General features: G+C 70.5%; 116 protein-coding genes, 1 tRNA gene and 8 pseudogenes (1 of these 125 running past the window's edge). 77 read left to right on the plus strand and 48 right to left on the minus strand.

What is annotated here, in order from left to right; translation table 11 throughout:
* Positions 1–1155 (minus strand): acyltransferase family protein (locus tag FHX68_RS12250; protein ID WP_141920263.1); only part of this gene is annotated, 1155 nt, incomplete at its 3' end.
* A 188-nt stretch (positions 1156–1343) separates the two neighbouring features.
* Here FHX68_RS12250 and FHX68_RS12255 point away from each other — a divergent pair.
* The 3 genes from FHX68_RS12255 (at position 1344) to FHX68_RS12265 (ending at position 3863) form a co-directional block, all read left to right on the plus strand.
* Entirely contained in the window at positions 1344–2249 is a 906-nt protein-coding gene (locus FHX68_RS12255; RefSeq protein WP_141380964.1) for a carbohydrate kinase family protein, read from the plus strand.
* 4 nt (positions 2250–2253) lie between these two features.
* Positions 2254–3102 carry a tRNA pseudouridine(38-40) synthase TruA gene (gene truA, locus FHX68_RS12260; protein ID WP_141380963.1) on the plus strand — a complete coding sequence of 283 codons (849 nt, stop codon included), beginning with the start codon at positions 2254–2256 and terminating at the stop codon, positions 3100–3102.
* 77 nt (positions 3103–3179) lie between these two features.
* Positions 3180–3863 (plus strand): endonuclease/exonuclease/phosphatase family protein, encoded by a 684-nt coding sequence (locus FHX68_RS12265; RefSeq protein ID WP_141380962.1) that lies wholly within the window; start codon positions 3180–3182, stop codon positions 3861–3863.
* Between the two features lie 61 nt (positions 3864–3924).
* Here FHX68_RS12265 and FHX68_RS12270 read toward each other — a convergent pair whose 3' ends face one another.
* Positions 3925–4740: a response regulator transcription factor gene (locus FHX68_RS12270; RefSeq protein WP_141380961.1), complete on the minus strand. Its 816-nt coding sequence runs from the start codon at positions 4738–4740 to the stop codon at positions 3925–3927.
* A 219-nt stretch (positions 4741–4959) separates the two neighbouring features.
* Here FHX68_RS12270 and FHX68_RS12275 point away from each other — a divergent pair, with 219 nt between their 5' ends.
* The gene (locus FHX68_RS12275) at positions 4960–5598 is read left to right on the plus strand and encodes a hypothetical protein (protein WP_229661456.1); all 639 of its coding nucleotides are present in this window, start codon (positions 4960–4962) and stop codon (positions 5596–5598) included.
* A gap of 134 nt (positions 5599–5732) precedes the next feature.
* On the opposite strand, the gene FHX68_RS12280 is transcribed toward FHX68_RS12275, so the two are convergent.
* The 3 genes and pseudogenes from FHX68_RS12280 to FHX68_RS16380 all read right to left on the minus strand — a co-directional run.
* Positions 5733–6269: a hypothetical protein gene (locus FHX68_RS12280; protein WP_141380960.1), complete on the minus strand. Its 537-nt coding sequence runs from the start codon at positions 6267–6269 to the stop codon at positions 5733–5735.
* A 67-nt stretch (positions 6270–6336) separates the two neighbouring features.
* Positions 6337–6846, minus strand: a complete 510-nt coding sequence (locus FHX68_RS12285) for an ATP-binding protein (protein ID WP_141380959.1) — start codon at positions 6844–6846, stop codon at positions 6337–6339.
* 106 nt (positions 6847–6952) lie between these two features.
* Positions 6953–7021 (minus strand): annotated as a pseudogene (locus FHX68_RS16380) (hypothetical protein); the annotation flags it as partial.
* 16 nt (positions 7022–7037) lie between these two features.
* On the opposite strand from FHX68_RS16380, the gene FHX68_RS12295 reads away from it, so the two are divergent.
* From FHX68_RS12295 to FHX68_RS12305, 3 genes are all read left to right on the plus strand, one after another.
* A complete protein-coding gene (locus tag FHX68_RS12295; protein WP_141380957.1) occupies positions 7038–7517 on the plus strand; it encodes a hypothetical protein in 480 nt (159 codons plus the stop codon).
* Positions 7504–7683 carry a hypothetical protein gene (locus FHX68_RS12300; RefSeq protein ID WP_141380956.1) on the plus strand — a complete coding sequence of 60 codons (180 nt, stop codon included), beginning with the start codon at positions 7504–7506 and terminating at the stop codon, positions 7681–7683. The genes FHX68_RS12295 and FHX68_RS12300 overlap by 14 nt, the downstream gene beginning before the upstream one ends.
* Positions 7684–8178: 495 nt before the next feature.
* On the plus strand, positions 8179–9609 hold the full coding sequence (locus FHX68_RS12305) for a glycosyltransferase family 2 protein (protein ID WP_141380955.1): 1431 nt from the start codon (positions 8179–8181) through the stop codon (positions 9607–9609).
* A gap of 93 nt (positions 9610–9702) precedes the next feature.
* On the opposite strand, the gene FHX68_RS12310 is transcribed toward FHX68_RS12305, so the two are convergent.
* The 5 genes from FHX68_RS12310 to FHX68_RS12330 all read right to left on the minus strand — a co-directional run bounded on the left by FHX68_RS12310 (position 9703) and on the right by FHX68_RS12330 (position 13729).
* The gene (locus tag FHX68_RS12310) at positions 9703–10668 is read right to left on the minus strand and encodes a response regulator transcription factor (RefSeq protein WP_174799166.1); all 966 of its coding nucleotides are present in this window, start codon (positions 10666–10668) and stop codon (positions 9703–9705) included.
* 31 nt (positions 10669–10699) lie between these two features.
* Positions 10700–11806, minus strand: a complete 1107-nt coding sequence (locus FHX68_RS12315; protein WP_229661457.1) for a glycoside hydrolase family 6 protein — start codon at positions 11804–11806, stop codon at positions 10700–10702.
* Positions 11807–11909: 103 nt separating this feature from the next.
* Positions 11910–12113, minus strand: coding sequence for a hypothetical protein (locus FHX68_RS12320; RefSeq protein ID WP_141380953.1), 204 nt, complete (start codon positions 12111–12113; stop codon positions 11910–11912).
* A 356-nt stretch (positions 12114–12469) separates the two neighbouring features.
* Positions 12470–13063, minus strand: a complete 594-nt coding sequence (locus tag FHX68_RS12325) for a peptidase M23 (protein ID WP_141380952.1) — start codon at positions 13061–13063, stop codon at positions 12470–12472.
* Positions 13064–13135: 72 nt separating this feature from the next.
* Positions 13136–13729 carry an arsenate reductase/protein-tyrosine-phosphatase family protein gene (locus FHX68_RS12330; RefSeq protein ID WP_141380951.1) on the minus strand — a complete coding sequence of 198 codons (594 nt, stop codon included), beginning with the start codon at positions 13727–13729 and terminating at the stop codon, positions 13136–13138.
* Between the two features lie 500 nt (positions 13730–14229).
* Between FHX68_RS12330 and rplM the strand changes: the two genes are divergently transcribed.
* Genes rplM through glmM form a run of 3 tightly spaced genes read left to right on the plus strand, consistent with a single transcriptional unit; the run spans position 14230 to position 16537 of the window.
* The gene (gene rplM / locus FHX68_RS12335) at positions 14230–14676 is read left to right on the plus strand and encodes a 50S ribosomal protein L13 (RefSeq protein ID WP_141381398.1); all 447 of its coding nucleotides are present in this window, start codon (positions 14230–14232) and stop codon (positions 14674–14676) included.
* Positions 14677–14702: 26 nt separating this feature from the next.
* The gene (gene rpsI, locus FHX68_RS12340) at positions 14703–15188 is read left to right on the plus strand and encodes a 30S ribosomal protein S9 (RefSeq protein ID WP_141381397.1); all 486 of its coding nucleotides are present in this window, start codon (positions 14703–14705) and stop codon (positions 15186–15188) included.
* Positions 15189–15193: 5 nt separating this feature from the next.
* The gene (gene glmM / locus FHX68_RS12345; protein ID WP_141381396.1) at positions 15194–16537 is read left to right on the plus strand and encodes a phosphoglucosamine mutase; all 1344 of its coding nucleotides are present in this window, start codon (positions 15194–15196) and stop codon (positions 16535–16537) included.
* 55 nt (positions 16538–16592) lie between these two features.
* Here the strand turns inward: glmM and FHX68_RS12350 are convergent, their stop codons facing one another.
* Positions 16593–17537 (minus strand): Ppx/GppA phosphatase family protein, encoded by a 945-nt coding sequence (locus FHX68_RS12350; RefSeq protein ID WP_141381395.1) that lies wholly within the window; start codon positions 17535–17537, stop codon positions 16593–16595.
* 187 nt (positions 17538–17724) lie between these two features.
* Between FHX68_RS12350 and coaA the strand changes: the two genes are divergently transcribed.
* From coaA to FHX68_RS12395, 9 genes are all read left to right on the plus strand, one after another.
* A complete protein-coding gene (gene coaA / locus FHX68_RS12355; protein WP_141381394.1) occupies positions 17725–18672 on the plus strand; it encodes a type I pantothenate kinase in 948 nt (315 codons plus the stop codon).
* Positions 18673–18851: 179 nt separating this feature from the next.
* Positions 18852–20702: a glutamine--fructose-6-phosphate transaminase (isomerizing) gene (glmS, locus tag FHX68_RS12360; RefSeq protein ID WP_141381393.1), complete on the plus strand. Its 1851-nt coding sequence runs from the start codon at positions 18852–18854 to the stop codon at positions 20700–20702.
* A gap of 50 nt (positions 20703–20752) precedes the next feature.
* Positions 20753–21190, plus strand: a complete 438-nt coding sequence (locus FHX68_RS12365; RefSeq protein ID WP_141381392.1) for a holo-ACP synthase — start codon at positions 20753–20755, stop codon at positions 21188–21190.
* Positions 21187–22311 (plus strand): alanine racemase, encoded by a 1125-nt coding sequence (alr, locus tag FHX68_RS12370; protein ID WP_174799191.1) that lies wholly within the window; start codon positions 21187–21189, stop codon positions 22309–22311. The genes FHX68_RS12365 and alr overlap by 4 nt, the downstream gene beginning before the upstream one ends.
* 120 nt (positions 22312–22431) lie before the next feature.
* The gene (gene tsaE, locus FHX68_RS12375; protein ID WP_141920282.1) at positions 22432–22935 is read left to right on the plus strand and encodes a tRNA (adenosine(37)-N6)-threonylcarbamoyltransferase complex ATPase subunit type 1 TsaE; all 504 of its coding nucleotides are present in this window, start codon (positions 22432–22434) and stop codon (positions 22933–22935) included.
* A gap of 114 nt (positions 22936–23049) precedes the next feature.
* Positions 23050–23730, plus strand: a complete 681-nt coding sequence (gene tsaB / locus FHX68_RS12380; RefSeq protein WP_141381391.1) for a tRNA (adenosine(37)-N6)-threonylcarbamoyltransferase complex dimerization subunit type 1 TsaB — start codon at positions 23050–23052, stop codon at positions 23728–23730.
* The gene (gene rimI, locus FHX68_RS12385) at positions 23727–24233 is read left to right on the plus strand and encodes a ribosomal protein S18-alanine N-acetyltransferase (RefSeq protein ID WP_141381390.1); all 507 of its coding nucleotides are present in this window, start codon (positions 23727–23729) and stop codon (positions 24231–24233) included. The genes tsaB and rimI overlap by 4 nt, the downstream gene beginning before the upstream one ends.
* Positions 24230–25390, plus strand: coding sequence for a tRNA (adenosine(37)-N6)-threonylcarbamoyltransferase complex transferase subunit TsaD (gene tsaD / locus FHX68_RS12390; RefSeq protein WP_141381389.1), 1161 nt, complete (start codon positions 24230–24232; stop codon positions 25388–25390). The genes rimI and tsaD overlap by 4 nt, the downstream gene beginning before the upstream one ends.
* Positions 25387–25848: a hypothetical protein gene (locus tag FHX68_RS12395; RefSeq protein ID WP_244926864.1), complete on the plus strand. Its 462-nt coding sequence runs from the start codon at positions 25387–25389 to the stop codon at positions 25846–25848. The genes tsaD and FHX68_RS12395 overlap by 4 nt, the downstream gene beginning before the upstream one ends.
* 8 nt (positions 25849–25856) lie before the next feature.
* Here the strand turns inward: FHX68_RS12395 and FHX68_RS12400 are convergent, their stop codons facing one another.
* Positions 25857–27065 carry a class I SAM-dependent methyltransferase gene (locus FHX68_RS12400; RefSeq protein ID WP_141920265.1) on the minus strand — a complete coding sequence of 403 codons (1209 nt, stop codon included), beginning with the start codon at positions 27063–27065 and terminating at the stop codon, positions 25857–25859.
* A gap of 154 nt (positions 27066–27219) precedes the next feature.
* On the opposite strand from FHX68_RS12400, the gene groES reads away from it, so the two are divergent.
* The 3 genes from groES to FHX68_RS12415 all read left to right on the plus strand — a co-directional run bounded on the left by groES (position 27220) and on the right by FHX68_RS12415 (position 30175).
* The gene (gene groES / locus FHX68_RS12405) at positions 27220–27516 is read left to right on the plus strand and encodes a co-chaperone GroES (RefSeq protein ID WP_141381326.1); all 297 of its coding nucleotides are present in this window, start codon (positions 27220–27222) and stop codon (positions 27514–27516) included.
* Positions 27517–27699: 183 nt separating this feature from the next.
* Positions 27700–28629 carry an EamA family transporter RarD gene (gene rarD / locus FHX68_RS12410; protein ID WP_141381327.1) on the plus strand — a complete coding sequence of 310 codons (930 nt, stop codon included), beginning with the start codon at positions 27700–27702 and terminating at the stop codon, positions 28627–28629.
* A 193-nt stretch (positions 28630–28822) separates the two neighbouring features.
* Positions 28823–30175 carry an ABC transporter substrate-binding protein gene (locus FHX68_RS12415; RefSeq protein WP_141381328.1) on the plus strand — a complete coding sequence of 451 codons (1353 nt, stop codon included), beginning with the start codon at positions 28823–28825 and terminating at the stop codon, positions 30173–30175.
* Between the two features lie 220 nt (positions 30176–30395).
* Here the strand turns inward: FHX68_RS12415 and FHX68_RS12420 are convergent, their stop codons facing one another.
* Genes FHX68_RS12420 through FHX68_RS12435 form a run of 4 tightly spaced genes read right to left on the minus strand, consistent with a single transcriptional unit; the run spans position 30396 to position 34446 of the window.
* Positions 30396–31142: an ABC transporter ATP-binding protein gene (locus tag FHX68_RS12420; protein WP_141381335.1), complete on the minus strand. Its 747-nt coding sequence runs from the start codon at positions 31140–31142 to the stop codon at positions 30396–30398.
* Between the two features lie 47 nt (positions 31143–31189).
* Positions 31190–32200 (minus strand): ABC transporter ATP-binding protein, encoded by a 1011-nt coding sequence (locus FHX68_RS12425; RefSeq protein WP_141381329.1) that lies wholly within the window; start codon positions 32198–32200, stop codon positions 31190–31192.
* Positions 32190–33170, minus strand: coding sequence for a branched-chain amino acid ABC transporter permease (locus FHX68_RS12430; protein ID WP_141381330.1), 981 nt, complete (start codon positions 33168–33170; stop codon positions 32190–32192). Before FHX68_RS12430 ends, FHX68_RS12425 begins: the two co-directional genes overlap by 11 nt.
* 7 nt (positions 33171–33177) lie before the next feature.
* Entirely contained in the window at positions 33178–34446 is a 1269-nt protein-coding gene (locus FHX68_RS12435; protein WP_141381336.1) for a branched-chain amino acid ABC transporter permease, read from the minus strand.
* 287 nt (positions 34447–34733) lie between these two features.
* Here FHX68_RS12435 and guaB point away from each other — a divergent pair, with 287 nt between their 5' ends.
* The gene (gene guaB / locus FHX68_RS12440; RefSeq protein ID WP_141381331.1) at positions 34734–36236 is read left to right on the plus strand and encodes an IMP dehydrogenase; all 1503 of its coding nucleotides are present in this window, start codon (positions 34734–34736) and stop codon (positions 36234–36236) included.
* A gap of 66 nt (positions 36237–36302) precedes the next feature.
* Here the strand turns inward: guaB and FHX68_RS12445 are convergent, their stop codons facing one another.
* Positions 36303–36704: an FAD-dependent oxidoreductase gene (locus FHX68_RS12445; RefSeq protein ID WP_373288685.1), complete on the minus strand. Its 402-nt coding sequence runs from the start codon at positions 36702–36704 to the stop codon at positions 36303–36305.
* A gap of 288 nt (positions 36705–36992) precedes the next feature.
* On the opposite strand from FHX68_RS12445, the gene FHX68_RS12455 reads away from it, so the two are divergent.
* Together FHX68_RS12455 and FHX68_RS12460 are read left to right on the plus strand one after the other, a co-directional pair.
* Complete coding sequence (locus tag FHX68_RS12455) at positions 36993–38180, plus strand: globin domain-containing protein (RefSeq protein ID WP_141381333.1); 1188 nt, start codon at positions 36993–36995, stop codon at positions 38178–38180.
* Between the two features lie 185 nt (positions 38181–38365).
* Positions 38366–39211 (plus strand): annotated as a pseudogene (locus FHX68_RS12460) (phosphoenolpyruvate carboxykinase domain-containing protein); the annotation flags it as partial.
* A 209-nt stretch (positions 39212–39420) separates the two neighbouring features.
* Here the strand turns inward: FHX68_RS12460 and FHX68_RS12465 are convergent.
* A pseudogene (locus FHX68_RS12465) lies at positions 39421–40566 on the minus strand (IS110 family RNA-guided transposase); the annotation flags it as partial.
* A gap of 121 nt (positions 40567–40687) precedes the next feature.
* Here FHX68_RS12465 and FHX68_RS12470 point away from each other — a divergent pair.
* The 3 genes and pseudogenes from FHX68_RS12470 to manB all read left to right on the plus strand — a co-directional run.
* The gene (locus tag FHX68_RS12470; protein ID WP_141381636.1) at positions 40688–42205 is read left to right on the plus strand and encodes an IS1634 family transposase; all 1518 of its coding nucleotides are present in this window, start codon (positions 40688–40690) and stop codon (positions 42203–42205) included.
* A gap of 422 nt (positions 42206–42627) precedes the next feature.
* A pseudogene (locus FHX68_RS15980) lies at positions 42628–42714 on the plus strand (Rrf2 family transcriptional regulator); the annotation flags it as partial.
* Positions 42715–42998: 284 nt separating this feature from the next.
* A pseudogene (gene manB / locus FHX68_RS12480) lies at positions 42999–43205 on the plus strand (phosphomannomutase/phosphoglucomutase); the annotation flags it as partial.
* On the opposite strand, the gene FHX68_RS12485 reads toward manB, so the two are convergent.
* Complete coding sequence (locus FHX68_RS12485; protein ID WP_342353573.1) at positions 43177–44055, minus strand: FAD-dependent oxidoreductase; 879 nt, start codon at positions 44053–44055, stop codon at positions 43177–43179. The pseudogene manB and the gene FHX68_RS12485 sit on opposite strands and share 29 nt — an antisense overlap.
* A 75-nt stretch (positions 44056–44130) precedes the next feature.
* On the opposite strand from FHX68_RS12485, the gene FHX68_RS12490 reads away from it, so the two are divergent.
* From FHX68_RS12490 to guaA, 4 genes are all read left to right on the plus strand, one after another.
* Complete coding sequence (locus tag FHX68_RS12490) at positions 44131–45249, plus strand: GuaB3 family IMP dehydrogenase-related protein (RefSeq protein WP_141381216.1); 1119 nt, start codon at positions 44131–44133, stop codon at positions 45247–45249.
* Positions 45250–45317: 68 nt separating this feature from the next.
* On the plus strand, positions 45318–46163 hold the full coding sequence (locus tag FHX68_RS12495) for an SURF1 family protein (protein WP_141381215.1): 846 nt from the start codon (positions 45318–45320) through the stop codon (positions 46161–46163).
* A gap of 92 nt (positions 46164–46255) precedes the next feature.
* Positions 46256–46729, plus strand: coding sequence for a DUF3817 domain-containing protein (locus FHX68_RS12500; RefSeq protein ID WP_141381212.1), 474 nt, complete (start codon positions 46256–46258; stop codon positions 46727–46729).
* Positions 46726–48309: a glutamine-hydrolyzing GMP synthase gene (guaA, locus tag FHX68_RS12505; RefSeq protein WP_141381211.1), complete on the plus strand. Its 1584-nt coding sequence runs from the start codon at positions 46726–46728 to the stop codon at positions 48307–48309. The genes FHX68_RS12500 and guaA overlap by 4 nt, the downstream gene beginning before the upstream one ends.
* A 122-nt stretch (positions 48310–48431) precedes the next feature.
* Here guaA and FHX68_RS12510 read toward each other — a convergent pair whose 3' ends face one another.
* A complete protein-coding gene (locus tag FHX68_RS12510) occupies positions 48432–49349 on the minus strand; it encodes a Bax inhibitor-1/YccA family protein (protein WP_141381210.1) in 918 nt (305 codons plus the stop codon).
* Positions 49350–49513: 164 nt separating this feature from the next.
* Between FHX68_RS12510 and FHX68_RS12515 the strand changes: the two genes are divergently transcribed.
* The 5 genes from FHX68_RS12515 (at position 49514) to FHX68_RS16180 (ending at position 56935) form a co-directional block, all read left to right on the plus strand.
* A complete protein-coding gene (locus tag FHX68_RS12515) occupies positions 49514–50530 on the plus strand; it encodes a glycerophosphodiester phosphodiesterase family protein (protein ID WP_141381209.1) in 1017 nt (338 codons plus the stop codon).
* Positions 50531–50727: 197 nt separating this feature from the next.
* Positions 50728–51552, plus strand: a complete 825-nt coding sequence (locus tag FHX68_RS12520) for a MurR/RpiR family transcriptional regulator (RefSeq protein WP_280525046.1) — start codon at positions 50728–50730, stop codon at positions 51550–51552.
* 53 nt (positions 51553–51605) lie between these two features.
* Positions 51606–52538: an ABC transporter ATP-binding protein gene (locus tag FHX68_RS12525; protein WP_141381207.1), complete on the plus strand. Its 933-nt coding sequence runs from the start codon at positions 51606–51608 to the stop codon at positions 52536–52538.
* Complete coding sequence (locus FHX68_RS12530; RefSeq protein ID WP_141381206.1) at positions 52535–53632, plus strand: ABC transporter permease; 1098 nt, start codon at positions 52535–52537, stop codon at positions 53630–53632. The genes FHX68_RS12525 and FHX68_RS12530 overlap by 4 nt, the downstream gene beginning before the upstream one ends.
* Before the next feature lie 156 nt (positions 53633–53788).
* Positions 53789–56935: a S8 family serine peptidase gene (locus FHX68_RS16180; protein WP_280525044.1), complete on the plus strand. Its 3147-nt coding sequence runs from the start codon at positions 53789–53791 to the stop codon at positions 56933–56935.
* A 143-nt stretch (positions 56936–57078) separates the two neighbouring features.
* On the opposite strand, the gene FHX68_RS12540 is transcribed toward FHX68_RS16180, so the two are convergent.
* The 3 genes from FHX68_RS12540 to FHX68_RS12550 form a co-directional block, all read right to left on the minus strand.
* Positions 57079–57504 (minus strand): hypothetical protein, encoded by a 426-nt coding sequence (locus FHX68_RS12540; protein WP_141381205.1) that lies wholly within the window; start codon positions 57502–57504, stop codon positions 57079–57081.
* 70 nt (positions 57505–57574) lie between these two features.
* Positions 57575–58138, minus strand: coding sequence for an alpha/beta fold hydrolase (locus tag FHX68_RS12545; RefSeq protein ID WP_141381204.1), 564 nt, complete (start codon positions 58136–58138; stop codon positions 57575–57577).
* A gap of 119 nt (positions 58139–58257) precedes the next feature.
* Positions 58258–58749: an HIT family protein gene (locus tag FHX68_RS12550; RefSeq protein WP_141381203.1), complete on the minus strand. Its 492-nt coding sequence runs from the start codon at positions 58747–58749 to the stop codon at positions 58258–58260.
* 211 nt (positions 58750–58960) lie between these two features.
* On the opposite strand from FHX68_RS12550, the gene FHX68_RS12555 reads away from it, so the two are divergent.
* Positions 58961–60364, plus strand: coding sequence for an HNH endonuclease signature motif containing protein (locus tag FHX68_RS12555; RefSeq protein WP_141920270.1), 1404 nt, complete (start codon positions 58961–58963; stop codon positions 60362–60364).
* A gap of 239 nt (positions 60365–60603) precedes the next feature.
* On the opposite strand, the gene FHX68_RS12560 is transcribed toward FHX68_RS12555, so the two are convergent.
* The 3 genes from FHX68_RS12560 to FHX68_RS12570 form a co-directional block, all read right to left on the minus strand.
* The gene (locus FHX68_RS12560; protein ID WP_141381294.1) at positions 60604–60918 is read right to left on the minus strand and encodes an NAD-dependent epimerase/dehydratase family protein; all 315 of its coding nucleotides are present in this window, start codon (positions 60916–60918) and stop codon (positions 60604–60606) included.
* Positions 60919–60972: 54 nt separating this feature from the next.
* Entirely contained in the window at positions 60973–61581 is a 609-nt protein-coding gene (locus FHX68_RS12565; RefSeq protein WP_141381293.1) for a short chain dehydrogenase, read from the minus strand.
* Positions 61582–61648: 67 nt separating this feature from the next.
* A complete protein-coding gene (locus tag FHX68_RS12570) occupies positions 61649–62566 on the minus strand; it encodes an ROK family protein (RefSeq protein ID WP_141381292.1) in 918 nt (305 codons plus the stop codon).
* Between the two features lie 116 nt (positions 62567–62682).
* On the opposite strand from FHX68_RS12570, the gene FHX68_RS12575 reads away from it, so the two are divergent.
* Positions 62683–63810, plus strand: coding sequence for a fatty acid desaturase family protein (locus FHX68_RS12575; protein ID WP_141381291.1), 1128 nt, complete (start codon positions 62683–62685; stop codon positions 63808–63810).
* A gap of 42 nt (positions 63811–63852) precedes the next feature.
* Here FHX68_RS12575 and FHX68_RS15285 read toward each other — a convergent pair whose 3' ends face one another.
* Positions 63853–64008, minus strand: coding sequence for a hypothetical protein (locus tag FHX68_RS15285; protein WP_170214286.1), 156 nt, complete (start codon positions 64006–64008; stop codon positions 63853–63855).
* A 147-nt stretch (positions 64009–64155) separates the two neighbouring features.
* On the opposite strand from FHX68_RS15285, the gene FHX68_RS12580 reads away from it, so the two are divergent.
* A complete protein-coding gene (locus tag FHX68_RS12580) occupies positions 64156–64449 on the plus strand; it encodes a hypothetical protein (RefSeq protein WP_141381290.1) in 294 nt (97 codons plus the stop codon).
* 39 nt (positions 64450–64488) lie between these two features.
* Entirely contained in the window at positions 64489–64815 is a 327-nt protein-coding gene (locus FHX68_RS12585; protein WP_141381289.1) for a DUF7882 family protein, read from the plus strand.
* 7 nt (positions 64816–64822) lie between these two features.
* Here the strand turns inward: FHX68_RS12585 and FHX68_RS12590 are convergent, their stop codons facing one another.
* Positions 64823–65173: a DUF7882 family protein gene (locus tag FHX68_RS12590; protein ID WP_141381288.1), complete on the minus strand. Its 351-nt coding sequence runs from the start codon at positions 65171–65173 to the stop codon at positions 64823–64825.
* Between the two features lie 134 nt (positions 65174–65307).
* Here FHX68_RS12590 and FHX68_RS12595 point away from each other — a divergent pair, with 134 nt between their 5' ends.
* On the plus strand, positions 65308–66165 hold the full coding sequence (locus FHX68_RS12595) for a sulfurtransferase (RefSeq protein ID WP_141381287.1): 858 nt from the start codon (positions 65308–65310) through the stop codon (positions 66163–66165).
* Positions 66166–66294: 129 nt separating this feature from the next.
* Here the strand turns inward: FHX68_RS12595 and FHX68_RS12600 are convergent.
* A pseudogene (locus tag FHX68_RS12600) lies at positions 66295–67308 on the minus strand (LLM class flavin-dependent oxidoreductase).
* 106 nt (positions 67309–67414) lie between these two features.
* Positions 67415–68146, minus strand: coding sequence for a GNAT family N-acetyltransferase (locus FHX68_RS12605; protein ID WP_141381295.1), 732 nt, complete (start codon positions 68144–68146; stop codon positions 67415–67417).
* Positions 68147–68376: 230 nt separating this feature from the next.
* On the opposite strand from FHX68_RS12605, the gene FHX68_RS12610 reads away from it, so the two are divergent.
* Entirely contained in the window at positions 68377–68757 is a 381-nt protein-coding gene (locus FHX68_RS12610) for an LLM class oxidoreductase (RefSeq protein ID WP_141381286.1), read from the plus strand.
* Positions 68758–68840: 83 nt separating this feature from the next.
* Positions 68841–69203, plus strand: a complete 363-nt coding sequence (locus tag FHX68_RS12615) for a rhodanese-like domain-containing protein (protein WP_141381285.1) — start codon at positions 68841–68843, stop codon at positions 69201–69203.
* 114 nt (positions 69204–69317) lie between these two features.
* On the opposite strand, the gene FHX68_RS12620 is transcribed toward FHX68_RS12615, so the two are convergent.
* Positions 69318–69893 carry a flavin reductase family protein gene (locus FHX68_RS12620; protein ID WP_141381284.1) on the minus strand — a complete coding sequence of 192 codons (576 nt, stop codon included), beginning with the start codon at positions 69891–69893 and terminating at the stop codon, positions 69318–69320.
* Between the two features lie 82 nt (positions 69894–69975).
* Positions 69976–71274, minus strand: coding sequence for an O-acetylhomoserine aminocarboxypropyltransferase/cysteine synthase family protein (locus FHX68_RS12625; protein WP_373288720.1), 1299 nt, complete (start codon positions 71272–71274; stop codon positions 69976–69978).
* A 209-nt stretch (positions 71275–71483) separates the two neighbouring features.
* On the opposite strand from FHX68_RS12625, the gene FHX68_RS12630 reads away from it, so the two are divergent.
* The 3 genes from FHX68_RS12630 (at position 71484) to FHX68_RS12640 (ending at position 74836) form a co-directional block, all read left to right on the plus strand.
* Positions 71484–72461, plus strand: coding sequence for a pyridoxal-phosphate dependent enzyme (locus FHX68_RS12630; protein ID WP_141381282.1), 978 nt, complete (start codon positions 71484–71486; stop codon positions 72459–72461).
* Between the two features lie 179 nt (positions 72462–72640).
* Positions 72641–73798: a cystathionine gamma-synthase gene (locus FHX68_RS12635; RefSeq protein ID WP_141381281.1), complete on the plus strand. Its 1158-nt coding sequence runs from the start codon at positions 72641–72643 to the stop codon at positions 73796–73798.
* Between the two features lie 33 nt (positions 73799–73831).
* Positions 73832–74836: a Gfo/Idh/MocA family protein gene (locus tag FHX68_RS12640; RefSeq protein ID WP_141381280.1), complete on the plus strand. Its 1005-nt coding sequence runs from the start codon at positions 73832–73834 to the stop codon at positions 74834–74836.
* Here FHX68_RS12640 and FHX68_RS12645 read toward each other — a convergent pair.
* Both FHX68_RS12645 and FHX68_RS12650 read right to left on the minus strand, forming a co-directional pair.
* The gene (locus FHX68_RS12645) at positions 74826–75377 is read right to left on the minus strand and encodes a hypothetical protein (protein ID WP_141381279.1); all 552 of its coding nucleotides are present in this window, start codon (positions 75375–75377) and stop codon (positions 74826–74828) included. The two genes, FHX68_RS12640 and FHX68_RS12645, sit on opposite strands and share 11 nt — an antisense overlap.
* Positions 75378–75472: 95 nt before the next feature.
* Positions 75473–75664 (minus strand): hypothetical protein, encoded by a 192-nt coding sequence (locus FHX68_RS12650; protein ID WP_229661623.1) that lies wholly within the window; start codon positions 75662–75664, stop codon positions 75473–75475.
* Between the two features lie 121 nt (positions 75665–75785).
* On the opposite strand from FHX68_RS12650, the gene FHX68_RS12655 reads away from it, so the two are divergent.
* From FHX68_RS12655 to FHX68_RS12710, 12 genes and pseudogenes are all read left to right on the plus strand, one after another.
* Positions 75786–76760 (plus strand): IS481 family transposase, encoded by a 975-nt coding sequence (locus FHX68_RS12655; RefSeq protein ID WP_141920012.1) that lies wholly within the window; start codon positions 75786–75788, stop codon positions 76758–76760.
* 507 nt (positions 76761–77267) lie between these two features.
* Positions 77268–78341 (plus strand): FUSC family protein, encoded by a 1074-nt coding sequence (locus FHX68_RS12660; protein ID WP_141381410.1) that lies wholly within the window; start codon positions 77268–77270, stop codon positions 78339–78341.
* Positions 78342–78496: 155 nt separating this feature from the next.
* The gene (locus FHX68_RS12665) at positions 78497–79153 is read left to right on the plus strand and encodes a PadR family transcriptional regulator (protein ID WP_141381411.1); all 657 of its coding nucleotides are present in this window, start codon (positions 78497–78499) and stop codon (positions 79151–79153) included.
* Positions 79150–79863, plus strand: a pseudogene (locus FHX68_RS12670) (ABC transporter ATP-binding protein); the annotation flags it as partial. The gene FHX68_RS12665 and the pseudogene FHX68_RS12670, both read left to right, overlap by 4 nt.
* Before the next feature lie 170 nt (positions 79864–80033).
* Entirely contained in the window at positions 80034–80711 is a 678-nt protein-coding gene (locus FHX68_RS12675) for an ABC transporter permease (protein WP_141381412.1), read from the plus strand.
* A gap of 113 nt (positions 80712–80824) precedes the next feature.
* Positions 80825–81019 carry a hypothetical protein gene (locus FHX68_RS12680; protein ID WP_141381413.1) on the plus strand — a complete coding sequence of 65 codons (195 nt, stop codon included), beginning with the start codon at positions 80825–80827 and terminating at the stop codon, positions 81017–81019.
* Entirely contained in the window at positions 80997–81434 is a 438-nt protein-coding gene (locus tag FHX68_RS12685) for a hypothetical protein (RefSeq protein ID WP_211345088.1), read from the plus strand. Before FHX68_RS12680 ends, FHX68_RS12685 begins: the two co-directional genes overlap by 23 nt.
* Positions 81431–81907, plus strand: coding sequence for a hypothetical protein (locus FHX68_RS12690; RefSeq protein ID WP_141381415.1), 477 nt, complete (start codon positions 81431–81433; stop codon positions 81905–81907). Before FHX68_RS12685 ends, FHX68_RS12690 begins: the two co-directional genes overlap by 4 nt.
* 138 nt (positions 81908–82045) lie before the next feature.
* On the plus strand, positions 82046–82936 hold the full coding sequence (locus FHX68_RS12695; protein WP_141381416.1) for an FtsX-like permease family protein: 891 nt from the start codon (positions 82046–82048) through the stop codon (positions 82934–82936).
* Positions 82937–82994: 58 nt separating this feature from the next.
* Positions 82995–83870 (plus strand): sulfurtransferase, encoded by an 876-nt coding sequence (locus FHX68_RS12700; protein ID WP_141381417.1) that lies wholly within the window; start codon positions 82995–82997, stop codon positions 83868–83870.
* Entirely contained in the window at positions 83870–84898 is a 1029-nt protein-coding gene (locus tag FHX68_RS12705) for a zinc-binding dehydrogenase (RefSeq protein ID WP_141381418.1), read from the plus strand. Before FHX68_RS12700 ends, FHX68_RS12705 begins: the two co-directional genes overlap by 1 nt.
* 19 nt (positions 84899–84917) lie before the next feature.
* Entirely contained in the window at positions 84918–85868 is a 951-nt protein-coding gene (locus tag FHX68_RS12710) for an aldose 1-epimerase family protein (RefSeq protein ID WP_141381419.1), read from the plus strand.
* Positions 85869–86015: 147 nt separating this feature from the next.
* On the opposite strand, the gene FHX68_RS12715 is transcribed toward FHX68_RS12710, so the two are convergent.
* Complete coding sequence (locus FHX68_RS12715) at positions 86016–86219, minus strand: hypothetical protein (protein ID WP_141381420.1); 204 nt, start codon at positions 86217–86219, stop codon at positions 86016–86018.
* Positions 86220–86433: 214 nt separating this feature from the next.
* On the opposite strand from FHX68_RS12715, the gene FHX68_RS12720 reads away from it, so the two are divergent.
* The 3 genes from FHX68_RS12720 to FHX68_RS12730 all read left to right on the plus strand — a co-directional run bounded on the left by FHX68_RS12720 (position 86434) and on the right by FHX68_RS12730 (position 87611).
* Positions 86434–86733, plus strand: coding sequence for a DUF5684 domain-containing protein (locus FHX68_RS12720; RefSeq protein WP_229661639.1), 300 nt, complete (start codon positions 86434–86436; stop codon positions 86731–86733).
* Between the two features lie 57 nt (positions 86734–86790).
* The gene (locus FHX68_RS12725) at positions 86791–87465 is read left to right on the plus strand and encodes an asparagine synthase (protein WP_141381421.1); all 675 of its coding nucleotides are present in this window, start codon (positions 86791–86793) and stop codon (positions 87463–87465) included.
* A gap of 70 nt (positions 87466–87535) precedes the next feature.
* Positions 87536–87611, plus strand: a tRNA-Arg gene (locus FHX68_RS12730).
* 214 nt (positions 87612–87825) lie between these two features.
* On the opposite strand, the gene FHX68_RS12735 is transcribed toward FHX68_RS12730, so the two are convergent.
* Together FHX68_RS12735 and FHX68_RS12740 are read right to left on the minus strand one after the other, a co-directional pair.
* Positions 87826–88092: a hypothetical protein gene (locus tag FHX68_RS12735; RefSeq protein WP_141920272.1), complete on the minus strand. Its 267-nt coding sequence runs from the start codon at positions 88090–88092 to the stop codon at positions 87826–87828.
* 39 nt (positions 88093–88131) lie between these two features.
* Positions 88132–89133: an IS481 family transposase gene (locus tag FHX68_RS12740; RefSeq protein WP_141919996.1), complete on the minus strand. Its 1002-nt coding sequence runs from the start codon at positions 89131–89133 to the stop codon at positions 88132–88134.
* A gap of 206 nt (positions 89134–89339) precedes the next feature.
* On the opposite strand from FHX68_RS12740, the gene FHX68_RS12745 reads away from it, so the two are divergent.
* The gene (locus tag FHX68_RS12745) at positions 89340–90314 is read left to right on the plus strand and encodes an IS481 family transposase (RefSeq protein WP_244926866.1); all 975 of its coding nucleotides are present in this window, start codon (positions 89340–89342) and stop codon (positions 90312–90314) included.
* Here the strand turns inward: FHX68_RS12745 and FHX68_RS12750 are convergent.
* Positions 90311–91780 (minus strand): hypothetical protein, encoded by a 1470-nt coding sequence (locus tag FHX68_RS12750; protein WP_141381560.1) that lies wholly within the window; start codon positions 91778–91780, stop codon positions 90311–90313. The two genes, FHX68_RS12745 and FHX68_RS12750, sit on opposite strands and share 4 nt — an antisense overlap.
* A 167-nt stretch (positions 91781–91947) precedes the next feature.
* Between FHX68_RS12750 and FHX68_RS12755 the strand changes: the two genes are divergently transcribed.
* The 5 genes from FHX68_RS12755 (at position 91948) to FHX68_RS12775 (ending at position 95225) form a co-directional block, all read left to right on the plus strand.
* A complete protein-coding gene (locus FHX68_RS12755; protein WP_141381559.1) occupies positions 91948–92568 on the plus strand; it encodes a hypothetical protein in 621 nt (206 codons plus the stop codon).
* The gene (locus FHX68_RS12760; RefSeq protein ID WP_170214308.1) at positions 92555–93640 is read left to right on the plus strand and encodes a helix-turn-helix domain-containing protein; all 1086 of its coding nucleotides are present in this window, start codon (positions 92555–92557) and stop codon (positions 93638–93640) included. The genes FHX68_RS12755 and FHX68_RS12760 overlap by 14 nt, the downstream gene beginning before the upstream one ends.
* 39 nt (positions 93641–93679) lie before the next feature.
* Positions 93680–94093 carry a hypothetical protein gene (locus FHX68_RS12765; RefSeq protein ID WP_141381557.1) on the plus strand — a complete coding sequence of 138 codons (414 nt, stop codon included), beginning with the start codon at positions 93680–93682 and terminating at the stop codon, positions 94091–94093.
* 152 nt (positions 94094–94245) lie between these two features.
* A complete protein-coding gene (locus tag FHX68_RS12770) occupies positions 94246–94515 on the plus strand; it encodes a hypothetical protein (RefSeq protein ID WP_141381556.1) in 270 nt (89 codons plus the stop codon).
* A 107-nt stretch (positions 94516–94622) separates the two neighbouring features.
* Positions 94623–95225 (plus strand): hypothetical protein, encoded by a 603-nt coding sequence (locus FHX68_RS12775; protein ID WP_141381555.1) that lies wholly within the window; start codon positions 94623–94625, stop codon positions 95223–95225.
* A gap of 40 nt (positions 95226–95265) precedes the next feature.
* On the opposite strand, the gene FHX68_RS12780 is transcribed toward FHX68_RS12775, so the two are convergent.
* The 4 genes from FHX68_RS12780 to FHX68_RS12795 all read right to left on the minus strand — a co-directional run bounded on the left by FHX68_RS12780 (position 95266) and on the right by FHX68_RS12795 (position 99535).
* Positions 95266–95706, minus strand: a complete 441-nt coding sequence (locus tag FHX68_RS12780) for a hypothetical protein (RefSeq protein ID WP_141381554.1) — start codon at positions 95704–95706, stop codon at positions 95266–95268.
* A 191-nt stretch (positions 95707–95897) separates the two neighbouring features.
* Positions 95898–96158 (minus strand): hypothetical protein, encoded by a 261-nt coding sequence (locus tag FHX68_RS12785; protein ID WP_141381553.1) that lies wholly within the window; start codon positions 96156–96158, stop codon positions 95898–95900.
* 99 nt (positions 96159–96257) lie between these two features.
* Complete coding sequence (locus FHX68_RS12790) at positions 96258–97610, minus strand: ISL3 family transposase (RefSeq protein ID WP_425325858.1); 1353 nt, start codon at positions 97608–97610, stop codon at positions 96258–96260.
* 584 nt (positions 97611–98194) lie between these two features.
* A complete protein-coding gene (locus FHX68_RS12795) occupies positions 98195–99535 on the minus strand; it encodes an ISL3 family transposase (protein WP_425325857.1) in 1341 nt (446 codons plus the stop codon).
* Positions 99536–99731: 196 nt separating this feature from the next.
* Between FHX68_RS12795 and FHX68_RS12800 the strand changes: the two genes are divergently transcribed.
* From FHX68_RS12800 to FHX68_RS15990, 3 genes and pseudogenes are all read left to right on the plus strand, one after another.
* Positions 99732–100745 (plus strand): IS481 family transposase, encoded by a 1014-nt coding sequence (locus FHX68_RS12800; RefSeq protein ID WP_141920135.1) that lies wholly within the window; start codon positions 99732–99734, stop codon positions 100743–100745.
* Between the two features lie 95 nt (positions 100746–100840).
* Positions 100841–101815 (plus strand): IS481 family transposase, encoded by a 975-nt coding sequence (locus FHX68_RS12805; RefSeq protein ID WP_141920012.1) that lies wholly within the window; start codon positions 100841–100843, stop codon positions 101813–101815.
* 254 nt (positions 101816–102069) lie between these two features.
* Positions 102070–102537, plus strand: a pseudogene (locus tag FHX68_RS15990) (response regulator transcription factor); the annotation flags it as partial.
* A gap of 74 nt (positions 102538–102611) precedes the next feature.
* Here the strand turns inward: FHX68_RS15990 and FHX68_RS12815 are convergent.
* Genes FHX68_RS12815 through FHX68_RS15295 form a run of 4 tightly spaced genes read right to left on the minus strand, consistent with a single transcriptional unit; the run spans position 102612 to position 104772 of the window.
* A complete protein-coding gene (locus FHX68_RS12815) occupies positions 102612–102995 on the minus strand; it encodes an ArsR/SmtB family transcription factor (protein WP_170214305.1) in 384 nt (127 codons plus the stop codon).
* Positions 102996–103038: 43 nt separating this feature from the next.
* Positions 103039–104259 carry a chromate efflux transporter gene (gene chrA, locus FHX68_RS12820; RefSeq protein ID WP_141381514.1) on the minus strand — a complete coding sequence of 407 codons (1221 nt, stop codon included), beginning with the start codon at positions 104257–104259 and terminating at the stop codon, positions 103039–103041.
* Complete coding sequence (locus FHX68_RS12825; protein WP_229661650.1) at positions 104256–104588, minus strand: PadR family transcriptional regulator; 333 nt, start codon at positions 104586–104588, stop codon at positions 104256–104258. Before FHX68_RS12825 ends, chrA begins: the two co-directional genes overlap by 4 nt.
* The gene (locus FHX68_RS15295; protein WP_141381513.1) at positions 104566–104772 is read right to left on the minus strand and encodes a hypothetical protein; all 207 of its coding nucleotides are present in this window, start codon (positions 104770–104772) and stop codon (positions 104566–104568) included. The genes FHX68_RS12825 and FHX68_RS15295 overlap by 23 nt, the downstream gene beginning before the upstream one ends.
* Positions 104773–105010: 238 nt before the next feature.
* On the opposite strand from FHX68_RS15295, the gene FHX68_RS12830 reads away from it, so the two are divergent.
* Positions 105011–105754, plus strand: a complete 744-nt coding sequence (locus FHX68_RS12830) for a VIT1/CCC1 transporter family protein (protein ID WP_141381512.1) — start codon at positions 105011–105013, stop codon at positions 105752–105754.
* On the opposite strand, the gene FHX68_RS12835 is transcribed toward FHX68_RS12830, so the two are convergent.
* Positions 105712–106554 (minus strand): Type 1 glutamine amidotransferase-like domain-containing protein, encoded by an 843-nt coding sequence (locus tag FHX68_RS12835; protein ID WP_170214304.1) that lies wholly within the window; start codon positions 106552–106554, stop codon positions 105712–105714. The genes FHX68_RS12830 and FHX68_RS12835 overlap by 43 nt on opposite strands.
* A gap of 123 nt (positions 106555–106677) precedes the next feature.
* Here FHX68_RS12835 and FHX68_RS12840 point away from each other — a divergent pair, with 123 nt between their 5' ends.
* From FHX68_RS12840 to FHX68_RS12855, 4 genes are all read left to right on the plus strand, one after another.
* Positions 106678–107505: a sugar phosphate isomerase/epimerase family protein gene (locus FHX68_RS12840; protein ID WP_141381510.1), complete on the plus strand. Its 828-nt coding sequence runs from the start codon at positions 106678–106680 to the stop codon at positions 107503–107505.
* A complete protein-coding gene (locus FHX68_RS12845; protein ID WP_141381509.1) occupies positions 107502–108638 on the plus strand; it encodes a Gfo/Idh/MocA family protein in 1137 nt (378 codons plus the stop codon). Before FHX68_RS12840 ends, FHX68_RS12845 begins: the two co-directional genes overlap by 4 nt.
* A 159-nt stretch (positions 108639–108797) precedes the next feature.
* Positions 108798–109772: an IS481 family transposase gene (locus tag FHX68_RS12850; RefSeq protein WP_141920276.1), complete on the plus strand. Its 975-nt coding sequence runs from the start codon at positions 108798–108800 to the stop codon at positions 109770–109772.
* 66 nt (positions 109773–109838) lie between these two features.
* Positions 109839–110150, plus strand: a complete 312-nt coding sequence (locus tag FHX68_RS12855) for a hypothetical protein (protein WP_141381337.1) — start codon at positions 109839–109841, stop codon at positions 110148–110150.
* 100 nt (positions 110151–110250) lie between these two features.
* Here the strand turns inward: FHX68_RS12855 and FHX68_RS12860 are convergent, their stop codons facing one another.
* Positions 110251–110826, minus strand: coding sequence for an NADPH-dependent F420 reductase (locus FHX68_RS12860; RefSeq protein WP_141381338.1), 576 nt, complete (start codon positions 110824–110826; stop codon positions 110251–110253).
* Between the two features lie 107 nt (positions 110827–110933).
* Here FHX68_RS12860 and FHX68_RS12865 point away from each other — a divergent pair, with 107 nt between their 5' ends.
* Positions 110934–111152, plus strand: the start of a protein-coding gene (locus FHX68_RS12865; RefSeq protein ID WP_141381339.1) for a MarR family winged helix-turn-helix transcriptional regulator. 309 nt of this gene lie beyond the right edge of the window; only the first 219 of its 528 coding nucleotides appear in the window; its start codon is at positions 110934–110936; the stop codon falls past the right edge of the window.

Below are 111152 nucleotides of genomic sequence, written 5' to 3' on the forward strand. Positions count from 1 at the left end.
GGTGGCGCGCAGTCGGAGGCCGAGAGCGCGCACGGCGCCGCGCGCGCCGAGCCGGCGAACGGGCTGCTCGAGCACGCGGTACGACACCGCCGACGCCCCGAGGGTCACCACGAGCGCGGTGACGCCCACGGCGAGTGGAATGGCGGTGTCGACGATCGTTCCCGTGGCGGCGATCGTCAGCAGCACGACCACCGGCCAGTGCCAGAGGTAGATGCCATAGGAGCGCTCGCCGACCCAGCGGAGCGGAGCGACGTCGAGCGCCCGGCCGAGGGGCGAACCGGGCGAGACCGCGGACGCGATGACGACCGCCGTCAGCGCCGACGCGATGAGCGGAACGGCGGGGTAGACGGACGCGCCGTCCGGCCACGACGACACCACGAGGAGCCCGATCAGCGCCGCACCGCCGACGAGAGGCATCCCCACCGCGATGCCAGCGCGGCCCGTCGTGGGAGTGGCACCCCCGGCGGTCGCGCTGCCGGCCATCCTGCTGCTCGAACGGTCGAGGGCGAAGGCCAGCGCGACGCCGAGCAGCAGGCCGAACGCGTGCGTGTCGGTGCCGTAGTAAGCGCGCGTGAGGGTCGCGCCCGACGCGAGCGCACCGACCGCCCAGGTCGCCGACCCGGCGGCGAGGACGAGCACCGCTCCCACCCGCATCCAGCGGCGTCGGGCCAGCATCAGCACGGGAAGCATCAGCGGCCAGACGAGGTAGAACTGCTCCTCGACCGCGAGCGACCACAGGTTTCGGAACAGCTCGGGCTCGCCGGCGCTGAAGTAGGTCGAGCCGCCGGCGATCGCGAGCCAGTTGTACGAGAACGTCGCCGCGCCGAGCACCTGCCGCCCGAGTCCGACGAGCACATCCCCGCCGATCAGCCAGGCGAGACTCGCGCAGACCGTCACGACCGCGGCGAGGGCGGGGAGCAGCCGCCGCGCGCGGCGTTTCCAGAACGCGGCGAGGGCGATCCGCCCGGTCGCCGCGCGCTCGCGCAGCAGCAGCGAGGTGATGAGAAAGCCCGAGATGACGAAGAACACGTCGACGCCGACGAAGCCCGATCGCAGGAACCAGGCCGGGAAGAGGTGGTAGAGCACGACGATCAGCACGGCGACGGCGCGCAGGCCGTCGAGCCCGGCGTAACGGGGCGCGGTGGGTGTGATCATGATCCAGAGGCGGTGCGAAGCGGGCGGCCGGAAGTCGGCGGGGGCGCCGCGGCGGGGCGGGGCGGATGCCGACGGCGGAGCCATCAATTCTACGTCCGCCACCTGTGCGACGCGCGCACGGAGGGCGACGAACACGGGTCCGGATGCCGGCGTTCGCGGTGGGCGCCGGAGTCGGGTAGGACTGAGGCATGGATACGGATGTGCTGGTCGTCGGCGAGGCCCTGATCGACATCGTGGCCGGTGACGACGGCGCCGATCGTGAGCTCGTCGGCGGCAGCCCTGCGAACGTCGCGGTCGGTCTCGCGCGGCAGGGCCACGCGACGCGGCTGCTCACGCGTATCGGCCGCGACGAGCGCGGCCGGCGCATCGCGACCCAGATCGAGGAGTCGGGCGCCCGCGTCGACGAGCGCTCGTTCACCGACGCACCGACCTCGACCGCGCGGGCGCGGCTGCGCCCCGACGGCTCGGCCGAGTACGAGTTCGCGATCGACTGGGCGGTCCCCGCCGCCGACGCCCGCGACCTCGCCGGCGTGCGCGCCGTGCACACCGGATCGATCGCGCTCTTCCTCGAGCCGGGCGGCACGGCCGTGCTCGACACGCTCCGCGCCGCGGCGGCAGCGGGCGCGATCGTGAGCGTCGACCCGAACATCCGGCCCGCGCTCGTCGGCGACCACGCCGGCGCGCTCGCGAGGTTCGGCGAGGCCGTGGCATCCGCCGATCTCGTCAAGCTGAGCGATGAAGACGCGCGCTGGCTGTACCCCGATCTCGACGACGAGGAGGTGCTCACGCGGATCGCGGAGCTGGGGCCCGCTCTCGTCGTGATCACCCGCGGAGGGGAGGGCCTGCTCGCGCGCGGTGCGCACGGCGTCGTCGCTGCGGCACCGTACGTCGTGACGGTGGCCGACACGATCGGCGCGGGCGACGCCGCCATGGCGAGCCTCGTGTCGAGCGTGCTGGACGACCCGCGGGTGCTCCCCGAGGCGTACGCGCTCGAGACGGCCCTCCGCCGCGCGGCGGTCATGGCCGGCATCACCGTCTCGCGCGCGGGCGCCAACCCGCCGACGCGTGCCGAGGTCGACGCCCGGCTAGGCTGACCGGGTGCGCCTGCGCCTCGATCTCGCCTACGACGGCACCGGCTTTCGCGGCTGGGCCCGCCAGCCGGGCCTGCGCACCGTGCAGGGCACGCTCGAGACGGCGATCGCCCGCGTACTCGGCGGCGATCCGCAGCTGGTCGTCGCGGGCCGCACCGATGCCGGCGTGCACGCGTCGGGCCAGGTCGCCCATCTCGATCTGAGCGACGCGCAGCGCGCGCGGCTCGAGAAGGGGCGGAACCCGACACCCGCAGCGCTCGCCGCCCGACTGACGGGGGTGCTCGGTCCCTACCCCGACGTCGCCGTGCACCGCAGTGCCGAGGCGCCCGCGGGGTTCGACGCGCGGTTCTCCGCCGTCTGGCGGCGCTACGAGTACCGCATCGCCGACCTCGAGACCTCCTACGACCCGCTCGAGCGGGGACGCACGACGACGGTGAAGGCGCGCCTCGATGTCGAGGCGATGGATGCCGCGGCCCGCTCGCTCATCGGACTGCACGACTTCGCCGCGTACTGCAAATGGCGCGAGGGCGCGACGACGATCCGCACCCTGCTCGAGTTCGGCTGGCGGCGGGACGAGCACGGGATCCTCGTGGCGAACGTGAAAGCGGATGCCTTCTGCCACAGCATGGTGCGCGCGCTCGTCGGCGCGTGCGCGGCGGTCGGGGAGGGGCGCATCGACGTGTCGGAAGCCGCGGCGATCCGCGACGTCGGCATCCGCACCAGTGAGACGAAGGTGCTCGCCGCGCGCGGACTCACCCTGACCGAGGTCGGCTACCCGGCCGACGACCTGCTCGCGCTGCGTGCCGAGCAGACGCGCGCACGCCGTTCCCCCGCCGGCGACAGCGGTGAGGACTGACCGGAAAGCGACCGCACGGGGAACACTGTGTCGAGTCGGAGCGCGTTCATGGGTTGCGGCTCTAGGCTGGCGGCACGATGAAGGTGATCTCATACAACCTCAACAAGCACAAGGCGATCGGCGAGCTCGACGATCTGGTCGAGGCGACCGGCGCCGACATCCTGTGCCTGCAGGAGGCGGTGTCCGGTGAGCTCGCCCCCGAGATCGCGGCGCTGCAGCTCGTGGAGGCGACGGCGCGCAACCGTCTGGGGCTCGCGGTCTACCTGCGCCGGAACACCTTCGACGCGCTCGAGGTGCGCTCGCTCGCGCTGAAGAAGTCGCTGCACGACCGGGTGCTCAAGCCCGCCGAGGAGCGGATGCTCGCGGTGCGGCTCCGTGACATCGACCACGGGCGCGAGTTCATCGTCGCGAGCTTCCACGCGGCCCCGCTCACCGCGCTGAACTCGCTGCGCCGCAAGCAGATCTCCGCCGCGCTCGGCGAGCTCGCGAGCCTCGGAGACAACCTGCCGATCCTCATGGTCGGCGACTACAACTACCCCGTGTTCAAGGAGAACCTCGGCCAGAAGGTGCGCGAGGCGGGATACGAGCTGAGTCTCAGCGACGCCCGCACCTACACGCGGTACAAGTTCTTCCGCGGGCACTACGACTTCGCGACGAGCGTGGGGTTCGACATCGACACCATCACGACACTGCCGCAGGGGCGCAGCGACCACCTGCCGATCCTCGTGACGGCGACGCCGAAGACGGCATCCATCGTCTGAGCGGTCCGCGTGCGCGCGGCGTCTGGTTGACCCAGTCTTGAGCGAAAACTGAGTCGGCGAATCAGAGAGTACTGGTGCTCGGCGTGCCGCCCGGCACGATCGCACGGTATCCCACGGCGCGGAGCGTCTCGATGAAGCGGGGCTCGGCGACGCTGTCGCCCAGCTTGCGGCGCAGGTTCGTCAAGTGCGTCTCGATCGCGCGCTCGTCGGCGTCGGACACCAGGCTGAAACCGCCGCCGTGCCCCGACCGCAGCGCGCCGGCGAGGTGCGCCTTGCTGCGCACCTCGGGGGCGGCTTCGAGGAGCGTCGCCAGCAGTTCGAACTCGGTGCGGGTGAGCAGCACGGGGTGGCCGTCGATGGTGACGCTGTGGGTGGCGCGATCGACGACGAGACCGGCGTTGCCGGACAGCCGCGAGGGAGTGGCCGAGGGCAGCACGGCGACGGGGGCGGGCTGCGGGTCGGCGTCGCGCGCGCTGTCAGCGCCGCCGGGGGCGGAACCGCGCGGTCGGCGTCGCTGGGCCGCCAGCACCCGCGCGCGCAGCTCACGCGCGCGGAACGGTTTGGTGACGACGTCATCGGCGCCGACGCTGAATCCGAGGACCGCATCGGCCTCTTCGGTGAGGGCGGTGATCAGCAGGATGTAGGTGTTGCTGTGCTCGCGGATGCGGCGGGCGGTCTCATACCCGTCGATGCCCGGCATGTTCACGTCGAGGGTGGTGATGTCGGGGTCGTGGGCACGGACGGCATCCACGCCGTCGAAACCGTTGTCGACCGCGAAGACGTGGAAACCGGCGCTCGTGAGCACCTGGACGAGGAGGTCTCGAACGTCGGCATCATCGTCGATGACGACGGCGGTCTGCCGTGCGGCCTCGCCCATCGGCGACCCCCTTGCTGCGTGTGTTGGTCCGATTGTGCCAGACTCCGCGGGCCGCTTCCGCGTCGCTCGAGGCGCGGATGCCTCCTCGCTCAGCGCCTGCGGCCCTGTGCTCAACGTAGCCTCTGCGCGGCCTCAACGGGCCCCCGGTTCCGCCTCAGCAGCGCCGCGCACAGGCTCCATCCCCGCCTAGACTTGCGCGCAACGGCGGAAGGAAAATCGATGATCACCGGTAGCTCGACATCGCGCGCGGCGAGAACCACGCAACGATCGAAAGCGCTCACGATCGCGACCGTCATGACGGTGCTCACGACCGCGCTGACCCTGTCGGGCTGCGGCGCGGCGCCGTGGGCGCAGGGCACCGACGGGCCGAGTCCCTCGGCCTCTTCGACCGCGGTGCCCGAGCCGGTGCCGAACGACCTCTCCACCGGGTCGACGCAGCGCACCCTCACCGCGGGCGCGGTGACGGCGACGGTCGACTACTGGTCGGAGCTGTCGATGGACAAGTGGACGCCCGGCGCGCTGAAGCCGCTGAAGCTCTCGCTCGTGACGACGATCACGCCCTCCGACGGACAGAAGGTGTACCTGCAGCGCGCCACCATGGTCGCAGTGCCGGGGAACGCCGCCGGCGCGCTCGCCGCCCTCGACCCGCAGATCGATCAGGCGACCATCCCGCCCGGATACCTGGTGCTGAGCCCCTACAGCTACTCGCAGCAGTTCACGGTCGGCGCGGTGCCCGACGAGGCGACGTTCGTGACGCTCGAGCTCACCTATGACTTCCTCGTGCAGACGACGCCGACCTCGACCGAGTATGCGAAGCAGACGGCGACCGACACGCTGACCGTCGCGATCGCGCACTGACGGCCCCGCGGCCACGACGCTCAGACGACCGCGCGCTCCCACCGGTCGCCGCCGGCGTCGGCTGCTCGTGCCGCGGCGTCGCGGGACGCGGCGAGCAGGGCGTCGACGTCGTAGCCGAACTCCGCGACGCCCGCTCAGCCGACGGATGCCGAGGTGCCGACCCGCACGCCCACGCCGGTCGCGGCGAACGCGCGCAGCAGCGTGCGCACCCGTTCGCGCAGCACGGTCGAGGGCTGCGCGACGAGCACTGCGACCCCGGCCGGGGCGAACCAGCCGATGTCGGCCTCGGTCGGGAAGATCTCGGTGACGTCGTCGCGCAGCCGGTCGGCGATCGCGGCGAAGCCCGCGTCGCCGGTGACGGTGCGGAGGTCTTCGGCGTCGTCGATCTGCGCGTAGACGAGGGCCCAGGAGCGCTCGCCCGCGCGCTGCGCCCGCGCGAGCCGATCGGCGGCGACCGCGCGGAAGGTCGAGCCGGCGGCGGTGGCCGAGCCGCCGCGCGCGATGAACAGCAGCGTCACGAGCGCGCAGACCAGGTAGGCGAGCATGCCCAGGGTGTTGATGGTGCGGATGGCTTCGAGGGACTGGTCCGGGTCACCCGGGGCGACGAGCCCCGTGACGATGCTGACCGCACCGACCGCGGCGACCACCAGCGAGAACACGGCGAGCGGCATCGACGTGCCGCCGGCCCCCTCCGGGCGGCGCCAGAGCTCGACGAAGGTCAGCGCCGCGTGACCATGGTCAGTCCCCCTCCGGCACGGGCCCCGGCCCGGGCTCGTCGTCGGCATCCAACGCCAGCGGCAGCCGCACCGTCGCGACGGTTCCGGCGCCCGGCTCGCTCGTGAGGGTGAGGGTGCCGCCGTGCTGCTCCACGATGCGGCGCGAGATGCCGAGGCCGAGACCTGTTCCCGGGAGGCCCGCATCGCGCGCCGTCTCGGCGCGGAAGTAGTCGTCGAAGATGCGCGGCAGGTCGCCCGGCGCGATGCCGATGCCGGAGTCGCGCACGGTGATCGTGACGTCGCGCCGGCCGGCCTCGTCCGGGCCCTCGACATCGAGGGCGACGGCGACGCTGCCGGCGCGCGGCGTGTACTTTGACGGCGTTGTTGACGAGGTTGTCGAACACCTGTCGCAGACGGAACGCGTCGGCGTCGATCGGCGCCTCCGGCCCCGGCCGCAGGGTGAGTGCGACGTCGCCGGCCGTCGCGGCGGGCAGGAACGACTCGACCGACGCGCCGAGCAGCGCCCGCGCATCTATGCGGCGATGCGGCTCCTCGAGCGGCGCGTCGCGCCCGCCCGCGCGCAGCACCTCGGCGATGAGGCGCTCCATCCGTTGGCCGGCGGCCTCGATCAGCTCGAGGCGGTCGCGACTGCGCTCGGGCAGGTCCTCCTCGAGCAGCAGATCGGTGTAGCCGACGATCGCCGTCAAGCGGGTTGGCGAGCTCGTGCGTGACGGTGGACGCCAGCGTGCGCCGAGCGGCCTCGGCTTCCACGGCCTCGGTGACGTCGCGGATGACGAGGAGCGTCGTCTCGGGTTCGGCGGGGCCGTGCACGAGTTCGCGGGTCGAGGCCGACAGCACGTGCCAGCGCCCCTCGGCGTCGAACAGCCACAGCCGCTCGTCGGAGAAGAGCTCCCCGCGGGCGGCGCGGGCGACCGGACGATCGGCTTCGCGGAGGGCGGTGCCGCCGCGCGCGTCGTACTCGACGGAGGTGCTCGGGCGGGTGGCATCCCGCACGTCCATGCCGTACAGCGCGACGTACGCGTCGTTGATGCCGAGCAGGCGCCCCTCGTTGTCGACGCGGGCGATCGCCGAGTCGAGGCCGTTGAGCACCTGGTTCACGCGCCGCTCCTGCGCGCGCACCCGCTCGAGGGTCGACTCGAGCCGGTCGGTCTGGCGACGGAGCAGCCGCGTGAAGGCGCGTGAGCGGCGGGCGCTGTTGTGGATCGTGATCGAGATGAACGTGAGCGAGAGCAGCACCACGAGGAATCGCAGCGTGCTCGCCGCGCTGGGGTTGTGTGTCACGGCATCCGCCACGACGATCGCCGCGACGAGCCCGAGCGCGACGACGAGCCAGCGGAGCGGGAAGTGACTGGCGAGCCAGGCGAGCGGGAACACCCAGAGAAAGCCGAAGCGCAGGTCGTCGCCGTAGGCGATCAGGCCGATTGCGAGGATGTCCGCGAGCGGCAGGACGGCGATGGTGGCGCGGCCGATGCGGTCCCACGGCAGGATGAGTGCCATCACGGTGAACACCAGGATGAGCGCGATGCCCGCGGCCGTCGTCGGCGCGGCGAGCTGCTCGGGGGCGAGCACGATGATCGCGAGGGTGAGGATCACGATCACCGCGGCCAGCGACAGCTGCCACAGCCAGATCGATCGGCTGCGCGGGCTCGTGCGCACCGACGGCGGGACCCGCGCGGTCGTCTCCGTCGCGCTGATGAGCCGAGCCTATCGGCGGGCCGCGGGTGCTCGTCGGCGGCGGCGCCGGGCGGGTGGACGGATGCCGGGGCATTCCTTGCGCAAACCTTGCGGTTCGCTCGCGGGTGCCCGGGGTGTTCGTTGCGGTCGGGCCGACAGAGTGGAGCACATGAACGACAGCCCCCGCGACCTGGTCCTCGCCTCCGAGCACCACTTCCCCGACGACTTCGAGTCGGTGCTCGACGACACGTCGACCCACCGTTCGACGATCGGCTGCGTCATCCCCGCGTACAACGAGGAGGGGTCGATCGCCGACGTGCTGGCGGGGCTGCTGAACCAGACGCGCGTGCCCGATGTCATCCACGTCGTCGTCAACAACACGACGGATGCCACGGTGAAGATCGCCTCGCAGTACGCCGGTCCGCACGAGCTGCACACCGATCTCGGCTCGCAGTTCACCGAGGTGTTCGTGCACGACATCGGCAAGAACCCCGACAAGAAGGTCGGAGCGCTCAACTACGGCTACTCGCTCGTCGAGGGCTACGAGTACCTGCTCGGCGTCGACGGTGACACGGTCGCGGATCCGCGCGCGGTGGAGTTCCTCGAGTCCGAGGCGGTGTCCGACACCCGCATCGGCGGCATCTCGGCCGTCTACACGATCGACGACAAGCCGATCCGCGGCACGATCGCGAAGTTCCTGATCGCCGGTCAGCGTTCGCAGTTCGCGGCGTTCAACATGCAGAACCTGCTGCGCGGCCGCAACATGGCGGTGCTCGGCGGGCAGCTGTCGATCTTCTCGACGAAGGCGCTCCGCGACGTGATGCGCGAGAACCACCAGTCCTCGCCGTGGGTGAAGGACAGCGAGGTGGAGGACTCGCTGCTGTCGCTGCAGATCAAGAGCGCCGGCTACCTCACGAAGATCAACCCACTCGCGCGCGCCGACGTGGGCGGCATGACGACGCTCCGCGGTCTCGACGCGCAGCAGGTGAAGTGGACGTACGGCGCGATCGAGCTGATGTGGCCCGGTCAGCGCGGCGACACGAAGGGGCAGCCCTTCCACCCGAACCTGCGGTTGCGGTGGCTCGAGAACTTCTCGATGCTGGTGAACTTTTTCATCCGCGTCGCGTTCCTGACCCTCCTCGCCGGCTCGCTGTCGATCCACGCGTTCGTGTTCTCACCGCTGTGGCTGATCCCGCCGGTGGTCGCGGTGGCGCTGAACCTCCGCATCGCGATGTCGATGAAGAACCGCGACACGCGCGACGTGCTGTTCGCGGTGCTGATGCTGCCCGCCGAGCTGTACATGTGGGTGCGGATCAGTCACTTCCTGCGGTCGTGGACGCGCTTCCTCTCGCGCAAGAAGGTCGACAACTGGGCGCTGCAGGCGAAGGCCGAGCGCGGCGGCGGCAACGGGCACTGGGTGCCGCTCGCGGTCGTGATCGCGGTCGTCACGGCGGTGGCCGTGGTGTGGACGATGCTGCCGGTCATGGTGCAGTCGACGATCCTGTGGATCGGGTGGCCGATCGTCGGTGTCGTCACGGTCATCCAGACCCTGTCGATGTTCCTCAAACTCATCCGTCGTCAGCACGGATACAAGGTCTGACGTCCGCTGGGGGGACGTCAGCGGGCGGATGCCGCGAGCAGGGGGTGCTCTCGGGGTATCCGCCCAATTCTTCGTGGGCGGCGGGCGGCCGAACTAGAGCACGGAGGTGAGCGGGTAGCCGACGCCGCGGACGGTCTCGATGTAGCGCGGGTTGGTGGGCTCGTCGCCGAGCTTGCGGCGGAGGTTCGTCATATGCGCCTCGATGGCGCGCTTGTCGGCGTCGCCGACGAAGTAGGTGGTGACGTACGACTCGCCGCGCAGCACGAGGGCGAGGTCGGCCTTGCTGCGGACGCGCCGCTTCGACTCGAGGAGCGCGGCGAGCAGGTCGAACTCGGTGCGGGTGAGGTCGATTTCGCGGTCGCCGATGCGGGCGATGCGCATGTCGGGCTCGAGGGCGAGGTCGCGGTGGGTGAGCCACGACTCGGCGAGGGATGCCTCGCGGAGCTGACTGCCCAGCACGATGAGCTCCTCGGCGTCGTCGGCTTCGGCGCCCGTGCCACGGGCGATGGCGTCGGCCGCGGCGGCGGCGATGGCCACCACGGAGACGGTGCCGGTCTGCGCCCCGGCTCCGGCGCGCGTCGGGAACGACGGCCCCACGGCATCCTGTTTCGGCGCGGTCGACCCGGTGCCGCCGTAGCCGCCCGCGGTGTCGGATGCTGCTCCCGCGCCGCCGGCGCCGCTGCGCGGCCGGCGGAGCATCGCCTCGATCCGGGCGCGCAGCTCGCGGGGGCGGAAGGGCTTGGCGATGAAGTCGTCGGCGCCGGCGGCGAGGCCCATGACGACGTCGGTCTCCTCGGTCTGGCCGGTGAGCATGATGATGTAGGTGCTGCTGCGGGCGCGGATGCGGCGGGCCGCCTCGTAGCCGTCGATGCCCGGCAGGTTGACGTCGAGGGTGGTGACGAGCGGCTGGTAGGTCTCGACGGCGCGCACGCCGTCGATGCCGTTGCCGACCGAGATGGTCGAGAAGCCGGCCGCCTCGAGCACGTCGGCGAGCATGTGGCGCACATCGGCGTCGTCTTCGATGACGACCGCGGTCTTCTCGCCGTCCCCCTGAGTCATGCCTTCTCCCGTCATGCCTTCTCCCGTCATGCTACCGACGTGCGGCGCGGGTCAGTTCGACGGCGGCGTCGGGCCACCACTGACCGGCGGCCGGGCCGCCGTTGCACGGGCCGTCGCTCTCGCCGGGAGGCTTGATCCAGAGGTTCGTGTCGACGACGCCGTCGCCGAGGGTGGCGGATGCCTCGCCGACGAGCCGTCCCGGCGGGTTGCACCACTCGCCGTTCGATCCGGCCCCGCTGCGGGAGGTGTCGATGAGGGCGTGTGCGTGGTCGGCGCCCGTGCCGCCGGCGACGAGGGCGTCCGCGACGGCGTGGGCGTAGTCGAACTCGTCGGCGGCGGCGTTGAAGTTCGAGACGTTGGTGCTGAAGCCGCGCACGCCGTCGAGTCCGACGGCGGCGAGCAGCCGTGTCTGCTCGGTGGCGGGGTGCCAGCTCGAGTGGCCGCCGTCGAGGTAGATCCAGGTGCCGGGGCGCTGGAGGGCGTCGATCGCGCTCCGCAGCTGCGGCACGCGGGCGTCGAGGTTGCCGCATTCGGTGGCGAGGGCGAGGCTGTCGGGCTCGATCACGATGACGGCGGGAACGTCGGGTGCCGCGGTGAGTGCGGCGGCGATCTCGTCGACCCAGACGGGGTAGTCGGCGACGTCGAGTCCGCCGGCGGAGTGGTTGCCGCAGTCGCGTTCGGGCAATCCATAGACGACGAGGGCGAGGGTGGCGTGCTGCGCGCGGGCTTCGGCGGCGAGGGCGGTGACGCGATCGCCGGCCGAGCCGATGGGGTCGCGTTCGGGGGTGAGCCAGTACGCGGTGGGCTGGGCGGCGAGGTAGTCGGCGGCCGCGAGCGCGGTGCCGGTGGCCGTGGTGGATGCCTGTGCCGCGCCCGACTCGTCGAGCACGTTGAACGTGGTGCCGACGGCGGGCGCGGCGGGCGCGGCGCTGCCGAAGAGTCCGGCGAGGGCCGCGGCTCCGACGGCGGCTCCGCCGACCACGGCGAGGACGGCGATGGAGGCGACGGTCCAGGTGATGCGGCGCCGACGGCGCGTGCGTGCCGTCGGCGGCGTCTTCATCTTCGTCGTCGAGGTGGCCGTGCGCGCGCTCTCGCCCTCAGCGCCCATGCGGGCGCCGGGGGAGCGCGGATCGGTCACGCGACCGACTCTATCCGCGGGCACGCGTGGGCGGCACCGCCCGTTAGGTGGTAGCGCGACGCGACAGCGCTCGCCGTCCGTGGAGCGTTCGTGCGACATTCGGCTACGCGGTGAGGGTGTATCGGCGCCGCCCGCCGGGGCGCGGAGTGCGGGATCGATCGATCCAGGGCGGTGGGATGAGCCACACCAGGGCGTCGACTCCGACCCCGTCGATCGTGATCTCCCACCCCTCGTCGTGGAGGCGATGGTGGCAGGCGGTGCACAGCAGCGCCCCGTTGGTGAGGTCGTGGTTCCGCCGTGACTCCACCACTCGAGGTGATGGACTTCGGTCCACGCGACCGGTGCACCGCAGCAGGCGCATCCGCCGTCGCGCTCGGCCAGGGCGCGGCGCTGGGCGCGGGTGCCTCGCGAACCTGCACGAGCCTGATCGCTTCGCCGACGCTCGAGCCGGTGGTCGCCTGGATGAGCGCGACGGGGGAGCGGAACCCCTGCTTCTTGGCGATCGAGTCTTTGCCGAGTTCGACGCGCGACTGCCGGGCGATCTCGCTCGCGACCGAGGCGAACGCCGCATCGACGTGTCGCTTCAGCGCACCGAAGGCGGCGTTCACCGCGATGAGCTCACTCGGCGTGAGCGCCGCGGCGGGGCGCTCCGCGACCCGTGCCTCACGGATCGAGCCCGCTCTCTTCGCCGGAGAGCGCCTCGATGAGCGCCACAGCGCGGGGCCAGTACCGGGCGTAGTGGTCGGGATCCTGGTTGATCTGCGTGCGGTGCGCGACGAGAGTCGGTGCGAGGGTGTCACGGTCGGGCGCGCGCATGATCATCGCGCGGTAGAAGAGCGTCGCAGATATATAGGGGTCGAGCCGTTCTGCCCGGCTGCCCCAGCCGTCCTGCTGTTGGAAGAGTCCGATCGAGGTCGTCGGCGTCCCGTCGGGGTTGGTGACTCCGCTCGTCTCCCCGTCGCCATGGTCGATGTTCCGCAGCGACGACTCGCCCATCGCGGTCATGATCCCGATCGCCTGGTCGCGCACCGACAGGCCGAGGTCGCGCGCGGCGCGCATGATCGTCGCGGCGTTGTCGCGCTGCTCCTGGTCGTAGTCGGCGACGACCGGCGGTGAGCTGAGTGGAGCGAGCGAGCGGATGCCCGAGAACGCCCCCAGGGCGGATGCCACGATCAGTCCCGCAGCGAGCAGAGGCATCCCGGCGATCGCGATGACCGTCCAGACGCGATCGCGTCTCCTGGGTGGCGTGCGCACCATAGAGGGCATCGTCGCACGGCGGGCTGAACGGATGCCGGGGCGCGCGCAGCGATCGGCGGTGACGCGCGGCGGTCAGCGTGTGGCGAGTGACACCACTCGGGCGACCTGATCGAGCCCGGGGCTCATCTGAGCTGCGGACAACTGATAGGTCGCCCACGGGCGGCGATAGGGGTCGACGACGTCGTCGTCGGCGGGGTCGTCGGGCGGAGCGCTCAGCCCCCGCCTGGCCGCGACGATCGCCACCGCCGCCCGCACGCGTGCTGCCGCGTCCGGTCCCGCGGATGCGACAGCGCTGACGATGTCGGCGTCCGGAATTCCGGTCGCGAGTCGGGCGAACTCGCGAACGGTGAAGGACGAGCGCAGTCGCGCCGGGGCCAGCTGGGCGACTCGTCCTCGGTGCTCCCGGCTCATCGCGAGGATCAGGTCGGGCGAGTCGAGGTGGGCCGCCGTGAGGTAGCGGGACCGATGCGCGCTCGCCGCCCCGGCGTCGGCGCCCATGGCCACGACAAGGCGCTGCGCCTCCGGCGTCATCGGCGCCGCATCCAGTCCCTGGGTGCCCGCGCTGTGCACGCGCCCGCCCAGCTGTTCGAGGGTGCCGCGCAACACCACTTCCGCCAGCGGCGACCGGCAGATGTTTCCCGTGCACACGACGAGGATCTCGAACATGCCGTCAGCGTATCGAGCGCACCGGGCGTGACCGGCGGCGCGGGCGGAAAACGCGGCGGCGCGGCGATGGCGGCGCGGAGCGCGACCCGATAGGGTTTGAGGTGTTGCGGATCCCGACCGCGACACGCTCGGACCTCGGCCGAAAGGTCGGTGTCGGCACGACGGCTGTGCCGTCGCGCACGCAGGCCCCCGGCTGTGTCCCCACACAACCGGCTCGGTGTTCGCCGACCCCCGCGTGCGAACACCCGCCGGGAGGCCGAGTCTCGAATCTCGGCCTCCCGGTCTTTCTCTCTGCGCCGCACGCCCCATGGGCCCCGACGCGGCCGGTTTGGCCGAGGCGTCCACATGGCGTAGACTCGACGTTTGGTGTCCGTGCTGCCTGCGGCCGGCGCCACGAACGTGAGCCCTCCACTGGCGTGTTCCCTCCGATCACCGGAACGGAACCACCCCGGAGTGGGATTCACGAACCTCTCCGTTCGAATCAAGAAAGCAGCACTACTGTGACGCGCACCTACACCCCCAAGGCCGGTGAAGTGACCCGTGAGTGGGTCGTCATCGACGCGACCGACGTCGTTCTCGGACGCCTCGCCTCGCACGCCGCCGCGATCCTCCGCGGCAAGAACAAGCCCACCTTCGCCAACCACATCGACACCGGTGACTTCGTCGTCGTCATCAACGCCGACAAGGTCGCGCTGACGGGTCAGAAGCTCCAGAAGAAGATGGCCTACCGTCACTCGGGCTACCCGGGCGGCCTCACGGCGACCTCCTACGCGGAGCTGCTCGAGAAGAACCCGGTCCGCGCCGTCGAGAAGGCGATCCGCGGCATGCTCCCCAAGAACAGCCTGGGTCGCCAGCAGCTGTCGAAGCTGAAGGTCTACGTCGGTGCCGAGCACCCGCACGCGGCTCAGCAGCCCACTCCCTACACCTTCGACCAGGTCGCCCAGTAAGCGCCGCCGACCACAAGGAACAGATCATGGCGAACATCGCTGACTCCATCGAAGAGACCCCCGAGTCCTACACCACCGAGACCGCGGCTGCTCCGGCCGCCGCCGCCCCGCGCCCCGTCCTCTCGGTGCCCGGTTCGGCTGTCGGTCGCCGCAAGCAGGCCATCGCCCGCGTGCGCCTCATTCCCGGCTCCGGCACCATCACGGTCAATGGCCGCGAGTTCGAGGACTACTTCCCGAACAAGCTGCACCAGCAGCTGATCACCGACCCCTTCACCCTGCTCGACCTCACGGGTGCGTACGACGTCATCGTCCGCATCTCGGGCGGCGGCCCCTCGGGCCAGGCCGGCGCGCTGCGCCTCGGCATCGCCCGCGCCCTCAACGAGATCGATGCCGAGAACAACCGTCCGGCCCTCAAGAAGGCCGGCTTCCTCTCGCGCGACGCCCGCGTCATCGAGCGCAAGAAGGCTGGTCTCAAGAAGGCCCGCAAGGCTCCGCAGTACTCGAAGCGCTAAATCCTATGGCGCTGTTCGGGACGGACGGTGTGCGGGGGCTCGCGAACGGCACCCTCACCGCCGACCTGGCACTCACCCTGGCCCAGGCGACCGCTGTCGTCCTGGGCCAGGGGCGCATCGCCTCGGCCCGCAAGGCCGCCGGCAAACGCCTCACCGCGGTGGTCGCGCGCGACCCGCGCATCTCGGGGCAGTTCCTCTCCGCCGCCGTCGAGGCGGGCCTCGCCTCGTCGGGCGTCGACGTGCTCGAGGCGGGCACCCTCCCCACTCCGGCGACGGCCTTCCTCATCGACGACATCGACGCCGACTTCGGCGTGATGATCTCGGCCTCGCACAACCCCGCGCCCGACAACGGCATCAAGATCTTCGCCCGCGGGGGAGTGAAGCTGCCCGACATCGTCGAGCAGCGCATCGAAGAGGCCATGACCGGCCCCAAGCTCCAGCCCACCGGCGGTGACGTGGGGCGCGTGACGCGATTCTCGGATGCCGAGGACCGCTACGTCATGCATCTTCTGGCCTCTCTGCCGCACCGCCTCGACGGGCTCCACGTCGTCGTCGACTGCGCGCACGGCGCGGCCTCGGGCGTCTCGCCCGAGACGTTCCGCAACGCCGGCGCGAAGGTGACCGTGATCGGCGCCGACCCCGACGGCATCAACATCAACGACGGCGTGGGCTCGACCCACCTCGACAAGCTCGCCGCCGAGGTCGTGCGCACCGGCGCCGACGTCGGCATCGCGCACGACGGCGACGCCGACCGCTGCCTCGCCGTCGACGCCGACGGCACCATCGTCGACGGCGACCAGATCATGGCGATCCTCGCCCTCTCGATGAAGGAGCGCGGCGTGCTCCGCGGCGACACGCTCGTCACGACGGTCATGAGCAACCTGGGCCTGCACCGCGCGATGGCCGCGAACGGCATCCGCGTCGAGACGACCGCGGTCGGCGATCGGTACGTGCTCGAGCGCATGAACGAGGGCGGCTACTCCCTCGGCGGCGAGCAGAGCGGCCACGTGATCATGAGCCGCTTCGCCACGACCGGCGACGGCGTGCTCACCGGACTGCACCTGTGCGCCGAGATGGCGCGCACCGGCAAGACGCTCGCGCAGCTGGCATCCGTCATGACCGTCTTCCCTCAGGTGCTCGTCAACGTCCGCGGCGTGGAGCGCACCCGCGCGGCCGACGCCGACGTCGTCGCCGCCGTCGAGGTGGCCGAGCGCGCCCTCGGCGACAGCGGACGGGTGCTCCTGCGCCCCTCGGGCACCGAGCAGATGGTGCGCGTGATGGTCGAGGCGGCGTCGGAGGCGGATGCACGGCGCATCGCCGACGAGCTCGCCGACATCGTGCGCGGCTGACGGATTCGGGTTCGCTTGCGGTCCGCATCCGGCGGGCGGTCCGCTCGGTGCGGCTTCAGCCGGCGGGCTCCGACCAGCTGAGCGACTCGATGTAGCGCAGCAACACGCCTTCGCGAAGCGCCCACGGACTCACTTCGAGCTCCTCGACGCCGAGCGCGGTCATGGCGGTGTGCAGCACCACGGCCGCCGCGACGATCTGGAAGGTGCGGTCGGGCGTGATGCCGGGAAGCTCCTGCCGGGCCGAGGCGGGAAGGCGCGCGAGCCGCGGGATCCACGAGCCGAGCGCCGTGCGCGGCAGCAGCATCCGCTCGCTGCCCGACCACCCCGCCGCCGGGTATCCGGCGAGCTTCGCGAGCGAGCGGGTCGCCTTCGACGACCCGACGACGTGGTTCGGCTTCGGCTGCGCGGCCATGAGCGCGGCGATCGGGGCGAGCGTGACGGCGGCGTGGGCGCGCAGGCGTTCGACGGCCTCCTCGCCCGGCGGGTCGTTCGGGAGGAACTCGACGGTCGCGCGGCCGGCGCCCAGCGGCACGGATGCCGCGACCTCGGGCAGCTCGTCGGCGCCGGCGGCGAGTTCGAGCGATCCACCGCCGATGTCGAACAGCAGGATCTGCCCCGCCGACCACCCGAACCACCGGCGGACGGCGAGGAACGTGAAGCGCGCCTCGCTCTCGCCCCCGAGCACCTGCAGGTCCTGGCCGAGCGCCTCCTCGATGCGGGCGATCACCTCGGCGCCGTTCGTCGCGTCGCGGACGGCGCTCGTGGCCGTCGCGAGCAGCTCCGACACGTTCTCACGCTCGGCGACGACGCGCGCTTCGGCGACGGCCGAGACCAGGGCATCCACACCCTCCTCGCTGATCGAGCCGTCGGGTTCGAGGTAGCGCATGAGGCGGAGCACCGTGCGGGTGCTGCTCGTGGCGAGCGGCCGGCCGCCGGGGTGCACATCGGCGACCAGCAGGTGAACCGTGTTCGAGCCGATGTCGAGTACTCCGAGGCGCATGCGGCCAGCGTAGCGGCGGGCGGGGTGGGCGCCGCGCGCCTGCCACGTGGGGTGACGGTGCGGGCGGGGTGCGCGCCGCGTGCGCGCCGGTGCGTGCGTGAAGGTGCGCGCCGGTGCGTGACGGTGCGCGCCGGTGCGTGACGGTGCGCGCCGGTGCGTGACGGTGCGCGCCGGTAGAGTGGGCGCGATGTCCACCGACGAACAGGCGACCGACGTCGCCTCGCTGTATCGCGAGGTCGACCGCGCGGAGTGGGCGGCGCTCGCGCCGGGTGTGCCCAACCCCCTCACCGAGACCGAGGTCGTGCAGCTGCGCGGCATCGGCGACCGCCTCGACCTCGCCGAGGTGCGCGAGGTGTACCTGCCGCTCAGCCGACTGTTGTCGACGTACGCCGAGAACACCAAGCGCCTGGGCGGTCAGGTCTCGTCGTTCCTGCGCGAGCCCGACGCGACGACGCCGTTCGTCGTCGGTGTCGCCGGCTCGGTCGCGGTCGGGAAGTCGACCATCGCGCGCCTGCTCCGCGAGTTGATGAGCCGCTGGCCCGGCACCCCGCGGGTCGAACTCGTGACCACCGACGGATTTCTCTACCCGAACGACGAGCTCGAACGCCGCGGCATCATGCACCGCAAGGGCTTTCCCGAGTCGTACGACCGGCGTGCGCTCGTGCGGTTCCTCACCGACGTGAAGTCCGGCGCCGCGGAGGCGCGGGCACCCTTCTACTCGCACATGCGCTACGACATCATGCCCGACGCGCACGTCACGGTGCGCCGCCCCGACGTCGTCATCGTCGAGGGGCTGAACGTGCTCTCCCCGCCGCCGACGCCCAACGACGTCGCGGTGAGCGACCTGTTCGACTTCTCGATCTACGTCGACGCCGACGCCGACGACATCGCGCAGTGGTACGTGCACCGCTTCCTCGCGCTCCGGCAGGGCGCGTTCAGCAACCCGAGCTCGTTCTTCAAGGTGTTCGCCGACCTCTCCGATGCCGAGGCCGTCGACACCGCGATGGGCTACTGGAACGACATCAACCTGCCGAACCTCCGCGAGAACGTCGAACCCACCAAGCACCGCGCGACCCTCGTGCTGAACAAGGCCGCCGACCACACCGTCGAGAGCGTCCTCCTCCGCAAGCTCTGACCCCGGCATCCTCCCCACCGCCGAGCCGCCATGATCTGTGCGAGCCGCCACGATCCGGCCCGCACATCCCGTAGCGGCTCGCATGGGGGATAGCGGCTCGGCGTGAGGGCCGCGGCATCCCCCGGCGGCGCGGGGTTTGGTAGGGATCCGCGCAAAAGGGCGCGGCTACCCTAGAGCGCATGTGTGGAATCGTCGGATACGTCGGCCCGCGGGACAGCCAGGCCATCCTCCTCTCGGGGCTCGCCCGGCTCGAATACCGCGGCTACGACTCCGCCGGCATCGCGGTCATCGACCAGGGCGGCGCCCTCGACATGCGCAAGCGCGCCGGCAAGCTGAAGGTGCTGCGCGACGACCTGGCATCCCACCCCATGCCCGACGGCACGACGGGCATCGGGCACACGCGCTGGGCGACGCACGGCGGGCCGACGGATGCCAACGCGCACCCGCACCTCGCCGACGATGACCGCCTGGCGGTCATCCACAACGGCATCATCGAGAACTTCGCCGAGCTGAAGGCCGACCTGCTCTCCCTCGGATACACCTTCCGCTCCGAGACCGACACCGAGGTCGCGGCGGTGCTCCTCGGGCACGAGTACCGGGCATCCGGCGATCTCGTCACGGCGTTCCGCTCGGTCGTGCGCCGCCTCGAAGGCGCGTTCACGCTCCTCGCGATGCACCAGGACCAGCCCGGCCTCGTCGTCGGCGCCCGCCGCAACTCGCCGCTCGTGATCGGCCTCGGCGACGGCGAGAACTTCCTCGGCTCCGACGTCGCGGCCTTCGTAGAGCACACCCGCAACGCCCTCGCGATCGGGCAGGACGAGATCGTCGCGATCACCCCCGACGGCGTCGAGATCACCGACTTCGACGGCAGCGCCGTCGAGGCCTCTCCCTTCGAAGTGGTGTGGGATGCCTCGGCCGCCGAGAAGGGCGGATGGTCTTCCTTCATGGCGAAGGAGGTCTCCGAGGAGCCCGACGCCGTCGCGAACACGATCCGCGGCCGCGTGCATGACGGGCAGGTCGTGATCCCGGAACTCGACGGACTCGACGAGATCTTCACGGGTATCCGCCGCATCATCGTCATCGCGTGCGGCACGGCCGCCTACGCGGGTCAGACCGGCGCCTACGCCATCGAGCAGTGGACGCGTGTGCCCGTGTCGGTCGAGCTCGCGCACGAGTTCCGCTACCGCGATCCGGTGCTCGGCGACGACACGCTCGTCGTCTCGATCAGCCAGTCCGGCGAGACCATGGACACCCTCATGGCCGTCAAGTACGCACACGAGCGCGGCGCGAAGACGCTGTCGATCTGCAACACCCAGGGAGCCACGATCCCGCGCGAATCGGATGCCGTGATCTACACGCACGCGGGGCCTGAGGTGGCCGTGGCATCCACCAAGGCGTTCGTCGCGCAGATCACCGCGCTGTACCTCCTCGCCCTGCACGTCGCGCGGGTGCGCGGGTCGCTCCCCGCCGCCGAGGCGGCCGATCACGTGCGTGAGCTCGAGGCCGTGCCCGGCAAGATCTCCCGCGTCCTCGAGACCGAGCAGGCCCACATCGAGCAGTTCTCGCGCTGGATGGCCGACACACAGTCGGTGCTCTTCCTCGGCCGGCACGTCGGCTACCCGATCGCGCTCGAGGGCGCGCTCAAGCTCAAGGAGATCAGCTACATCCACGCCGAGGGCTTCGCCGCCGGCGAACTCAAGCACGGTCCGATCGCGCTCATCGAGCCGGGCCAGCCGGTGTTCGTGATCGTGCCGTCGCCGCGCGAATCGGCCGAGCTGCACAAGAAGGTCGTCTCGAACATCCAGGAGATCCGCGCGCGCGGCGCCCGAGTGATCGTCGTCGCCGAAGAGGGGGATGCCGCCGTGCTGCCCTTCGCCGACGAGGTGCTGCACATCCCGCTCGCCGGCCCCTTCTTCGAGCCGCTGCTCGCCGTCGTGCCGCTGCACATCTTCGCGATGGGCCTCGCGACCGCGAAGGGCCTCGACGTCGACCAGCCCCGCAACCTCGCCAAGTCCGTCACGGTGGAGTGAGGGCGGCCGGCCGGGCGGTCGGCGCCGCGGGCGGTGGGTAGGCTGACGGGGTGATCGTCGGAATCGGCGTCGACCTCGTCGACATCCCGCGCTTCGAGCGTTCGCTCGCGCGGACGCCGCGGCTTCTCGACCGGCTGTTCACGCCGGCCGAGCAGACGCTCAAGCGGCACTCGCTCGCCGCGCGCTATGCCGCCAAGGAGGCCCTGATCAAGGCCCTCGGGGGGTCCGACGGCGTGCACTGGACCGACATCGAGGTCGCCTCCGAGCCGAGCGGCCGCCCCGTGTTCGCCCTCGCCGGCGAGACCGCCGCGACCGTCGAAGCCCGCGGCATCACCGCCGTGCACCTCTCGCTCAGCCACGACGGCGGCCTCGCGACCGCGTACGTGGTGGCCGAGGCACCCGATGCGCCGATGGATGCCTCGGGGGCCGGCGCGTCCGCCGGTGCCGTGGCCGAGGCATCCGTCGACCCGACCGGAGGTGCCCGATGAGCCACCTGCCCGCCGGCGTGATGCGCGAGACGCTCATCGACACCGCCGCGATCACCGAGAACGTGCGGCACCTGCGGCGCCTCACCGACTCGGAGGTGATCGCCGTCGTCAAGGCCGACGGCTACGGTCACGGCGCCGTGCGCTCCGCGATCGCGGCGCTCGCCGGCGGCGCGACGCGTCTCGGGGTCGCCGACGTGTCCGAGGCGATCGCCCTCCGCCGTGCGGGGATCGACGCGCCGATCCTCGCCTGGCTGCACGCGCCGGGCGCCTCGTTCGTCGAGGCCGCCGGACTCGGGATCGAGCTCGGCATCTCGAGCTTCGATCAGCTCGTCGCCGCGGCGTCCGCCGCCACCGCCGACCGCGCCGTCGGCGTGCACCTCAAGGTCGAGACGGGGCTCGGGCGCAACGGCATCGCGCCCCCCGACGCGCCCGTCGTGTTCGCCGAGGCGGCACGACTCGAGCGCATCGGCAAGCTCCGCGTGGTCGGCATCTTCAGCCACCTCTCCAACACGAGCGCGGACGACGACCGCGCCGCCCTCTCCCGGTTCCAGGAGGCGCTCGCGCTCGCGGCGCGGCTCGGGCTCACCCCTCCGCTCACGCACATCGCCGCCTCGCACGCCGCCATCGACCTGCCCGAGGCGAGGCTCGGCTGCGTGCGGATCGGCATCGCGATGTACGGACTGTCGCCCTTCGCCGACCGCAGCTCTGCCGACCTCGGTCTGCGCCCCGCGATGACCCTCCGTGCGGCGGTCGCCGCCGTGCGCCGGGTGCCGGCCGGGCAGGGCGTCTCGTACGGCTACACGCATCGCACCGACGCCGACACGACGCTCGCGCTCGTCCCGCTCGGCTACGCCGACGGGGTGCCCCGCGCGGCATCGGGGTCGGGCGCCGTCCGCATCGGCGGCGAGACCTTCCCGGTCGCGGGCCGCATCGCCATGGACCAGTTCGTCGTCGACGTCGGCGATCACCCGATCGCGGTCGGCGACGAGGCGCTGCTCTTCGGCGACCCGACGCTCGGCGCCCCGCCGGTGGAGGCGTGGGCCGACGCCGCCAACACGATCAACTACGAGATCGTCACCCGCATCGGGCCGCGCGCGGTGCGCCGCGAGGGGGCGCGGTGATCCCGTTCGCCGTTCGCAATTCCGTCTCCGCGCCGCGGGCCCGGCGCGGCGGCCCCGGGTTTCGGCGGAATGCCCGCGGCGACCGACGCGTTCGGACTGAACTGTGAACGGGAGGATGCCATGAGCGGGCTCGACGAGTTCGTCGGCGACCGCGAGATCGCGTCGCCCGACGAGATGGAGAACCTCGGCCGCCGGTTCGGCGCGGCGCTCGGCGCCGGAGACCTCGTCGTGCTCACCGGCCCGCTCGGCGCCGGCAAGACGACCCTCACGCGGGGCATCGCCGCGGCGCTCGGCGTGCGCGGCCGCGTGCAGAGCCCGACCTTCGTGATCGCGCGCACGCATCGCTCGCTCACCGACGGTCCGCCCCTCGTGCACGTGGACGCCTACCGTCTCGGCACCGACGGAGAGCTCGACGACCTCGACATCGACTTCGCCCACTCGGTCGTCATCGCCGAGTGGGCCGCGCCCTACGCGGCGGCCGTCGCCGACCGCTGGTGGGAGGTCGAGATCGACCGCGGATGGTCGGGCACCGGCGTCGACAACGCGTGCGGCACCGCCGGCCCGCACGTCGCCGACATGGAGGATGCCGCGCCGCGGCTCGTCCGCATCTCGCGCCGGCCATGACCTCGCGACGGTCGACCTCGGCGTAGGGTGCCGCAACCCGCCCCGGTACCGCATCCACCCGGACACCCCCACCCGGACACCCCACCCGCACCGGCCCCGACTACCCTGGATGACGTGATCCTCGGCATCGACACCTCCCTCGGCACGGCCGTCGCCGTCGTCGACCGCGACGGTGCGGTGCGAGCCGACCGTGCGAGCGAGAATCCTCTCGGGCACGCCGAGGCGATCGGTACGCTCCTGGTCGACGCGCTGACGGACGCCGCCCGTGGCCCGATCGGGCAGACCGGCGCCGCCGAAGAGGTTGCGCTGACGCATGTCGCCGCCGGCATGGGTCCCGGTCCCTTCACCGGGCTCCGGGTCGGCATCGCCGCGGCGCGCGCCTTCGCGCTCGGCCGGGGTATCCCGGTCGTCGCCGTCCCGAGTCACGACGCGGCGGCGCTCGGCGCGCTGCTGTCTGCGGCGCTCGCCGACCCCTTCGGCGACCCGCCCCGCTTCGCCGTCGTCACCGACGCGCGCCGCCGCGAGTTCGCCTACTCCGTCTACGACGGGCTCGACGACGACGGCATCCCCGTGCGCGCGGCCGGCCCTGCCCTCGCACCGCGCGCCGAGATCGACGACGTGCTCGCCGGGCTCGGCGCCGAGCGGCTCGACGTCACCGCCATCCCGGCGGCGATGGTCGCCACCCTCGCCGCGCGCGCGCTCGCCGCGGGCCGAGAGCTCACGGGCCCCGAGCCGCTGTACCTGCGCGCTCCCGACGTGACCCTGCCTGCCGCCCCGAAGCGGGTGGGCGCATGAACCTGCGCACCGCGACCGCCGACGACCTCGGCGCGATCATGGCCCTCGAGCGGGCGTCGTTCCCGACGGATGCCTGGAGCGAGACCCTCATGGCCGCCGAGCTCTCCTCGCCGCACGGCCGCTACGTCGTCGACGTCGAGGCCGGGCGCCTCGCCGGCTACGGGGGAGTGCGCGCCGTGCAGGGCGCCGCCGACGCGGACATCCAGACGATCGCGATCGCCGAGCACGCCCGCGGAACGGGACGGGGGCGCGCGCTGCTGCACGCGCTGCTCGCCGCGGCTCGGGAGCGCGGGGCCCGCGAGGTGTTCCTCGAGGTGCGCGCCGACAATCCGGTCGCCGAATCGCTGTACGTCTCCGAGGGCTTCACCGAGATCGCCCGCCGCCCGCGCTACTACCAGCCCGATGACGTCGACGCCGTCGTCATGAGGCTCGATCTCGTCGGCTGGGCGGTTGCCCAGCGGCCGGCCGACTCCGTCGCGTCCGAAGCGGGGGCCTGCTCATGAACGCCCTCCCGACCCGAGACCGGCTCCCCGCTCACACCGCCGAGAACCGCGAACCGCTCGTGCTGGGCATCGAGACGAGCTGCGACGAAACCGGCATCGGCATCGTGCGCGGCTCGACGCTGCTGAGCAACACGATCGCGAGCTCGATGGACGAGCACGCCCGCTACGGCGGCGTCGTGCCCGAAGTCGCCGCGCGCGCGCACCTCGAGGCGCTGCAGCCGACGATCGAAGCCGCCGTCGCCGAGGCCGGCATCACGCTCGACGAGATCGACGCCGTAGCCGTCACGAGCGGGCCGGGTCTCGCCGGGGCGCTCATGGTCGGCATCGGCGCCGCGAAGGCCCTCGCGGTGAGCCTCGACAAGCCGCTCTACGCGGTGAACCACCTCGTCGGCCACATCGCCGCCGACCTCCTCACCGGCGAAGATGTCGAGTACCCGACGATCGCGCTCCTCGTGAGCGGCGGTCACACCTCGCTCCTCCTCGTCCGCGACCTCGTCTCCGACGTGGAACTCCTCGGCGAGACCCTCGACGACGCCGCCGGCGAAGCCTTCGACAAGGTCGCCCGCATCCTCGGCCTGCCCTATCCCGGCGGCCCCGAGATCGACCGCGCCGCCGCGACCGGCGACCCGGCCGCGATCCGCTTCCCGCGGGGCCTCTCCAAGGCATCCGACCTCGCGGAGCACCGCTACGACTTCTCCTTCTCGGGGCTGAAGACCGCCGTCGCGCGCTGGGTCGAGCAGGACGCCGCCCGCCAAGCGGAGAGCGGAGACGCCCCCGCCATCCCGGTGCCCGACGTCGCCGCGTCGTTCCGCGAAGCGGTCGTCGACGTGCTCGTGACGAAAGCCCTGGATGCCTGTGCGCGCTACGGCGTGCCGCGCCTGCTGCTCGGCGGCGGCGTCATCGCCAACCGGCGCCTGCGCGAGGTCGCGCTCGAGCGGGCGGCCGCGGCCGGCGTCGCGGTGCGGATCCCGCCGCTCAGCCTCTGCACCGACAACGGCGCGATGATCGCCGCGCTCGCCGCGCAGCTCATCATGAGCGGCCACCGCCCGTCGACCCTCGCCTTCGGCGCCGACTCCACGCTGCCGGTCACCGAGATCCAGGTCGACGAGGTCGAAGCAGGCGAACAGACCCGCGACGAGTCGGCGGCAGTCCGATGAGCGAGCGCGACGAACGGATGCCCCGCCCCGCCGGCCCCGCCGAGGCGCCCACCGTCGCGGGCGCCTCCGACGACGTGACGGTCGCCGACTCGGCGGCGCTGCCCGGCGAGCACCGCGGCGGTTTCCAGAGAGAGTTCACCGAGCCCGTCCCGATCACCGAGACCACCGTGGTCGAGCCCGAGTGGGCGACCGCGCCCGCCCACTCCGCCGACAGCGCGCTGCCGCGCAGCGGCGCCTGGGCGCTCGTCTTCGGCATCCTCGGGCTCGCGGTCTCGTTCCTCGTGGGCTGGGGCTTTCTCATCGGCCTCGTCGGCGCGGGCCTCGCGATCGCCGCACTCCGCCGCCCGTGGGAGTCGCGTCAGCTCGCCGTCTGGGCGCTCTGTCTGAGCCTCGTGTCGGTCGTCTACAGCGCGGGCTGGCTGTGGTGGGCGTCGACGCAGGGCCCGCTGTTCGGCTGACGCCCCCCTCAGACGCGGTCGGCCAACAGGGTCACGCGACGGTCGCCGACGCGCGTGACGAACAGCGTCGCCTGCTCCGGACCGCGCAGCTTGAGCTTCGTGCGCAGGCTAGCCGGGTCGACGTCGACCCCGCGCTTCTTGATCTCGAGGGTGCCGATGCCGCGCTCCCGCAGCGCCTTGCCGAGCGCCTTCGGGTCGTTCGGCAGCTGCTCGCGCACGCGGAAGCTCTGCACGAACGGGCTCGCCGTGCCGTCCGAGGAGCCTGCGGCCGGGGCATCCGAGGTCAGATACGCGATCTTCGCGTCGATCATCCCGGCATCCAGCGACCGCGCGACCTCGCCGATCAGCCGGGCGCGGATGACCGCGCCCTCGGGCTCGTGCAGGTACGCGCCGAGCTCCCGCACCGGAGCGTCGTCGGCGTCACCCGCCGCGGTGAGCTCGGCCGCCGAGCCGCCGCGGATGACGAGCGCCGAGCGACGGATGCCCGGCCGCGCGAGCTTTCCCGTCCAGACGACCAGCTCCACGGTCGAGCCGTCGACCGAGATCCACTGCGCCTCGGCGTCCTCCGGGATCAGGGTCCGGTCGAACGCCGGACCGAGCTTCACCCCGGCGGGAACGCGGGCGGCGAGATCCCACACCCAGTCGAGCGGCGGCGACCAGTCGCCCGCGCCCACGCGGGTGGTCTCGGTGTGGCCCGCGGTGCGGCGGGCGGGGTCGAGCCAGACGGCGTCGACGCCCGCGAGGTCGACCTCCTCGGCGCGCGCGTGCCGCACCTGCGCCTGCTCGCCGAACGGGGCGAGGTTATAGGCGGCGAGGGCCGCGGTGACCTCGTCGGCGTCGACCGCGACGACGTCGAGACCGATGCCGGCGAACGCGAGCGCGTCGCCGCCGATGCCGCAGCCGAGATCCGCGACGCGGGCGACGCCGGCATCGCGGAACCGGCCGGCGTGACGCGCGCCGACCTCGAGTCGAGTCGCCTGCTCGAGGCCCGCCCGCGTGAAGAGCATGCGGTCGGCGAAGGCGCCGAACTTCGCCCGTGCGCGGCTGCGCAGGCGCGCCTGCCCCACCGCCGCCGCGACGAGATCGGGGGAGAGGCCGGCGGCGCGCAGACGCGACACCGTCGCGGCGACGTCGTCGGTGCCGTCGATCGCCCCGAGGTCGTCGACCAGGCGCAGGCCCTCCGGGGTGAGGAGCGCGGTCAGCTCGGCGAGTTCCATCCGGCCAGCCTAGAAGACCCCGCCGAGGTGGCCGCGGCCGGGATTGGCACTCGCGTTGCACGAGTGCCAACGGCACCCTAGACTTGGCGTTAGCACTCCGACGTGTCGGGTGCTAATCAGTCTTTTCCGTGCCAACGCCAGAAAGAGGTAAACCGTGTCGGTTTCCATCAAGCCGCTCGAGGACCGCATCGTCATCAAGCAGGTCGAGGCCGAGCAGGTCACGTCCAGCGGTCTCGTCATCCCCGACACCGCCAAGGAGAAGCCCCAGGAGGGCGAGGTCGTGGCCGTGGGCCCGGGCCGCATCGACGACAACGGCAACCGCGTTCCGCTCGACGTCGCCGTCGGCGACCGCGTGATCTACTCGAAGTACGGCGGCACCGAGGTCAAGTTCGGCGCCGACGAGTACCTCGTGCTCTCGGCGCGCGACGTGCTCGCGGTCGTCGTCCGCTGACGCAGCGATCTCTCGCAGAGAGGGTCCGGATGCCTGGCATCCGGGCCCTTTCTCGTCTCCGTCCGCCGGTGGTGCCCCTCGCAGGGGCCGACGCTCGATGATGGCGGCCTGACGGCGGTCCGTGGCAGGATGCCGCCGCGAAACGGCGTCCGGCCATGTCACGACCGTTCTAGAGTGAGACTCATGACACCCGAGACCGCCGCGCAGGAGCGGCTGGGCGGGATCTACGCCTTCGGCGCCTACTTCCTCTGGGGCTTCATGCCCCTCTACTTCATCCTGCTCGCGCCGATCGGCCCGTGGGAGGTCGTCGTCTGGCGCATCCTCTTCTCCCTCGTCTTCTGCGCGATCCTGCTGACCATCACCCGCACCTGGCCGAAGCTCCTCGCGATCCTGCGCGACCGGCGCCTGGTGTTCTGGACGATCATCGCGGGCCTGCTGATCTACGTGAACTGGCAGGTCTTCCTCATCGGCATCCTCACCGGGCACGTCATCGAGGGGAGCCTCGGCTACTTCATCAACCCGATCGTCACGGTGCTGCTCGGCGTGCTCGTGCTGCACGAGCGGCTGCGGCCGGCGCAGTGGGCGGCGATCGCGATCGCGGTGGTCGCGGTGGTCGTGATCATCGTCGCGTACGGAACCTTCCCCTGGATCGCGCTGACTCTCGCGGCGTCGTTCGGCGCGTACGGCCTCGTGAAGAAGCAGATCGGCCCGAAGGTCGACGCGATCAGCGGCCTCACGCTCGAATCCCTCTGGCTGACGCCGATCGCGCTCGTGCAGCTCATCGTCGTCGCGAACACCACCGGACTCGTGTTCGGCACCCAGGGCGCCGGGCACACAGTGCTCGTCACCCTCGCCGGGGTCATCACCGCCGTCCCGCTCCTGCTCTTCGCCGCTGGCGCGCGGCGCGCACCGCTCGTCGTGATCGGCCTCCTGCAGTTCGTCGCCCCGATCATGCAGTTCCTCACCGGATGGTGGATGCTGGGCGAGCCGATGCCCCTCGAGCGCTGGATCGGATTCGGCCTCGTGTGGGTCGCGCTCATCGTGCTGATGGTCGACTCCATCGCCTCCGCGCGGGGCTCCCGCCGGGCATCCGCCGTCGTCGACCTCGCCTGACCGGCTCCGCTGCGGCGCGTCTCCCGCACCGGGGCGCCCGCACGGCACGACCGGGAACGGGTCGTTATCGCACCGTGACCGTCCTGTATCACACCGTTAACGCATCGCAACAATCAGGGTGCCCCCCGCCTACTAGGTTTATCCACAACCCGGCGGGGGTCCCGTGCCCGCGCCGCCGACACCAAGGAGCAAAATGGGCGTCTTCACCCGTTCGCGCGCCGCACGGATCCTGGGCGGCATCGCCCTGGTCGGTGCGGGCGCTCTCGTTCTGGCCGGTTGTTCCGGCTCGTCGAGCCCCGAGTCCTCGGGGTCTGCCGATGCAGGCTTCGAGTTCCCGATCGACTGCAACGCGGCCGAGCCGGCGGCGTACACGCCGACCTACAACTCGACCTCGACCGGTCCGGGCACCGACCTGACCTACAAGATCGGCACCGCGCTGCCGGTCACCGGCAACCTCGCCTTCCTCGGCCCGCCCGAGATCGCGGGCACCGAGTACGCCGCCTCCGAGGTCAACGCCGCGGCCAAGGGCGTCACGGTCGACCTCATCCAGGGCGACTCGGGCGACACCGACAACAAGGCGTACGAGACCGAGATCCCGCGTCTGCTGGGCGAGGGTGCCACGGCCATCATCGGCGCCGCGTCGTCGGGCACGTCGCTGCAGTTCATCGACCAGGTGATCGCGGCGAACGCCATCCAGTTCTCGCCGGCGAACACCTCGGCGGCCTTCACCGGGTACAAGGACAACGGCCTGTACTGGCGCACCGCCCCCTCGGACGTGCTCCAGGGTGAGGTGCTCGGCAACCAGATCGCCGCCGACGGCAACGAGACGCTCGGCATGATCGTGCTCAACGACTCGTACGGCACGGGCCTCGCCTGCTTCACCAAGAAGTCGTTCGAGGCGGCCGGCGGCAGCGTCGTCGCCGCGTCGCTCTACAACACGGGTGACACGAACTTCTCGGCCCAGGTCGAGGACGTGCTGGCGGCCAAGCCCGACGCGATCGCGCTGATCACCTTCGAAGAGGTCAAGACGATCATCCCCGAGCTGAAGGGCGCCGACTTCCCCGCCGACAAGATGTACTTCGTCGACGGCAACCTGTCGAACTTCGGCGACGAGTTCGACCCGGGCACGCTGACCGGGGCGAAGGGCACCTATCCGGCCGTCGACCCGGCGAAGATCTCGACGTTCCGCGACGCGCTGCAGGCGTTCAACACGGCGCAGGGCAACGCGGAGCTGACCGAGTTCACCTACGCGCCGGAGTCGTACGATGCGGTCATCCTCCTCGCCCTGGCGGCGCTCGAGGCCGGCTCCACCGCCGGGCCCGACGTCGCCGCGCACCTGCAGCAGGTGTCGGGCGGCTCGGGTGACGGCAAGAAGTGCACCTCGTACGCGGAGTGCGCCGACATCATCATCTCGGGCGCCGTCGCCGACTACGACGGCGTCTCCGGACCGATCACGTTCAACGACGTGGGCGACCCGACCGAGGCGACGATCGGCATCTTCCAGTACGGCGACGACAACAACTACAAGTTCCTCACCATCGGCTGAGCCGACGAGGTCAGGCGGGGCCCCGGTCTTCGGACCGGGGCCCCGCTGCTGTGCGCGGAGGAGCGGCGAACGGATGCCTCGCACGCACCGCACCACGGGTGCTTCGCCCGCACGCACCATGGATGCCTCGCGCGCCCGCACGCGCGCACGAATCAGCCCCGCACCACGGATGGTGCGGGGCTGATTCGAACTCGCCGGGCGCGGGTGCGGGAAACTCCCGTCAGGCGCCGAGCGTGCCGAGGTAGAGGCCGATCACGTTCGGATCGTTCAGCAGGTCGCGACCGGTGCCGGTGTAGGCGTCGCGGCCCTGATCGAGCACATAGCCGCGGTCGCAGATCTGCAGGCAGCGCCGGGCGTTCTGCTCGACCATGATCGTGGTGACGCCGGCCTTGTTGATCTCCGAGACCCGCAGGAACGCCTCGTCCTGACGCGAGGGCGACAGACCGGCCGACGGCTCGTCGAGCAGCAGCACGTGCGGGTCCATCATGAGCGCGCGGCCCATGGCGACCATCTGGCGCTCGCCGCCCGAGAGCGACCCCGCGCGCTGCTGCAGCCGCTTGCCGAGGTCGGGGAAGATCGACGTCACGAAGTCGACGCGTTCGCGCAGGCCCCGCGGGCGCTGATAGGCGCCCATCTGCAGGTTCTCGGCGATCGTGAGGCTCGGGAAGACGTTGTTGGTCTGCGGCACGAACCCGACGCCCTTGGCGACGAGCTTGTTGGCGCGCAGGCCCGTGATGTCTTCGCCGTTGAGGGTCACCGAGCCCGAACGCACCTTCACCTGACCGAATATCGCCTTGAGCATCGTCGACTTGCCGGCGCCGTTCGGCCCGATGATGCCGATGAGCTCGCCCTTGGCGGCGGTGAGGTTCGCACCGTTCAGGATGTTGACGCCCGGGAGGTACCCGGCGACGACGTCGTCGAGCACCACGACGTTCTCCGCGGGGGCCGTGGCCGTCGAGGCGGACATCGACGCCGAGGCGGACGACGCCGGCTGCGGGGCGGGGGCTGAACTGCTCACGTGAGGTCCTCCGTCTGCTCGTCCTTGCGCTCCGCGTCGTCGACGATCGCGCGGTCGATCTCGTGCGTCGCCTCGACGAGCTCCGTGGCGTCCGCCCCCAGCTCGCCCTCGTACCGGCCCGTGACGACACCGAGGTCGACGTCCTGATGGGCGCCGAGGTAGGCGTCGATCACCGCGGGGTTCTTCATCACCGTGTCGGGCGGGCCCTCGGCGACGACCTTGCCCTCGGCCATGACCACCACCCAGTCGGCGATGTGGCGCACCATGTGCATGTCGTGCTCGACGAACAGCACGGTCATGCCGAGATCCTTGAGATCGAGGATGTGGTCGAGCAGCGACTGGGTGAGCGCCGGGTTCACGCCCGCCATCGGCTCGTCGAGCATGACGAGGATCGGGTCGCTCATGAGGGCGCGCGCCATCTCGAGGAGCTTCCGCTGGCCGCCCGAGAGCGACGCGGCGAAGTCCTTCTCCTTGGAGTCGAGTGTGAACCGCGTCAGCAGCTCGCGCGCCTTCGTCTCGTTCTTCTTCTCCTGCGCGTTCCACAGGAACGGGAAGATGCTCGCCCACAGGTGCTCGCCGGTCTGGTGCGTGGCGCCGAGCTTCATGTTCTCGAGCACGGTCAGCAGACCGAGCGACTTGGTGAGCTGGAAGGTGCGCACCTGACCCATCCGGGCCGCCTTGAAGGCGGGGATGCCGGCGAGGTTCGTGCCGTCGAACGACCAGGTGCCCGTGTTCGGCTTGTCGAACCCGGTGAGCAGGTTGAACAGCGTCGTCTTGCCGGCGCCGTTCGGGCCGATGAGCGCGGTGATGGCGTTCCGCGGGATCTCGAGGTGGTCGACGTCGACGGCGGTGAGACCGCCGAACACGCGCGTCACCCCGTCGATCACGATGATCGGGTCGACCTTGGCGACGCCCGGGCGGATCTCGCCGCTCGGGTCGGCGGGGTCGACGCGGTGGAGGCCGGTGGACTTGGGGCGCGGCGTCGGGGCCACGGTGTCAGCGGACAAAGGTCAACTCCTTCTTGCTGCCGAGGATGCCCTGCGGGCGGAAGATCACGATCAGCATGAGCGCGATGCCGACGAGCACGAAGACGAGCATCTGGCTCTGCTCGACGGTGAGGAAGGGGAGGAGCCCCGCCTGCACCATCGCCGGCAGCAGGTTCGACAGGAACGCACGCACCATCCAGAAGAGCACCGCGCCGAGCACGGGGCCGAAGATCGTCGCCGCACCGCCGAGCAACAGCGCCGTCCACACGAAGAACGTCTGCGAGGTGACGTACACGTTCGGGTTGACGTTCGTGCCCATCGCCGTGATGATGCCGCCCGCGGCGATGATCATGCCGCCGACGATGAGAGCCTGCATCTTGAAGGCGAAGACGTTCTTGCCGAGCGAGCGCACGGCATCCTCGTCTTCACGGATGCCTCGGATCACGCGGCCCCACGGGCTGCTCATCAGCAGCCAGACGAACAGCACCACGATCGCGATCGTGATGACGCCGACGACGATCACCCACCACTGGTCGGACGGGTAGGTCCACGGCCCGAAGCCCCATTTGCCGGGAGGTAGGGGGTTGCTGGCGCGGAAGGATGCCTGGAAGCCGCTCAGTCCGTCGGCCGAACCCGTCCACTGACGGAAGCTCGAGGTGAGGAAGAGGAGGCGCAGCACCTCGGCGGCCGCGATCGTGACGATCGCGAGGTAGTCGCCGCGCAGGCGCAGCGTCGGGATGCCGAGGATGATCGCGAAGACGACCGCGGCCAGCAGGCCGATGAGCGCCGCGACCGGCCACGCCAGGCCGAACGTGAGGATCGAGATCGCGAAGCCGTATGCGCCGATCGCCATGAATCCCGCGACGCCCATGTTGAGCAGGCCCGCGAAGCCGAAGTGCACCGAGAGGCCGATCGCCGCGAGGGCGTACCCGAGGGTCGCGGGGGCGAGGATCTGCGCGAACGTGTTGTTGAGAATCTGCAGCCAGTTCATGATGTGCCTAACCGATCCGCTCTCGGCGTCCGAGGATGCCCTGCGGACGGAACAGGAGGATGACGATCAGCACGACCAGCGCGCCGACGTACTTCAGGTCGGACGGGATCCACAGGGTCGACACCTCGACGAGCAGGCCCACGATGATCGAGCCGATCAGCGCGCCGAACGCCGTGCCGAGACCGCCGAGGGTCACCGCCGCGAAGATGAGGAGCAGGATGCTCGTGCCCATGTCCCACTTGATGCCGGGGCGGAAGTAGGCCCACAGCACACCGGAGAGGCCGGCGAGCCCCGCCGCGACGATCCAGACGATGCGGACGACCCCGTCGACGTCGATGCCGCTCGCCGCCGCGAGCGACGGGTTGTCGGAGACGGCGCGGGTCGCGCGGCCGATGCGGGTGCGCATGAGCCACCACGCGAACAGGCCGATGACGATCAGCGAGACCGCCATGCTGATCACGTCGGTGACCGTCAGGCGGATGGGGCCGAGGCCGGGGATCGTCTGCGAGACGGCGCCCGGGAGCTGCTCGGTGCCGCCGCCGACGAACATCTGGTAGAGGTAGCGCAGCGCCAGCGACAGACCGATCGAGACGATCATGAGCTGCACGGTGCCGAGGCCCTTGCGCCTCAGGGGGCGCCACAACCCGGCATCCATCGCGAATCCGAAACCCGCCGAGAGCACCACGGCGATCGGGATCGCGATCCAGATCGACCAGCCCACCCCCGTCGAGAAGAGGAGCGCCATCAGCGCCCCGAAGGTGACCATCTCTCCGTGCGCGAAGTTCGACAGGCCGGTCGTGCCGAACACGAGCGACAGGCCGATCGCGGCGAGGGCGAGCATGAGGCCGAAGTTGAGGCCGTTGACCACGCGCGAGGCCAGTTGGTCGGCGAAGCTCGTCGTCTGGCGCTCGGCCGCCACGAGGGTGAAGTTCTTCGTGACCGAGCTGCCTGCCCCGAACGTCGCTTCCTGCGTGAAGGCGAACCCGTCGGGGGCCTCGACGCCGCTCGGCAGGCTCGACTTGACGAGCTCGATCGTCCAGGCCGTCTCCTTGTCGGGCACGCCGATGCGGGCGCGGCCGTCTTCGTCGGTGGTGGCCTCGCCCTCGAAGTCGCCGCCCTTCGCGGTGACGGTCGCGCCGGCGACGGCCTCGCCGCCGGAGCGCACGTTCACGACGATCGTGTAGGGGAGATCGGTGCTGTCGTCACCCCCGTCGTCGCCCGAGGCGGCGAAGGATGCCCCCGGCATGCTCAACAACAGGGCGACGGCGGCGAGCATGCCGCCCAGGGTCAGCACCAGCCACCGCAGTGGGCTGCGCGCAGCGACGGTCGTGGGACTCAAAGGTTCCTCCAGTCAGCGCACCCGTCGGGTGGGGCGGTCGCATCGGCAGTGATCAACGACGGTACGAGCGTAATGTGTCCGGATTGTTTCGACTACTGACTCGTTATCGGAATGTTCTCGTCGGATCGTCGTGGGGGGTGCCGCCGTGGTCTCGCCGTGCGGAATGAACGCGGTCCCGCGCGACTTACAATCGATACACGCGCGCGCGAGGGGCAGGAGAGCCAGTGGAGTACAACGACCCGTTCGGTTTCGTCGGTCTGACCTATGACGATGTGCTGCTCCTTCCGGGGCACACCGACGTCATCCCGTCAGAGGCCGACACGTCATCGCGGGTGACTCGCCGCATCACGGTGGCGACGCCGCTGCTGTCGGCGGCGATGGACACCGTCAGCGAGGCGCGCATGGCGATCGCGATGGCCCGCGAGGGTGGCCTCGGCATCCTGCACCGGAATCTCTCCATCGCCGACCAGGCCGCGATGGTCGACCAGGTCAAGCGCAGCGAGTCGGGCATGATCACCGACCCGATCACGACGACGCCGGACGCGACGATCGACGAGGTCGACAGGCTCTGCGCGCAGTACCGCATCTCCGGTCTGCCGGTGATCGACGACGCCGGCACGCTCGTCGGCATCATCACGAACCGCGACATGCGCTTCGTGTCGGGCTTCGAGCGGCAGACCACCAAGGTGCGCGACGTGATGACGACCGAGGGGCTCGTGACCGGGCGCGTCGGCATCGGCGCGAACGAGGTCATCGCCCTGTTCGCGCAGCACCGGGTCGAGAAGCTGCCGCTCATCGACGACGCGGGCAAGCTCGCCGGACTCATCACGATCAAGGACTTCGACAAGAGCGAGAAGTACCCCCTCGCGACGAAGGACGACCAGGGACGGCTGCGCGTGGGCGCGGCGATCGGCTTCTTCGGCGACGCGTGGGAGCGCGCCGAGGCCCTCCGCGACGCCGGGGTTGACGTGATCGTCGTCGACACTGCGAACGGACAGTCGCAGGGCGTCATCGACATGGTCACGCGGCTGAAGACGGATGCCACGTTCGAGCACATCGACGTCATCGGCGGCAACGTCGCGACGCGCGAGGGCGCGCGGGCGCTCATCGACGCGGGTGTGGACGCCGTGAAGGTCGGCGTCGGTCCGGGGTCGATCTGCACGACGCGCATCGTCGCGGGCGTGGGCGTGCCGCAGGTCACGGCGATCTGGGAGGCGTACCAGGCCGCCCGCGAGGCGGGCATCCCGATCATCGCCGACGGCGGTCTGCAGTACTCCGGCGACATCGCCAAGGCGCTTGTCGCCGGGGCCGACACCGTCATGCTCGGGTCGCTCCTCGCCGGCACCGACGAGTCGCCGGGCGAGATCGTCTTCCAGGGCGGCAAGCAGTTCAAGCTCTACCGCGGGATGGGCTCGCTCGGGGCGATGCAGACGCGCGGCAAGAAGACCTCGTACTCGAAGGACCGTTACTTCCAGGCCGACATCCCCTCGGACGACAAGCTGATCCCCGAGGGCATCGAGGGCCAGGTCGCGTACCGCGGCCCCGTGTCGGCGGTCGCGTACCAGCTCGTCGGCGGCCTGCGTCAGTCGATGTTCTACGTCGGCGCGCGCACGATCGAGGAGCTGAAGGCGCGCGGAAAGTTCGTGCGCATCACCGCCGCGGGCCTCAAGGAGAGCCACCCGCACGACGTGCAGATCGTCGTCGAGGCGCCCAACTACAAACGCTGAGCCCGGGGGCGGCGCGCCGCGGCGCCCCCCACGACTGCCCACAAGTCGACGCGCGAGCGGGCGCGTTCAGCGCAGCCGGAACGCGGGGTCGGCGCGGGCGGTGGGGTCGAGTGCCAGCTCGGCGAGCGTCGCGCCGACGCCGGGGGCGAACTTGAATCCCTGGCCGGAGAATCCCGCGCCGACGACCACCCGGCCCACTCGGTCGAGCACGAACGCCTCGTCGGGCGTCGTCGTGTACGTGCACGAGATCGGCACGGCCGAGTCGGGGTCGAGGCCGGGGAACCACTCGCGCACGTACGCGCGCAGCTCGCGCTGGCGCACGCTCCGGTGCGGGCGCGCATCGGGGTCGACCTCGTCGCCGATGCCGTGGAACCCGACCTTGACGCCTTCGCCCGGCGTCGGCATGCCGTAGACGTTCGCCGGCTGCGAGCCGGGCGCCACGAAGTGGTTGAACGACGGCCACGGCACGTCGATCCGGGGCGTGAAATGAGCGGGGGTCTCCTCGGTGACCCGCAGGCGGGGCAGCGGCTGCCGCCTGCGCAGGGCCCTGGCCGGCGCGCGCGAGGCGTTCTACGGGGAACTGGACACGGTGAGCATCGCGGAGCTCGTCAATCCGCGGCAGGTGGGTCCGATCGCCGTGCAGCTGGGTCTGCGACCCCCCGAGCAGCCGGATTCGGGGACGCCCACCTCGGCTATCTAAGTGGCATCTGGAATGCTAAATTGGCTTCCGTCACATGTCGACGAGAGGAAGCCGCCATGCTGTCCGAGAAGTCCCGCCCGGTCGTAGAAGCGACCATCGGCATCATCGGCGAACGCATCCCAAACATCACGCCCGTGTTCTACAAGTCGATGTTCGAGGCCCGCCCGGACCTGCTGGACGGGATGTTCAGCCGAGCGAACCAGAAGAACGGCACGCAGCCACAGGCGCTTGCCGGGTCCATCGCGATGTTCGCGTCCCACCTGCTCAACCACCCGGACTCGTACCCGGACGAGGTGCTCTCCCGCGTGGCCCACAAGCACGCCTCCCTGGGCCTGCTGCCCGAGGAGTACCCCACCGTGCACGAGCACCTGTTCGGCGCGATCGCCGCGGACCTGGGGGACGCGGCGACGCCCGAGGTGGTGGCCGCGTGGGACGAGGTCTACTGGCTCATGGCGGACGCCCTCATCAAGATCGAGAAGGGGCTCTACTCCCAGCAGGCCAACGACGTCATGTTCGCGCCCTTCCGCCTGATCTCGAAGGAACCGGTGGCCGAGGGCGTGGTGGCCTTCGAGTTCGAGCCCGCGGACGACACCCCCATGACGCCCTCTGTGGCAGGCCAGTACATCTCCATCCAGGTGGTCGTGATGGACGGCCTGCGCCAGCCCCGCCAGTTCACCCTGGTGCCGAGCGACCCCGGCCACCGGCGGATCGTGGTGCGCGAGGATCCCGAGGGGGAGGTCTCGCCCATCCTGCACGAGGACATCGCGGTGGGTGACGTCCTGGAGATCTCCAACCCCTACGGGGACGTGACCCTGGACCCGGACTTCCACGGCCCGCTCGTGCTCGTCTCTGCGGGCATCGGCATCACCCCGGTGGTGGCGTTCCTGGACCAGCTCGCGCGGGAGGACCCCGAGCGCGAGGTGCTCGTGCTGCACGCGGACCGCTCCGAGGCTGCGTGGCCCGGCCGCGAGCTCGTGCGCGACTACGTCTCCCGCATGCCCAACGCGAAGCTCGTCTCATGGCTCGCCGCACCAGGTGAGGGGGACTTCGCGGGACACATGGACGTCTCCCAGGCGGAGATCCCCGAGGGTGCCGAGGTCTTCATGTGCGGGCCCCTGGCCTTCATGCAGTCGGTGCGCTCGCAGCTGGTCTCCGGCGGGGTTCCCGGCCGCTCGATCCACTACGAGATCTTCGGCCCGGACCTGTGGATGCTCCACGACGAGGCGCGCACCGCGAACGCCTGAGTTTCCCGGGGCCCTGTCACCGGTTCCGTACGACGACGCCGCGCAGCCAGATCTGGTTGCGCGGCGTCGTCGTGCCCGCGGGGCGGTGTGTGCTCGGCTCTCAGCCCTCGCGCACAATGCGCAGGACGGTGTCCCGCACGGTCTCCATGGCGGCGGCGTCTGGGGCCTCGACGTTCAGGCGCAGGTCCACCAACCCGAACGCGATGCACGCGATCGCCCGCGGCAACACCATCTTCACGAACGTGGCGCTGACCGACGACGGTGGCGTGTGGTGGGAGGGCATGACGGACGACGTCCCCGAGCACCTCACCGACTGGAAGGGCCGGGACTGGACGCCCGAGTCCGGGCGTCCCGCCGCGCACCCCAACTCCCGTTTCTGCACCCCCATCAAGCAGGTGGAGATTCTGGCGCCGGAGTACGACGACCCCGAGGGCGTGCCGCTGTCGGCCATCATCTTCGGTGGCCGCCGCAAGACCACCGTGCCGCTGGTCTCCGAGTCCTTCGGCTGGGAGCACGGGGTGTTCCAGGGCGCCACGCTATCCTCCGAGACCACCGCCGCCGCGAAGGGCGCGGTGGGTGTGGTGCGCCGCGACCCCATGGCCATGCTCCCGTTCATCGGCTACAACGCGAACGACTACCTCGAGCACTGGCTGGACACCGGTGCCCGCATGGGCGAGGAGAACATGCCGCGGATCTACTACGTGAACTGGTTCCGCCGCACTGCGGACGGCGGCTTCGCGTGGCCGGGCTTCGGCGAGAACTCCCGCGTGGTCAAGTGGATCGTGGAGCGGCTCAAGGGCACCGCCGGTGGGCACGAGACACCCGTCGGCATCCTTCCCGCCAAGGAGGACCTGGATCTCGCCGGTCTGGAGATCTCGGACGAGGAGCTGGACGCCGCCCTGCGGGTGGACCGTGACGAGTGGTTGAACGAGCTGCCCGGGATCGACGAGTGGTTCGCCCGCCTGAAGGACGTCCCCGAGGTCATCCTCGAGCAGCGCGCCGGTCTGGAGGAGCGGCTGCGCCAGAGCTGACCGCGGGCACCGGGCGGGAACTTGCGGGGCGAGACACCGCCCGGTGACCGGGATATGATCGCGCCGCGCGGCCAAATGGGCCGCGCGGCGTCGTCGTGCGTGGAAGAGGGCGGCCCGCGAAGAAGGGACAAGTGTGCGGCTGACGGCATTTTCGGACATCGCGCTGCGTGTGCTGCTGCTCATGGGGGGGGGTGTCCCTATGTTCTGAGTCAAGCCGCGAGGGCGGTCGGCTCGGGGTTAGGGACGGTGGTCGGGGGCTGGTAGTAGGTGCCGTCGCGGAGCATCGCGAAGATGACGTTGCAGCGGCGTCGGGCCAGGCAGATGACGGCGGCGTTGTGGCGCTTGCCCTCGGCGCGTTTGCGGTCGTAGTAGGCCTTGGAGATCGGGTCGTGGTTCGAGGCGACCCAGGCCGAGTAGAACAGGGCGTTCTTCAGGCGTTTGTTACCTGATCGGGCGGGGAACTCGCCGCGGATCGATGTCCCGGATCTTCGTGTGACCGGCGCGATCCCGGCGTAGGCCGCGAGGTGGCCCGGGGTCTCGAACGCGGAACCGTCGCCGATGTTCAGGAGGATCTGAGCAGCGGTCTTGATGCCGATCCCCGGCATGCTCATCAAGACCGAGGCGAGAGGGAAGTTCTCCAGCATGGCCTCGACCTCCCGCGCGACCGTTGCTCGCTGCTCTTTGAGCTCTTTGACCTGGCCAGCAACCCGCGGGATCACCAACTCCACGGCTGCGGTCGCAGGAACGACCACGGTCTGTTCACCGAGCGCAGCGAAGATCCGATCAACCAGTGCTTCCGGATCACGGCGGGAGTGCGAGCGAGCGAAGCGCAGTACCCGTGCCCGACCAGCGGTTATGAGCCCGGTGGGGCCGCCGAACTTGACCAGCAGGTCCAGCACCAGCGCCGTGGAGAGGCTGCCGCCGGCGAACACCCGCTCGAGTGCGGGATGAATCTGGGTGAGCAACGAGCGGATCCGGTTCAGCGCTCTGGTCGTCTCGTGGGCGAGGTCCTCGTCGAAGCCGGCCAGGACCTTCAGTGCGGAGAGGACCTCGTTGTCGCGGTCGACTTGCCGCAACGTGTGAGGCATGGTGCGAGCGGTGTCGGCGATGATGAACGCGTCCCGCGCATCGGTCTTTGACCTGCCGGGATAGAGATCTGCAGCCTTGCGCATCGCGAGCCCGGGGAGGTAGGCGACGGTGCAGCCCACGTCGCGGGCCACAGCGATGGGAAGGGCCCCGATGGTGTTGGGCTGGTCCACGACCATGAGCACAGAGCCGTGTTGCTGGAGGTCGGTGAACAGTTCCCGCAGCTGAGCTTCGTCCTGCGGCAGGGGCTTGTCGAAGAGCTTGTTCCCGTCGGGCCTGGATCGTGTCACCGTCGGGTGATTTCGCGGGTTGAGGATCGTTGAGGCTTGATTTTCCGGGGGTGCTGGTGCCTCGTGCGGGGCACTAATGGCGTCGATCTAGACTCGCTCGGTGGGGTGGTTCGTGCGGAAGGTGCGCACCGCGTCGGGTGCGACGGCGGTGCAGATCGCGTCGAAGACCCGTGGTGTGCGGACGATCGTGGAGCACCTCGGCTCCGCGCACGACGATGAGCAGCTCGCGGTGCTGGTCGCGATCGCGCGGGAGCGGATCGCGGAGCTGGCCGGGCATGTCCCGTTCGATCTGGACGGGCTGGGCGCGACGCCGCCGGCCACGACCGCGCCGACGGTGACCGGGTCGAGGTCCAGGTTGTTGTGGGATGTCCTCGAGGACGCCTACGCCCGTCTCGGGTTCGACGCGGTCGGCAACGACACATTCATGAAGCTGGTCCTGGCCCGCGTCGTCGAGCCGACCAGCAAGGCGGACACGCTGCGGGTGTGGGACGAGCTCGGTGTCCCGGGTGCGCCGTCGCTGTCGACCGTGTGGCGGACCCTCGCCCGCAGCGTTGAGCAGGACTGGCGGTCGAAGATCGCCGCCGCAGCCTACGCGCATGCGACCCGATCTGGCCCGCTCACCGTCGTGCTCTACGACGTCACCACCCTCTACTTCGAGGCGGAGCGTGAAGACAAGCTCCGCAAGGTCGGGATGAGCAAAGAGCGCCGCGTCGACCCGCAGATCCTCGTCGGCCTCCTCGTGGACCAGGGCGGGTTCCCCCTCGAAGTCCACGAGTTCGCGGGCAACAGGGGCGAGACCCTCACCCTGCTGCCCGTCCTCGACCAGTTCCGCGAACGTCACTCCGCGACCGAGGTCGTGGTCGTCGCGGACGCCGGCATGCTGTCCGCAGCGAACCTGAACCGGCTGGAGGACGCCGGGTTCGGTTTCATCGTCGGCTCCCGCACCTCCTCCGCGCCATACGATCTCGCCGAGCACTACGCGACCGTCGGGAACATCGTCACCGATGGGGAGACGGTCGAGACCACCCGAACCATGGGTGCGGGTGTGAACGCGCGGGAGCGGCGAGTGGTGTGGCAGTACTCCCACAAGCGGAAGATCCGCGACAACATCACGTTGAACAAGCAGATCGAACGCGCCGAGCAGATCGCTGCCGGCACCCGCCCGGCGAAGAAGGACCGGTTCGTCACCCTCGGCACGGGGCCCGGCGTGAACTGGGCAAGAGTCGAGAAGGCCCGCGAATACATCGGCCTCAAGGGGTACGTCACCAACCTCAGCACCGCGACGGCTTCCGCTGCAGAGATCGTGGCGGCCTACCATGACCTGTTCCAGGTCGAGGCGACGTTCCGGATGGCAAAGACCGACCTGCGGGCGAGGCCGATGTTCGCGTCGACCGCGGACTCGATCCACGCGCACCTCACCGTCGTGTTCTGCGCTCTCGCGATCAGCCGGCACCTCTACAAGACCACCGGCGTGACGGTCCGCCGTATCGTCCGCGCGCTGCGCCCGCTGCGTGACGTCACGATCACCATCGACGGACACGAACTCACCGCGACCACCCCGCCAACGGGGGAAGCCGCCGACATCATCGCCGCACTCCGGCCGGGCGTGGGGCACTAATCTGACACGATCCAGGTCGGGGTCCAGCGCGCAGGCGTGGTGCCCGGTCTTACCGACGTCCAGGCCGATGACGACCGCGTATTCGGAGTTCATGATGTCGTCCTCCTTTGACGCATCACTGCTGGTCGCAGTCTTGACACCCGGTGCCGGCACCCACGTTACGAAGAGACCTCAGCAGAGCTGGGCCGTGTCCCTATCAGCGGTCAACGCGTGTCTCTCGACCGGGTGGCAACACCCCCCGGACCATGGATGGCAGGGCAACAAAGCCATGCCCGGCCGAGCGACCAGACCCCCGGCGATCGGGGGTGCTCAAAAGGTAACGGGGCTGGCACCGGAGACGATGCTGTCCACCCAGCGGATCGCCGACGGCGTGGGCGCCCCCTTACAACCACGTGGCCAAGACCGTGGCCAGGCTGCGCGGCATGGGCCTGCTGTGCTCCCAGCGCGGGCGCTCCGGCGGGGTGATGCTCACGGACGAGGGGCGTGAGGCCCGCGTGGGTCAAGTGCTGCGGGTGCTCGAGGCGGACACCGCCATCGTGGAGTGCGAGGCGGACGAGACCGCCTGCCCCCTGAACCACTGGGCGCGGCCGCTCTCACACTGGTGCTCACCGGCTGCGCCATCCCCGGTTCCCCAGGTGCGCCCTCCAGTTCCTCGGGCACGACGGCGCCGTCCCCCGCCTCCCCCACCTCCGGTTCCTCCGCGAGCGTCGGAGCCACCGGCCACGAGACCGCGGACGACGGGGCACCCGCTGGCGCCACGGCGTCGTCGGGGGACGAACCGCAGGACGCGTCCGTGCGTGCCACCGGTGCGGCGTTCGTGGACGTCCTGGGCCTCGCGGGCTCGGGCGTGGTGGTCGGCGGGGACATGCGCCCCTCCTCCCCGGAGTTCGTGGCGGCGTTTGCCGAGGGCGCAACGCGCCGCGGTGCGAACGTGACCGTGATCGGCAGCATCTCCACGGACGAGCTGTGGTTCAACCTGCGTCCCTCCAACACGGCTGGATGCCGAGGCCACCACCGCGTGTCACGCCACCGCCCGTAGCCGCCGGCCCCGCGTCGCCGCTCGCGCCGAGGAGCTTCTCGGTCCACGCCCCGACTGTCGCGACCACGACGTCGGCGCGGAGCACACCGGCATCCGTCACGACATCGACTCCGTCGGCGTCGGGGGCGATCGCCGCGACACGCGTGTTCCCGCGCACCTCCCCGCCCGCCGCGACGGTGCGGCGTTCGAGTTCGCGCAGCGCCGCCGCGGCGCGCGCGACGCCGGCGTCGCGCGAGTACAGCACCGTGGACTCGAAGCGCATCCCCGGCCAGCGGCGCGCCGCCTCGGCTCCGTCGAGAAGGTCGGCGGGGATGCCCCGGGCGGTGAGCGCATCGGCGAGCTCGGCCAGCGGAGCACGGTTCGCCGCGCCGAGCGCCGGTCCGGGGCCGTGCGAGACGAGGCCGTGTCGGCGCAGCAGCGGCTCGCCGTCGACCTCGCCCAAGGCATCCCATCCCTCGCGGGCGAGAGCCAGCAGGTCGAGATAGTGCGCGTCGCCATAGGCGTTGTTGTCGTTGCGGGTCTCCCCGTGCGACGCGCCCTCGTGGTGGCCGCGCGCGAAACGCTCGACCACGATCGGCCGCTCGCCGCGCCGCGTCAGCTGCCACGCCGTGGCGAGGCCCATCACCCCGCCCCCGACCACCACGATCCGCATGCCTCCCATCCTGGCGCGCCGGCCCGCTCGCGCTTCGCGCGCACGACACGGTGCTGCGACACGAACCCCGTCGCACGCGTTCGGTGAGGATGCCTCGCGCCCGGGAGGTGTGGGCGGTTGTGGTGGGGTGCCGGCGGTGGAGGCCGCCACGACTGCCATCGAGTCGCGAGGGGGCGCTCCCGAGGCGCGGCAGGCGAGGGCGCGGGGGTGCGCAGGTAGGCTGGGCGTGTGAGCATGGAGATCGAGCTCGGCCGCGCCAAGCGCGCCCGCCGCGCGTATGCGTTCGACGACATCGCGGTGGTGCCTTCGCGCCGCACCCGCAACCCCGAAGACGTCTCGACGTCGTGGTCGATCGACGCGTTCGGGTTCGAGATCCCCGTGCTCGGCGCGCCGATGGACTCGGTGATGAGCCCGCGCACGGCCATCATGCTCGGCCAGCTCGGCGGCCTCGGCGTGCTCGACCTCGAGGGCGTGTGGACGCGCTACGACGACCCTGAGCCGCTGCTCGCCGAGATCGCGGGCCTGCCCGCCACCGAGGCGACCCGCCGCCTGCAGGAGCTCTACACCGAGCCGATCAAGCCCGAGCTCGTGCGCGACCGCCTCGCCGAGATCCGCGCCGGCGGTGTCACCGTCGCCGGGGCGCTCACCCCGCAGCGCACGCAGGAGCTCTACGAGACCGTCGTCGCCGCCGGCGTCGACCTGTTCGTGATCCGCGGCACCACCGTGTCGGCCGAGCACGTCTCGAGCGATGCCGAACCGCTGAACCTCAAGAAGTTCATCTACGACCTTGATGTGCCGGTGATCGTCGGCGGCGCCTCCACCTACACCGCCGCCCTGCACCTCATGCGCACCGGCGCCGCCGGCGTGCTCGTCGGCTTCGGCGGGGGAGCGGCGTCGACGACGCGCGCGACCCTCGGTATCCACGCCCCCATGGCGACGGCCGTCGCCGACGTCGCCGGTGCGCGCCGCGACTACCTCGACGAGTCGGGTGGACGCTACGTGCACGTCATCGCCGACGGCGGCGTGGGCACCTCGGGCGACATCGTCAAGGCGCTCGCGATGGGTGCCGACGCGGTGATGCTCGGTGTCGCGCTCGCGCGCGCGACCGACGCGCCCGGCAAGGGCTTCCACTGGGGTCCCGAGGCGCACCACTCCAAATTGCCGCGCGGCAAGCGCGTCGAGGTCGGGCAGGTCGGCACTCTCGAGCAGATCCTCCACGGCCCCGCGCCCGTCGCCGACGGCACCGCGAACCTCATCGGCGCGCTCAAGAAGTCCATGGCGACCACCGGCTACTCGGACCTCAAGGAGTTCCAGCGCGTCGAGGTCGTCGTCGCGCCGTACTCCGTGAACTGATGACCGGCGCTTTACCCGAACGCGCGCCGGCGTCCGACGAGGTCTTCCCGCCGACCCTGCGCGAGGTCATGCTGCGCCCGTGGTGGATCGGCATGCTCGGCTTCGCGCTGCTCGTCGCAGCCGTGTTCGCGTGGCTCGGTCAGTGGCAGCTCGGCCGGGCGATCGACACCGATCCGCCGCCGGCCGGCATCACCGAGCAGGTCGAGCCGATCGCCGAGGTCGTAGCCCCCGGTGAGTACCTGCCGGAACCCCTCGTCGGCCAGCGGGTCGACGTCGCCGGCGCGTTCGTCGCGGGCGACTTCCTCGTCGTCTCGTCGCGCTACAACGGCGGCGAGGAAGGCTACTGGGTGACCGGGCAGCTGCGCGTCGACCCGACCGGTTCGGGCGCAGCGGCCGTCGCGGATGCCACGGACGGCCCGACCTCCCTCGCCGTCGCGATCGGGTGGACGGCTGACCGCGCCGCGGCCGACGCCGCGGCGTCCACCCTCAACGCCGACCCCGGAGCCGCGGTCCAGCTCACGGGGCGCCTGATCTCCGACGAAGGCCCCGCCCTGCCGCCGCGCGGAGCGCCGGCGACCGAGATGACGCGGATGTCGCCGGCAGCGCTCCTCGGACGATGGCACGACGTGGCGGAGCTGAACGTGTACCGCCCGTACCTCGTCGCCGAGACCGCCGAGACCGCCGAGACCGCCGGCGCCGGCGAGAGCCTTCCCGCCGGCCTCCAGCCGATCGATTCGCCGGCGCCCGACGAGGGGTCGAACGTCAACTGGTTGAACATCTTCTACGCCGTCGAATGGGCGATCTTCGCCGGATTCGCCTTCTACATGTGGTACCGCCTGGCGCGGGACGCCTGGGAGAAGGAGGTCGAGGCGCTCGAGGAGGCGGCCTCGGCTCATCATCCGTCGGATCGCTGAGGCTGGAGTCACCTGGTGTGGCGCCGGAGACCACTCCTGCACCACCGGTCCGACGAAGAGTGAGCCTCCGGCCGCCGACTAGACTGGAACCCATGCCTCAGCCCAAGCTCGCCACCTTCCCGGCGATCCGCGGCGCGCTGCGCTTCTACCAGATCGCCTCGGTGATCACGGGTGTCATGCTGCTGCTCCTGTGCGCCGAGATGCTCATCAAATACGCGTTCGGCTACGAGCTGTTCCTCGGCGGATCGGGCGGGTTCCTGTGGTTCGCGCCGGTCGTCGAGACCGCGGCCGGCCACGACTCCACCGGCGACGGGGTGAACCTCAGCCTCGGCATCCTCATCGCCCACGGCTGGTTCTACGTCGTCTACCTCTTCGCGTGCTTCCGCGTGTGGAGCCTCATGCGCTGGGGCTTCGGCCGGTTCATCACGCTCGCCCTCGGCGGCATCGTGCCGCTGCTGTCGTTCTTCATGGAGGCTCGCGTCGGCCGCGAGGTCAAGGCCTACCTCGCGCAGCGTGAGGCGTCGGAAGCTGCTCCCACCATCCCCGCCACGGAAGGCACCCGGTGACCGCTCAGACCGAGACCGCCCAGCGTCCCGTCCTCGTCGTCGACTTCGGCGCGCAGTATGCGCAGCTGATCGCGCGGCGCGTGCGCGAGGCCGGTGTGTACAGCGAGATCGTGCCCCACACGGTCACGGCCGCGGAGGTCGAGGCGAAGAACCCGGTCGCCCTCATCCTCTCCGGCGGTCCATCGTCGGTCTACGAGGAGGGCGCGCCGTCGCTCGATCCGGGTGTGCTGCAGCTCGGGGTGCCGACCCTCGGCATCTGCTACGGCTTCCAGGTGATGGCCCAGCAGCTGGGCGGCGAGGTCGCGAACACGGGGCTCCGCGAGTACGGGGCGACGGATGCCCGTGTCACGGGCGACGGGGGGGTGCTCCTCGGCGGACAGCCCGACGATCAGATCGTGTGGATGAGCCACGGCGACCAGGTGGCCGCCGCCCCGGAGGGGTTCGAGGTGCTCGCGTCGACGTACGCGACGCCCGTGGCGGCGTTCGGCAACGCGGAGAAGTGCTTCTACGGGGTGCAGTGGCACCCGGAGGTGAAGCACTCCGAGCAGGGTCAGCAGGTCATCGAGAACTTCCTGCACGAGGCGGCCGGTCTTCCCGCCGATTGGAACAGCGGCAACGTGATCGCCGAGCAGGTCGCTCGCATCCGCGAGCAGGTCGGCTCCGGGCGTGTGCTGTCGGCCCTGTCGGGCGGTGTCGACTCGGCGGTCTCCACGGCGCTCGTGCACGAGGCTGTCGGCGACCAGCTCGTCGCCGTGTTCATCGACCACGGGCTGCTCCGCAAGGGCGAGCGCGAGCAGGTGGAACAGGACTACGTGGCATCCACCGGCGTGCGCCTCATCACGGTCGACGCGCGGGAGACGTTCCTCGCGGCGCTCGCCGGCGTCAGCGACCCGGAGCAGAAGCGCAAGATCATCGGGCGCGAGTTCATCCGGGCGTTCGAGAAGGTGCAGCAGGAGCTTCTCGCCGAGGCGGCGGCCGAGGGCGACCCGATCCGCTTCCTCGTGCAGGGCACGCTCTACCCCGACGTCGTCGAGTCGGGCGGCGGCACCGGCACCGCGAACATCAAGAGCCACCACAACGTCGGGGGCCTGCCGGAGGACCTGCAGTTCGAGCTCGTCGAGCCGCTGCGGACCCTCTTCAAGGACGAGGTGCGCCAGATCGGGCGCGACCTCGGCCTGCCCGAGGCGATCGTGGCGCGGCAGCCGTTTCCGGGCCCCGGCCTCGGCATCCGGATCGTGGGTGAGGTCACCGCTGACCGCCTCGAGATTCTGCGTGATGCCGACGCCATCGCCCGCGAGGAGCTGACGAAGGCCGGGCTCGACGGCGAGATCTGGCAGTGCCCCGTTGTTCTGCTCGCCGACGTGCGCTCGGTGGGCGTGCAAGGGGACGGGCGCACGTACGGGCATCCGATCGTGCTGCGCCCCGTCTCGTCGGAGGACGCGATGACCGCCGACTGGACGCGCCTGCCCTACGACGTGCTCTCGAAGATCTCGAACCGCATCACCAACGAGGTGCGCGAGGTCAACCGGGTCGTGCTCGACGTGACGTCGAAGCCCCCCGGGACCATCGAGTGGGAGTGACCTCCCCGAGGGGATGACGGATGCCGGGGCGCGCCCCGGCATCCGTCGTCCCGGGGACGCTGCGGGGACGGCGAAGGCCCGCCCGGCGGAGCCGGACGGGCCTGGTCGTGGATGCCGGGGCGTCAGTCGTTGCCGCGGAGGATGGCGATCATACGCAGGATCTCGACGTAGAGCCAGACGACCGTGACCATGATGCCGAAGGCGCCGAGCCAGGCGAAGGGGCGCGGGGCGCCGTTGCGGACGCCCTGCTGGATCGAGTCGAAGTCGAGCACCAGCGAGTACGCCGCCATGATGACGACGGCGACGCCGATGATGACGCCGAGCGGGATGCCCATGATCGAGTAGTGCGAGAGCATGCCGAAGGGTCCGCCCGAGCCGGCCGGGAACGCGCCGAACATCATCATGACGACGTTGATGAGCGAGAAGACGAGGTAGCCGATCATCGCGATCATGAAGACCTTGGTGGCCTTCTTCGACGCGCGCACCTTGCCGCTGGCGAAGAGGGCCAGGGTCACACCGACGACCGAGAGTGTCGCGAGCGTCGCCTGCACGACGATGCCCGGCCAGATGAACTCGAAGAACGCGGAGATGCCACCGATGAACAGACCCTCGAACGCGGCGTACGCGAGGATCAGCGCGGGGCGGATCTTCTTGCGCGAGGTGAACGTGACGACCATCGCGAGCACGAATCCGCCGAGCGCGCCGATGATCCACGGCGCGATGCTGGGGGAGGGGTTGGCTGCGGTGACACCGGCCATCGTCCAGATCCAGCCGACCACGGCAGTGACCAGCAGCACGCCGAAGAGGGCGACCGTCTTCAGGACGGTGTCCTCGACCGTCATGCGGTCGGTGTCGATGGCGCCGGCGGAGGGGGCGGCGTAGGCGCCCTCCAGCTGGGCCTGCACGGCGGCGTCGGTGGCCTGCGCGGAGGCGGTGCTGAACTGGGTCTGGGCAGCCGGCGGGGTCAGCCCGGGGCGCTGCGCGGAAGACCGCTCTTGGAACGCGGGGTGGGCGAATGCGGGGTTGCTGCTCGAGGCCATGGTGGTCTCTCTCCAATGCGAGGGGTGCCGCAGTGGAATCCTGCGGAATTCCAGCGTAGCGGCTCCACCTTCGCTGCGGCAGGTCGAGTGCTGTGTGTACGCCGAGAAAACCTGACGCAACTCGACTCAACTTTGCTCGCAGGTCGGGTCGCTAGCCTGGATCCATGCCTCGTCGTCGTCCTCTCGTCATCGGCCACCGCGGGGCGCCGGGCTATCGCCCCGAACACACGCGCTCCTCCTACGACCTCGCGCTCGCGCTCGGCGTCGATGCGGTCGAGCCCGACGTGGTCTTCAGCGCCGACGGGGTGGCGGTCGTGCGCCACGAGAACGAGATCGGCTCGACGACCGACGTCGCGGACCGCCCCGAGTTCGCCGCACGGCGACGGACGAAGACGATCGACGGCGGGGAGATCACCGGCTGGTTCACCGAGGACTTCACCTGGGCCGAGCTCGCGACGCTCCGCTGCCGGGAGCGGCTGCCGAAGCTCCGCCCGGGAAGCGCCAGCTTCGACGGCACGCAGCCTCCGCTGCGGCTGCGCGACGTGCTCGATCTCGTGCGCGAGGCATCCCTCGACCAGGGCCGCGAGATCGGCGTCGTGCTCGAGATCAAGCACGCCACCTATTTCGGGTCGCTCGGCTACGACGTCGCGCGGGCGATCGCCGACGAGCTGCGCGCCGCCCGCTGGGGCGACGGCGAGCTGCCCCTCGTCGTCGAGTCGTTCGAGTCGACCGTGCTCGGCGAGGTGCGGGAGCTCGGCATTCGAGGCACATACGTCTATCTGCTCGAGGCTGCGGGTCGCCCCTACGACCTGGTCGCGGCGCGCGGCGCCGCCGCGCCCACCTATGCGGAGCAGGCGAGCCCGACGAGCCGCGACGGCCTCGATGCCCTCGCCCGGCTGGTCGACGGCATCAGCGTCGACAAGCGCATGATCCTCGCCCCCGACCGGCTCGGGCGCACCGCCGGCCCCTCGCGGATCGTCGCCGACGCGCACGCACGCGGACTCCGCGTGTTCACGTGGACGTGCCGACCCGAGAACGCCTTCCTGCTCGCCTCCTTCCGCCGCGGGCGCGACAAGGCCGCGTTCGGCGACTACGAGAGCGAATGGCAGGTGATCGCGGATGCCGGTGTCGACGGCGTCTTCGTCGACCACCCCGACCTCGGACTCGGCTTCTTCGGCTGACCCGGCGCCGCCCGGAACGGCCGCCGAATGTCACGGGCAGATGACGATCGGAGAAAATTACCGACACACTGCTGACAACCGGGCATTTATTCCATCTGGTTTCCCTGGGTCGCTCAGACCCCGCACAAGAGGAGACCACATGAACAAGCGCATCACCTCCGTCGCCGTTCTCGGCGCCTTCGCGCTCGCTGCCGCAGCTGAGCGCCTCCGAGCGGCGCGTCGCCGAAGCGGTGCTCGCCGATCCCCGCGTGGTGTGCGAATCGACGATCACCGAACTGGCGGGAACGAGCGCGTCCGCGGCATCCACCGTCGCCCGGTTCTGCCAACGGCTGGGGTTCGACGGGTACCGGCAGTTCCGCGCCGCCGTCATCGCCGCGCTCGGCTATGACGACGCGCGCCTGGGCGAGTTCGACCTCGGGGAGGGCGAGATCGACGCGGGGGATGCCCCGGAGGAGATCGCCGCGAAGATCGCGTTCCAGGAGGTGCGGGCGATCCAGGCGACGATGGCCGCCCTCGACCTCGACGCGACCGCGCGCGCGGCCGCGGCGCTCGGCGGGGCGAGGCGGATCGTGCTCTACGGCGCCGGCTCGTCGTCCCTGACCGCGCAGGACCTCTGCCAGAAGCTCGCCCGCATCGGCCGGCCCGCCGTCGCCGAGACCGACGTGCACCTCGCACTGTCGCGGGCCGCGCTGCTCGACGCCGATTCCGTGCTCGTCGGCGTCTCGTCTCGCGGGGAGACCCGGGAGACGCTCGACGTCCTGCGCGCCGCCCGGCGTGCCGGAGCGACCACCGTCTCGATCACGAACGCGACATCGTCGTCGCTCGATGATGTGAGCGATGTGGTGCTGCGCAGTGCCGTGCGCGAGAGTCGCCTGCGCAGCGGCGCGACCGCGAGCCGCATCGCCCACCTCGCGATCGTCGACGTGCTGTTCGTGCTCGTGCTGCGCCTCGACTTCCCTCAGCTGTCGGAGAGCCTGCGCGTCACCTACGACGCGGTGCGTTCGCGCCGCGGCGATCACTGACCCGCCGCGTGGCGAGCCCCGGCGCGCGCACAGCCAGGCCATAGGGTGGGGCGATGACCTCCCCCGGCATCGTGGCCACCGGCGTCCGTCGTTCGTTCGGAGACGTGCACGCTGTGCGCCATGTCAGCCTCGAGGCACGCGCGGGCGCCGTCACGGGCCTCGTCGGGCCGAACGGGTCGGGCAAGACGACGCTGCTGCTCATGCTCGCGTCGCTCCTCGCCCCGGATGCCGGAACGCTGCGCATCGGCGGCATCGACCCGGTCTCCGACCCTGCGGGCGTCCGCCGGATCATGGGGTGGATGCCCGACGCGCTCGGTGCCTGGTCGTCGCTGACCGCGCGCGAGACGCTCGTGATGACGAGCCGGCTCTACGGCATCGCCCCCGACGACGCGGCGCGCGGTGCGGCGCGACTGCTCGCCGAGGTCGGCCTGAGCGAGCTCGCCGACACCCCCGCGCGCGTCTTCTCCCGCGGGCAGAAGCAGCGGCTGGGGCTCGCCCGCGCTCTCGTGCACGACCCGCAGGTGCTGCTTCTCGACGAGCCGGCGTCGGGCCTCGATCCGCAGGCGCGCGTCGACCTGCGCGTGCAGCTGCGCCGCCTCGCGGCCGAGGGCCGCACGATCCTCATCTCGAGCCACATCCTGTCCGAGTTGGAGGAGGTCGTCGACGACGCCGTCTTCCTCGTCGACGGATCCACCGTCAGCTCCGACCGGGTCGCCCAGGCGGCGACCCGCGTGCGCACCTGGCGCATCCGGCTGGCCGACCGAGAGGCGACCGCCGCCGTGCTCCCCGTCGCGCAGGTGCTCGGGCTCGACGCGGCGCTCGTGCCGATCGATCGCCGCGACCTCCTCGTCGGGTTCGACTCCGACGCGTCCGCCGCCGCAGCCCTCGCCGCGCTCGTCGGCGCGGGCCTGCCGGTGGCGGAGTTCGCCGCGGCGACCGGCCTTCTCGAACACACCTTCCTCGACCTCGAAGGAGGCCGCTCGTGACCTTCTCGCGGCTGTGGACGATCGCCCGCCTCGAACTGCTCCAGCGCGTGCGCACCGTGTCGTGGTACGTGCTGCTCGGCGTGTTCGGTCTCGTGCTGCTCGGCGTGACGGCGCTCGCCTTCCTCGCCTACGGCGGCTGGGGCACGGGTGGCCCCGGCGTCTACTCGGTCGTCGTGTATGTGACCCTGCTGCTGATCCTCCTCGTCTCTCCGACCCTCAGCGGCAACAGCATCAACGGCGATCGGGATGCCGCGACGCTCGCGCCCGTGCAGGTGACGCTCGCGACCACGGGCGAGATCCTCTTCGGCAAGTTCCTGGCGGCGTGGATCACCGGACTCGCCTTCGCCGCGGTCGCGGCGCCCTTCCTCGTGCTCTCGACGCTCGCCGGTGAGGTCAACCCGTGGGCGGTCGTCACCTCACTCGTGATCCTCGTGGTCGAGACCGGCGTGATCGCCGGCATCGGCGTCGCGCTCTCGGGCATCCTCTCGCGTCCCCTCTTCTCCGTCGCCGTCACCTATCTCGTCGTCGCCGCGCTCGCCGTGGGAACCGTGATCGGGTTCGGCCTGATCGGCACCGCGGTCTCGAGCGAAGGGGCCACGCACTCCCGCCAGCTCGCCTACGACCGGTTCGGCAACCCCGAATGCAAGGACGGCTCGAACGACTGCTACGGCGAGCCCGAGAACATGATCTGCGGAGAGTGGACGACGAGCACGTACCGCGTGCCGCGGTTCGACTACGTGTGGTGGATGCTGTCGGCGAACCCGTTCGTCATCCTCGCCGACGCGACGCCGACCCGCTTCGACGCGCAGGGCAACCCCGACGACATGTTCGGCTGGATGAAGTCGAGCGTGCGCACCGCCCAGATCCCGCCCCAGCTCGAGAGCACCTGGGATGAGTGCGATCCGAAGAACTACGGCTACTACGGGGGCTCGAACGACTATCGCACCCCCGAGGAGACCGTCGCGCAGACCGTGCCCAGCTGGTTCGTGGGGCTCGCCGTGCAGCTCGCCCTCACGGGCCTGCTGCTGTGGTGGGCGTGGGCGCGCACGCGCACGCCGGTCCGCTCGCTGCCGCGCGGAACCCGCATCGCCTGAGCGTCCGCACGGCCCGGTGGCCCGCCCGTGAGGATGAGGATCCTCTCATCGGGGACCCGCCGCCCTTCCGCCCCGTCCAGCTGATGCATAGCCTCCTTTCAGCCGCCTCCTACCCCCGGATCGCGGTCGCACCCCTGCACGAAAGGCGGATTCTCCTTGTCCCTGGCCTTCTTGTCCTCAGGCATTCCGCGACGCACGCTGGCCATCGCCGGCGCGGTCGCGCTCGCTCTTCCCGCCACCGCCGCCTTCGCGGCCGCGCCGGACGACGATCCCTCCTCGCGGTTCGCCGCGGCCCCCTCGCACGGCGCGGTCGACTCGTCGTTCACCGCGGCATCCATCGGAGCGGACGGCCGGGTGACGGTCGTCATCGAGATGGAGGGCGACCCCGTCGCGGTCGTCGAAGCGGAGAAGGACGGCGACCTCGCGCCGAGCGAGCGCGAGGCCGTCAAGGACGAGCTGAAGTCCGCGCAGGACGAGATCAGCGGCGAGATCGCCGACAAGGGCGGCGAGATCCAGGCGCAGATGCAGTCCGCGTACAACGGGTTCCAGGCATCCGTGCCCGCCGACCAGCTCGACGCCGTCGCGGAGCTGCCCGGCGTCGTCGCGGTGCGCCCGGTGCGCACCTATGCGCTCGACAACGCCGTCTCGGTGCCGTTCCTCGGTGTGCCGCAGGTGTGGGAGAGCACGGGCTACACGGGTGAGGGCGTGAAGGTCGCGATCATCGACACCGGCATCGACTACACGCACGCGACGTTCGGCGGCCCGGGCACCACCGCCGCGTACGACGCGGCGCACGCCGCGGGCGCCCAGCCGGCCGATCCGACGCTGTACGGCCCCGACGCCCGGCGCGTGAAGGGCGGCATCGACCTCGTCGGCGACGACTACAACGCCGACCCGTCGAGCGCGAGCTACCAGCCCGTTCCGCACCCCGATGACAACCCGCTCGACTGCCAGGGCCACGGCTCGCACGTCGCGGGCACGGCGGGCGGCTCGGGCGTGCTCGCCGACGGCACCGGCTTCACCGGACCGTACGACACGACGACGCCGTCGAACACGTTCCGCGTCGGCCCGGGCGTCGCGCCGCAGGCCGACCTCTACGCCGTGCGCGTGTTCGGATGCGAAGGCTCGACCGACATGGTCGTGCCCGCCCTCGACTGGGCGGTCGAGAACGGCATGGACGTCGTGAACATGTCGCTCGGCTCGTCTTTCGGGCGCGGTGACGACCCGGATGCCGTCGCCGCGGCCAACGCCGTCGGCGCGGGCGTCGTGGTCGTCGCCTCGGCCGGCAACTCGGGCCACAACCCGTACCTGACCGGTTCGCCCGGCTCGGGCGATGGTGTCGTCGCGGTCTCGGCCGTCGACAGCGCCGAGGGCTTCCCGGGTGCCACGGTCACGGTCGACGGTCAGGCCATCGAGGCGATCAACGCCAACGGCGCTTCCCTCGACGGGATCGGCGAGCTGACCGTCGTGCGACTCGTGGACGACCCCGCGACGCCCGAGAACGAGGCTCTCGGCTGCTCGGCCGCGGCCTACACGAAGGCGGGCGTCACGCCGGGCGGCGGGCAGTTGGCCGTCTCGACGCGCGGCTCCTGCGCACGCGTCTCCAAGGCGATCTACGCGCAGCAGGCCGGCGCCGCCGCGGCGCTCATGGTCAACTCCACCGACGACCTGCCGCCGTACGAGGGTCAGATCACCGAGAACGCCGACACGGGCGAGCCGTACCTGGTAACGATCCCGTTCCTCGGCGTGCGTTCCTCGAGCGGCCCGGCGTTCGTCTCGGGCGCGAAGGCGACCCTCGCCGCGGCCAGCATCGCCAACCCCGGCTTCCGCGGGTATGCGTCGTTCACCTCGTCGGGCCCCCGCTCGGGCGACAGCGCGATCAGCCCCGACGTCGCCGCTCCCGGCGTGTCGATCTCGTCGGCGGCCGTCGGCTCTGGCAACGGCGCGGCGATCCTCTCGGGCACCTCGATGGCCGCTCCGCACGTCGCGGGCGTCGCGGCGCTGTCGGTGCAGGCGCACCCGAACTGGGCGGCGCCGCAGGTCGCGGCATCCCTCGTCTCCACTTCCGACCCCGACCAGGTCGCCGGCCAGCGACTGACGCTCGGCGGCGTGGGGCTCGTGGATGCCGCGCAGGCGGTCGCCACGTCGGTCACCGCGACCGGCGACGCGTTCCGCACCGAGAGCGGCTGGGCGCGCGAGTCGGCGCTGAGCTTCGGCTTCCAGGAGTCGTGGCTCGGCTTCGGCGGCATCAAGACCGTGACGGTGCGCAATGACGGCCCGGCCCCGGTGACCTACGCGGTCTCGACGAGTGCGTCTGCCGAGTCGATCCCGGCGCGGGTGAACCTCTCGTCGCGCTCGATCACGGTCCCGGCGGGCGGCTCGGCCAAGCTGCTGCTGACCGTCGCGGCCGCCGCGAAGGACGTGCCGAGCTCGGTCGGCGGCCCCGACCAGTTCGCGTTCTACGAGGTCTCCGGCGACATCGTGCTGACCGCCGAGGGCTCGACGCTGCGGGTGCCGTATCTGCTCGTGCCCCGCTCGAACAGCACGGCGTCGAGTTCGACGAGCGCGCTGTTCACGAAGAAGCAGCAGGTCGCCGACGCGACCAAGAAGATCTCGCTGTGGAACGTGTTCGGTGCTCTTCCCGCCGGCGCCGACGTGTACACGTGGGGGCTGTCGGACGACAAGGATGCCTCGAAGACGCTCGCCGACACGGGGTACGATCTGCGGGCCGCGGGCGTGCAGTCGACCGGCGCGGGCGATGACCAGCTGCTGGTGTTCGCGCTGAACATGCACCACCGGTGGTCGAACGCGGCGAGCAACGAGTACGACGTCGTGCTCGACACCGATCGAGACGGTGAAGCCGACTGGATCGTGCGGTCGGCCGACTCGGGCGCCGTGCGCGCCGGGTCGAACAACGGGCTCGCGGAGGTGTTCGTCGTCAACGCGAAGACGGGCGCGCGCGGGGCATCCGGCTTCCTCACGCAGGCGCCGACCGACTCCAGCACGCTGCTGCTGCCGGTGTCGGCGAGCGACCTGGGCATCACGGGTGCGTTCGACTACACGGTGCAGACGGTCGGAGTGAACGGCGGCACCGACGCGGCCTCGGGCTGGGCGACGTACGATCCGTCGGCGCCGGCGATCGGCAACGGCCAGTACGTCGACGTGCCCAAGCACGGCACCGCGTCGGTCGAGGTGGCCGTCAACGCGGCGCAGGTCGCCGCGCAGAAGCCGCTCGGCGCGATGGTGGTCGTGCTCGACAACCGGTCAGGGGCGGGGGAGTCGCTGCTGGTCAAGCTGAAGTAGGCGCGGCGGGCCTGCGTCTCGCAGGCGCTGCGCGCGAGAGGCGGTCGGGAGTCACCCGGCCGCCTCTCGCGTGGGGCGGGGGGTGTGGGCGGGCGGGCGCTTCGGGTGCGTGCCGCGCTGGGCGCGCTCGGGGTTCTGAGAGGTCAGCGCGTGCAGAGCTTCGGGGTGTCGTCCGAGCCGAACCGGTAGTCGTAGGTCTGGTCGTCCGCGGTGACGACGACGCGCATGCCGTCGACGAGTGCCTGCGTGTACGACTGGCCCGGGCTCGCGCAGCCGAGCGACCCGTCGCTGAAGGTGACCGCCTCGGCGCTGACGAGGGTGGGGGTCGAGGTGACTCCGCGTGCCGAGAGATCGGCGACCAGGGCATCCCACCGCGCCTGCGGCACGTCGGTGGGGGTGCCCGTCGGCGCGACCGGGCCCGGGGTCGCGGTCTGGAACGGGGGGCGTGTGCTCGAGGAGGCGGACGGGGTCGGTTCGGACATGGATCCTCCCGGGGTGCAGGCGGCGAGGGTCGGCGCCAGGGCGAGGGCCGCGACGGCGAGGGTCGCGGCGAGGAGCTGCCGGCGCATCGGTCCTCCTTCTATCGGAGCGCTGTTGCGTCGAGGCTAGAACCTGTGCCTGCGAAACGGCGGGGAGGGATCAGTCCCAGTCGAGATAGTCCTCGATGAACCACGAGGTCTCGCCAGGGTGGGTCGCCGGGAAGAGATGCCCGGCGCCCTCGACGGTCTTGAGGCTCGCGAGGGCGGGGGCCGACGCCACGAGCCGCTCGCTCTCGGCGAGCGGGGTGACGTCGTCGGCCGTGCCGTGGACGACGAGCACGGGGATGTCGGCGGCGAGCGGGATGTCGGCCGGCTCGGGTGCGAGGAGGAGCACGCCGTTCACGCGGTCGTGGTGGTCGGCCGGGACGGTGCGTGCGACGGTGCCGCCGAAGCCGTGTCCGCCGATCCAGGCGTGGTCGAGACCCACGGCATCCATCACGTCGACGACCGTGCGCGCGAGCGCGTGCACGTCGGCATCGGCGTCGAGGGCGCCCAGGCGCACGACGCGGAAGTCCTCTTCGACGAGGATCGAGGCGAGGGTGCCGAGTGAGCCGATCTCCTGGCCGGTCTCGGGGATCAGCACGAGCGCCGGGCCCGTCCCCTCGTCGATGTACGAGATGGCGCGGCCATCGGGCTCGAACGTCTGGAGCGTCGCGGCGGTCATGGCATCCATTTTCCCCGGGCGGGCGCGGGCGCGCCAATCCGGGGGCGTGTGGGGGTGGTTCGGGGTCGGTGTGGCCCGCCGCTGCGGTCGACCGTACGGCCGGTCTCTGTGGAGCGCGGTCAGTCGTGGATGCGAAGCGGGTCGGCGTCGGCGAGTGCGCGGAGCTCGCGAGTGATCGACGATCGGAGCCCGTCGTGCCGATCGCCGAGTGCGGTGGTGGGGTCCGTCCAGCTGGCGGTGTCGTAGAGCCAGACGGGTCTCTGGACGAGGCCGCGCGGCTCCCAGTCGTAGCGCGGCCAGATGTGCGCGTGGACGAAGGCGTCGGTGTTGCCGAGGATGTCGATGTTGACCCGACGGAAGGCAGGGTCGGCCTCGCGGCAGGCGTTCTCGACGGCGGTGGCGAGGAGATCGGCGTCCGCGAGGAACTGGACGCGGTGCCTGCGAGGCATCTCAGCGAGAGCCTTCGCGTTCAGATCCTTGGCGAGCAGGACGCAGTAACCGGGGAGGAATTGAACATCGCCGATCACGGCGTAGCCGCCTTCGAGCTCCGCCAGAACGGTCGGGTTCTCTCCCCGTGCCGCCGCGCCGATGCGGTCATCACGCCAATCCATGCGGTCGACGCTACCGGAGGCGTGGGCGGCGGCCCGGTCGCCAGAACCTCCGGGTGGGGCAGGTCGCGGGTGGGTCGGGTGGGTGGGGTGCTTGGGGTGCTTCAGGTGGGGAGTCGCAGATCAGGGGTGCAATTTGTCGACTCAGCGCCGGCTGGCGCGGCCCGGAGCAGGGGCCATTCCAATGTCCGACCCCCTCCATACACTCGAAGATATGGACGAGTACTCGGGGTCGATGGGCAGCGACGCAGACGTCGCCGCTTTGGCGTCGATCGTGGGTGAGGTCGAGGGGGCGGCTGCGGTGGTGCGGGCCGGGCAGGTCGCGGAGGTGCGTGCGCTCGCGGCGGCGGGGCAACTCGCCGCGCGGCAGGCCGCCGGATCGCCGGCGGTGGTGCGCGCGCACGATATGGCGTTGCGGTCGGTGGCGGCCGAGCTCGGTGGGGTGTTGCGGGTGACGGATCGGACCGTGCAGTCCCGGATCGATGAGGCTCGGGATCTGGTCGAGCATTATGCAGCGACTTTGGCGGCGTGGGAGTCGGGGCGGATCACGCGCGGACATGTCCGGGTGATCACGGATGCCGGGTCGGTGCTGGTCGACGCGTCGTCGGAGCGGCGGGCCGAGTTCGAGGCTGCGGCGATCAGCCGGTGTGAGCGGGATACGCCGAATCGGGTGCGGTCGGAGGTGGAGATCCTCGCGGAACGGTTCGCGGAGCGGTCGTTCACCGACCGGCACCGGGATGCGGCGGCGGAGCGGCGGGTGCGGGTCGTGCCGGGCAGCGCGGGGATGTCGGATCTGATCGCAACGCTGCCGACGGTGATCGCCGATGGGATCCTCGATCGGCTCACCCAGCAGGCGCAGACGATCGTCGATGCGCGCGAGCCCGGGAACGCGGGCAGTGCGTTCGGCGCACGAGGTGCGGGTGACCTGGCTGGCGTGAGCGGTGCGTTCGGCGAGAGCGGTATTGGCGATGCCGAGCCGGATCGGCGGGGGATCGATCAGGTCCGCGCCGACGTGTTCTCCGACCTCCTGCTCTCCGGCGCGCCCGCCCTCGATCCCACTGCCCACGGTGACGGGCAGGGGTCGCTGGGTGCGATTCGTGCGCAGGTGCAGGTGATCGTCCCCGCTCTCACTCTTCTGGGTGTCGATGACGGTCCCGCGGACCTCGTCGGCCGTTCCCCGATCGATGCGGACACCGCCCGTTGCCTCGCGGGGAACACGCATTCGTGGGCTCGGGTTCTGACCGACCCGGTGGAGGGGACGGTGCTCGCGGTGGACCGGTATCGGACGCCGTGGACGCAACGCCGGTTCCTCCGGGCGCGGGATCAGCATTGCCGGTTCCCCGGATGCCGGCGTGCGGCGATCCGGTGCGAGATCGACCACACCATCGACGCCGCCAAGGGCGGACCCACCGCGCTGTGGAACCTGGCACACCTGTGTCAGCGGCATCATTCGATGAAGCAGTTCACCCGCTGGAAGGTGAGGCAACTCCCCGGCGGGGTCCTCGAATGGACCTCACCCACCGGACGGATCTACCGCGAAGACGCCCCCGCCCCACCCGTCGCGTTCACCCCGGCATCCATCAGCACCACCGCAACCGACGAACCACCACCGTTCTGAGCCGAGCAGTCACACACCGCACCGGCGGTGCGCCCGCGCCCGGCGCGGGGCCGACCGTGCACCGCGAGGCTCGCGAGCGCCCACGGCGCCATCCGTGCACCACGACGCCCGTGCCGCGCTACCGCCCGGCGCGCGTCAGCGCTCCCAGGCGCTCCGCTCGCGTTCGGTGAACTGGCGGAAGGTCGTCGCGGGCCGACCCGTCAAGCGGCGCACCATCCGGTTGGGCAGCGCCGAGACGTTCAGACGATCTGACGGATGCCCGTGTCGAGCGCCGCGTCGATCACCGGGAACAGCTGCCTCTGCACGTCTTCGATGGCCGGCGGCCGCAGCAGGAACAGCCGATCGCATCCCGCCAGCGCGGCGCGGTGCGCGGCCACGTCGGGGCCGAAGGCGAACTCCCGCGCCTCGACGCCGTCGAGAAGGCGGGCGGACGACCCCGGGCGCACGGCGCCGACCACCCGCTGCCCCTTCGCCTGCAGATGCCGCACCACCGCCGAGCCGACGTCACCGGTCGCGCCCGTGACGAAGACCGCGGGCGCGTCGTCGTTGCTCATACGTCCAGTGTGCGCGCCCGGCCGCGCATCCGCATTGCCAGCGAGTCCGCACCGTCAGAGACGGAAGACCTGCCCGGTCTCGACGCCGTCCACCGAGCGGATGACGCTCCGGCCCACCTCCGCCGCGGGCACCGGCGTGAAACCGGGAAAGCTCGCGTGGTAGCCGGGCGACTCGATGAGCACGTTCGGGCTCACCGCATTGATCCGGATGCCACGGGACAGCCCGGTCGCCGCCGCCATCACGAACGACTCCAGTGCGCCGTTCACCGCCGACGCCGCGGTGCCCGTCGCGACCGGATGCCGCGAGAGAACCCCGCTCGTGAGCGTGAACGACCCGCCGTCGGCGACCGCCTCGACGCCGCGCACGACGACGGCGATCTGCCCCAGCGTCTTGTCGGTGAGACCGGCGCGGTAGTCGTCGACGGTCAGCTCGGCGAACGGCTTGAACGGCACGCTGCCCGCGGCGCACACCACGGCATCCACCGGTCCGCTCGCGGCGACCTCGGCGAACAGCGCGTCGATCGACGCGGGGTCGGTGAGGTCGACCGCCGGCGTCGTCGATCGAGACGCCGGGATCACGTGGTGCCCGGCCTCGAGCGCCGCGGCCGCCGCGGCGCCTCCGATCGTGCCGCCCGCGCCGATGATGAGGATTCGCTTGCCCATTCCCGTTCCTTCTGTCTGTCTCGGTCGATCGATCACTGGGTGCCAGGGGTCGCGCGTGCGGCGCGTGTCAGAGCAGGTCGCGGCGGTGCACGAGCGCCGCGGCGCCGATCAGCGGCGCGTCGCCGCCGAGCCCCGCGCGCACGACCCGCAGCCGCGCCGCGTAGCCGTTCACCGCCGCCGCGCGCACCGACGCCTCGATCTGCGCGGTGAAGTCCTCCGCGACGAACGAGAACCCGCCGCCGACGACGGCGAGCTCGAGGTCGAGCAGCGTCGCCGCGTTCGCGAGGCCCACCCCGATCGCGTGCGCCGAGCGCGCGACGGCCGCCCGTGCGAGCGCATCGCCCCGGCGGTACGCGTCGGCGAGCTCCTCGCCGGTCGACCCGTCCCAGCCCTCCGCGCGCGCCCACGCGACGATGTGCGGACCCGACGCGAGCTGCTCGACGGTGGACGCCGAGGCATCCCCCTCGATCTCGGCGACGACGATCTGCCCCAGATGTCCGGCATTCCCCGACGCTCCCGCCAGCAGCCGCCCGCCGGAGATGATCCCGCCGCCGATGCCCGTCGAGACGACGAACACGATCGCGTCGTCGACGCCCTGCGCCGCACCGAGCCACGCCTCGGCCAGTGCGATGCACGTGCCGTCGAGGCGGAGGGTCACGTCATCGAGTCCCGACTCCTGCCGCACGAGGTCGACGAGGGCGAGCCCGTGCACCGCGGGGAGGTTGATCGGGGCGACGGTGCCCGCGGCGAGGTCGATCGGCCCCGCCGAGCCGATGCCCGCGGCCGACACCGACGCCCACTCCGGCAGCGGGCGGCAGCGCGCGATGACGGATGCCACGGCACGCACGAGCACATCCCGGTCGGCGGCCGCCGCAGCGCCCGTCGCCTCCCGCGTGCGCGAGCCCTCCACGATCCGACCCGTCTCGTCGACGAGAGCCGCCTCGACCTTGGTGCCGCCGAGATCGATCGCGAGAGCGAGTGTCATGAGAGCCTTCCGAGGTTGCGGGGCATGCCGGTTGCGGTATGGCTCACAGCGTAGTGTCGGCCCCAGCGATCGGCATCCGCCTTTGGCTTCGTCCAAAGTCGCCGAAGGATCCGCATATGACCGCCGTCGCTCTCCGCTCCTCGTCCGCCGCCCCGGCCTCGACGATGGGGCCCATCCGACAGACGTACGCGACGGCCGAGACGTTCCCGCCCGTCGCCCGCGCCTACACCCAGGTCTCGCAGGTCGCCAAAGAGCTCGGCCTGCTGCGGCGTGCTCCGGTGTTCTACTCGCTCGTCGGCGCCGCCCTGGTGCTGGCGCTCGCGGGCTGCATCGCGGGGTTCGTGCTGCTCGGCCACAGCTGGTTCCAGCTGCTCATCGCGGCGGCGCTCGGGGTCGTGCTCACGCAGGTCGCGTTCCTCGCCCACGAAGCCGCGCACCGGCAGATCCTCTCCTCGGGCAGAGCGAACGACCGGCTCGCCCGCATCCTCGCGGCCGGCGTCGTCGGCATCAGCTACGCCTGGTGGGACTCGAAGCACTCGCGCCACCACGCCAACCCGAACCGGGTCGGCAAAGACCCCGACATCGAGGTCGACACCGTGTCGTTCCTGACGGAGGATGCCGCGCAGGCACGAGGCATCCGTCGCCTCATCACCCGGCGTCAGGGATGGCTGTTCTTCCCGCTGCTGACGCTCGAAGGGCTGAACCTGCACGCTCTCGGCCTGCGGCACCTCTTCTCACGGCAGCCCGTGAAGGGGCGCGGCGTCGAGCTCGCCCTCATCGGCGCGCGTTTCGCGATCGTCGCCGGGGCGCTGTTCGTCTTCCTGCCCGTCGGCATGGCGTTCGCGTTCCTCGGCGTGCAGCTCGCCGTCTTCGGTGTCTACATGGGCGCGTCGTTCGCGCCGAACCACAAGGGCATGCCGATCATCGCGGAAGGCGCGCGACTCGATTTCTTCAGCAAGCAGGTGCGAACGTCGCGGAACATCCGCGGCGGATGGTGGGCGACGGCGCTCCTCGGCGGGCTGAACTACCAGGTGGAGCACCACCTGTTTCCGAGCATGGCGCGCCCGCACCTGTCGAAGGTGCGCGTCGTCGTGCACGCGTTCTGCGAGACCCACGACGTGCCTTACACCGAGACCAGCCTATGGCGGTCGTACGCGATCGTGATCGACTACCTCAACCGCGTCGGCCTCGCGGCGCGCGACCCCTTCGACTGCCCCATGGTGGGGCAGTACCGCCGCGCCTGACGGCCGACATCGGGCCCAGGCGCGGCGGGATCGTCCGTCGGGTCAGGCGTTGCGCTTCACAACGCGCATGAGCCACGCGATGATCGCGATGATCAGGATCACCAGGCCGATCCACAGCAGGAACTTCGCCGCCTCGACGAAGACGCCGAGAAGGATCAGCACGATGGCGACGACGAGAAGAATGATGGCGAGTGTCATGCCTCGATTCTCTCCCCGTCGGTCCGACGGTGCGTATGGGTTGACAGCCGGAACGGCATCTGTCAACCCCTCGCTCTGTACGCGTGGCATCCGATTCAGTAGTGGAAAGACACGCAACGCAGGCGGAGGAGACACGAGGGCGCAGCCATGAAGGACATCCTGATCGGAGGCCACCGCATCCTGACGACCGACGACATCGCCGACGCGGTGCTGTCGTATGCACGCGTTCTGATCGAACGCCGCACCGCCGATATCGTCGAGTTTCCGAGCATCCATGACGGGTCGCCCACGCTGTGCTCGCTGCTGCTCGGGGGGGCGGGTCTCATGGCGGTCGTCGACGCGCCGGTCGCCCTGGCGGCGCCGGTCGGCGGCGCCGATCTCGCTCTCGACGAGATCACGCGGCGCGCCGACGCCCTGCGCGGCGCGGAGGTGCTGCGCTGAGGGATGCTGGCGTGCTGATCGACCGGCTACGGTAGAGGCGTGGGCAGGTTCAATTACGACGGCAGCGTCAAGGTCGACTTCGACGACCGGGTGCTGGCGCACCTGCAGGTCGTCATCACGCAGAAGCTGCGGCGCGGCGAGCCGTTCCCGTTCACGTGGCGGAACGACCCGAGTCTCGGCGACGGACGCACCACGGTCTGGCTGCACCCCAACGCGTCGCTCGTGTACAAGTACCACGGCAGTCGGCAGCCCGCGCTCAATCGCGCGTGGCTCGAGGCGCTCACCCACGCCGCGAACTCGACGGCGGGGCTGCACATCGTGCCCGAGCCCGAGGGCGCCTATACCGGCGAGGTCATGACCGGCTGAGCGCCGGTCAGTCGGCGACCTCGACGGCCTGCGGCGACTCGTCTTCCACGCCGTCCGGGTCGATGTGCTCGGAGACCAGGGTGATCCCGCCCGACGAGTTCGCCGACTGCGCGAGATCTTCGATCCACGATCGGCTGAGCTCGGCCGGCTCGGGGTCGTCGAACACGAAGCGCAGCGGGATCGACGGGTGCAGCCAGATCGTGCTCCGCCCCCGCGGCTCGTCGGGAAGGTGCTGCCACGAGACCGTGAAGCTCTCCCCGCGGCGCAGCTTGGTGGCGATGACGACTTTCAGGTGCGCCAGCGCCCGGTCCTCGATGTGGATCGGCGTCGCCGACCCTCCGTAGTAGATGGTTCCCACGCCAGAATTGTAAATCGACTTCCAGGGTGGCGGTGGGAGGCGGGGTCGCGCTCGTGCGACGCCGTCTTACGCCGTGTTGCGTCACGTGTCGCCTCGCCTTCCGACCGGCGGGGCGTCGGCCCGACGCTGGGGGAGTGACCCACGTCGTCGATGCTCCCGGCCTGCGTGCGGCGCTCGCCGCGCAGCGCCCCGTGCGTCTGCTCGACGTGCGGTGGCGGCTCGATCAGCCCGAGGGGCGGCCCGCGTATCTCGCCGCTCACCTGCCCGGAGCGGTCTACGTCGACCTCGAACGCGAGCTCTCGCGCGTCGGTCACCCGGAAGACGGCCGCTATCCGCTTCCCGACCCGGCAGCACTCGAGCGCGCGGCGCGCGGCTGGGGTCTCGACGACGGAGACCTCGTCGTCGCCTACGACGACAACGACGGCGTCGCCGCATCGCGGGCGTGGTGGCTGCTCCGCCGGCACGGCGTCGACGTGCGCGTGCTCGACGGAGGCATCCGCGCCTGGGTGGGGCAGGGACTGCCGGTCGAATCGGGCGACCGCGTAGCGCCGACCGGTCGCGTGCGACTGCGGGCGACGGATGCATCGGATGACGGCGTCGCGACGATCGACGACGCGGCGCGCGCGCCGCTCGAGGGCACCCTGATCGACGTGCGCGCGCCCGATCACTATCGCGGAAGCTCGGCCGGCGCAGACCCGGCCGCAGGACACATTCCGGGGGCGGTGAACATCCCGACCGTGTCGTACATCGACCGCGACGGGCGTCTGCGCGGGCCGGAGCAGATCCGCGCCGTGCTCCGCGTCGGCGGCGTCGACCTGACTCGCGAGATCGTGCTCTACTGCAGCGTCGGCATCGCGTCGACGCACTCGGCACTCGCGCTCGCGCAGGCCGGGATCGACGCCCGCGTCTACCCCGGATCGTGGAGCCAGTGGTCGCGCGGGCGCCCCGTCGCCGTCGGCCCGACCCCCGGCGACGCCTTCCGCGGCTGGTGAACCCGCCCGCGCGTCTCGCTTCCGCGGCGGGCCGAGGTGACTTGTGGGCAGTTGTTGCGGCTTGAGTCACGGGTATCCCGTCACTGCTGCGCAGGAGTCAACCCCACGCGCGGCGCCACAGGAGCCGAGTCATACCGCGGCGGGGCGCCACCCGAGGCGCGGGGCGAGGGCTCCGGCGATGTCGCCGAGGATCTGGAGGTAGTCGTCGCGTTCGAAGCTGAACGGCAGCGCGAACGCGACCTCGTCGACCTCGCCGAAGGCGCGCGAGGAGGTGAGCGTCTCGGCGATCTGCGCCGACGTGCCGACGAGGTCGGCGGCGAACAGCATCCCGCGAGGGCCCTGCGGCACCCCCACCCGACCTGCCCGCGACTGCGTGTACGCCCCGTATCGCTTCACCTGCGCGGGCGTCGCCGAATCGGTCGGGATCACGACGAGACCTTGCGACACCCGCGCACGCTCCCCGTCGGGGTGCCGGTCGCGATACCGACGGATCTGCGCTTACTGCTCGAGGTCGAAGTCGGTCGACCCCGTCGATTCGATGACGCTGCTCGTCAGCAGATGGAAGCCGTGCTCGGCCGCCCAGAGCGTCGACGCGGGGCTCGCGGCCCCGTACCACAGGCGGTCGGCGAGCCCGGCAGCGTGCGGTTCGATGCGCTCGGAGTACTCCTCGATCCCCTCCCGTCCCGAGAACTCGCTCACCCGCTCGCCCGCGAGGAACGCCCGCAGTCGCTCGAGCCGCTCGTAGCCGAACCGCTCCTGAGCCACGGAATCGGGATACAGCGCCGCGGCGATCTCGTCGTAGCGCCGCGGCGGCCCCACCGAGAACCCAGGCTCGAGCCGTCCACCGGAGAGCACATCGACCGTCGCGAGGTCTTCGGCCAGGCGGAACGGGTTCTCGAAGCCGAGCGGGATCACCGCGGTGCCGAGTCGGATCCGGCTCGTCCGCTGCGACACCGCGGCCAGTACCGCGACCGGCGACGAGATGCCGTACTGCAGATGCCGGTCACGCAACCACGCGCTGTCGAACCCCAACGACTCGGCGTGCGCGATGATCTCGAGCGTCGCCTCGTGACCCGCGCGCGGATCGTCGCGGTCGAACAGGCCGATGGTGAGAAAGCCGAGGGAGCGCAGGGGGCGGGTCATCGCAGCATCCGAATGTCGAAGCGGTCAGGGGAGGAGAGGAAGGGCGCAGAGGAGCCGGCCGGGCCCGCGGGGGCGACAACGCCAGGGTCCTGGCGCGAAGACCCCCTCACGACGGCGTGCGCACCGACGCGAACCGGTTGCGTCGACGCAGCACGAAACCCAGACGCTCGTAGGCCGCGATCGCCCCGGTGTTGGTCGCCGCCGCGTGCATCAGCGCCCGGTCGCCGCGCTCCTGGATGTGGAACGCGACGTCGAGCACCAGCCGCGACCCGAGCCCCTGCCGCCGGTGGTCGGCGTCGACGGCGACCGCGCTGATCTCGGTCCACCCGGCTGGATGCAGACGCTCGCCCATCGCGACGAGCCTGCCCTGGCGGCGGATGCCGATGTACCGTCCGAGCTCGTACGTGCGGGGGCGGAACGGCCCCGGCTGATTGCGCGCGACGATCGCGAGCATGTCCGCCACATCGTCCGCGCCCAGCTCGATCGCCTCGTCGTCGGGCCGAGGCGTCAGCGCGGGCGTCTGCACGAGCTGCACCCCTTCGCCGCTCCCCGTGAACTCCCACCCCGCCGGCAGCTCGCCGTCGTAGCCCGAGACGCCCACCTCGGCGCCGGTCCCCACCAGCTCGAGAAGGGCATCCCAGACGTGTGGATCGTCCCACGTGCGCACCGCCACGAACGGCGCGACGTCGTCGGGATAGCGCCGCGCGAGGTCGCCGCCGATCGCGAACCGGGCGTGCGGGCCGGTGAGCGCGTGCCAGGGCGCGTTGTCGAGCACGCTCTCCTCCCCGCCGGAGGCGCCCGCCGCCGAGCTCGGGGCCGCGCCCGCGTCGCTCAGCAGACCCGAGGAGCCCGCACCGTCCGAGGCGTCCACGGACACAGAGGGGCTCACGGGCGTCGCGGTCGAAGTATCGGGCACGATTCCACTGTCGCTCGCGGCATCCGTGCGGGGCAATGCCGACCGTCGGCGGCTGCAACACGATCTCGCCGCATGACGCTGCGTGTCGTGCTGCGTCGCCGTGTGTCGGATCGCGTTGAGGGGTGGATGCCCCGATCGCCACAGTGGCACGCATGACAGAGAAGGTGCACCTCGCCGTCGCGCTCGACCGGGCCGGATGGCATCCCGCCGCATGGCGCGACCCCTCCGCCCGCCCGCGCGAGCTGACCAGTCCGCGCTACTGGCGCACGCTGCTGCAGACCGCCGACCGGGCGCGGATCGTGCTCGCCACGATCGAAGACGCCCTCGCGATCACCGACCGCTTCGAACGGTCCGCCGCGCCCGGGCAGTCTGACGGCGAGAGAGGCGCCGCGGCGCAGACGCCCGGCCACGGAGACGCCGACGGCATCCGCCGCGATCGGGTGCGCGGGCGGCTCGATGCCGTGCTCGTCGCCTCGTACGCCGCGCCCGCGACACAGCGGATCGGGCTCGTGCCGACCGTCACCACGGCGTGATGCGCCGTAGCGCGGCGTCACAAACGGCAACCGGGCGACCGCGGGCCGGCTCCTCCGGGCCCCGCGCGCCTAGCCTGTGACACATGACTGCTGACGATTCCGCCTCCGGCGCCCCGCTGATCACGCCCGAAGAGGCTGCCGCCCGCTTCGCGAAGGGCGCCGTCGTCGTCGACGTGCGCAGCGACGCCGGTCGCGCCCAGGACGGCACGATCCCCGGATCGATCCGCGCCGACCGCAATGCGCTCGACGCGCAGTTCCTGCTCGACTCGCCCGACAGGCTCGCCGAGATCACCGAGTGGGATCAGGACATCGTCATCGTGTGCGGCTCGATCCGCGGCTCCGGTCCGGTCGCCGACCAGCTGCGTGAGAAGGGCTTCACCAACGTCGCGCACGTCGACGGCGGATTCCCGGCCTGGCGCGACGCGGGCGGCCCGGCCGAGCGCTGAGCCGCGCGGGGGACAGCGCGGGCGCCGATACTCAGCGGCGACGCGTCTGCCCCTGCGCGACGGTGCCGCCGCGCGCGGGCGCCCGGGACAGTGACCGGGCGCGAGCGCCGAGGCTCAGTCGATGAGGGAGTGCGCGCCCAGGCGGTGCCACTGCCGGTTGTGGTAGACGAGCGCGCCGCCCTCGTCACCGACGTCGTCGATGTCGCGGGCGATCGACCCCTGCAGGGCCTGCGCGGCGATCACGGTCGAGGCGCCGGCATCCATTCGGCTGATCACCGCGCACCGCGCCCACGCGCGGACGCCGTGGAAGACGGGTTCTCCGGTCGTGAGGCTCGACCACGCGGAGCGGTCGGCGAAGCGGTCGACGCCACTCGTCGCGCCGAGGCGAGCGATGTCGAGGTCGTCCGCGTCGAGCAGATGAACGACCAGCGTCGGCGCCGTGCGCAGGGTCGGCGTCGCCGACGAGAGGCTCGAGATCGAGAAGATGAGCAGCGGCGGGTCGACCGACACCGACGACACCGACGAGGCGGTGAGGGCGACCGGTCCGTCGTCGCCGATCGCAGTGATGACCGCCACGCCCGCGGGGTGACCGCGGAAGAAGGCCTTGAACGCGTCGGCTGACACCGCCGGGGCGCCCTCGACGGCGAGGGAGGCGAGGTCGGGGCGACGGTGCGGCTGCGGTGTGCTCATAGCCCCGACGTTAGGCAGATCGACGATCGCGTGCGCGCCCGATCGCAACATGGCGACATGCGGCGCGCGCAGGCCCCCGCGCTCACTCGACCGCGGCGGCCAGAGCCCGGTCGAGGTCGGCGATGAGGTCATCCGCCGTCTCGATGCCGACGGAGAGCCGGATGAGCCCGTCGGTGATGCCGAGGCGCTCGCGCTCTTCGGCCGAGAACGAGACGTGCGTCGTCGTCGCCGGGTGCAGGGCCATCGAGCGGACGTCGCCGATGTTCGTCATGCGGCTGATCAGCTGCAGCGCGTCGAAGAAACGCTCGGCGCCCGCGCGTCCGCCGCGCACCGTGAACGCGAACACCGACCCGGCGTGGCCGCCGAAGCGCTCCAGCGCGATCCGGTGGTACGGGCTCGACTCGAGCCCCGCGTAGTCGACGCTCTCCACCGCCCGGTGCTCGGCGAGCCACCGGGCGATCACGTCGGCGTTGGCGAGATGCTGGCGCATGCGCAGCGAGAGGGTCTCGATGCCCTGTTGCAGCAGGAACGAGTTCACCGGCGACAGCGCCGCCCCGAGGTCGTTGACGATGCCGAAGCGCAGGTAGGCCTCGAGCGCGCGTGGGCCGTAGGCCTCGGCGTAGGAGGGCTTGCCGGGGACGACCGGGTCGGTGATCCCCGGGTAGCGGCGCGTCGTGCCCTGCCAGTCGAAGGAGCCCCCGTCGACGATGACCCCCGAGAGGGCGGCGCCGTGGCCGGTGAGAAACTTCGTCGACGAGTGCACCACGACGTCGGCGCCGTGCTCGAACGGGCGGATGACGTAGGGCGTCGCGACGGTGTTGTCGACGATGAGCGGGATGCCATGGGCGCGCGCGACCTCGGAGACGAACGCGACGTCGACGAGGTCGTTCTTCGGGTTCGGGATCGTCTCGACGAAGATCGCCTTCGTCGAAGGCTGGATCAGCCGCTCCCACTCGGCCTGGTCGGAGGGGTCGCGCACGTAGTCGGTGGCGACGCCCAGCCGGGCGAACGTGCGGTCGAACAGGATCCGGGTGCCGCTGTAGATGCTCGCGGTCGACAGGAGTCGCTCGCCCGAGCCGGCGAGGCCCAGCAGCAGCGCGGAGATCGCCGCCTGACCCGAGCCCACGACGATCGCCCCCGTGCCGCCCTCGAGCGACGCGATGCGCCGCTCGGCGACCTGGTGCGTCGGGTTCAGGTTCCGCGAATAGAGCTGCCCTTCCTCGGCGCCGGTGAAGCGCGCCTCGGCCTCGGCGAAGTCGTCGAACAGGTACGCCGCCGTCAGGTAGATAGGGGTGATGCGGGCGCGGTGGTTGCGCTCCTCGGCTTCGCCGGCGTGCACCTGCCGGGTGTCGAAGCCGAACTCGTCGGGGTTCGTGCTCACTCCCACAGAGTAGGCGGGGTCGTCGATCGGTGACGCCGGAGACGTAACACTCGCGGCATCCGGCCCGGTGGGTTACGCTGGGGGCGTGTCGCTGACCTGTCGCTGTTGTCGCTGAGCCCTTCCGGCTCCCTTCGACGACCCCGACAGCCCGCCGCAGCTCGCGCGCCCGCTCTTGCGCCGGCGCCCGCGGCCTCACCCCAGGACATCCCATGCGCTACGCCTCGCACATCGCCGACCTCGTCGGAAACACCCCGCTCGTCCGTCTGAACGACGTCGCCGCCGGAACGCGCGCGACCGTGCTCGCCAAAGTCGAGTACCTGAACCCCGGCGGCTCCGCGAAAGACCGCATCGCCGCGCGGATCATCGACGCCGCCGAGGCATCCGGGCAACTCCGCCCCGGCGGCACGATCGTCGAGCCGACGAGCGGCAACACCGGCGTCGGACTCGCCCTGGTCGCCCTGCAGCGCGGCTACCGGATGATCTTCGTCGTGCCCGACAAGTTCACCGGCGAGAAGACCGCGGTGCTCCGGGCCTACGGCGCCGAGGTCGTCGAGGTGCCGACGAACGTGCCGCCCGAGCATCCCGACTCGTACTACAGCGTCTCCGACCGGCTCGCGCGCGAGATCCCCGGGGCGTTCAAGCCGAACCAGTTCGCGAACCCGAACGGGCCGCGCGCGCACTACGAGACGACCGGCCCGGAGATCTGGCGCGACACCGACGGGCTCGTCACCCACTTCGTCGCCGGCATCGGCACGGGCGGAACCATCAGCGGCACGGGACGCTTCCTGAAGGATGCCACGGCGGGCGAGGCCGTCGTCGTGGGCGCCGACCCGGAGGGCTCGATCTACTCCGGCGGACCGATCCACGGCTACGCCGTCGAGGGCGTCGGCGAGGACTTCTACCCCGACACGTTCGACCCCTCCGTCGTCGACCGCTACGAGCGCGTCTCCGACGCCGAGAGCTTCGCGATGACCCGGCGCCTCGCCCGCGAGGAGGGTCTCCTCGTCGGCGGATCGTCGGGCATGGCGGTCGTCGCGGCGCTCCGCGTCGCGCGCGACCTCCCCGCCGACGCGGTCGTCGTCGTGCTGCTGCCCGACCACGGCCGCGGCTACCTGTCGCGACTGTACGACGACGCGTGGCTCGAGGCCCGAGGCATCCACCTCGCCGCGCCCGCCGACGCGCGCTGACCCGCCCGCCCGCACCGCCGCTCGCCCCGACCCGACCCGCCCCGCCCCCGCCCCGCCCCCGCGCCTCGCCGAGAAACCACTTCCGCCTCGAGAAACCACGGCAGCCACGGTTTCTCGCGGCCCGGATGGTTTCTCACCCCGACCACCGTCACTCGCCCCTCCACCCACCAAGGAGCACCATGTCCCCGCACGATCCCGCCCGTGGCTTCGCCAGCCTCGCCGTCCACGCCGGGCAGGAGCCCGACGCCGAGACCGGCGCGGTGATCCCGCCGGTGCACTTCTCGACGACATATGCCCAGGACGGCATCGGCGGCCTGCGGCACGGCTACGAGTACGGACGCAGCGGCAACCCGACCCGCACGGCGCTGCAGACGCAGCTCGCGGCGCTCGAGGGCGGGGCGCACGCGTTCTCGTTCGCCTCGGGGCTCGCCGCCGAGGACACCCTGCTGCGCGCGGCGCTCAGCCCCGGCGATGAGGTTCTGCTCGGCAACGACGTGTACGGCGGCACTTACCGGCTGCTCGCGCGCGTGCTCGGGACGTGGGGCGTGCGGCTGCGCGTCGTCGACATGAGCGATGCGGATGCCGTGTGCGCGGCCGTCGAGGCATCGCCGCCGCAGATCCTCTGGGTCGAGACGCCGTCGAACCCGCTTCTGCGGATCACCGACATCGCCGGTCTCGCCGCGATCGGCCATGCGGCGGGCGCGCTCGTCGTCGTGGACAACACCTTCGCCACGCCCGCGCTGCAGCAGCCCCTCGCGCTCGGCGCCGACGTCGTCGTGCACTCGACCACCAAGTACCTCGGCGGGCACTCCGACGTGGTCGGCGGCGCGCTCGTCACGAGCGACGACGCCCTCGCCGAAAAGATCGGCTTCCTGCAGTACGCGGTCGGCGCAGTGTCGGGACCGCTCGACGCGTGGCTGACGACGCGGGGCATCAAGACCCTCGACGTGCGCATGCAGCGGCACAGCGAGAACGCCGCCGCCGTCGCTGCATTCCTCGACGGGCATGAGCGCGTCGAGCGCGTGTACTACCCGGGTCTCGCCGCGCACCCCGGGCACGAGCTCGCGGGCCGGCAGATGTCGCGCTTCGGGGGCATCGTCTCGGTCGCCCTCGAATCGGGCGAGGCCGCGCGCCGCTTCGCCGAGTCGACGCGCCTGTTCACTCTCGCCGAGTCGCTCGGCGGCGTGGAGTCGCTCGTCAACTACCCGGATGCCATGACGCACGCGTCGGTCCGCGGCACCGAGGCGGCCGTGCCGGTCGAGATCGTGCGTCTGTCGGTCGGCATCGAAGACCCGGGCGACCTCCTCGCCGACGTCGCGCAGGCGCTCGCGGTCTGACCCGGGCGGCGCCGGTGTCGGTAGCGTGGGGGCATGAGCGACAGAGCGGGGTGGGCGGTCCTCGGGGCCGGCGGCATCAGCGGTGACTTCCTGCGGGCGCTGCCGCACGCGCGGCTCGGCACGTTGCGCGCCGTCGGTGCCCGCGACGCGGACCGGGCGCGCGAATTCGCGGCGGCCTTCGCGGGCGACTTCCCCGAGGCGTCGGCCGGCACCTACGACGAGGTGCTCGCGCGCAGTGACGTCGACGCCGTGTACATCGGCACGGTGCACACCTCGCACCGCGAGCTGAGCCTCGCCGCCCTCGCGGCGGGCAAGGCCGTGCTCTGCGAGAAGCCGCTCGGCATCGACGCGGCCGAGACCGACGAGGTCCTCGCCGCCGCGGAGCGAGCAGGACTGCCGCTCGTCGAGGCGTTCAAGTACCGGTTCGGGCCGTTCCCCGATCTCCTGCGCGCCCTCGTCGCGGACGGCGCCCTCGGCGAGATCGTCGAGGTCGAGACATCCCTCGGGTTCGCGGCCGACCGCGCCCTCACGCGCCTGTTCGACCCGGCGCTGGCCGGCGGCGCCCTGCTCGACGTGGGCTGCTACCCCGTCTCCCTCGCCGTCGGCGTCGCCGCGTGGGCAGGGCGGCTCGAGGCATCCACCCCCACCGTCGTCAGCGCGACCGGCGTGATCGGCGAGACCGGCGTCGACGAGGATGCCTCGGCCGAGCTCGACCTCGGCGGCATCCGCGCGCTCCTGGCGACGTCGATCAGCCGTGATCTACCGCGCACCGCGACGATCCGCGGCACGCGCGGCGAGCTCGAGATCCCGAACGTCTGGGGGAGCCGGGTCACCTCGACGCAGGACGCGGTGCTGCACCGCGAGGACGGGACGAGCGAACGCATCCGCGCCGAGGCGATCAGTCCGATGGCCGCCGAGGCCGACGCGACGATCCTGGCGCTCCGCGAGGGGCGCGCCGAGGCGCCCGAGATGCCGTGGGCGCAGACCCGCGCCACGGCGCGCTTGCTGCAGGACTGGCGCGCAGCGCTCAGCGACTGATCGGCGCCGGGCTGCGCACCTCGGCGGCCGGCTCGGGGCGATGGATGCCGCGCGGCCGGTATCGGAGCGCCTCAGCCTGCCCGACGAGATCGGCGAGGTACCAGACGATCGCGAGCCACATCTCGGTGCCCTGGAGACCCGGCTCGTCGCCGGGTCCGAAGCTGACACTCTGACCGGATCGCCACCGCGGCAGGGCGTCGCCCAGGAGGCGCCGCGCGAGCGCCTCGACCTCGCCGCGACGGTGGCCCGAGTGGCGGGTCAGCCACAGCGGGTGGGCGACATCGAGCACGTTGCACGCGTTCTGACGGTCCGCGGCGAAGTACCGCTCGTCGGCGGCGTGCGCGAGCACCGTGTCGATGAGCCGCTCCGCGTGCGGCACGGGCACGCCGAACTGAGCGAACGTGCCCCGCGTCGCCCGGTAGAACCCGTTCACCGGAAGCAGCATCCCCGTCTCGCGCGCCCCGGCGCCCCACACGCCGGTGGCCGAATCGACGTGCGTCACGAGCCAGCCGAACAGCGCCTCGTCGTAACCGTCCGGCACGGTCGCGCCCGCGCGGCGACGCCACAGCAGGGCGGTGCCGAACGCATCGACGACGTGCCCGGCATGCCACGCGTCGTCGGTCCAGGGCAGCGCGTTCAGGCGCGCGAGCAGCGTGGCGGCGTCGTCGAGCGGCGGCGGCGCCGTTTCGTCTCCACCTCGCGCAGCCCGAACTGGTACTCGAGCAGGAAGCGCTGGAACTCGTCGCGCATCGCGCGCAGCTCGCGGGGAGAGAAGGTCGCCACCCCCTCGTCGGTGAGGACGGAGAGGGGTTCGGCCGGGGCATCCATGCCTCGACCGTACCGACGGCGGCTAGGTGTACTGACCCAGATCGTTGTTGACGTAGGAGAGACCTCCGGGGTCGAGTTGGAGCTGTCTAAGTTCTTCAGCTCAAACGCACGGAGGTCTCTCTTGTCTCACGCTAATGCCCGGCTGACTCCGGCCGGCCGGTTGATCATGGTTCAGCGCATCCAGTCGGGGCGTGCGGTCGCGCATGTTGCCGCGGAAATGGGGATCTCCCGCACGACCGCGTGGCGGTGGTGGCGCAGGTTCCGGGAGTGCGGCCCGGCGGGCCTGATCGATCGTTCCAGCGTCGCCCGCTCCCACCCTCGCCAGACCAAAGCGTGCGTGGAGGCGAGGGTGCGGATCATGCGGCACCTCACTCGGCGTGGGCCGGTGTTCATCGCTGACAAGCTCGGCTTGCAGGCCTCAACGGTCGGTAGGGTGTTGCGCCGCCACCACGTGCCGTTGCTGCGGGAGCTGGACCCGGTCACGGGGTCCGTGATCCGCGCGACCCGCCGATCCGCGCAGCGTTACGAGCATGATCATCCCGGGTCCCTGATCCACGTTGATGTGAAGAAACTCGGCCGTATCCCCGACGGCGGCGGATGGCGTCTGCATGGCCGCGGGCAACGTCCTGCGCGCAAGCGGGGCCTGGGTTACGACTACGTGCACACCGTCATCGACGACCATTCCCGAGTTGCTTACGCGGAGATCCACGACGACGAGAAAGGCACCACCGCGGCGGGCGTCCTCGACCGCGCGATCGCGTTCTACGCGCGCCTCGGCGTCACAGTCGAACGCGTCATCAGCGACAACGCGTTCGCTTACCGCCACTCGGCCGCGTTCAAGGCCGTGGTCGACGCGCACGGCATCCGACAGCGGTTCATCAAACCGCACTGCCCCTGGACCAACGGGAAAGTCGAACGCCTCAACCGCACCCTCGCCACCGAGTGGGCCTACGCCCGCCCCTGGAGCTCGAACGACGACCGAAAAGCAGGGTTGACGACCTGGCTCGACTACTACAACCTAGACAGGCACCACCTCGGCATCGGAGGCAAAACCCCCATCGACCGAATCAACAACGGTCGAGGTCAGTACATCTAGGCGCCTGCTGTGGATGCCTCGCCCCTCTGGTTCGCCAGTCCGACCCCGTCCCGAGCCCGGTCGCCGCTGACGTCCCGGTGCGCAACTGCAAGGCCCGCCAGACGACACGCCGCGCTCAGCGCGCACGCCACGGCGGGTCGCGTCCGATCCCTTGCAGTTCGGGTGGGTGGATGCCTCGGAGCTTGCGCGTCGCCGCCGCGTCCGGCCCCCGGTACCCAACTACAAGGCCTGCCGGGCGACACGCCGCGATCGGGGCGCACGTTGCGGCGTGTCGCGTCCGATCCCTTGCAGTTCGGGTGGGTGGATGACTCGGGGGCCGGGCGCCGACACCCGGCTGGCTCAGGTGCGCAACTGCAAGGCCTGCCGGGCGACACGCCGCGATCGGGGCGCACGCTGCGGCGTGTCGCGCGCGATCCCTTGCAGTTCGGGCGGGTGGATGCCTCGGAGGGTGCCCCCAACCCCACCCCGCCGCCGGCCCCCACCCGCGCGGCGCGAGACAATGGACGGGTGAGTTCTGCGATGCCGTCCTTCTCCGAGCGGGCCCGCGCCGAGGCGCGGCACGTCGCGCGGAGCCTGGCGAGCTTCGGGCCGTCGCGGGGGAGGCGCTGCCCCCTCGCGCTGCAGGCGGGGTTGGCGATGGCCGTGCTGATCGTCGTGCTCGCCCTGCTCGGATACGAGCGCCTCGCCCTCCTCGCGGCGACGGGCGCGTTCACGGTCATCTACGGCGGATGGCTGCGGCCCCGCGAACGCGCGCGCTTCGCGCCCCTCGTCTCGCTCGCGCTCTTCGCGTGCGCCGCCGCCGGAACCCTCGCCGCGGGCGGCGGAGTCGTCGCGGTGCTCGTCGGCGTGCTCATGCTGACCGTGGCATCCGCCGCCGTCGTCGGCTGGGTCTCGCTCGGCCCTCCCGGCCCGGTCTTCTTCGTGCTCGTCTTCGGCCTGTCGGCCCAGGTGACCGGAGTCCACGACGGGGCGCGCGCCGTCGGCCCGTGGATCTACCTCGCCGTCGTCGCGGGATCCTCGGTGTTCGCGTGCCTGCTCGTCGCGGCGCCGCTGCTCGTGCCGCGCTACCGCGCCGAGCCCGCCCGGCCGCTGCGCGACCTGTTCCCGCGCCGGTGGGGCGCCGTCGCGCGCACGCTCACCGAGCGCGCCGCGATCGTCGGGATCGTCGGCGTCGCCGCCGCGGCGATCGTCGATCCGCACCGCTCGTACTGGATCGTCTGCGCCGGCATCGCCGTCGTCGGCATGCCGGTCGGCCGGCGCGACGCGGCGACACGAGGCATCCATCGCACCGTCGGCACGATCGTCGGCGCCGCCCTCTATCTCGCCCTCGCGTTCCTGCCGCTGCCGGTCTGGGCGCTCGGCATCGTGCTGGGGCTGCTGCAGTTCGTGATCGAACTGGTCGTCGTGCGCCACTACGCACTCGCCCTCGTCTTCATCACGCCGCTCGCGCTGCTCATCATCGGCGCCGCGACCGGCGACGCCGGCTCGATGCCGCTCGCGTTCGAGCGCGTCGTCGACACACTCGTCGGCGCCGCCGTCGGCACGGTCGCCGCCCTCACGGTGCGCCTGCGCGCCGACTGACGCGCCCACCCGCGCGGGCCGCCGGCGGAGCCGACCGCGCGCCGACGGAAGCGAAACGGCGACCTCGCACACCGCGCATTGCCGCTCCATACCGGGTATGCATATACTCAGAAATGAGATTCCGGGTATGCACCCACCTCAGAGCGGAGAAGCGGATGTCGGTACGTCAGAGCCTGTTGGCGATCCTCGATCAGGGACCGTGTTATGGATACCAGCTGCGCGCCGAGTTCGACCGCCGCACCGGCTCGACCTGGCCGCTCAACGTCGGTCAGATCTACAACACGCTCGACAGGCTCGAGCGCGACGGCCTCGTCACGAAGGGTGAGGTCGACGAGCAGGGTCACGTGTATTGGCAGATCACGGATGCCGGGTCGGCGGAGGTCGCGGCGTGGCTGGCCTCGCCGGTCGAGCGTCCCGCCGGCACCCGCGACGAGCTCGCCATCAAGCTCGCCGTCGCCGCGACCCTCCCCGGCGTCGACGTCGCCGCGGTCATCCAGACCCAGCGCACGGCGTCGCTGGCGCAGCTGCAGCAGCTCAACCGCGCCAAGTACGCCGGCGGCGACCCCGACGGTCCGGAGGAGCTGGCGTGGTCGCTCGTCGTCGACTCGATGATCTTCGCCGCCGAGGCCGAGGTGCGCTTCATCGACCACACCGAGCAGCGCCTCGCCCGCCACCCGCAGCACGCGATGGCCCTCTCGCTGTCGCACGAGAAGCCCAAGCGCGGACGCCCCGCGAAGAGGGATGCCACGGCCACGGTCGTCGGCGAAACCGCACCCGCAACCACCGCAACCGCACCCGGAGCCCGCGCATGAGCGCCGTGCTGCGACTGGTCGGCGTCACGGAGCAGTACGGCGAGGGCGAGACCGCCGTGTCGGCGCTGTCGGGGGTCGACCTCACCGTCGACAAGGGCGAGCTCGTCGCCATCATGGGAGCCTCGGGCTCGGGCAAATCGACGCTGCTCTCGATCGCCGGTGGCCTGCAGCAGCCGACCTCGGGTGAGGTCGTCGTCGAGGACACCTACCTGTCCACGGCATCCGCTCGTCAGCTCGCCGCGCTCCGGCGTCGCTCGCTCGGCTTCGTCTTTCAGGATTTCAATCTCATCCCGACCCTCACGGCTCTCGAGAACGTGACGCTGCCGCTGGAGCTCGACGGCTTCCGAGCCCGCGTAGCGCGCCGTGCGGGTCGGGATGCGCTCTCGTCGGTCGGTCTCGAAGACAAGGTCGACTCCTACCCCGACGACCTCTCCGGCGGCCAGCAGCAGCGCGTCGCGATCGCGCGCGCGGTCGTCGGCGGGCGGCGACTCATCCTCGCCGACGAGCCGTCCGGCGTCCTCGACTCGGTCACCGGTGAGGCGGTCATGAAGATGATCCGCACGCGCGTCGACCAGGGCGCCGCGGGCATCCTCGTCACCCACGAAGCACGCCACGCCGCGTGGGCCGACCGCATCGTGTTCCTCCGCGACGGCCGGATCGTCGATGAGTCCCGGCGGGGCGGCGCGGACGCCTTGCTGGCCGGTGCGCGACGAGCACGCTCCTCGAGCGTGAGACGGTGGATGCCTCGCCGGCGGCGCCGGCCCGCACCGGCACCCGCGGGCTCGGATCGCGGTGGCGGGCGAGTCTCCGCCTGGCGCGCCGTCAGACGCTCCGTGCCTGGGCGTCGAGTCTGCTGGTCATCGCGCTGATCGCCCTTCCCATGGCCTTCGTCGCCGGTGTGCTCGTGTACGCCGACGGGCGACAGCCGACGACGGCGGAACGCATCGACGCCGAACTCGGCGCCGCGGCCGCATGGGTCGCGGTCGTGAACGGGCCCGATCCCTCCCTCACGCAGTACGACGATCAGCCGCTGTCGATCGAGATCGACCGCAACCCACGCACCGGTGAGCCGACGCACGAGCAGCAGCCGCTGCCCGGGAGCGCGGCGCCCTCCCTCGCCGGGCGGGACGCGATCGAGATCGGCGTCGGATCGGCGACCGTCCGCACCGCGAGCGGCATCGCTCCCGTGCGCGCCGTCATCGGCGACGCCAGCGCCGACGTGCTGCGCGGCCGATTCCTGCTGCGCGAGGGTCGCGCGGCCGCGGGACTGCGGGAGGCGATGGTCTCACCCGGCGCGCTCGAGCGCCTCGGTGTCGCGATCGGCGACACGGTCACCCTCACCGGGCCGGAGGGCAGCTACACGATCAGCGGGGTGCTCTCCCGCGCCGAAGACACGGATGCCGCCGTCACCATCTTCCTCCCGGCGACCGCGCAGACCCGCGCCCTCCAGACCGACGTGCAGCAGATGCGCTGGTACCTGCCCACGTGGCATCCGGCCCGGAGCGACATCTCCCGGCTGAACGCGGCGGAAAATGACCGTGCTTCTGAGTTGCCGTGATTAGCTCGCGATGGTGATACCCCCCCAATGGGGTGTTTCGGCGGAGTCTGGCCGATGGCAGAGTCCTAGGTGGCAGGGGGAGACACCTACAGAACGGACAGAAAATGCGGAACGTGAAGATGCTCGGGCTCGCCGCCGTGTCGGCGCTTGCCCTGATGATGGCGGTCCCGGGGCCTGCTAGCGCGGCGCAGGTTGAACCGGCACCACCGGCTGATGACGTGGCGGCTCAGATCGCGAGCGATCCCGAGATGCGGTACGTCTCGGTAGCGGAAGCGGAGGCCGTTTATGGTTTCGACCGCTCATGCTGAAAATGTCTCGGAGCCAGTCTCAACCGAGCCCGTCATCACCCCTCTGGTGTCGTGGTGGGGGTGCGACTGGCATGGACAAGCCGATTACCCGCACGTGACGAACAACGAAGCCTCCGTCCATGGGTACTGGGTCAAGGACGGTGGCGACTGCCCGGCGACGGGAACGGTCACTGTCGAACTGCAGGCTCTGGGCTGCAGCCAGTTCGGTTGTACATGGATCACCCAAGAGACTGACCGCGCCCCGGATGTGAAGCCAGGATCGGGAACGGGACGGTGGGCCACTCCCCACAAGGCATGCGCGAACAACAATTCCACCGGTTGGCGCGGCCGTGTCGACACCGCACTGAAGGACTTCTATGACCCGTTCGGCTGGGAAGATGGGCCCGCCAAGGATCTGAACTGCTCCCCAGCATGAGCGAAGAAGGCGAGGAGATCCGGTACGTCCCTCTGCGCCCAGCCGAGGAGTACTGGGCAGCACCCCAGCGGCGATCTTTCGTGTTGTCAGAGCTGTCTGTCACCGGGCTGGTCATCATCTGCGAGCTTGATGAACCGCTCGTCGGCGCGAAACGGCCCACCATGAGCATGAAGATCACGCAGTACGTGCGGATGTCGGATGACTCGATGGTGCGCCTCGACATGGACCGTGGAGTGAGCTCGTTCAAGCATGGGTGGGTGAGGCCCGTGAGTTGGAAACGCGCCGCGCCGGACGTGATCCATGAAGTTCTTGACCTCGTTCGGGCAGACGGAGCGAACGGCGAGTCATTCCCTTGGGAGGCATATGCGGAAGCGGCACGAGTGCGCGGTATCGAGGTGGATCCGGAGGAGCTGAAGGACCTCCCTCACACCGTGCTCATATCGGACGAGCTGACGAAGATCTTCGAGCTCTAAGTCCGATCCCCGCACTACTTGTGGCCCCGGCGTGAGTATCAGTCGGGGCCACAGCCATGCCCGCACGTTCCGCCCTTGTGATCCCATCCGGGGCCGACGGCAGCGACCCAGCGTTGACACGTACGTGTCAAGCTCGGGATGGTCGTGTTCGACCGCGACCTCGTCGCGAACCCCCAGATTCCCGCGCCCGCCGGCGACGCCTACCTCTGGTCGATCGTCGCCCTGCTGTCGGCGGCCGCCGTCTTCGCGGGCTACCTCGTCGTGCTCCTCGCCGGCGCCGCCTTCTCGGTCAGCGCCCGCCGTCAGCAGCGCGCGCTCGCCGTCGCGGCGAGTGTCGGGGCATCCCGCTCCGACGTCTTCCGTGTGGTCGCGCTGCAGGGGACGGTGCTCGGGGTCGTCGGCGGGGTCGTCGGAGCCGCGCTGGGGGTCGGCCTCGGCATCCTCGCGCTGCACCTGCTCGACGACGGCGCGGTCAGCTCGTTCTGGGGTGTGCACATCCCGTGGGGGCTCCTCGTCGCCGTCATCGTCTTCGCGACGATCGTGGGGACGATCGCCGCGATCGCCCCCGCCCGAGCAGCGACCCGCGGTGAGGTCATCGCCGCGCTCCGGGGAGCGCGGCGGCCGGTCTCGGTGCGGGTGAGCAGGCCGCTCTGGGGCACGCTGCTCATCGCGGTCGGCATCGCCCTCACCGTGGCATCCGCCGTCTGGCTCTCGGCCATCAACGCCGAGCCGTTCGTGCCGAGCGGCGACGCGCGCCGTCAGGTGTGCATCTGGGGGATCATCGCGGGACCGATCCTGCTGCAGCTCGGGGTGATCCTCGGCGGGCACTGGATCATCGCCCAGCTCGCCCGCGCGATCTCACGGCTCGGTCTCGCGCCGCGGATCGCGAGTCGGGATGCCGCCGCGAGCCCCGGCCGCATCGTGTCGATCCTCGCACTGGGCGTCGCGCTGCCGGTGATCATCGCGCTCGTCTCGTGGCTCGTGCCGCCGCGTCGCCCCGACCTCACGCGCCGGACGGCGATCGCGTAGCCGCGGAGCGCGGACGCTCGGCGAAGACGGATGCCACGGAGCGCAGTAGCGTCGAGGCATGACGACCCCGCTGATCGATCCCGACGAGCTCGCCGCACAGCTGGCATCCGATGCCCCGCCGGTCGTGCTCGACGTGCGTTACCGGCTCGATGCGCCGGACGGGCGGGAGGCGTACCGCGCCGGGCACGTGCCGGGCGCGGTCTATGTGAGCCTCGACGACGAGCTCGCGGCTCACGGCGAGCCGGAAGAGGGCCGCCACCCGCTGCCGAGCCCGGCCGCTTTCCAGGCGTCGGCGCGGCGGTGGGGGCTCGACGACGACCGGGCGGTCGTGGTCTACGACGACTGGAACTCCTTCGCCGCGGCGCGGGCGTGGTGGATGCTCGCCGACGCGGGCGTCGACGTGCGGGTGCTCGACGGCGGCTGGCGTGCCTGGCGCGACGCCGGCCTGCCGCTCGAGACCGGCACCGCCGCGCCCGAACCCGGAAACATCACTCTCGCGGCGGGGCGCCTGCCGCGCCTCGACATCGACCAGGCCGCCGCGCTGGCGGGGGAGGGCGTGCTCCTCGACGTGCGCGCGCCCGAGCGCTTCCGCGGCGAGGTCGAGCCGATCGACCCCGCGGCGGGGCACATCCCCGGCGCCCGCAACGCGCCGACCACGGGCAACCTCGGCCCCGACGGACGCTTCCTGCCCGCCGCGACGCTCCGCGAACGCTACGCCGACCTCGTCGGGACGGGCGCCGGTGCCCCCGAAACCGCCGACCCCACCATCGGCGTCTACTGCGGCTCGGGCGTCACGGCGTCGCACGCCGCGCTCGCGCTGACGCTTGCGGGCCTTCGTCCGGCGCTGTACCCGGGCTCGTGGAGCCAGTGGTCGAACACCCCCGGACGGCCAATCGCCACCGGCGACGAGCCCGGAACGGGCAGACTGGACTGATGCGAGCCGTTTACATGTACGAGCCCGGCGACGTCCGGGTGATCGACGCCCCCGACCCCCGCATCGAAGAGCCCACCGATGCCCTGCTGCGGCTCGTGCGCACGTGCGTGTGCGGCAGCGACCTGCATCCGTACCACTCGATGAAGCCGCGCGCGCAGGGCGTCTCGATGGGGCACGAGTACCTCGGCATCGTCGAGGAGGTCGGCGCCGACGTCGCCACGGTCAAGCCCGGCGACCTCGTGATCGTGCCGTTCGTGTTCTCCTGCGGAGTGTGCGACTTCTGCCGCGAGGGGCTGCAGACCTCGTGCCGCGTCGCGGGCCTGCGCAGTCGCCTCGGATCCGAGGGCGCCCAGGCCGAGCTCCTGCGCGCGCCGCTCGCCGACGGCACGCTGTTCGCGGTGGATGCCGGGGAAGAGCACTACGCGGGGCTCCTCACCCTCAGCGACGTCTACGGCACCGGTTTCCACGCCGCGCTCACCGGCGGCGCCGGCGCGGGCACGACCGTCGCCGTGATCGGCGACGGGGCGGTGGGCCTTCTCGCCGTGCTCTCGGCGCGGCAACTGGGCGCGGACCGCATCATCCTGATGGGCCGCCACGAGGCCCGCACCGACCTCGGCCGCGAGTTCGGGGCGACCGACGTCGTCGCTGCGCGCGGCGAGGAGGGCATCGAGGCGGTGCGGGAACTCACGGACGGCGATGGATGCCACGTGGTGCTCGAGGCCGTCGGGCACCTCCCGGCGTATGAGCAGGCGCTCGGCGTCGTGCGCGACGGCGGCCGCATCGCCCGCGTCGGGGTGCCGCAGTACACCGACGGGCCGATCGGCCGCGTGCAGTTCAACCGCAACGTCACGATCACCGGCGGTGTCGCCCCGGTGCGCGCGTACATCGACCGGCTGCTCCCCGGCATCCTCGCCGGCACCGTCGACCCCGGGCGCGTCTTCGACGTCGAGCTGCCGCTCGAGCGGGCCGCGGAGGGCTACGCGCTCATGGATCGCCGCGAGGCGCTCAAGGTCATGCTCCGCCCGTGAGCTGCGCGAGGATGGAGGCATGACCTCCACGCCTCGCTCCGGCACGTCGTTCGAGATCCGCTCCGGCGGCTACGTCGCCGAGATCGCGAGCATCGGGGCATCCGTGCGCACGCTCCGCCACAAGGGACGCGACCTCATCGTGCCGTTCGACGCCGACGAGGTGCGCCCCGGTTTCCGCGGCGCGCTGCTCGCGCCGTGGCCGAACCGGGTCGTCGACGGGCGGTACGCGTTGGAGGGCCGTGAGTTCGAGCTGCCGCTCACCGAGCCGCGCCGCGGGCACGCGCTGCACGGCCTCGCCGCCTGGCTCGACTTCGCGCCCGTCGAGCAGTCGGCCGATGCCGTGACGCTCGCGGCCGAGATCGTGCCGCAGACCGCGTACCCCTGGTACCTCCGCATCGAGACGACGTTCCGTCTCGATGCGGACGGCCTCACGCAGACCGTCCGCGCGGAGAACGTGGGAACGGATGCCGCGCCGTTCGGCACCGGCCCGCACCCTTATCTCGTCGCCGGTTCTGCACCGCTCGATGACTGGACGCTCGAGCTGCCGGCCGCGCGCGTACTCGAGGTGACCGCCGACCGGCTCATCCCACTCGCCCTGCACGACGTCGCCGCGTACGACCCCGCCCGCTTCGACTGGCGCGCACCGCGCCGGCTCGGTGCGGCCGAGATCGACCACGCCTACACCGACCTCGATCGGGGCGCCGACGGGATCGCGCGGGTGCGACTGACCGACCCGAGCGGCACCGGCGTGGAGCTGTCGTGGGATGCCGCCTGCGCCTGGGTGCAGGTGCACACCGCGGATCTCCCGGGCGGCGCGGCGCAGCCGTTCCACCGGGCGGGGCTCGCGGTCGAGCCGATGACGTGCGCTCCGGATGCCTTCAACGCGGGCCGCTACGACTTCGACGCCGGTCTGCTCTCCCTCGCGCCGGGCGCGATGGCCGAGGCATCCTGGCGCATCGCCGCGCTGTAGGGGCGCGGTCGGCTCGCGCGAGCCGGGCGCCCCCCGCTTCGCCCGCGCCGGGCAGTGCAAAGGGCCCCGGAGTACTCTCCGAGGCCCTTCACATTCGCCCGGTGAGATCTCACCGAGTGGTTCTCGTCGGGCGTGCCGGGGAGGGGTTCAGTCGTTGTCGCCGCGCAGTTCGGCGTTGACCTCGTTCTTCTTCTTGACCGATTCGCGCTCGGCTTCGGCCTTCTTGACCTCGTGGTCGGCCTTCACCTCGTCGACCTTGTCGCCGATACGGTCGGCGGTGTCTTCGTAGGCCTCTTTGATCTTGCGGCCCGCAGTCTCGGCGGCGTCTTTCGCGTCGTCCAGGAATCCCATGTTCCGTTCCTTTCTGCTGGGAGAGTGGTTCACGTTTCACGGTACGAGCGGGCACGCCCTGCGGCAAGGGCTTGTCAGCGTGGCATCCACCGTGCTATCCGGCGGCGATATGGCTTACTGTGTGGCCATGACTCTCGCCGTGGACCCGTCGTTCGAGCAGTTCCAGCAGTACTTCGGCAACGGGGTGGGCACGGTGCTCGCGCTCACCTAAAACGTGCTGCTCGCCGTGGCGATGTGGCGCGTGTTCAGCAAGGCGGGGTACCTCGGCATCCTCGCGTTCATCCCCGTCGTCAACTGGTTCATCCAGGTGAAGATCGCCGGGTTCTCGGCGTGGTGGGGGCTGCTCGTGCTCGTGCCGATCGTGAACATCGTGTTCTCGATCATCGTGGCGGCGCGGATCGGGCGCGGGTTCGGGCACGGGGCGTTCTTCTCGTTCCTCCTGCTCTGGCTGATCGCGCCGGTCGGGTACTTCATCATCGGGCTGAGCTCGGATCGCTACACGCGGCCGATCTGAGCGCCCCGTCTCCCCGCCCGGCGGGCCGGTTCCCTAGGATCGACTCGAGGGGGTGTCGTGGTCGAGCAGCGGACGGGCAAGACGGGCAAGAAGAAGCGCGTGCGCACGCGCGACGTCGTCGCCGAGGGGCTGTACATCGCGTCGGCGGCCACGCGGCTGAGTCTCAAGAACACGATCCTCGTGCACACCCTCGCCGACGGCGAGGACTTCGACGCCGAGCGCTACGTGCCCGAGGCGCGTGCCGCGCTCGAGGCGCTCGCCGCCGAGGCCGAGGCCGACGCGGCGCGTACCGAGCGTGAGCGCAAGCGTGCGCGCACGCGTCACTCCGACTCCGACGGCACTCACGATTACCGCAGTCGTGATGTGCGCAACCTCCGCCGGCGCGAGAAGCAGTCGCTCCACGTCGCGACCGAGCTCCGTGCCCGGGCGGAGGACGATGTCGAGCTGCACAAGCTCATCGCGGATGCCCGTGACGCGGCCTGGGCCGAGGTCGCCGGCAACATCGACCGGGTGCTGCGCATCGAGGCATCCCGCCCCGATCTCGAACCCGACTACGAGCGCATGCGCGGGGCGCGGATGCAGGCGCTGCGGCTCGTCGATCTGCCGAAGCTCCGCGCGAACCGGCGCACCGCGAAGACGCAGCGGCGTCTGCGCGAGTCGGGTCAGCTGCCCGAAGTCGAGCGCGCGGGCGCCCTCGCTCCCGGCGAAGTCGACCCCGGCGAGATGGAGTGAGCGCCCCCGATTCGGCGGACGCCGACGGGTGCGCTAAGCTATTCCCTGGCCCGCTTCGGGTCGTGTGCCCGCGCCTGTAGCTCAATGGATAGAGCATCTGACTACGGATCAGAAGGTTAGGGGTTCGAGTCCCTTCAGGCGCACCATAGGCCATTTGTACGGATGAGGTGATCTCGTTTGTACGGATGGATGATGAAGGCCGGATTTCTCGGATGACGAGACGTCCGGCCTTCGTCGTCGTGCCTTTGATCGTTCGATGCGCTGTGGTACAGCGTGTGTTGGCCGCTGGCGTGGCGTAGGCGTCGTCTCGGGCGTGTTTCTGGGCAGGCTGGCGCGCCGCTTCTCGCCGGGTGGTTCGTCTTAGGCGGTTGCGGCAGTCTCGGGCGGCGCGTTTGCTGGGGCGGTGGTCCAGCCGTGGGTCAGGTCGCGGCGGCGGGTTCGTTCGACCAGGGCTGTCGAGATCGAGGAGACGCCGATCTGGTCGATGAGCCAGGCGATGATATTCCGCGTGTTTGTCGCGACGGCCATGGTCACGAGGGAGATCAACTGGGCGATCCATCCGCGACGCGGGCGCTTCTGCGGGTCGTCAATCGGGAGGTGCGCGCCGTGCTTCAGGGAGTTGTTCATCGACTCCACGGACTGCCGTCCTGAGGTGTACTGCTCGGCCTAGCTGTACTTCCCCGTGAGGTTGTGAACGCGGGCTGAGGGGGTCTGGCCGCCGATCCCGGTGTGGGGTCTGTGGTGATTGTAGTGATGCAGCCAGGTCTCGTAGGCCGCGGCTCGCTCTGCTTCGCTGGCGTAGGGCTTGGCGTAGGCCCATTCGGCGGCGAGGGTGCGGTTGAAGCGTTCGACCTTTCCGTTGGTCTGTGGCCGATACGGCTTTGTCCACTTGTGCTTCACGCCGTCGCCGAGCGCGTCCGCGAACGCGTGTGACCGGTAGCACGCGCCGTTGTCTGTCATCACGGCGGTGACCGTGACTCCGAGGCTCGCGAAGAACGCGTTCGCGCGGGTCCAGAACCCTGCCGCGGTCTCCTTGCGTTCGTCGTCGAGGATCTCCGAGTACGCGACTCTCGAGTTGTCGTCGACGGCGTGGTGCAGATACCGGTAGCCGCGGGAGCCGGCCGCTCCTGCCCGTGCGGCCTTGTCACGGACGGATGCCGCGGCACGGTCCTGCGCCGATCCGCGGCCGAAGGCGCGCCAGCCGCCGCCATCAGGGATCCGGCCCTGCTTCTTGATGTCGACGTGGATCAGCTGGCCCGGTCTTGCGACCTCGTACCGCTTCGGCGTCGGCTTTCGGACTGGCAGCCCGGTGGCCTGATCGATGTTCACGAGCTTCGGCATCCCATACCTGGCCAGCACCCGGCCGACCGTCGAGCGGGCAAGGCCCAGGTGATACGCGATCCGGTGCGGACCCCACCGGCGGGTGAACCGCAACGACACGATCCTCCGCTCCGTCTTCCGCGGGAGCCGGTTCGGCGAGGTCTGCGGCCTCGAGCTGCGGTCCGTCAACGGCAGCCCGGCCCGATACCGGTCGACCCACCGTTTCGCCGTCGCGGGCGAGCACTGGAACCGTTCCGCTGCCCGCCGCAACGACCAGCCCCGATCCACGACGAGGACAGCAAGACGACGACGCCCTTCCGGCGTCAAAGGCGCGTTAGCGTGAGACACGATGACCTCCGTGGTCAGGATGCGAGTGTGGTAACCCACATCCTGCCCGGAGGTCTTCGCCTACCTCACCCGTTCACAACCTCCCGAGGAAGTACACCTAGCTGTTCTTCCCACGGTGGTTGTGAGCAGCGTGGCGTGACGGGATGAGGTGAGGACCTCCGGTATCGATGTGGGTTACCACACTCACTCGATCCACGGAGGTCCTCGTGTCATACGTTACCCACGCTCGCGCCGCGCTCACCGTCGATGGGCGGATCAAGATCGCTCGGCTGGTGATCGAGGACGGCTGGACGCAGGCTCGTGTCGCGGAGCGGTTCCAGGTCGCCCGTGGCACGGTCTCCAAGTGGGTCGCCCGGTATCGTGCCGGCGGACGCGCGGCGATGCAGGATCGCTCCTCACGGCCGGCGAGCTCGCCATCGCGGACGCCGCAGCGTATGGAGCGGCGGATCATCGGGTTGCGGGTGACCCGACGTTGGGGCCCGCATCGGATCGCGTACCACCTGCTGCTGCCGCAATCCACGGTCTCGAAGGTGCTGAAGCGGTACCGGGTGCCGCTGCTGGGGCAGGTCGACAAGAACACCGGTGTTCGGGTGCGCAAGCCGAAGCCGGTCCGGTACGAGCGACAGGCGCCGGGCGAGCTGGTGCACGTGGACGTGAAGAAGCTCGGCCGGATCCCTGACGGTGGCGGCTGGCGCACGCTGGGACGTGCCACGGGCCGCAAACGCCGCTCCGGGGTCGGCTACTCGTATCTGCATTCCGCGATCGACGACCACGCCCGACTGGTCTACTCCGAGATCCTCCCCGACGAACGCAAGGACACCGCCGGCGGGTTCTGGCAGCGCGCCAGCGCGTTCTTCGCCGGGCACGGCATCACCGTGCAGCGGGTGATGACCGATAACGGCTCCTGCTACCGGTCCAAGGTGTTCAACGAGGCGCTCGGCGAGAACGTGAAGCACAAATACACGCGGCCCTATCGGCCGCAGACCAACGGGAAGATCGAGCGATTCCACCGCACCCTCGCCGACGAATGGGCCTACGCCCGCCACTACGACTCAGACCAGCAGCGAGCCGCCAGCTACGACGCCTGGCTGCACCACTACAATCACCATCGACCCCACACCGGCATCGGAGGCCGAGCACCCATCGACCGCGTCCACAACGTCAGTGGGAAGAACACCTAGCGTTCGGACTGGTACGGGTACTCCTGCTCGTATTTCGCGCCCGCTGAGGGCGGCACGGTGATCGTCTGCTGGTTGCAGACCTGCGGGCGAGGTTTTGGTAGCAGGACGGGAAGGAGCCGGGTCAACGGGCGGTCCACGGTCTTCGGGTGCGAATCCCGGTAGGGGCACTTGATCGTCGCAGATGGGCCGACCGCGGGGCACTGGAGCCGTTGGTAGCCCTCGTCGTCGGCGCGTTCTTTCCGGTGGAGTTCGTAGGCTTTGCGTTGCTCGATCCGCTGTTCGTATGTGCTCGTGCTGATCCGCTGGGGATCGTAGTCTTGGCGCAGGAAGTAGTCGATGCTCGCGTCACGAAGCGGGGTAGGGATGCCGGGGCTGTACCAGCGCCCTTCGATGAGGAGCGCTCCTGCGTGACTGGCTTGCTGTCCGAGGTGGTCGCGGGTGTAGTCGAACACGATTCGGTAGTCGCGGGCGCGGAGCGGGAGGGCGAGGTCCTCTGCTTTGGTCCCGGGAAGGTACGCCCGGTCTGCGACGAAGTGTCCGACCGGGAGCCCGTGGTTGTGGAGGGCGTCGATGCAGGTGAGGGCGTTCTCTGCGAGTCTTTTCCCTGGCACGTCAAGGGTCATTGCGAGGACGATGACGGGAACGTTCGCACCATAGGAGATCGCCGTGTGGGCTTCGCGTCCCCAGAGGAGTTCGCTCGTCGTTCGGCTGTACTTCGTGTCCGCGCGGGCGGTGCTCCCGCCGTCGTGGTCGCCGTCGCGTCGATACCAGCCCGCTCCGGGGTCGGAGGACGCGTACAGCGACCGCTTCCCGCGCCCGCGCGCGGGGGCGGCGACGACGGTGGCGTCGAACGCAACGTCGCCACGGTACGAGCGTCGGGCTCCCCGTGGGAGGAGCATCCAGGTCCCTTGGAGGAGGGCGTTCCCGAAGGCGTGCGCTCGCGCGCGGCGAACGGTGTGCTTCCTGTCGCGGTGGCGAGCGGCCCAGGTGCTTGCCTCATCCTTCGTCATCAGCCAGTACAACGAGCCAGGTTCCGGGTTCATCACCTCGATCAGACGCTGGTACGTGTTGTAGGCGCGGTGGTAGAGAGCGTCGTCGCTGATCTCGTCAGGCATGTCGATCCCGATGGTCGCGAGCATTTCGACCGGGGTGTGGCGGAGGAGGTCGCGCATCTCGGTGAACAGGGGTGCACGGCGGCTCAGCGTGAGCACGATCATCAATGTGGTCACCTGCACCTCGGAGAGCCACGGTGTTGGTCCTGGGCGTTTGTCTCCCCGGTCCTCGGCCCGCCAGGCGTGGAGCATCTTCTCGATCTTGCTGTTCTCCACGATGCGTCGGGCGGTGTCGAAGATTTCACAGCGACCGCCGATGGCCGCGCCTTCGCTGGGAAAGAAGTCCATGTCGAACAGGGCCGCGAGGGACGCATTGTCCTTCGGGACCTTGAACGAACTGGTCTTCTTCGCCATGACGCTTCAGATCACCGCCCGTAGGGTGCGACGCATCGGTTGGCGACGAACCTGGACTCATGGACGTTGGCTCGGAGCATGTCTGGTTCTACCGGCAAGGACCGATCTGACCGCGACTCGCCGCCCACCACCCGGCATGTGCTATTTGCGGTGATAATATAACTGACATGAGCACAGACCTGCGTGACTTGATCCTGGAGCGGATGTCGCCGCTGGTTCCCGTCCTGAACGCGGTGATGGCGAAGGCTGTGACCGTTGCGGAGCATGCGATGACGGATGCCGCCGAGATCGAGGCGGAGTACCGGACAACGCGTGTCCATGTTGCGCGTGCGAAGGCTCGCTCGCTTCTCACGGCGCGTGACTTGGGTGCGTGGCAGGTTGACGAGAACCAGGCGAAGAACGCGGCTCTGCATCTGTACAGCGATGACCTCGTGCTCCGGTTCCTGCACTCGCCCACTGTCGTTCCCTCGCCCGGGACGAATCTTGCGCGGCGCGCTTGGTACACAAACACTCCGATGATGGACAACGCACGACTGTTCGAGGAACCTGAACGGCTTCTGCTGATCTGGGCCGCGGACTTCGCCGCGGGCACCGTCTCGATGCGGGCCGTGCACCCGATTGGCACGTGGAAGTACGGCGAGAAGGCCCGCATCGACCTTTCCGTGCCGCTGGACGACGAAGACGTGTTCGCGTCTTCGTTCGACACGCGAGATGAGGAAGAGGACCTGGACATGCCGACGCGGACGGAGGCCGCAGAAGAGGAGGACGAGCGCGATGCTTCGGCCTGAGCGCATCACCGCGGCACGTGAACTACTGAGCGTCACCCAAGCCGACCTCGCCGCCACGGCGGGCGTCACACAGGCGATGGTCTCCATGGTGGAAAAGCACCGCCGCGACTTCACACCCGCCCTCGCTGACGCATTCGCGGGCGGGCTGGGACTCCCAGTCGAGTTCTTCGCCGTCCCCTCCGCAGGCGTGCCTCGCGACGAGGTGCACTTCCGCAAGAACGCGACCGCCCGGGTGAAGGACACCACTCGCACGTTCCGGTTCTTCGATGAAGGTTTCCGCGTCACCGAGCAACTGCTCGACGGTTCCGGCTACCCGCGCCCGCTCATCCCCGTCGTCCAGGACGACGCCCCGGTACTCAGCGCGGAGCGCATCGGGCAGATCGCAGACGAAACCCGCCGTGCTCTTGCACTGTCACTTGACGAGCCGATCACAAACGTCACGCGGGCACTCGAACGCTCCGGGATCGCCGTCGCACCCATCGGATTCACCGATGACGCCCTTCCCGGGCACGACGGGCTCGCGCACACGGGCGGGCGCGGCAACGCGACCCTGATCGGCTACATCAGCAAGAGCGGCGACCGAGACCGGTTCACCATCGCCCACGAACTCGGCCACCTCGTCCTGCACTCCTACCGACACTCCGACGACCGTGAACGTGAGGCACACCAGTTCGCAGGCGCATTCCTCCTGCCCGACGCGCACGCCCGCGAACTCATCGAGCCGGACACGACCCTTGGCACGCTCGCGCGGGTGAAGGCGAGTTGGGGCATCTCCATCGCCGCGCTCGTCAAGCGCGGCGAAGCAGTCGGCGTGCTCTCGAAGGACCGCACCTCCACACTGTTCCGGCAGATCGCATCCCGCGGCTGGCGCACGCAGGAGCCCGTCGAGGTGCGCCCTGAGTCCCCGCGGCTCCTGTTCCGGCTCCTCCAGGGCGAGTACGGCGAAACGCCGTACTCGAACCGAGCCATCGAGCACGACCTCGCCCTCCCCACGCTCTTCCTCCGCGCCCTCGCACCAGCGCCCACCACAGGCCGCGAAGTGCGCCCGGTCGTGACGCTCCACGCCAGATAGTCCCTACGACAAAAGACCGCTCCTCCGAAAGGACTGCCCGTGGCTTCCCGTGACGATGATCCTGACGAACTGATGCTCGACGAACTGTCAATACAAGCGATCATGCGCCGCAGGCCGGGGCTTCGTCGTCGCACGGAACGCTCGTTCGAGCAGGTTCGCGACGAGGACTTGGTGACGATCATGGAAAGACTCTGCGGCTCGCTGGAGTACCACTCGATGAACACCGCCAGTCACGTCATGGACGAGATCGACATGCGCGAACTGTGGCCAGCGGTCATCCAACGCCGCGCCTATCTGCTTCGGCTTCGCGACCGTGGCCTCACAGAGTCAGAGGCGACCGAGCAAGCCGCACTGCACGTAGCCCGGTTCCGCGACGAACACTTCCCGGTGCCACCGCAAGACCAGGCAAAGGACGGCGCAGAAGCCGCCGCCTGGAACGGCTACCTTCAGTGAAGCGACGCCACGTCACGTGCGAGCGTGCGGGTATATGCCCCAAGTGTCGGACGAAGTTCGAGGTCGGAGCGCGGATCACACCAGATGATGGCATGTGGATTTGCGAATCGTGTGACGGTGAATCTGACGATCTCGACGCGCTCCTCCGATGGATGGCCTACTACTACTCGGTCAGGCGCATACCACCGCTCGACCATGAAGACGCCGTTCTCCTGGGTACCGCGCTCAATCATGCGGGCATTGAGCCCGCTCGGCGGGGCGGGCGCGACACCTGGCACATCAGAACGTCTCGATACGCCTGGTTGCAACACCCCTTTGCCGAGGATGCGTATGGACTCCTTGTGGACGCGGTTGACGATCAGTTCGTCCCCCGGATGCCTGCCCCCGGCATCAGTGCGATCCTGGATGCTCTCGACACGTGACGGGATGGCGAAACACCTACTATAGATTCACTATAGGTGTATGGTGAACCTTGCGAGGCCGCATGCGTCAACCGAGACCGTAGGCTCGTCAACGAAAGAGGTCGAGCATGGTCGGCGTATCCACTGCACAGGTCGCATCACTCTTGAACAGCGCGTTCGGCAAGCAGAACATCACGCCCGAGAAGGTCTGGCATCTCGTCGGAACCGGGGTATTCGCCGATGTGAGCCAGACACGTAGCGTTCGCGTCGATCTCGATGAGGTGCTCGCGATGACCGCGGCTACTCGCGTCGTGACGCCCGATCAGTGGCCTCACCAGCCACTCTTTCGCGTGAGCCTCACCAAGCTCCGCCCCAATGCGATCCCTGATCCAAAGAACCCGAACGGCGCTCCTCTACGTACGCACGCGGGAGCGGATTACGCCAACGCCCACGGTCTGCCCGCGCTGATGCGAGAGCGCGCCTGGACCGGCGTGTGGGAGGTATCGGACGCGACAATCGAGCAGGCCGTTGAGAAGCGTGCAATCCTCTTCGGCACTACCAAGGGCTACATCCACCCCGACTACGTACGAACAATCGTCGGTGCGCACAGGGACAAGAATGTACGGCGCGTGTGGTGGGAAACCGAGCCCGCCCCAGCGTCGGTCCGTGCGTTTGTCGGCACAGGACTGTGGATGGACGTTCAGGCAGGCCGCGAAAGCCACTGGGCATAGAACTTCCCCGTCGCGCTTCGAGGGGTCGTTCCGCCGCTCGTCACGGATAGTACGAGCGCACCTCCGCGCAGATGCCCTCTTCGTCAACTCGTTGCCGGAGTATCTGCCCCCGATGCACGTGGCCCGGACGATCTTCGGGCACGTACACGAGAACACTCGGGCTGTCGGGGGTGGATGAGGTGAGGTGACGCAGTTTCCGGATCAACCTGTCCTTCCGAAGACACCGCGAGTTGACGATCACGACCAGCGCTTCTTCGGGTTCATCGAACTCCCCTGGCATCAGCACGAGGATGTCGGCGTCGTCATCCTTGTCTACGTTGACGATCTCTGCTTCGTTGCCACCGAACGGCATCCCCCGTCCACCCGTTCGCTTACCGGGGAAATGCACGCCGTAAGTGAAGCCGCACCGGATCGGAGGATGCCGGGGGATGCTCACGCCGAGATCAGCGACAGACTTCCCGAGGTAGTCGATTCGGCCCATGGGGAGACCGTAGCTGAGATCGTCGATCCGCTGGGGGGAAAATCGCGGCCTTACCGCGGGTACGCCGCCCACCGGGCCTGCCACAACCCAGTCCGGACAAGGTTCTCAGCCCCGTACAAACGACCCCCATAGATGGCTTACTGCAAATGCCAACCGTTTCCACACGGTCGGTGAGCAGGGCCGAGTTGAAATCATCGAGCAGGCCACCGGAAACGGTGGCCTGCTTTGTTTGGCTTGTGGAAGCCGTGCTCGCGGAGGCACGAGGCGATCTGCAACTGGTCCTGTCCGACCTGCTGGTTGCCGTCGCCGCCGTTCTGCACCGGCTGCGGCCCGAGCTCGGCCAGGCACTTCTTGGTAGCGGCCTGGCGCCCCGGCGACTCGTCCTCCGGGCCGGACGCCGCGACCGCGCCGTTGGCGCCGGGGTCCCTGACGTCGATGCCTTCGCCGCGCATACACTCGGCGAAGTCCAGACGCCACTGGGTCGATCCCTGGGCGGGCTTGTCGTCGCTGTCGTTGCCGGACAGCTGCGGGCTCTAGGGGCTCTTCGGACTTTAGGTGGGGGTGGTGGGGTCGAGGCCGCCGGCGATGAGGAGCATGCGGAGTCGGTAGTTGTCGTAGTTGCGGAAGCCGCGGGCGACGCGGCGGGCGAGTTCGATGAGGCCGTTCACGGCCTCGGTGCCGCCGTTGGATGACCGGTCGGTATCCCAGTAGGACAGGAACGCGGCCCGCCACTGACGCAGGGTGCGGCCGAGTCGGGCGATCTCGGGGATCGGGCAGGTCGGGAGCGATTCGAGCACGTGCTCGGCGATCTTGCGCCCGGTGGCGAGGTCGGCATGCCGGTAGGCGTCGCGGAGTTGCTGCGCGGCCTGCCAGGCGACGTCGACCTCGACGTGCTCCTCGCGCTGCGTGAACGCGGCATCGAGCCGGGCCTTCTGCCGGTCGGTGAGTCGTTCCTGCCCGGCGCGGAGGATGTTGCGGATCCCGTAGAGCGCATCACCTCTGCGTCCGCGGTGCCCGAGGGTGTCTTGCTGGACGCGGCGGCGGACCTCATCGACCGCGGTGGTGCCGAGCTTGACGACGTGGAACGCGTCGAGCACCGCGACGGTATCGTCGAGCTCGTCGTCGAGGGCCTTCTTGTAGCCGGCGAACGGGTCCAGCGTCGCGACCTGCACCCCGTCGCGGAACTCCTGCCCGCGCTCTTGCAGCCAGTCGGCGTAGGCCTTCGCGCTGCGCCCGGGCACGAGGTCCAGCAGGCGGGCCCTCACCCGCCCGGACGCATCGCGCGACAGGTCGACCATCCCGGTCAGTTCCTTCGGACCCCGCCCGCCATCGGCGACGGGTCTGGTGGACACGTGGTGCCAGAGGTGCTCGTCGACGCCGAGCGTGGTGACCCCGTCGAAGCGGGACCCGTCCGCGGCGCGCGTCTCGAGCACCGGCCTGACGTGTCGCCAGACCGTGCGCCACGACACCCCGAGCTGGCGGGCGACGCCCTGCACCGACGCGTTCTCCCTCCGCATCTGCCCCACCGCCCAGATCACCGCTCGGGCCGTGAGCTTGGCGCGAGGCGCGGCGACCAGAGCGTTCTGCTCGGTGAACGACTCCCTCGGGCACGCCTCATCAGCGCACCGGAACCTGCGCTTGCGCCACCGGACCCGCACCGCAGCGGCGCTCATCGGCGCATCGACCAGCACGAGCGCCTTCCGGCCCCGCGACTCGGCGACCTGCCCGCACCCCGGGCACCCGACCGGCCCCGGCGGGGACTCGACGTCGATCAGGAGCACGCCGTCGCGGCAGCGCTCGACAGCCACCACGTGCAGCCCGCCGAGGCCGACGAGCACATCGCAGCGATCACAGTAGACAGCAGAAGACGGGCACGCAGCGGCGCACCCCGTAGCATCGGGCACGGGTCGAGGTCTCCGAACGGAAAGGAAGCTTGATCGCTACCGATCCTCGGGGCCTCGACCCGCCCCACCCCGTCACCACGCGGCCCCGCACATCACCCACCCCCACCTAAAGTCCGAAGAGCCCGCAATCGGGCCGCATCGGCAGCAACCTCCGTTAGCCAGGCATCCGGAGACCAAGCCGACGCTCAAGCTCGGCTTGACGCCGCGAAGCGCCTCGTCCAGGAAGCTAAGACAGACTACGAAGACGGCGCCCGGGTCATCGTCGCGCAGATCGAACAAGCCAAAGACGCAGGGGTCCGCGCCGACAACTGGTGGGAATCGATCTACCACTCCGACGCCTGGGAAGTCATCGTCGCCGTCGTCACCGTCGTGGTCATCGTCGCCGCGATCGTCCTCTCCGGAGGAGCCGCGCTCGCAATCCTCGCCATCGGCGGGGCGCTCCTGCTCGCCGACAGCCTCATGGCCTGGTAAGAGGGTGACATTGGCGGTGGGGAGTTCGCCCTCGCCGCCATGCTCGCGATCGTCCCCGGCGGCAAACTAATCGGCGCAGCGGGTAAAGGGGCTCTTCGGACTTCCGGTGGGGGTCATGGGGTGAGGCCGCCGGCGGCGAGGAGCATGCGGAGTCGGTAGTTGTCGTAGTTGCGGAAGCCGCGGGCGACGCGGCGGGCGAGTTCGATGAGGCCGTTCACGGCCTCGGTGCCGCCGTTGGATGACCGGTCGGTATCCCAGTAGGACAGGAACGCGGCCCGCCACTGACGCAGGGTGCGGCCGAGTCGGGCGATCTCGGGGATCGGGCAGGTCGGGAGCGATTCGAGCACGTGCTCGGCGATCTTGCGCCCGGTGGCGAGGTCGGCATGCCGGTAGGCGTCGCGGAGTTGCTGCGCGGCCTGCCAGGCGACGTCGACCTCGACGTGCTCCTCGCGCTGCGTGAACGCGGCATCGAGCCGGGCCTTCTGCCGGTCGGTGAGTCGTTCCTGCCCGGCGCGGAGGATGTTGCGGATCCCGTAGAGCGCATCACCTCTGCGTCCGCGGTGCCCGAGGGTGTCTTGCTGGACGCGGCGGCGGACCTCATCGACCGCGGTGGTGCCGAGCTTGACGACGTGGAACGCGTCGAGCACCGCGACGGTATCGTCGAGCTCGTCGTCGAGGGCCTTCTTGTAGCCGGCGAACGGGTCCAGCGTCGCGACCTGCACCCCGTCGCGGAACTCCTGCCCGCGCTCTTGCAGCCAGTCGGCGTAGGCCTTCGCGCTGCGCCCGGGCACGAGGTCCAGCAGGCGGGCCCTCACCCGCCCGGACGCATCGCGCGACAGGTCGACCATCCCGGTCAGTTCCTTCGGACCCCGCCCGCCATCGGCGACGGGTCTGGTGGACACGTGGTGCCAGAGGTGCTCGTCGACGCCGAGCGTGGTGACCCCGTCGAAGCGGGACTCGTCCGCGGCGCGCGTCTCGAGCACCGGCCTGACGTGTCGCCAGACCGTGCGCCACGACACCCCGAGCTGGCGGGCGACGCCCTGCACCGACGCGTTCTCCCTCCGCATCTGCCCCACCGCCCAGATCACCGCTCGGGCCGTGACCTTGGCGCGAGGCGCGGCGACCAGAGCGTTCTGCTCGGTGAACGACTCCCTCGGGCACGCCTCATCAGCGCACCGGAACCTGCGCTTGCGCCACCGGACCCGCACCGCAGCGGCGCTCATCGGCGCATCGACCAGCACGAGCGCCTTCCGGCCCCGCGACTCGGCGACCTGCCCGCACCCCGGGCACCCGACCGGCCCCGGCGGGGACTCGACGTCGATCAGGAGCACGCCGTCGCGGCAGCGCTCGACAGCCACCACGTGCAGCCCGCCGAGGCCGACGAGCACATCGCAGCGATCACAGTAGACAGCAGAAGACGGGCACGCAGCGGCGCACCCCGTAGCATCGGGCACGGGTCGAGGTCTCCGAACGGAAAGGAAGCTTGGTCGCTACCGATCCTCGGGGCCTCGACCCGCCCCACCCCGTCACCACGCGGCCCCGCACATCACCCACCCCCACCTAAAGTCCGAAGAGCCGCTCTAGGTGTTCTTCCCACGGTGGTTGTGAGCAGCGTGGCGTGACGGGATGAGGTGAGGACCTCCGGTATCGATGTGGGTTACCACACTCACTCGATCCACGGAGGTCCTCGTGTCATACGTTACCCACGCTCGCGCCGCGCTCACCGTCGATGGGCGGATCAAGATCGCTCGGCTGGTGATCGAGGACGGCTGGACGCAGGCTCGTGTCGCGGAGCGGTTCCAGGTCGCCCGTGGCACGGTCTCCAAGTGGGTCGCCCGGTATCGTGCCGGCGGACGCGCGGCGATGCAGGATCGCTCCTCACGGCCGGCGAGCTCGCCATCGCGGACGCCGCAGCGTATGGAGCGGCGGATCATCGGGTTGCGGGTGACCCGACGTTGGGGCCCGCATCGGATCGCGTACCACCTGCTGCTGCCGCAATCCACGGTCTCGAAGGTGCTGAAGCGGTACCGGGTGCCGCTGCTGGGGCAGGTCGACAAGAACACCGGTGTTCGGGTGCGCAAGCCGAAGCCGGTCCGGTACGAGCGACAGGCGCCGGGCGAGCTGGTGCACGTGGACGTGAAGAAGCTCGGCCGGATCCCTGACGGTGGCGGCTGGCGCACGCTGGGACGTGCCACGGGCCGCAAACGCCGCTCCGGGGTCGGCTACTCGTATCTGCATTCCGCGATCGACGACCACGCCCGACTGGTCTACTCCGAGATCCTCCCCGACGAACGCAAGGACACCGCCGGCGGGTTCTGGCAGCGCGCCAGCGCGTTCTTCGCCGGGCACGGCATCACCGTGCAGCGGGTGATGACCGATAACGGCTCCTGCTACCGGTCCAAGGTGTTCAACGAGGCGCTCGGCGAGAACGTGAAGCACAAATACACGCGGCCCTATCGGCCGCAGACCAACGGGAAGATCGAGCGATTCCACCGCACCCTCGCCGACGAATGGGCCTACGCCCGCCACTACGACTCAGACCAGCAGCGAGCCGCCAGCTACGACGCCTGGCTGCACCACTACAATCACCATCGACCCCACACCGGCATCGGAGGCCGAGCACCCATCGACCGCGTCCACAACGTCAGTGGGAAGAACATCTAGGTGTACTGACCCAGATCGTTGTTGACGTAGGAGAGACCTCCGGGGTCGAGTTGGAGCTGTCTAAGTTCTTCAGCTCAAACGCACGGAGGTCTCTCTTGTCTCACGCTAATGCCCGGCTGACTCCGGCCGGCCGGTTGATCATGGTTCAGCGCATCCAGTCGGGGCGTGCGGTCGCGCATGTTGCCGCGGAAATGGGGATCTCCCGCACGACCGCGTGGCGGTGGTGGCGCAGGTTCCGGGAGTGCGGCCCGGCGGGCCTGATCGATCGTTCCAGCGTCGCCCGCTCCCACCCTCGCCAGACCAAAGCGTGCGTGGAGGCGAGGGTGCGGATCATGCGGCACCTCACTCGGCGTGGGCCGGTGTTCATCGCTGACAAGCTCGGCTTGCAGGCCTCAACGGTCGGTAGGGTGTTGCGCCGCCACCACGTGCCGTTGCTGCGGGAGCTGGACCCGGTCACGGGGTCCGTGATCCGCGCGACCCGCCGATCCGCGCAGCGTTACGAGCATGATCATCCCGGGTCCCTGATCCACGTTGATGTGAAGAAACTCGGCCGTATCCCCGACGGCGGCGGATGGCGTCTGCATGGCCGCGGGCAACGTCCTGCGCGCAAGCGGGGCCTGGGTTACGACTACGTGCACACCGTCATCGACGACCATTCCCGAGTTGCTTACGCGGAGATCCACGACGACGAGAAAGGCACCACCGCGGCGGGCGTCCTCGACCGCGCGATCGCGTTCTACGCGCGCCTCGGCGTCACAGTCGAACGCGTCATCAGCGACAACGCGTTCGCTTACCGCCACTCGGCCGCGTTCAAGGCCGTGGTCGACGCGCACGGCATCCGACAGCGGTTCATCAAACCGCACTGCCCCTGGACCAACGGGAAAGTCGAACGCCTCAACCGCACCCTCGCCACCGAGTGGGCCTACGCCCGCCCCTGGAGCTCGAACGACGACCGAAAAGCAGGGTTGACGACCTGGCTCGACTACTACAACCTAGACAGGCACCACCTCGGCATCGGAGGCAAAACCCCCATCGACCGAATCAACAACGGTCGAGGTCAGTACATCTAGGCGGCGAGCGCGGCGAGCGGCAGCGGAACGGCCGCCAGCGCTGCGAGCCGGCTTCGCATTCGAGCGGCTGTGTTCACGGAAGGTCCTTTCTCATGGATGCCGATCAACCAAGGTGCTGATCGGGCGCGATTCCATTGAGCCCGGAGACGTGTTGCGAGAGCGTCAGAGAAAACGCTTACGTCTTCTTTAGGGGTGCCGTGCGTGACTCGATGGAGAGGCACGAGCGTCGAGGCCGGAGGAGACACGAGAGACACATGAGGGTGCTTGTCGTGGAAGACCAGGTGTTCTTGGCCGAGGCCATCCAGATCGGGCTACGCCCGGAGGCGATCACGGCCGACCTGGCTCATGACGGCGACGCCGCGTTGGCGATGGTCGATATCAACGAGGACGACATCCTGATCCTCGACCGAGACATCCCCGGTACCCACGGCGACGACGTGTGCCGCATTCTCGCCGGGCGGGACAGCGCCCCTTCGATCCTGATGCTCACCGCGGCCCGCCGGCTGGGCGAGAAGGTCGCGGGGTTCGAGCTGGGCGCCGACGACTACCTCGCCAAGCCGTTCGAGTTCCCCGAGCTCGTCGCGAGGCTTCGAGCGCTGAACCGCCGGAGCGGGCCGTCGCAGCCCCCCATCTTGGAGGCGTGCGGCGTCCGGTTTGACCCGTTCCGCCGCGAGGTCTATCGGGACGGACGGCTCGTTCGGCTCTCCCGCAAGGCGTGCGCCGGTGCGCAGCATCGACGGGGGCTTCGCGAGCATCCGTCCGCCCGCGCGCACTGGGGCATCCCTCACGGTGCTCGTCACGGCTCGCTCACCGCCGGGCGCACGGCGTCGGCCGCGCGGTGGTGGTGCGGGGTCCCGCCCAGGGAGTGCTCAGCCTGGAAGATCGCGTCGGCGACGAGCTGTTGCGCGTGCTCGTTCTCGAGCCGGTAGAAGATGCGCGTGCCCTCCTGCCGGGTCGAGACGATGCGCGCCAGCCGCAACTTCGCGAGGTGCTGCGAGACGGCGGCCGGCGACTTGTCGACGGTCTCCGCCAGACGGTTCACCGACAGCTCGCTGGCGTCGCGCAGGGCCATGATGATGCGCACACGGGTCGCGTCCGCGAGCATCGAGAACACCTCCACCGCCAGCTCGACGTACTCGCTCTCCGGCAGACGTCCACATCTCGAAGTATCTGCATTCATACGCAGATTATCGCACAAATCCGGAGACTTCCATCGCCCGGCCTTAGCCGATGAGGGTGATCAGAATGCCCCCAGCGGCGCCCACGATGACGACGGCCCAGGCGGGTGCCCGCCAGGCGATCAGGAGCACGAAGCAGATCAGCGCGAGCACGAAGGGGGCCGCGCCGGTGATGGCGGTGGTGAAGACGGGGTCGTAGAGCGCGGCGGCGAGGATGCCGACTACGGCGGCGTTGGCTCCGCGCATCAGCGCCTGGGCACAGGGGCGGGAACGGAAGGTGTTCCAGAACGGGAGTACCCCGGTGAGCAGCAGGAACCCGGGCAGGAACACGCCGGTGAGGGCGATCGCGGCTCCTGTCGCGCCGCCGGGGCCGATGGTGGAGAGGGTGCCGAGGTAGGCGGCGAAGGTGAAGAGGGGCCCGGGCATGGCCTGGGCGGCACCGTAGCCGGCGAGGAACTGGTCAGGGGTGACCCAGCCGGTGTCGACCACGCCGGCCTGCAGCAGGGGGAGCACGACGTGGCCGCCGCCGAAGACGAGGGCTCCCGCACGGTAGAAGGCGTCGAACAGCTGCACCGCCCCCCACTGCGTGGTTGTGGCGAGCACCGGCAGTCCCACGAGGAGCAGCACGAACAGGGTCAGGCAGATCACGCCGGCTGTGCGGGCGACGGGGAAGCGGATCATCGCGGTCGCGGGTACGGGAGCGCTCCGGCAGAAGATCAGTCCTGCGATCGCGCCGATCGCGATGGCGCCGATCTGCCCGGTCGACCCGGCGAGCAGGAGGGCGCTGGCGGCGGCGACCACCGCGATGGCGGCGCGCTCCCGGTCGGGGGTGAGGGTTTTTGCCATGCCGAACACGGCTTGGGCGACGATCGCGACGGCGACGATCTTGAGGCCGGTGAGGATGCCGCCGCCCACGACGCCTTCGAACAGCGGCGCCCCGTACGCGAAGGCCACCATGAGGGCGGCTGAGGGCAGGGTGAAGGCGAGGAACGCGGCGATCGCGCCGGCGGGGCCTGCGCGGAAGAGGCCGAGGCCGAAGCCGACCTGGCTGGATGCGGGGCCGGGGAGGAACTGGCTGAGGGCGACGAGGTCGCCGTACTCGTTGTCGTCGAGCCACCGGCGGCGCTGCACGAGCTCGTCGCGGAAGTAGCCGAGGTGGGCGATGGGGCCGCCGAAGGCGGTCACGCCCAGCTTCCCGAAGACGCGCAGCACCTCCCGGGTGGACCCCTGTCCCGCTTGCGGGGGAGTGGTGGTGTCCGTTGTCATCGGCCGGTGCCTTCCTGGGTGAAGATGCGCATCCGTTCCCGGGCGACCGCGAGGCCGCGCCGGCCTTTCTCGGTTGCGGAGTAGAGCTTGCGGATGGTGCGGCCCTCTCGTTCGGTCCGTACGGTGAGGTAGCCGTCTTCGACCATCTTGTGGAGCATCGGGTAAAGGGTCCCTGCTGAGAGGCGGTAGCCGTGACCGGCGAGCTCCTCGATCATCCAGGCGCCGTAGATCTCTTCCTGTGACGCGTGGTGCAGCACGTGCATCCTGACGAGCCCGCCGAGGAGGTCTCGGTACTCGTCCAGCTCGTCAAGGGAGCGCCTGCTCGTCACCACGCCTGTCTATCGGATCTCGATATCGAATGACGATAGAACAGGTGAACGTGCGCTTAACGCTCCCGGAGTGCCAGCGGGCGGGATCGGTGACCTGGTTCAGCCCGCCGTAGGCGAGCCACAGCGATACAGCCGAGGCGACCGACAGCCGTACCGCGGCGACCATCAGGTCCGCCGCGCGCATCCGTCTACGAGCACGGACCCGCCGCGCCCGCGCAACCGAATCGTCTGTGCGGGGCCTGGCCGCCCGCGGAGAGGGAGCGGTGCCTGTTGTCATCCTCAACTCGATTCGGGTGGGTCCGGTTATCGACGAGTCCCACGATCCCCCTCTTTTCTTCCAGGATTCTTGGGGCGCCTAACTGGGGGACGCTTAGCCTCACCAACGTTGCTCGCCGCGGCTGGCGGGTGCTTATGTTGAGGTCATGGCGACAGATCTGCCCGCAGACAACCCCGCGCTCCAAGCCCATCCTGACGAGCCGCACCGCGGCGGCATCGCGCAACGGCTGAACTGGCTGCGCGCCGGCGTGCTCGGCGCGAACGACGGCATCGTCTCCGTCGCCGCGATCGTCGTCGGCGTCGCGGGCGCGACCACCGCCACCGGGCCCATCCTCACCGCCGGGCTGGCGGGCCTGGTCGGAGGCGCCATCTCGATGGCCCTGGGCGAGTACGTCTCCGTCAGCAGCCAGAGCGACAGTGAACGCGCCCTGATCGCGAAAGAACGCCAGGAACTGCGCGACATGCCGGACGAAGAACTCGACGAGCTCGCCGGGCTCTACCAAGCCCGCGGGCTCAGCGCACAGACCGCGCGACAGGTCGCCGTGGAGCTCACCGCGCACGACGCCCTTGCCGCACACCTATCCGCCGAGCTCAACATCGACCAAAACGACGTCGTGAGCCCCTGGCACGCGGCAGTCGCATCTGCGGCAGCGTTCACGATCGGCGCTATCCTGCCCATGCTCGCCATCCTCCTACCCCCGCCAGGGTGGCGTGTCCCGGTGACCTTCGTTGCCGTGCTTGTCGCCCTCGCGATCACGGGAGCCATCTCCGCACACATCGGCGGCAGCTCCCGACACCGCGCCATGATCCGCGTCGTCATCGGCGGTGCCCTCGCCCTCGCCGCGACCTACGGCGTCGGAGCACTCCTCGGCGCCTCCGGAGCGGTCTGAAACAGAGCGAATTGTGACCAATCTAGAGGTGCCCACGAGGGCGAGAAAAGGCAGGGACGGCTCACTCTTTCGACGCCTGTCCTGTGCCTCTCCGCGGGCGGCGACCGCGCAGCGACGAGCGCGCCGTCGGCGCCGTAGCGGCGCCAGTGTCCCGATGAGATGACCGTCGGCGGCGCCGAAGGGTCGCGGACGAGCAGCGCCGAATCGTCGTCGACGAACCACACCTCCTGCCCCGAGCGCGCGGCGCCGCGCGCGAACAGCTCTTCCGCATCCCCGGGCATCCAATCGGCGCCGAGGTGCCCGGCGAAGAACCAATCGAAGAGGGCGACGGCGGGAGCGGCGTCGTCGAGCCCGAACAGGGCGAGCTCATCGAGATCGTCGAAGGCTGCGGGCCACCGGTCGAGCTCGCGGGCGAAGATCATCGAGCCGGCGCTCCACCCGACGTACACCTTCTGCTCGAGCAGCTCGGCGAGCACCGGCGCCAGGCCGCTCGCCCGCCAGGCATGCGCGGCCCACAGGTTGCTGCCGCCGTACCCGAGGATCACGTCGGCCGAGCGCAGGCGCGACTCGACCAGGCTCGCGGGGCCGGCGAAGAGCGAGGCGATGTCGAACTCCGCCCAGCCGAGCGCGCGCGACCCCTCGAGATGGTCGACGAGGGTCGAACTGTCACCGGGAAAGCCGAGGATGGCGTCGATCACCACGACGACCCGCGAATCGGCGAGTGGCTTGCCGAGCAGGTCGACGAGCGCGTCGCGGATCATCTCGTTGGCGATTCCGCCAGACGTGAGAAGCATGCGCATCGGCCCAGGGTAGGGCACCGCAGCGCGCATCACGATAAAACTTCCGGTCGGAGGTTTTCTGCGGTATCGTCGTCACGCCGCCTCACGAAGAGGCGGCCCACAACGACGTATCGAAGGAACACCATGACTCTGCCCGAGGCATCCGTTCAGCTCTATTCTCTGCGCGACGCATTCGCCGCCGACCCGCAGGGCTCGCTCGACAAGCTCGCCGCGATCGGTTACCGCAACGTCGAGGCGTTCGACTTCGTCGGGCGCCCCGCCGAGATCCGCGCGGCGCTGGATGCCTCGGGCCTCGCGTCGCCCACGGGCCACGCCCCGCTGCTGACCGACGAGCTGTGGACGCCCGACGGCTCGATCCCGACGCCCGCCCCCGAGGTGGTCTTCGAGGCGGCCGCGACGATCGGCATGACCACGGTCATCGACCCGTTCGTCGCCCCCGAGCGCTGGCTCACCGAAGAGGGCGTCGCCGACATCGCCGAGCGCCTCAACGCGCTCGTCGAGACCGCCGCCGGCTTCGGCCTCTCGGTCGGCTACCACAACCACGCGCAGGAGTTCATCGCGTCGTGGGACGACGTCTCGGCCTACGAGCGGTTCGTCTCGCTCGCCGACCCGCGCGTGCAGCTCGAGCTCGACCTGTTCTGGGCGCTCACCGGCGGCCAGGACGTTCCCGCGCTCGTCGCGCGCCTCGGCGACCGGCTCACCGCCGTGCACGTCAAAGACGGCGTCGTGCCGGCCGTCAACCCGTGGGCTCCTGAGGCGGCCGTGCTCGGCGGCTCGAGTGAGCTCGACCAGCGCCGCCCGGGCGAGGGCGACGTCGCGCTCGCCGAGGCGCTGCGCGCCGGCACCGCCATCCGCTACGCCGTCGTCGAGTACGACAACGCCCCCGGTGATGTGTTCGAAGACGTGGCCGCGAGCCTGGCGTTCCTGAAGGACGGCGGGTTCGTCGCGTGAGCGCGAACAAGCCGCTCGGCGTCGGCATCATCGGCACCGGCGTCATCAGCCAGACCTACCTCGAGAACCTCACCTCGTTCCCCGACATCGCCGTCGTCGCGGTCGGCGACCTGATCGCCGAGCGGGCCCAGGCGAAGGCCGAGGAGTTCGGCATCCCGTCGTGGGGCACCGCCGACGACGTGCTCGCGAACCCCGACGTCGAACTGGTCGTGAACCTCACGATCCCGGCCGTGCACGTCGAGGTCTCGCGCGCGGCCGTGGCCGCGGGCAAGCACGTCTGGACCGAGAAGCCGATCGGCCTCGACCGGGAGTCCACGCGCGAGCTGCTCGCCGCGGCCGGCCAGGCGGGCGTTCGCATCGGCTCGGCGCCCGACACCCTCCTCGGCCCGGGATTCCAGACCGCCAAGCGCGCCGTCCTCGACGGTGTCATCGGCACGCCGCGGTTCGTGCAGACGATCTTCCAGACGCAGGGGCCGGATGCGTGGCATCCAGAACCCGCGTTCCTCTTCGCGAACGGCGCCGGCCCGCTGCTCGACATGGGCCCGTACTATTTCTCCGCGCTCGTGAGCCTGCTCGGCCCGGTCGACGCGGTCACCGCGCGCGGCTCGCGCCCGCAGCTCGAGCGGACGATCCGCTCGGGTCCGCGGGCCGGTGAGACCTTCCCGGTCGAGGTGCCCTCGACGGTGCAGGTGCTGAGCTCGTTCGCGGGCGGCCAGCACGGGACGCACCTGCTGAGCTTCGACTCGGCGCTCGAGCGTGCCGGCGTGGTCGAGATCCACGGCTCGGAGGGCACCCTCGTGCTACCCGACCCGAACATGTTCTCGGGGCGCATCGCGTACGTGAAGCCGCTCGGCTCGATCTCCGACGCCGACCGCGACGGTCAGCAGTGGATCGAGATCGAGGAGCAGGGGCCCGCCACCGGGCGCGGCATCGGTGTGCTCGACATGGCGCGCGCGATCAGCGAGGGCCGTCCGCACATCGCGACCGGCGAGCTCGGCTATCACGTGCTCGACGTGATGCTCTCGGCACAGGAATCCGTCGCCGACGGGCGGACCCGCACCATCGAGTCGACCGTCGCGCCGGTGCCGCTGCTGCCCGAGGGGTTCGATCCCTTCGCCGCGACGCTCGTCTGACGCGCGAGATTCGGGCTCGGGTTTGGTCTCGGGTCGGGTTCGGTTTCGGCGGGGCGCCCTCTAGTTGTACTGACCCAGATCGTTGTTGACGTAGGAGAGACCTCCGGGGTCGAGTTGGAGCTGTCTAAGTTCTTCAGCTCAAACGCACGGAGGTCTCTCTTGTCTCACGCTAATGCCCGGCTGACTCCGGCCGGCCGGTTGATCATGGTTCAGCGCATCCAGTCGGGGCGTGCGGTCGCGCATGTCGCCGCGGAAATGGGGATCTCCCGCACGACCGCGTGGCGGTGGTGGCGCAGGTTCCGGGAGTGCGGCCCGGCGGGCCTGATCGATCGTTCCAGCGTCGCCCGCTCCCACCCTCGCCAGACCAAAGCGTGCGTGGAGGCGAGGGTGCGGATCATGCGGCACCTCACTCGGCGTGGGCCGGTGTTCATCGCTGACAAGCTCGGCTTGCAGGCCTCAACGGTCGGTAGGGTGTTGCGCCGCCACCACGTGCCGTTGCTGCGGGAGCTGGACCCGGTCACGGGGTCCGTGATCCGCGCGACCCGCCGATCCGCGCAGCGTTACGAGCATGATCATCCCGGGTCCCTGATCCACGTTGATGTGAAGAAACTCGGCCGTATCCCCGACGGCGGCGGATGGCGTCTGCATGGCCGCGGGCAACGTCCTGCGCGCAAGCGGGGCCTGGGTTACGACTACGTGCACACCGTCATCGACGACCATTCCCGAGTTGCTTACGCGGAGATCCACGACGACGAGAAAGGCATCACCGCCGCGGGTGTGCTCGAGCGGGCGATCGCGTTCTACGCGCGCCTCGGCGTCAAGGTCGAACGCGTCATCAGCGACAACGCGTTCGCTTACCGCCACTCGGCCGCGTTCAAGGCCGTGGTCGACGCGCACGGCATCCGACAGCGGTTCATCAAACCGCACTGCCCCTGGACCAACGGGAAAGTCGAACGCCTCAACCGCACCCTCGCCACCGAGTGGGCCTACGCCCGCCCCTGGAGCTCGAACGACGACCGAAAAGCAGGGTTGACGACCTGGCTCGACTACTACAACCTAGACAGGCACCACCTCGGCATCGGAGGCAGAACCCCCATCGACCGAATCAACAACGGTCGAGGTCAGTACATCTAGTAGCGTACTGACCGCGAGGAAGGCGCGCCGCGGGCGCTCCGCCGACGCCGACGGGGGGATGAGCCGATGGATGCCAGGACAACGAGCCGCTTCGCAGTAGTCGCCGGAGCCGTGCTTCTCGTCGCCTCCCTTACCGGGTGCACGGGGTCGGGGTCTGGTGTTGCTTCCGACTCGGACGGTGCGTCGGGGAGCGTGATCGCGCCGGTCTCGGTGCCGATCACCGAGGTCGTCTCTTTCGTCGACGGCCGCACCGACGGCTCGGCGACGTTCAACCCCGGCGTCAAGGCGCTCGAGGTCGGCGACTCCGACGTGACGCTGACCAACAGCTCGACCGGCCAGTCGGTCTCGTTCGAGGTCGAGGTCACCGCCCCGCGCTGACCGCGGCGCGGGGTGGGTCGTCCCGTGTCCCCACAACCCGGCGCGGCGGTGGCGCGACGGCGCAGGAGAACCCGCACCGACGCGCCGCCGCCCGAACGGGTCAGTTCGCGAGGGTGAAGCCGCCGGTCCAGGTGATCTTCTCCGCCGCGGCGAGGGTCAGCTGCAGGAACCCGAGAGCCTCGAGCTCGTGGGCGCGGGCGAGCGACCCGGCATCCACGGCCTTCAGGCCGCCGGCCTGCACGGCGGCGACGAGCGCCGCCTTGGCGTCCGCGTCATCGCCGGCGACGAGCACGGTGGTCGGCGCGCCGCCGACGGTGCCCGACGCGAGCGTCGCCGCGAAGTTCGTGTTGAACGCCTTCAGCACCTTCGCCTCGGGAAGGCGCTCGGCGAGGCCCGCCGCCGCGGAGCTGCCGGCGGGAACGACGAGCGCGTCGAACGTGGCGAAGTCGAGCGGGTTCGTGATGTCGACCACGGTCTTACCGGCCAGCTGGTCGCCGTACGCGTCGGCGATCACCGCGAGCGCCGGGTAGGGCACGGCGAGCACGACGATGTCGCCGGAGATCTGCGTCGAGGTCTCGTCGCTGCCGATGTGCTGGATGTCGGCTCCGCCGCGCGCGAGCACGCCCGCGATCGCCTGGCCCATGTTGCCGTTTCCGAAGATGGTGATGGTGGTCATGACCGGTCCTTTCGAGGAGGGAGACAGGATGCTTGTACCTGCAACTATCATCGTCCAACCCGCTTGTCGCGACAACTATTCCCGCTCCGCGTTCCTAGACTGAGGGCATGGATGCCCCGCGGTTCTACTCCGACGATGAACTCGCCACCTGGATCCCCGTGGCCGCCCTGCTCGAGCTCCTGCCGCGGGAGCTCGACGCCCAGCTGCTGCGCGACGCCGACCTCACGCACTTCGACTACTTCGCCCTGTCGATGCTCACCAATTCACCGGACCACCGGCTGCAGATGAAGGAGCTCGCCTCGATGACCAACGCGACCATGCCGCGC

It is taken from the genome of Microbacterium lacticum (assembly GCF_006716815.1).
Taxonomy (GTDB): domain Bacteria; phylum Actinomycetota; class Actinomycetes; order Actinomycetales; family Microbacteriaceae; genus Microbacterium; species Microbacterium lacticum.

Coding starts and splice junctions, on each gene's coding strand:
- FHX68_RS12705 (WP_141381418.1), top strand. CDS start 83,870: ATGCGAGCCGTTTACATGTACGAGCCCGGCGACGTCCGGGTGATCGAC.
- FHX68_RS12570 (WP_141381292.1), bottom strand. CDS start 62,566: ATGACACTCGCTCTCGCGATCGATCTCGGCGGCACCAAGGTCGAGGCG.
- FHX68_RS12640 (WP_141381280.1), top strand. CDS start 73,832: ATGAGCGACAGAGCGGGGTGGGCGGTCCTCGGGGCCGGCGGCATCAGC.
- rimI (WP_141381390.1), top strand. CDS start 23,727: ATGAACCTGCGCACCGCGACCGCCGACGACCTCGGCGCGATCATGGCC.
- FHX68_RS12560 (WP_141381294.1), bottom strand. CDS start 60,918: ATGAGCAACGACGACGCGCCCGCGGTCTTCGTCACGGGCGCGACCGGT.
- FHX68_RS15295 (WP_141381513.1), bottom strand. CDS start 104,772: ATGCGCGCGGCGGACCTGATGGTCGCCGCGGTACGGCTGTCGGTCGCC.
- FHX68_RS12760 (WP_170214308.1), top strand. CDS start 92,555: ATGCTTCGGCCTGAGCGCATCACCGCGGCACGTGAACTACTGAGCGTC.
- FHX68_RS12575 (WP_141381291.1), top strand. CDS start 62,683: ATGACCGCCGTCGCTCTCCGCTCCTCGTCCGCCGCCCCGGCCTCGACG.
- FHX68_RS12835 (WP_170214304.1), bottom strand. CDS start 106,554: ATGCGCATGCTTCTCACGTCTGGCGGAATCGCCAACGAGATGATCCGC.
- FHX68_RS12485 (WP_342353573.1), bottom strand. CDS start 44,055: ATGGCAGTCGTGGCGGCCTCCACCGCCGGCACCCCACCACAACCGCCC.
- FHX68_RS12815 (WP_170214305.1), bottom strand. CDS start 102,995: ATGAATGCAGATACTTCGAGATGTGGACGTCTGCCGGAGAGCGAGTAC.
- FHX68_RS12510 (WP_141381210.1), bottom strand. CDS start 49,349: ATGGCCTCGAGCAGCAACCCCGCATTCGCCCACCCCGCGTTCCAAGAG.
- FHX68_RS12775 (WP_141381555.1), top strand. CDS start 94,623: ATGGTCGGCGTATCCACTGCACAGGTCGCATCACTCTTGAACAGCGCG.
- tsaD (WP_141381389.1), top strand. CDS start 24,230: ATGAACGCCCTCCCGACCCGAGACCGGCTCCCCGCTCACACCGCCGAG.
- FHX68_RS12675 (WP_141381412.1), top strand. CDS start 80,034: ATGGCCTTCGTCGCCGGTGTGCTCGTGTACGCCGACGGGCGACAGCCG.
- FHX68_RS12650 (WP_229661623.1), bottom strand. CDS start 75,664: ATGGATGCCCCGGCCGAACCCCTCTCCGTCCTCACCGACGAGGGGGTG.
- FHX68_RS12395 (WP_244926864.1), top strand. CDS start 25,387: ATGAGCGAGCGCGACGAACGGATGCCCCGCCCCGCCGGCCCCGCCGAG.
- FHX68_RS12275 (WP_229661456.1), top strand. CDS start 4,960: ATGATCACCGGTAGCTCGACATCGCGCGCGGCGAGAACCACGCAACGA.
- FHX68_RS12310 (WP_174799166.1), bottom strand. CDS start 10,668: ATGACTCAGGGGGACGGCGAGAAGACCGCGGTCGTCATCGAAGACGAC.
- rpsI (WP_141381397.1), top strand. CDS start 14,703: ATGGCGAACATCGCTGACTCCATCGAAGAGACCCCCGAGTCCTACACC.
- FHX68_RS12420 (WP_141381335.1), bottom strand. CDS start 31,142: ATGTCCGCCTCGACGGCCACGGCCCCCGCGGAGAACGTCGTGGTGCTC.
- FHX68_RS12555 (WP_141920270.1), top strand. CDS start 58,961: ATGGACGAGTACTCGGGGTCGATGGGCAGCGACGCAGACGTCGCCGCT.
- FHX68_RS12415 (WP_141381328.1), top strand. CDS start 28,823: ATGGGCGTCTTCACCCGTTCGCGCGCCGCACGGATCCTGGGCGGCATC.
- FHX68_RS12780 (WP_141381554.1), bottom strand. CDS start 95,706: ATGGGCCGAATCGACTACCTCGGGAAGTCTGTCGCTGATCTCGGCGTG.
- FHX68_RS12750 (WP_141381560.1), bottom strand. CDS start 91,780: ATGGCGAAGAAGACCAGTTCGTTCAAGGTCCCGAAGGACAATGCGTCC.
- FHX68_RS12830 (WP_141381512.1), top strand. CDS start 105,011: ATGGCGACAGATCTGCCCGCAGACAACCCCGCGCTCCAAGCCCATCCT.
- FHX68_RS12770 (WP_141381556.1), top strand. CDS start 94,246: ATGGCCTACTACTACTCGGTCAGGCGCATACCACCGCTCGACCATGAA.
- glmM (WP_141381396.1), top strand. CDS start 15,194: ATGGCGCTGTTCGGGACGGACGGTGTGCGGGGGCTCGCGAACGGCACC.
- FHX68_RS12630 (WP_141381282.1), top strand. CDS start 71,484: ATGCGCTACGCCTCGCACATCGCCGACCTCGTCGGAAACACCCCGCTC.
- FHX68_RS12270 (WP_141380961.1), bottom strand. CDS start 4,740: ATGGGCGAGGCCGCACGGCAGACCGCCGTCGTCATCGACGATGATGCC.
- FHX68_RS12580 (WP_141381290.1), top strand. CDS start 64,156: ATGAAGGACATCCTGATCGGAGGCCACCGCATCCTGACGACCGACGAC.
- FHX68_RS12860 (WP_141381338.1), bottom strand. CDS start 110,826: ATGACCACCATCACCATCTTCGGAAACGGCAACATGGGCCAGGCGATC.
- FHX68_RS12280 (WP_141380960.1), bottom strand. CDS start 6,269: ATGCCGCTCGCCGTGTTCTCGCTGGTGGTCGCCGCGGTCGGTGCGGTC.
- FHX68_RS15285 (WP_170214286.1), bottom strand. CDS start 64,008: ATGACACTCGCCATCATTCTTCTCGTCGTCGCCATCGTGCTGATCCTT.
- FHX68_RS12635 (WP_141381281.1), top strand. CDS start 72,641: ATGTCCCCGCACGATCCCGCCCGTGGCTTCGCCAGCCTCGCCGTCCAC.
- FHX68_RS12565 (WP_141381293.1), bottom strand. CDS start 61,581: ATGGGCAAGCGAATCCTCATCATCGGCGCGGGCGGCACGATCGGAGGC.
- chrA (WP_141381514.1), bottom strand. CDS start 104,259: ATGACAACGGACACCACCACTCCCCCGCAAGCGGGACAGGGGTCCACC.
- FHX68_RS12695 (WP_141381416.1), top strand. CDS start 82,046: ATGGTCGTGTTCGACCGCGACCTCGTCGCGAACCCCCAGATTCCCGCG.
- FHX68_RS12285 (WP_141380959.1), bottom strand. CDS start 6,846: ATGCGCGGGCGCTGCTCGGCGCGTCGGTCGAGTCGTTCCTGCCCGCCG.
- FHX68_RS12455 (WP_141381333.1), top strand. CDS start 36,993: ATGCTGTCCGAGAAGTCCCGCCCGGTCGTAGAAGCGACCATCGGCATC.
- FHX68_RS12430 (WP_141381330.1), bottom strand. CDS start 33,170: ATGAACTGGCTGCAGATTCTCAACAACACGTTCGCGCAGATCCTCGCC.
- FHX68_RS12255 (WP_141380964.1), top strand. CDS start 1,344: ATGGATACGGATGTGCTGGTCGTCGGCGAGGCCCTGATCGACATCGTG.
- FHX68_RS12755 (WP_141381559.1), top strand. CDS start 91,948: ATGAGCACAGACCTGCGTGACTTGATCCTGGAGCGGATGTCGCCGCTG.
- FHX68_RS12525 (WP_141381207.1), top strand. CDS start 51,606: ATGACCTCCCCCGGCATCGTGGCCACCGGCGTCCGTCGTTCGTTCGGA.
- FHX68_RS12435 (WP_141381336.1), bottom strand. CDS start 34,446: ATGCTCGCCGCCGTCGCCCTGTTGTTGAGCATGCCGGGGGCATCCTTC.
- FHX68_RS12305 (WP_141380955.1), top strand. CDS start 8,179: ATGAACGACAGCCCCCGCGACCTGGTCCTCGCCTCCGAGCACCACTTC.
- FHX68_RS12400 (WP_141920265.1), bottom strand. CDS start 27,065: ATGGAACTCGCCGAGCTGACCGCGCTCCTCACCCCGGAGGGCCTGCGC.
- FHX68_RS12715 (WP_141381420.1), bottom strand. CDS start 86,219: ATGGGATTCCTGGACGACGCGAAAGACGCCGCCGAGACTGCGGGCCGC.
- tsaE (WP_141920282.1), top strand. CDS start 22,432: ATGAGCGGGCTCGACGAGTTCGTCGGCGACCGCGAGATCGCGTCGCCC.
- FHX68_RS12495 (WP_141381215.1), top strand. CDS start 45,318: ATGCTGCGCCCGTGGTGGATCGGCATGCTCGGCTTCGCGCTGCTCGTC.
- FHX68_RS12665 (WP_141381411.1), top strand. CDS start 78,497: ATGTCGGTACGTCAGAGCCTGTTGGCGATCCTCGATCAGGGACCGTGT.
- FHX68_RS12710 (WP_141381419.1), top strand. CDS start 84,918: ATGACCTCCACGCCTCGCTCCGGCACGTCGTTCGAGATCCGCTCCGGC.
- FHX68_RS12500 (WP_141381212.1), top strand. CDS start 46,256: ATGCCTCAGCCCAAGCTCGCCACCTTCCCGGCGATCCGCGGCGCGCTG.
- FHX68_RS12610 (WP_141381286.1), top strand. CDS start 68,377: ATGACAGAGAAGGTGCACCTCGCCGTCGCGCTCGACCGGGCCGGATGG.
- glmS (WP_141381393.1), top strand. CDS start 18,852: ATGTGTGGAATCGTCGGATACGTCGGCCCGCGGGACAGCCAGGCCATC.
- FHX68_RS12735 (WP_141920272.1), bottom strand. CDS start 88,092: ATGAACAACTCCCTGAAGCACGGCGCGCACCTCCCGATTGACGACCCG.
- FHX68_RS12800 (WP_141920135.1), top strand. CDS start 99,732: ATGTGGGTTACCACACTCACTCGATCCACGGAGGTCCTCGTGTCATAC.
- FHX68_RS12685 (WP_211345088.1), top strand. CDS start 80,997: ATGGTTTCGACCGCTCATGCTGAAAATGTCTCGGAGCCAGTCTCAACC.
- FHX68_RS12700 (WP_141381417.1), top strand. CDS start 82,995: ATGACGACCCCGCTGATCGATCCCGACGAGCTCGCCGCACAGCTGGCA.
- alr (WP_174799191.1), top strand. CDS start 21,187: ATGAGCCACCTGCCCGCCGGCGTGATGCGCGAGACGCTCATCGACACC.
- FHX68_RS12690 (WP_141381415.1), top strand. CDS start 81,431: ATGAGCGAAGAAGGCGAGGAGATCCGGTACGTCCCTCTGCGCCCAGCC.
- FHX68_RS12330 (WP_141380951.1), bottom strand. CDS start 13,729: ATGTTCGAGATCCTCGTCGTGTGCACGGGAAACATCTGCCGGTCGCCG.
- FHX68_RS12615 (WP_141381285.1), top strand. CDS start 68,841: ATGACTGCTGACGATTCCGCCTCCGGCGCCCCGCTGATCACGCCCGAA.
- FHX68_RS12490 (WP_141381216.1), top strand. CDS start 44,131: ATGGAGATCGAGCTCGGCCGCGCCAAGCGCGCCCGCCGCGCGTATGCG.
- FHX68_RS12325 (WP_141380952.1), bottom strand. CDS start 13,063: ATGGTGCGCACGCCACCCAGGAGACGCGATCGCGTCTGGACGGTCATC.
- rarD (WP_141381327.1), top strand. CDS start 27,700: ATGACACCCGAGACCGCCGCGCAGGAGCGGCTGGGCGGGATCTACGCC.
- FHX68_RS12550 (WP_141381203.1), bottom strand. CDS start 58,749: ATGGATTGGCGTGATGACCGCATCGGCGCGGCGGCACGGGGAGAGAAC.
- FHX68_RS12840 (WP_141381510.1), top strand. CDS start 106,678: ATGACTCTGCCCGAGGCATCCGTTCAGCTCTATTCTCTGCGCGACGCA.
- FHX68_RS12265 (WP_141380962.1), top strand. CDS start 3,180: ATGAAGGTGATCTCATACAACCTCAACAAGCACAAGGCGATCGGCGAG.
- FHX68_RS12540 (WP_141381205.1), bottom strand. CDS start 57,504: ATGCGCCGGCAGCTCCTCGCCGCGACCCTCGCCGTCGCGGCCCTCGCC.
- coaA (WP_141381394.1), top strand. CDS start 17,725: ATGTCCACCGACGAACAGGCGACCGACGTCGCCTCGCTGTATCGCGAG.
- FHX68_RS12350 (WP_141381395.1), bottom strand. CDS start 17,537: ATGCGCCTCGGAGTACTCGACATCGGCTCGAACACGGTTCACCTGCTG.
- FHX68_RS12620 (WP_141381284.1), bottom strand. CDS start 69,893: ATGAGCACACCGCAGCCGCACCGTCGCCCCGACCTCGCCTCCCTCGCC.
- FHX68_RS12785 (WP_141381553.1), bottom strand. CDS start 96,158: ATGCGCGGCGAAGGCATCGACGTCAGGGACCCCGGCGCCAACGGCGCG.
- FHX68_RS12545 (WP_141381204.1), bottom strand. CDS start 58,138: ATGACCGCCGCGACGCTCCAGACGTTCGAGCCCGATGGCCGCGCCATC.
- FHX68_RS12515 (WP_141381209.1), top strand. CDS start 49,514: ATGCCTCGTCGTCGTCCTCTCGTCATCGGCCACCGCGGGGCGCCGGGC.
- FHX68_RS12855 (WP_141381337.1), top strand. CDS start 109,839: ATGGATGCCAGGACAACGAGCCGCTTCGCAGTAGTCGCCGGAGCCGTG.